This is a genomic window from Promicromonospora sp. NPDC052451 (genome assembly GCF_044547525.1).
Taxonomy (GTDB): Bacteria; Actinomycetota; Actinomycetes; order Actinomycetales; family Cellulomonadaceae; genus Promicromonospora.
The window spans coordinates 1-114,093 of record NZ_JBIUAP010000014.1 but is presented as its reverse complement, the minus strand read 5'-3'; the positions used below and the strand labels follow the sequence as shown (position 1 = coordinate 114,093).

Annotated in this window: 104 protein-coding genes and 1 riboswitch (1 of these 105 only partly in view); of the genes, 38 read left to right on the top strand and 66 right to left on the bottom strand. The window is 74.0% G+C overall.

Annotation, left to right across the window (positions count from 1 at the left end; all coding sequences use genetic code 11):
- Together ACIG47_RS21850 and ACIG47_RS21845 are read left to right on the top strand one after the other, a co-directional pair.
- Positions 1-347 carry the end of an Fpg/Nei family DNA glycosylase gene (locus ACIG47_RS21850; RefSeq protein WP_397433144.1) on the top strand. 565 nt of this gene lie to the left of the window's left edge, so 347 of the gene's 912 nt are visible here — the last part of the coding sequence; its start codon lies off the left edge, out of view; the stop codon is at positions 345-347.
- Complete coding sequence (locus ACIG47_RS21845; protein WP_397433143.1) at positions 344-895, top strand: putative glycolipid-binding domain-containing protein; 552 nt, start codon at positions 344-346, stop codon at positions 893-895. The genes ACIG47_RS21850 and ACIG47_RS21845 overlap by 4 nt, the downstream gene beginning before the upstream one ends.
- 4 nt (positions 896-899) lie before the next feature.
- On the opposite strand, the gene ACIG47_RS21840 is transcribed toward ACIG47_RS21845, so the two are convergent.
- The 3 genes from ACIG47_RS21840 to ACIG47_RS21830 form a co-directional block, all read right to left on the bottom strand.
- Entirely contained in the window at positions 900-1,847 is a 948-nt protein-coding gene (locus ACIG47_RS21840; RefSeq protein ID WP_397433142.1) for a GNAT family N-acetyltransferase, read from the bottom strand.
- Between the two features lie 36 nt (positions 1,848-1,883).
- Positions 1,884-3,026 (bottom strand): flavodoxin-dependent (E)-4-hydroxy-3-methylbut-2-enyl-diphosphate synthase, encoded by a 1,143-nt coding sequence (gene ispG / locus ACIG47_RS21835; RefSeq protein ID WP_397416307.1) that lies wholly within the window; start codon positions 3,024-3,026, stop codon positions 1,884-1,886.
- A 72-nt stretch (positions 3,027-3,098) separates the two neighbouring features.
- Complete coding sequence (locus tag ACIG47_RS21830; protein WP_397433141.1) at positions 3,099-4,421, bottom strand: M50 family metallopeptidase; 1,323 nt, start codon at positions 4,419-4,421, stop codon at positions 3,099-3,101.
- A 139-nt stretch (positions 4,422-4,560) separates the two neighbouring features.
- Between ACIG47_RS21830 and ACIG47_RS21825 the strand changes: the two genes are divergently transcribed.
- Together ACIG47_RS21825 and thiD are read left to right on the top strand one after the other, a co-directional pair.
- A complete protein-coding gene (locus tag ACIG47_RS21825; RefSeq protein WP_397433140.1) occupies positions 4,561-6,861 on the top strand; it encodes a hypothetical protein in 2,301 nt (766 codons plus the stop codon).
- Positions 6,862-6,886: 25 nt separating this feature from the next.
- A riboswitch (TPP riboswitch) is annotated at positions 6,887-6,984 on the top strand.
- Complete coding sequence (gene thiD, locus ACIG47_RS21820) at positions 6,974-7,909, top strand: bifunctional hydroxymethylpyrimidine kinase/phosphomethylpyrimidine kinase (protein WP_397433139.1); 936 nt, start codon at positions 6,974-6,976, stop codon at positions 7,907-7,909. Its footprint overlaps the riboswitch before it by 11 nt.
- Here thiD and dxr read toward each other — a convergent pair.
- Both dxr and ACIG47_RS21810 read right to left on the bottom strand, forming a co-directional pair.
- Entirely contained in the window at positions 7,896-9,065 is a 1,170-nt protein-coding gene (gene dxr, locus ACIG47_RS21815) for a 1-deoxy-D-xylulose-5-phosphate reductoisomerase (RefSeq protein ID WP_397433138.1), read from the bottom strand. The genes thiD and dxr overlap by 14 nt on opposite strands.
- A 32-nt stretch (positions 9,066-9,097) precedes the next feature.
- A complete protein-coding gene (locus tag ACIG47_RS21810) occupies positions 9,098-10,897 on the bottom strand; it encodes a RyR domain-containing protein (RefSeq protein ID WP_397433136.1) in 1,800 nt (599 codons plus the stop codon).
- Positions 10,898-11,031: 134 nt separating this feature from the next.
- On the opposite strand from ACIG47_RS21810, the gene ACIG47_RS21805 reads away from it, so the two are divergent.
- Positions 11,032-14,040: a hypothetical protein gene (locus tag ACIG47_RS21805; RefSeq protein WP_397433135.1), complete on the top strand. Its 3,009-nt coding sequence runs from the start codon at positions 11,032-11,034 to the stop codon at positions 14,038-14,040.
- Between the two features lie 67 nt (positions 14,041-14,107).
- Here the strand turns inward: ACIG47_RS21805 and ACIG47_RS21800 are convergent, their stop codons facing one another.
- Positions 14,108-14,770: a hypothetical protein gene (locus tag ACIG47_RS21800; protein WP_397433133.1), complete on the bottom strand. Its 663-nt coding sequence runs from the start codon at positions 14,768-14,770 to the stop codon at positions 14,108-14,110.
- Positions 14,771-14,898: 128 nt separating this feature from the next.
- Between ACIG47_RS21800 and ACIG47_RS21795 the strand changes: the two genes are divergently transcribed.
- From ACIG47_RS21795 to ACIG47_RS21785, 3 genes are all read left to right on the top strand, one after another.
- Entirely contained in the window at positions 14,899-17,064 is a 2,166-nt protein-coding gene (locus ACIG47_RS21795) for a DEAD/DEAH box helicase (RefSeq protein ID WP_397433132.1), read from the top strand.
- A 50-nt stretch (positions 17,065-17,114) separates the two neighbouring features.
- A complete protein-coding gene (locus ACIG47_RS21790; protein ID WP_397433131.1) occupies positions 17,115-18,398 on the top strand; it encodes a DUF418 domain-containing protein in 1,284 nt (427 codons plus the stop codon).
- 85 nt (positions 18,399-18,483) lie between these two features.
- Entirely contained in the window at positions 18,484-19,764 is a 1,281-nt protein-coding gene (locus ACIG47_RS21785; RefSeq protein WP_397433130.1) for a DUF418 domain-containing protein, read from the top strand.
- Positions 19,765-20,013: 249 nt separating this feature from the next.
- Here ACIG47_RS21785 and ACIG47_RS21780 read toward each other — a convergent pair whose 3' ends face one another.
- Entirely contained in the window at positions 20,014-20,286 is a 273-nt protein-coding gene (locus ACIG47_RS21780; RefSeq protein WP_397416061.1) for a hypothetical protein, read from the bottom strand.
- A 165-nt stretch (positions 20,287-20,451) separates the two neighbouring features.
- On the opposite strand from ACIG47_RS21780, the gene ACIG47_RS21775 reads away from it, so the two are divergent.
- Positions 20,452-21,870 (top strand): hypothetical protein, encoded by a 1,419-nt coding sequence (locus ACIG47_RS21775; protein ID WP_397433129.1) that lies wholly within the window; start codon positions 20,452-20,454, stop codon positions 21,868-21,870.
- Between the two features lie 52 nt (positions 21,871-21,922).
- Here ACIG47_RS21775 and ACIG47_RS21770 read toward each other — a convergent pair whose 3' ends face one another.
- Positions 21,923-23,305 carry an MFS transporter gene (locus ACIG47_RS21770; protein WP_397433128.1) on the bottom strand — a complete coding sequence of 461 codons (1,383 nt, stop codon included), beginning with the start codon at positions 23,303-23,305 and terminating at the stop codon, positions 21,923-21,925.
- A 70-nt stretch (positions 23,306-23,375) separates the two neighbouring features.
- Between ACIG47_RS21770 and ACIG47_RS21765 the strand changes: the two genes are divergently transcribed.
- Positions 23,376-23,771: a MerR family transcriptional regulator gene (locus ACIG47_RS21765; RefSeq protein WP_397416068.1), complete on the top strand. Its 396-nt coding sequence runs from the start codon at positions 23,376-23,378 to the stop codon at positions 23,769-23,771.
- A gap of 101 nt (positions 23,772-23,872) precedes the next feature.
- Here ACIG47_RS21765 and ACIG47_RS21760 read toward each other — a convergent pair whose 3' ends face one another.
- The 7 genes from ACIG47_RS21760 to rpsB all read right to left on the bottom strand — a co-directional run bounded on the left by ACIG47_RS21760 (position 23,873) and on the right by rpsB (position 29,944).
- Positions 23,873-24,415, bottom strand: a complete 543-nt coding sequence (locus ACIG47_RS21760) for a DivIVA domain-containing protein (protein WP_397416309.1) — start codon at positions 24,413-24,415, stop codon at positions 23,873-23,875.
- 5 nt (positions 24,416-24,420) lie between these two features.
- Complete coding sequence (gene rlmN / locus ACIG47_RS21755) at positions 24,421-25,515, bottom strand: 23S rRNA (adenine(2503)-C(2))-methyltransferase RlmN (RefSeq protein ID WP_397433186.1); 1,095 nt, start codon at positions 25,513-25,515, stop codon at positions 24,421-24,423.
- A gap of 65 nt (positions 25,516-25,580) precedes the next feature.
- Positions 25,581-26,423 carry a phosphatidate cytidylyltransferase gene (locus tag ACIG47_RS21750; RefSeq protein ID WP_397433127.1) on the bottom strand — a complete coding sequence of 281 codons (843 nt, stop codon included), beginning with the start codon at positions 26,421-26,423 and terminating at the stop codon, positions 25,581-25,583.
- Positions 26,424-26,473: 50 nt separating this feature from the next.
- Positions 26,474-27,031: a ribosome recycling factor gene (gene frr, locus ACIG47_RS21745; RefSeq protein ID WP_397416072.1), complete on the bottom strand. Its 558-nt coding sequence runs from the start codon at positions 27,029-27,031 to the stop codon at positions 26,474-26,476.
- A gap of 113 nt (positions 27,032-27,144) precedes the next feature.
- A complete protein-coding gene (gene pyrH, locus ACIG47_RS21740) occupies positions 27,145-27,900 on the bottom strand; it encodes a UMP kinase (RefSeq protein WP_397416074.1) in 756 nt (251 codons plus the stop codon).
- A 175-nt stretch (positions 27,901-28,075) separates the two neighbouring features.
- Positions 28,076-28,915, bottom strand: a complete 840-nt coding sequence (gene tsf, locus ACIG47_RS21735; RefSeq protein WP_397416076.1) for a translation elongation factor Ts — start codon at positions 28,913-28,915, stop codon at positions 28,076-28,078.
- A gap of 102 nt (positions 28,916-29,017) precedes the next feature.
- Positions 29,018-29,944 (bottom strand): 30S ribosomal protein S2, encoded by a 927-nt coding sequence (gene rpsB / locus ACIG47_RS21730; protein ID WP_397416078.1) that lies wholly within the window; start codon positions 29,942-29,944, stop codon positions 29,018-29,020.
- A gap of 477 nt (positions 29,945-30,421) precedes the next feature.
- On the opposite strand from rpsB, the gene ACIG47_RS21725 reads away from it, so the two are divergent.
- Complete coding sequence (locus tag ACIG47_RS21725) at positions 30,422-31,108, top strand: murein hydrolase activator EnvC family protein (protein WP_397433126.1); 687 nt, start codon at positions 30,422-30,424, stop codon at positions 31,106-31,108.
- Between the two features lie 180 nt (positions 31,109-31,288).
- On the opposite strand, the gene ACIG47_RS21720 is transcribed toward ACIG47_RS21725, so the two are convergent.
- The 31 genes from ACIG47_RS21720 to ACIG47_RS21570 all read right to left on the bottom strand — a co-directional run bounded on the left by ACIG47_RS21720 (position 31,289) and on the right by ACIG47_RS21570 (position 63,574).
- Entirely contained in the window at positions 31,289-32,197 is a 909-nt protein-coding gene (locus ACIG47_RS21720) for a tyrosine recombinase XerC (protein WP_397433185.1), read from the bottom strand.
- 224 nt (positions 32,198-32,421) lie between these two features.
- Positions 32,422-33,774 (bottom strand): DNA-processing protein DprA, encoded by a 1,353-nt coding sequence (dprA, locus tag ACIG47_RS21715; RefSeq protein WP_397433125.1) that lies wholly within the window; start codon positions 33,772-33,774, stop codon positions 32,422-32,424.
- Positions 33,767-35,314, bottom strand: a complete 1,548-nt coding sequence (locus tag ACIG47_RS21710; protein WP_397416085.1) for a YifB family Mg chelatase-like AAA ATPase — start codon at positions 35,312-35,314, stop codon at positions 33,767-33,769. The genes dprA and ACIG47_RS21710 overlap by 8 nt, the downstream gene beginning before the upstream one ends.
- Positions 35,314-35,781, bottom strand: a complete 468-nt coding sequence (locus ACIG47_RS21705; RefSeq protein WP_397433124.1) for a YraN family protein — start codon at positions 35,779-35,781, stop codon at positions 35,314-35,316. Before ACIG47_RS21705 ends, ACIG47_RS21710 begins: the two co-directional genes overlap by 1 nt.
- 154 nt (positions 35,782-35,935) lie before the next feature.
- Positions 35,936-36,235: a DUF2469 domain-containing protein gene (locus ACIG47_RS21700; protein ID WP_119137991.1), complete on the bottom strand. Its 300-nt coding sequence runs from the start codon at positions 36,233-36,235 to the stop codon at positions 35,936-35,938.
- 7 nt (positions 36,236-36,242) lie between these two features.
- Positions 36,243-36,932, bottom strand: coding sequence for a ribonuclease HII (locus ACIG47_RS21695; protein WP_397416089.1), 690 nt, complete (start codon positions 36,930-36,932; stop codon positions 36,243-36,245).
- A 3-nt stretch (positions 36,933-36,935) separates the two neighbouring features.
- Positions 36,936-37,700, bottom strand: coding sequence for a signal peptidase I (gene lepB, locus ACIG47_RS21690; protein WP_397416091.1), 765 nt, complete (start codon positions 37,698-37,700; stop codon positions 36,936-36,938).
- 205 nt (positions 37,701-37,905) lie between these two features.
- A complete protein-coding gene (gene rplS, locus ACIG47_RS21685; RefSeq protein WP_397416093.1) occupies positions 37,906-38,253 on the bottom strand; it encodes a 50S ribosomal protein L19 in 348 nt (115 codons plus the stop codon).
- Positions 38,254-38,477: 224 nt separating this feature from the next.
- Entirely contained in the window at positions 38,478-39,257 is a 780-nt protein-coding gene (gene trmD / locus ACIG47_RS21680; protein ID WP_397433123.1) for a tRNA (guanosine(37)-N1)-methyltransferase TrmD, read from the bottom strand.
- 1 nt (position 39,258) lies between these two features.
- Positions 39,259-39,825 carry a ribosome maturation factor RimM gene (rimM, locus tag ACIG47_RS21675; protein ID WP_397433122.1) on the bottom strand — a complete coding sequence of 189 codons (567 nt, stop codon included), beginning with the start codon at positions 39,823-39,825 and terminating at the stop codon, positions 39,259-39,261.
- A gap of 74 nt (positions 39,826-39,899) precedes the next feature.
- Positions 39,900-40,139 carry an RNA-binding protein gene (locus ACIG47_RS21670; protein WP_119138001.1) on the bottom strand — a complete coding sequence of 80 codons (240 nt, stop codon included), beginning with the start codon at positions 40,137-40,139 and terminating at the stop codon, positions 39,900-39,902.
- Positions 40,139-40,564 (bottom strand): 30S ribosomal protein S16, encoded by a 426-nt coding sequence (rpsP, locus tag ACIG47_RS21665; RefSeq protein WP_397416100.1) that lies wholly within the window; start codon positions 40,562-40,564, stop codon positions 40,139-40,141. The genes ACIG47_RS21670 and rpsP overlap by 1 nt, the downstream gene beginning before the upstream one ends.
- Positions 40,565-40,765: 201 nt before the next feature.
- Positions 40,766-41,887 carry an amidohydrolase family protein gene (locus tag ACIG47_RS21660; protein WP_397433121.1) on the bottom strand — a complete coding sequence of 374 codons (1,122 nt, stop codon included), beginning with the start codon at positions 41,885-41,887 and terminating at the stop codon, positions 40,766-40,768.
- A gap of 105 nt (positions 41,888-41,992) precedes the next feature.
- Positions 41,993-43,633 carry a signal recognition particle protein gene (gene ffh, locus ACIG47_RS21655; protein ID WP_397416104.1) on the bottom strand — a complete coding sequence of 547 codons (1,641 nt, stop codon included), beginning with the start codon at positions 43,631-43,633 and terminating at the stop codon, positions 41,993-41,995.
- A 74-nt stretch (positions 43,634-43,707) separates the two neighbouring features.
- Positions 43,708-45,231: an RNA-guided endonuclease InsQ/TnpB family protein gene (locus ACIG47_RS21650; protein WP_397433120.1), complete on the bottom strand. Its 1,524-nt coding sequence runs from the start codon at positions 45,229-45,231 to the stop codon at positions 43,708-43,710.
- A gap of 103 nt (positions 45,232-45,334) precedes the next feature.
- On the bottom strand, positions 45,335-47,140 hold the full coding sequence (locus tag ACIG47_RS21645) for an HD domain-containing protein (RefSeq protein ID WP_397433119.1): 1,806 nt from the start codon (positions 47,138-47,140) through the stop codon (positions 45,335-45,337).
- 20 nt (positions 47,141-47,160) lie between these two features.
- A complete protein-coding gene (locus ACIG47_RS21640; RefSeq protein WP_397416111.1) occupies positions 47,161-47,499 on the bottom strand; it encodes a P-II family nitrogen regulator in 339 nt (112 codons plus the stop codon).
- Between the two features lie 42 nt (positions 47,500-47,541).
- Positions 47,542-48,840, bottom strand: coding sequence for an ammonium transporter (locus ACIG47_RS21635; protein ID WP_397416113.1), 1,299 nt, complete (start codon positions 48,838-48,840; stop codon positions 47,542-47,544).
- A gap of 280 nt (positions 48,841-49,120) precedes the next feature.
- Complete coding sequence (ftsY, locus tag ACIG47_RS21630; RefSeq protein ID WP_397433118.1) at positions 49,121-50,314, bottom strand: signal recognition particle-docking protein FtsY; 1,194 nt, start codon at positions 50,312-50,314, stop codon at positions 49,121-49,123.
- Positions 50,315-50,637: 323 nt separating this feature from the next.
- Positions 50,638-51,168 carry a hypothetical protein gene (locus tag ACIG47_RS21625; RefSeq protein ID WP_397416119.1) on the bottom strand — a complete coding sequence of 177 codons (531 nt, stop codon included), beginning with the start codon at positions 51,166-51,168 and terminating at the stop codon, positions 50,638-50,640.
- A 141-nt stretch (positions 51,169-51,309) separates the two neighbouring features.
- A complete protein-coding gene (gene smc / locus ACIG47_RS21620; RefSeq protein ID WP_397433117.1) occupies positions 51,310-55,134 on the bottom strand; it encodes a chromosome segregation protein SMC in 3,825 nt (1,274 codons plus the stop codon).
- 164 nt (positions 55,135-55,298) lie between these two features.
- Positions 55,299-55,772 carry a nucleoside-diphosphate kinase gene (gene ndk / locus ACIG47_RS21615; RefSeq protein ID WP_397433116.1) on the bottom strand — a complete coding sequence of 158 codons (474 nt, stop codon included), beginning with the start codon at positions 55,770-55,772 and terminating at the stop codon, positions 55,299-55,301.
- Between the two features lie 68 nt (positions 55,773-55,840).
- Positions 55,841-56,281: a DUF4233 domain-containing protein gene (locus ACIG47_RS21610; protein WP_397433115.1), complete on the bottom strand. Its 441-nt coding sequence runs from the start codon at positions 56,279-56,281 to the stop codon at positions 55,841-55,843.
- Positions 56,278-57,963, bottom strand: coding sequence for an MDR family MFS transporter (locus ACIG47_RS21605; protein ID WP_397433114.1), 1,686 nt, complete (start codon positions 57,961-57,963; stop codon positions 56,278-56,280). The genes ACIG47_RS21610 and ACIG47_RS21605 overlap by 4 nt, the downstream gene beginning before the upstream one ends.
- Positions 57,964-58,017: 54 nt before the next feature.
- Entirely contained in the window at positions 58,018-58,710 is a 693-nt protein-coding gene (locus tag ACIG47_RS21600) for a TetR/AcrR family transcriptional regulator (protein ID WP_397433113.1), read from the bottom strand.
- Positions 58,711-58,768: 58 nt separating this feature from the next.
- Complete coding sequence (locus ACIG47_RS21595) at positions 58,769-59,494, bottom strand: HPr family phosphocarrier protein (protein WP_397433112.1); 726 nt, start codon at positions 59,492-59,494, stop codon at positions 58,769-58,771.
- A complete protein-coding gene (gene dhaL / locus ACIG47_RS21590; protein ID WP_397416139.1) occupies positions 59,491-60,180 on the bottom strand; it encodes a dihydroxyacetone kinase subunit DhaL in 690 nt (229 codons plus the stop codon). The genes ACIG47_RS21595 and dhaL overlap by 4 nt, the downstream gene beginning before the upstream one ends.
- 21 nt (positions 60,181-60,201) lie before the next feature.
- Positions 60,202-61,197 (bottom strand): dihydroxyacetone kinase subunit DhaK, encoded by a 996-nt coding sequence (gene dhaK / locus ACIG47_RS21585; protein WP_397433111.1) that lies wholly within the window; start codon positions 61,195-61,197, stop codon positions 60,202-60,204.
- Positions 61,198-61,434: 237 nt separating this feature from the next.
- Complete coding sequence (locus ACIG47_RS21580; protein WP_397433184.1) at positions 61,435-62,706, bottom strand: bifunctional folylpolyglutamate synthase/dihydrofolate synthase; 1,272 nt, start codon at positions 62,704-62,706, stop codon at positions 61,435-61,437.
- A 203-nt stretch (positions 62,707-62,909) separates the two neighbouring features.
- The gene (locus ACIG47_RS21575) at positions 62,910-63,338 is read right to left on the bottom strand and encodes a type II toxin-antitoxin system VapC family toxin (RefSeq protein WP_397433110.1); all 429 of its coding nucleotides are present in this window, start codon (positions 63,336-63,338) and stop codon (positions 62,910-62,912) included.
- Positions 63,338-63,574, bottom strand: coding sequence for a FitA-like ribbon-helix-helix domain-containing protein (locus tag ACIG47_RS21570; RefSeq protein ID WP_397433108.1), 237 nt, complete (start codon positions 63,572-63,574; stop codon positions 63,338-63,340). The genes ACIG47_RS21575 and ACIG47_RS21570 overlap by 1 nt, the downstream gene beginning before the upstream one ends.
- A 206-nt stretch (positions 63,575-63,780) precedes the next feature.
- Between ACIG47_RS21570 and ACIG47_RS21565 the strand changes: the two genes are divergently transcribed.
- On the top strand, positions 63,781-65,028 hold the full coding sequence (locus ACIG47_RS21565; RefSeq protein WP_397433107.1) for a hypothetical protein: 1,248 nt from the start codon (positions 63,781-63,783) through the stop codon (positions 65,026-65,028).
- 69 nt (positions 65,029-65,097) lie between these two features.
- On the opposite strand, the gene ileS is transcribed toward ACIG47_RS21565, so the two are convergent.
- Positions 65,098-68,385, bottom strand: a complete 3,288-nt coding sequence (gene ileS, locus ACIG47_RS21560; protein WP_397433106.1) for an isoleucine--tRNA ligase — start codon at positions 68,383-68,385, stop codon at positions 65,098-65,100.
- A 499-nt stretch (positions 68,386-68,884) separates the two neighbouring features.
- Here ileS and ACIG47_RS21555 point away from each other — a divergent pair, with 499 nt between their 5' ends.
- Positions 68,885-69,532, top strand: coding sequence for an FMN-dependent NADH-azoreductase (locus tag ACIG47_RS21555; protein WP_397433105.1), 648 nt, complete (start codon positions 68,885-68,887; stop codon positions 69,530-69,532).
- Between the two features lie 90 nt (positions 69,533-69,622).
- Positions 69,623-70,075 carry a MarR family winged helix-turn-helix transcriptional regulator gene (locus tag ACIG47_RS21550; RefSeq protein WP_397416163.1) on the top strand — a complete coding sequence of 151 codons (453 nt, stop codon included), beginning with the start codon at positions 69,623-69,625 and terminating at the stop codon, positions 70,073-70,075.
- Between the two features lie 19 nt (positions 70,076-70,094).
- Here ACIG47_RS21550 and ACIG47_RS21545 read toward each other — a convergent pair whose 3' ends face one another.
- The 3 genes from ACIG47_RS21545 to ACIG47_RS21535 all read right to left on the bottom strand — a co-directional run bounded on the left by ACIG47_RS21545 (position 70,095) and on the right by ACIG47_RS21535 (position 72,822).
- Positions 70,095-71,666, bottom strand: a complete 1,572-nt coding sequence (locus ACIG47_RS21545; RefSeq protein WP_397433103.1) for a molybdopterin-dependent oxidoreductase — start codon at positions 71,664-71,666, stop codon at positions 70,095-70,097.
- 76 nt (positions 71,667-71,742) lie between these two features.
- Positions 71,743-72,549 (bottom strand): SDR family oxidoreductase, encoded by an 807-nt coding sequence (locus ACIG47_RS21540; protein ID WP_397433101.1) that lies wholly within the window; start codon positions 72,547-72,549, stop codon positions 71,743-71,745.
- Positions 72,550-72,570: 21 nt separating this feature from the next.
- Positions 72,571-72,822, bottom strand: a complete 252-nt coding sequence (locus ACIG47_RS21535; protein ID WP_397433100.1) for a DUF6480 family protein — start codon at positions 72,820-72,822, stop codon at positions 72,571-72,573.
- Between the two features lie 393 nt (positions 72,823-73,215).
- On the opposite strand from ACIG47_RS21535, the gene ACIG47_RS21530 reads away from it, so the two are divergent.
- The 11 genes from ACIG47_RS21530 to ACIG47_RS21480 all read left to right on the top strand — a co-directional run bounded on the left by ACIG47_RS21530 (position 73,216) and on the right by ACIG47_RS21480 (position 82,171).
- On the top strand, positions 73,216-74,217 hold the full coding sequence (locus ACIG47_RS21530; RefSeq protein WP_397433182.1) for a putative F420-0 ABC transporter substrate-binding protein: 1,002 nt from the start codon (positions 73,216-73,218) through the stop codon (positions 74,215-74,217).
- 23 nt (positions 74,218-74,240) lie between these two features.
- Positions 74,241-75,260 carry a putative F420-0 ABC transporter permease subunit gene (locus ACIG47_RS21525; protein ID WP_397433099.1) on the top strand — a complete coding sequence of 340 codons (1,020 nt, stop codon included), beginning with the start codon at positions 74,241-74,243 and terminating at the stop codon, positions 75,258-75,260.
- Complete coding sequence (locus ACIG47_RS21520) at positions 75,257-76,144, top strand: ATP-binding cassette domain-containing protein (protein WP_397433097.1); 888 nt, start codon at positions 75,257-75,259, stop codon at positions 76,142-76,144. The genes ACIG47_RS21525 and ACIG47_RS21520 overlap by 4 nt, the downstream gene beginning before the upstream one ends.
- Positions 76,145-76,176: 32 nt before the next feature.
- Positions 76,177-76,572, top strand: a complete 396-nt coding sequence (locus ACIG47_RS21515) for a hypothetical protein (RefSeq protein WP_397416173.1) — start codon at positions 76,177-76,179, stop codon at positions 76,570-76,572.
- A gap of 57 nt (positions 76,573-76,629) precedes the next feature.
- Positions 76,630-77,112, top strand: coding sequence for a GNAT family N-acetyltransferase (locus ACIG47_RS21510; RefSeq protein WP_397433096.1), 483 nt, complete (start codon positions 76,630-76,632; stop codon positions 77,110-77,112).
- Between the two features lie 19 nt (positions 77,113-77,131).
- Entirely contained in the window at positions 77,132-77,620 is a 489-nt protein-coding gene (locus ACIG47_RS21505) for a GNAT family N-acetyltransferase (RefSeq protein ID WP_397416177.1), read from the top strand.
- A gap of 81 nt (positions 77,621-77,701) precedes the next feature.
- Positions 77,702-78,655: a GNAT family N-acetyltransferase gene (locus ACIG47_RS21500; protein WP_397433095.1), complete on the top strand. Its 954-nt coding sequence runs from the start codon at positions 77,702-77,704 to the stop codon at positions 78,653-78,655.
- The gene (locus tag ACIG47_RS21495; protein WP_397433093.1) at positions 78,655-79,176 is read left to right on the top strand and encodes an alpha/beta fold hydrolase; all 522 of its coding nucleotides are present in this window, start codon (positions 78,655-78,657) and stop codon (positions 79,174-79,176) included. Before ACIG47_RS21500 ends, ACIG47_RS21495 begins: the two co-directional genes overlap by 1 nt.
- 34 nt (positions 79,177-79,210) lie before the next feature.
- The gene (locus ACIG47_RS21490) at positions 79,211-79,804 is read left to right on the top strand and encodes an HhH-GPD-type base excision DNA repair protein (protein ID WP_397433092.1); all 594 of its coding nucleotides are present in this window, start codon (positions 79,211-79,213) and stop codon (positions 79,802-79,804) included.
- Between the two features lie 387 nt (positions 79,805-80,191).
- Complete coding sequence (locus tag ACIG47_RS21485; protein ID WP_397433090.1) at positions 80,192-80,860, top strand: TetR/AcrR family transcriptional regulator; 669 nt, start codon at positions 80,192-80,194, stop codon at positions 80,858-80,860.
- 24 nt (positions 80,861-80,884) lie between these two features.
- On the top strand, positions 80,885-82,171 hold the full coding sequence (locus tag ACIG47_RS21480; RefSeq protein WP_397433089.1) for a glycosyltransferase: 1,287 nt from the start codon (positions 80,885-80,887) through the stop codon (positions 82,169-82,171).
- Between the two features lie 75 nt (positions 82,172-82,246).
- Here ACIG47_RS21480 and ACIG47_RS21475 read toward each other — a convergent pair whose 3' ends face one another.
- Positions 82,247-82,750 carry a hypothetical protein gene (locus tag ACIG47_RS21475; protein ID WP_397433088.1) on the bottom strand — a complete coding sequence of 168 codons (504 nt, stop codon included), beginning with the start codon at positions 82,748-82,750 and terminating at the stop codon, positions 82,247-82,249.
- Between the two features lie 76 nt (positions 82,751-82,826).
- Here ACIG47_RS21475 and ACIG47_RS21470 point away from each other — a divergent pair, with 76 nt between their 5' ends.
- The gene (locus ACIG47_RS21470) at positions 82,827-83,453 is read left to right on the top strand and encodes an RNA polymerase sigma factor (protein WP_397433087.1); all 627 of its coding nucleotides are present in this window, start codon (positions 82,827-82,829) and stop codon (positions 83,451-83,453) included.
- 1 nt (position 83,454) lies between these two features.
- Complete coding sequence (locus ACIG47_RS21465) at positions 83,455-83,958, top strand: hypothetical protein (RefSeq protein ID WP_397433085.1); 504 nt, start codon at positions 83,455-83,457, stop codon at positions 83,956-83,958.
- Between the two features lie 28 nt (positions 83,959-83,986).
- Here ACIG47_RS21465 and ACIG47_RS21460 read toward each other — a convergent pair whose 3' ends face one another.
- From ACIG47_RS21460 to ACIG47_RS21450, 3 genes are read right to left on the bottom strand one after another with little or no spacing between them, the layout of a single operon-like run.
- Positions 83,987-84,838 carry a methyltransferase domain-containing protein gene (locus ACIG47_RS21460; protein ID WP_397433084.1) on the bottom strand — a complete coding sequence of 284 codons (852 nt, stop codon included), beginning with the start codon at positions 84,836-84,838 and terminating at the stop codon, positions 83,987-83,989.
- A 50-nt stretch (positions 84,839-84,888) separates the two neighbouring features.
- On the bottom strand, positions 84,889-85,941 hold the full coding sequence (locus tag ACIG47_RS21455; protein WP_397433082.1) for a diaminopropionate ammonia-lyase: 1,053 nt from the start codon (positions 85,939-85,941) through the stop codon (positions 84,889-84,891).
- A 41-nt stretch (positions 85,942-85,982) separates the two neighbouring features.
- On the bottom strand, positions 85,983-86,438 hold the full coding sequence (locus ACIG47_RS21450; RefSeq protein WP_397433081.1) for a DUF1772 domain-containing protein: 456 nt from the start codon (positions 86,436-86,438) through the stop codon (positions 85,983-85,985).
- A 215-nt stretch (positions 86,439-86,653) separates the two neighbouring features.
- Here ACIG47_RS21450 and ACIG47_RS21445 point away from each other — a divergent pair, with 215 nt between their 5' ends.
- The 3 genes from ACIG47_RS21445 (at position 86,654) to ACIG47_RS21435 (ending at position 89,109) form a co-directional block, all read left to right on the top strand.
- Complete coding sequence (locus tag ACIG47_RS21445) at positions 86,654-87,277, top strand: DUF4126 domain-containing protein (RefSeq protein WP_397416205.1); 624 nt, start codon at positions 86,654-86,656, stop codon at positions 87,275-87,277.
- On the top strand, positions 87,261-88,355 hold the full coding sequence (locus ACIG47_RS21440) for a winged helix DNA-binding domain-containing protein (RefSeq protein WP_397433079.1): 1,095 nt from the start codon (positions 87,261-87,263) through the stop codon (positions 88,353-88,355). The genes ACIG47_RS21445 and ACIG47_RS21440 overlap by 17 nt, the downstream gene beginning before the upstream one ends.
- Positions 88,356-88,422: 67 nt before the next feature.
- Positions 88,423-89,109, top strand: coding sequence for an SIMPL domain-containing protein (locus ACIG47_RS21435; protein WP_397416209.1), 687 nt, complete (start codon positions 88,423-88,425; stop codon positions 89,107-89,109).
- On the opposite strand, the gene ACIG47_RS21430 is transcribed toward ACIG47_RS21435, so the two are convergent.
- Positions 89,079-90,197 (bottom strand): P1 family peptidase, encoded by a 1,119-nt coding sequence (locus ACIG47_RS21430; RefSeq protein ID WP_397433078.1) that lies wholly within the window; start codon positions 90,195-90,197, stop codon positions 89,079-89,081. The genes ACIG47_RS21435 and ACIG47_RS21430 overlap by 31 nt on opposite strands.
- Positions 90,198-90,226: 29 nt before the next feature.
- A complete protein-coding gene (locus ACIG47_RS21425) occupies positions 90,227-90,349 on the bottom strand; it encodes a hypothetical protein (RefSeq protein WP_397433076.1) in 123 nt (40 codons plus the stop codon).
- Between ACIG47_RS21425 and ACIG47_RS21420 the strand changes: the two genes are divergently transcribed.
- A complete protein-coding gene (locus tag ACIG47_RS21420; protein ID WP_397433074.1) occupies positions 90,330-90,770 on the top strand; it encodes a TIGR03668 family PPOX class F420-dependent oxidoreductase in 441 nt (146 codons plus the stop codon). The two genes, ACIG47_RS21425 and ACIG47_RS21420, sit on opposite strands and share 20 nt — an antisense overlap.
- 41 nt (positions 90,771-90,811) lie before the next feature.
- Here ACIG47_RS21420 and ACIG47_RS21415 read toward each other — a convergent pair whose 3' ends face one another.
- On the bottom strand, positions 90,812-91,189 hold the full coding sequence (locus ACIG47_RS21415) for a VOC family protein (RefSeq protein WP_397433073.1): 378 nt from the start codon (positions 91,187-91,189) through the stop codon (positions 90,812-90,814).
- A 103-nt stretch (positions 91,190-91,292) separates the two neighbouring features.
- On the opposite strand from ACIG47_RS21415, the gene ACIG47_RS21410 reads away from it, so the two are divergent.
- Entirely contained in the window at positions 91,293-92,021 is a 729-nt protein-coding gene (locus tag ACIG47_RS21410) for a TetR/AcrR family transcriptional regulator (protein ID WP_397433072.1), read from the top strand.
- Positions 92,022-92,045: 24 nt separating this feature from the next.
- Here the strand turns inward: ACIG47_RS21410 and ACIG47_RS21405 are convergent, their stop codons facing one another.
- The 5 genes from ACIG47_RS21405 to ACIG47_RS21385 all read right to left on the bottom strand — a co-directional run bounded on the left by ACIG47_RS21405 (position 92,046) and on the right by ACIG47_RS21385 (position 95,617).
- The gene (locus ACIG47_RS21405) at positions 92,046-92,636 is read right to left on the bottom strand and encodes a 1-acyl-sn-glycerol-3-phosphate acyltransferase (RefSeq protein ID WP_397433071.1); all 591 of its coding nucleotides are present in this window, start codon (positions 92,634-92,636) and stop codon (positions 92,046-92,048) included.
- 82 nt (positions 92,637-92,718) lie between these two features.
- The gene (locus tag ACIG47_RS21400) at positions 92,719-94,002 is read right to left on the bottom strand and encodes an FAD-dependent monooxygenase (protein ID WP_397433070.1); all 1,284 of its coding nucleotides are present in this window, start codon (positions 94,000-94,002) and stop codon (positions 92,719-92,721) included.
- Between the two features lie 87 nt (positions 94,003-94,089).
- Complete coding sequence (locus tag ACIG47_RS21395; RefSeq protein WP_397433069.1) at positions 94,090-94,470, bottom strand: DUF1232 domain-containing protein; 381 nt, start codon at positions 94,468-94,470, stop codon at positions 94,090-94,092.
- A gap of 71 nt (positions 94,471-94,541) precedes the next feature.
- Positions 94,542-95,225 (bottom strand): YdcF family protein, encoded by a 684-nt coding sequence (locus ACIG47_RS21390; protein ID WP_397416226.1) that lies wholly within the window; start codon positions 95,223-95,225, stop codon positions 94,542-94,544.
- An 86-nt stretch (positions 95,226-95,311) separates the two neighbouring features.
- Positions 95,312-95,617: a helix-turn-helix domain-containing protein gene (locus tag ACIG47_RS21385; protein WP_397433068.1), complete on the bottom strand. Its 306-nt coding sequence runs from the start codon at positions 95,615-95,617 to the stop codon at positions 95,312-95,314.
- Between the two features lie 179 nt (positions 95,618-95,796).
- Here ACIG47_RS21385 and ACIG47_RS21380 point away from each other — a divergent pair, with 179 nt between their 5' ends.
- The 3 genes from ACIG47_RS21380 to ACIG47_RS21370 are packed head-to-tail and all read left to right on the top strand — an operon-like array spanning position 95,797 to position 102,076.
- Positions 95,797-97,314 (top strand): DUF3375 domain-containing protein, encoded by a 1,518-nt coding sequence (locus ACIG47_RS21380; protein ID WP_397433067.1) that lies wholly within the window; start codon positions 95,797-95,799, stop codon positions 97,312-97,314.
- Positions 97,311-98,012, top strand: coding sequence for a DUF4194 domain-containing protein (locus ACIG47_RS21375; RefSeq protein ID WP_397433066.1), 702 nt, complete (start codon positions 97,311-97,313; stop codon positions 98,010-98,012). Before ACIG47_RS21380 ends, ACIG47_RS21375 begins: the two co-directional genes overlap by 4 nt.
- On the top strand, positions 98,012-102,076 hold the full coding sequence (locus ACIG47_RS21370; RefSeq protein ID WP_397433065.1) for an ATP-binding protein: 4,065 nt from the start codon (positions 98,012-98,014) through the stop codon (positions 102,074-102,076). The genes ACIG47_RS21375 and ACIG47_RS21370 overlap by 1 nt, the downstream gene beginning before the upstream one ends.
- Before the next feature lie 132 nt (positions 102,077-102,208).
- Here the strand turns inward: ACIG47_RS21370 and cofE are convergent, their stop codons facing one another.
- Positions 102,209-103,009 carry a coenzyme F420-0:L-glutamate ligase gene (gene cofE, locus ACIG47_RS21365; protein WP_397433064.1) on the bottom strand — a complete coding sequence of 267 codons (801 nt, stop codon included), beginning with the start codon at positions 103,007-103,009 and terminating at the stop codon, positions 102,209-102,211.
- A gap of 152 nt (positions 103,010-103,161) precedes the next feature.
- Between cofE and ACIG47_RS21360 the strand changes: the two genes are divergently transcribed.
- Positions 103,162-104,637: a serine/threonine-protein kinase gene (locus ACIG47_RS21360; RefSeq protein ID WP_397433063.1), complete on the top strand. Its 1,476-nt coding sequence runs from the start codon at positions 103,162-103,164 to the stop codon at positions 104,635-104,637.
- 18 nt (positions 104,638-104,655) lie between these two features.
- Here ACIG47_RS21360 and ACIG47_RS21355 read toward each other — a convergent pair whose 3' ends face one another.
- From ACIG47_RS21355 to ACIG47_RS21345, 3 genes are all read right to left on the bottom strand, one after another.
- Complete coding sequence (locus ACIG47_RS21355; protein ID WP_397433062.1) at positions 104,656-105,648, bottom strand: TIGR03557 family F420-dependent LLM class oxidoreductase; 993 nt, start codon at positions 105,646-105,648, stop codon at positions 104,656-104,658.
- Between the two features lie 108 nt (positions 105,649-105,756).
- The gene (locus ACIG47_RS21350; RefSeq protein ID WP_397433060.1) at positions 105,757-106,632 is read right to left on the bottom strand and encodes a hypothetical protein; all 876 of its coding nucleotides are present in this window, start codon (positions 106,630-106,632) and stop codon (positions 105,757-105,759) included.
- Positions 106,633-106,642: 10 nt separating this feature from the next.
- Positions 106,643-107,365 (bottom strand): DUF6597 domain-containing transcriptional factor, encoded by a 723-nt coding sequence (locus ACIG47_RS21345; protein WP_397433059.1) that lies wholly within the window; start codon positions 107,363-107,365, stop codon positions 106,643-106,645.
- A 107-nt stretch (positions 107,366-107,472) separates the two neighbouring features.
- On the opposite strand from ACIG47_RS21345, the gene ACIG47_RS21340 reads away from it, so the two are divergent.
- The gene (locus ACIG47_RS21340; RefSeq protein ID WP_397433058.1) at positions 107,473-111,078 is read left to right on the top strand and encodes an ATP-binding cassette domain-containing protein; all 3,606 of its coding nucleotides are present in this window, start codon (positions 107,473-107,475) and stop codon (positions 111,076-111,078) included.
- 109 nt (positions 111,079-111,187) lie between these two features.
- Positions 111,188-113,953: a valine--tRNA ligase gene (gene valS, locus ACIG47_RS21335; RefSeq protein ID WP_397433056.1), complete on the top strand. Its 2,766-nt coding sequence runs from the start codon at positions 111,188-111,190 to the stop codon at positions 113,951-113,953.
- The last annotated feature ends 140 nt before the right edge of the window (positions 113,954-114,093 follow it).

The window sequence follows — 114,093 nt, the reverse complement described above, 5'->3', positions numbered from 1 at the left end:
CCTACAGCGACGAGATCCTGCTCGTGAGCCGGTTCAGCCCCTACAAGCTCACCGGGTCGTTCACCCCGGAGGAGACCGCCCGGCTGCACCAGGCCGTCGGCGACGTGCTCCGGGAGGCGATCGCGGCGGCGTCGGGCAAGCCGGCCAAGGAGCTCAAGGACGCGAAGCGGGCCGGGATGCGCGTGCACGGCCGTACCGGCCAGCCGTGCCCCGGGTGGAACGGTGTGCCGTGCGGCGACACGGTGCACGAGGTGTCGTTCGCGGACCGGTCGATGCAGTACTGCCCCACGTGCCAGACGGGCGGCAAGCCGCTGGCCGACCGGCGGATGTCGAAGCTGCTGCGGTGACCGTCGTCTACTGGCGCCGGACCGACGTCGTGGGGCTGGAGCGCCTGGAGCTCACCGCCGGCCCCGGCGGCGTGACCGCGTCAGGGTCCGTCATCTGCGTGGAGGACGGCGGGTTCCGGCTCGACCACCGCTGGTGGCTCGACCCCGGCTGGAGCGCGCGACGCGTCGAGACCGAGGTCTGGGCACGAGGGACCCGGGCCGCGCTCGTGCTGGAGCGGGCGGGGTCCGGCTGGCTGGTCGACGGCGAGCCCCGCCCCGACCTGGACGGTGCCGAGGAGCCCGACCTGTCGGTCACGCCCTTCTGCAACACACTGCCGGTCCGGCGGATGGGTGCCGCTCCGAGCCTGGTCCTGGACACCGCGTACATCGACGGGCCGGCGCTGACCGTCACCCGCTCCAGGCAGCGCTACGACGCCGCGGGGCCGGGCCGGGTGCGGTACGTGGACCTCGGCCTGTCCCGGGGGTTCGAGGCGGACCTGACGGTGGACGACGCCGGGCTGGTGGTGCGTTACGAGCACCTGTTCGAGCGGGTGGAGCCGCAGGCCTGACGGGTCAGAACAGGACCGTGGCGAACGTGCCCACCTGCTCGAAGCCCACGCGCCGGTAAGCCGCCACGGCCCGCTCGTTGTAGGCGTTCACGTACAGCGACACCACCGGGGCCACGGTGGCGCGGGTGGCCTCGACCACGGCGGCCATGCCCGACTCCGACCAGCCCCGGCCGCGGAACGCCGGCTCGACCCACACCCCCTGCACCTGCGCGACGCCGCCGGCCACCGCGCCGAGCTCGGCCTTGAAGGCGATGGCGGGGCGGCCGCCGACGTCGGGCACCATGCGGACGAACGAGCGGCCCTCCGTGATGAGCGACCGCACGCGCTCCGCGTAGGCGGAGCCGCCCGAGGCGACCGGCGAGTAGCCGACCTCCTCGGTGAACATACGGACGCAGGCCGGCAGCACGAGGCCCAGCTCCGTGGGCACCGACCGGCGGACGGTGGGCTCGGGCGGCAGCGCGGGCGCCGTGCCGATGGCCATGGACGGCTGGTCGGCCCGCACGTCACGCGCCGGCGGCCAGTGCGGCGACAGGTGCTCCCAGAGCGTGAGCGCGGCCCACTGCTCCCCCACGATCGACGAGGAGCGGCGCCCGTGCATGCGCGCGACGTCGGCGAACGCGGCCACCGCCTGGGCGCGCCGCTCTGGATCGGTGATCGGGACCACCGGCACCAGGTTGGCGCCGGCCCAGCAGACGGCCTCCAGCGGGCCGGCGTCGGGAAAGCCCCACGCCTGGCCCGCCGCCGCGCCGAACCCCGAGCGGAGCGCGATCTCCAGCCGGGCGGCGGCGAGCACCGACGCCACGGGGTCGACGGCGCAGACGGCGAGCGCCTGCGTCAGGTCCTCACGCGTCAGCGATCGCGCGGTGTCCCGCCGCTCGCGCCGGGCGAGGTCACCGGGGCGGGGCCCGTCCGGGCGCGCCCCGGCCGGAACCGGGGTGCGCCAGCGGGCCATGTCCTGCTCCGTTCGACTCAGGTTCCCGGGTGGCGATCAGCCCACCGAGACGACCGGCGAACCGGCCTGTGCCTCATTCTCCGGCGTCGGCATCTCATCCGCGATCCGCATCGCCTCTTCGATGAGCGTCTCGACGATCATCGCCTCGGGGACGGTCTTGATGACCTCGCCCTTGACGAAGATCTGCCCCTTGCCGTTGCCGGAGGCCACACCGAGGTCGGCCTCGCGGGCCTCGCCCGGGCCGTTGACGACGCAGCCCATGACGGCGACGCGCAGCGGGACGGTCATGCCCTCCAGGCCGGCGGTGACCTTCTCGGCCAGCGTGTAGACGTCCACCTGGGCCCGGCCGCAGGACGGGCAGGAGACGATCTCGAGCTTGCGCGGACGCAGGTTGAGCGCCTGCAGGATCTGGTTGCCGACCTTGACCTCCTCGACCGGCGGGGCCGAGAGGGAGACGCGGATCGTGTCGCCGATGCCCTTGCTGAGCAGGGCACCGAACGCGGTGGCCGACTTGATGGTGCCCTGGAACGCGGGGCCCGCCTCGGTGACGCCGAGGTGCAGGGGCCAGTCGCCGCGCTCGGAGAGCAGCTCGTAGGCGCGGACCATGACCACGGGGTCGTTGTGCTTGACCGAGATCTTGAAGTCGTGGAAGTCGTGCTCCTCGAAGAGGCTGGCCTCCCACACGGCCGACTCCACCAGGGCCTCGGGGGTGGGCTTGCCGTACTTCTCCAGGAGGCGCTTGTCGAGCGAGCCCGCGTTGACGCCGATGCGGAGCGACACGCCCGCGTCCTTGGCGGCCTGCGCGATCTGCTTGACCTGGTCGTCGAACTTGCGGATGTTGCCCGGGTTCACGCGGACGGCGGCGCAGCCGGCGTCGATCGCGGCGTACACGTACTTGGGCTGGAAGTGGATGTCCGCGATCACGGGGATCTGCGACTTCTTGGCGATGATCGGCAGCGCCTCCGCGTCGTCGGCGCTCGGGACGGCGACGCGGACGATGTCGCAGCCGGCCGTCGTGAGCTCCGCGATCTGCTGGAGGGTCGCGTTGATGTCGGTGGTGGGCGTGGTGGTCATGGACTGCACGCTGATGGGTGCGTCACCACCCACCTCGACCTTGCCCACCTTGATCTTGCGGGTCTTGCGGCGGGGGGCGAGGACCGGCGGGGGTGCTGCTGGCATGCCGAGGCTGATTGCGGTCACGGACTCAGTATCCACTCTTCGGAAGGGTCAAAACGCACATCGTGCTCGGCGTCACGTGATCCGCACCGGATCCACCAGGTCGGCCACGATGAGGATGCCGCCCACCCCGAGCAGCACGAGGAAGACCACGTAGGCCACGGGAGTCATGCGGGCGACGTCGGCCGGGCCGGGCAGGACGGCGGCGCCGCGCACCCGGGCGACCGTGCGCTTGCCGCCCTCGTAGAGGGCGTTGACCAGATGCCCGCCGTCCAGCGGCAGCAGCGGGATCATGTTGAAGACGAACAGCGCGATGTTCAGGCTGGCGAGCAGGCTCAGGTAGATCATCACGCGGTCGAGGATCGCCTCGTCCAGGGCCATGATCTGGCCGCTGATCCGCGCGACGCCGACGACCGACTGCACCGAGTCCTGCGAGCGTTCCTCGGCGCTGAATGCCTGCGTGGCAGCGTCGGCCACGCGGACGGGCAGCGTGGCGACCATGGTGGCCGTCTGCCAGGTCTGGTCCGCGACGGCCGGCAGCACGCTCGACACGGGCTGGGGCTCGCGCACCTGGAGCGGTGAGAAGCCCACGAAACCGCCGGGGCGGACGACGGGCTCCCCCGCAGCATCCAGGACGGGGGCGCCCTCCTCGTCCACGACGGGGCGGTCGGTACGGGCCGGGGTGACCTCCAGGGCGACGCGTTCGCCGTCGCGCAGCACCACGATCTCGGACTCGCGCCCGGCGGAGTCGTTGATGAGGCCGACGAGCTGCTGCCAGCCGTGCACCTCGGTGCCGCCGAACGAGACCACCTCGTCCCCGGGCTCCAGCCCCGCGGCCGCGGCGGGTGCGGCGGGCTGCCCCTCGCAGTCGTCGCCCGAGGCGGTGGAGGTGACGGAGGCCGGTACGCACTCCGAGAGCTGGGCGACCGTGGTGGAGACGGCGGGCAGTCCGTAACCGATGAGGATGACGGCCATCAGCACCGTCGCGATCACGAGGTTCATGAACGGCCCGCCGAACATCACCACGAGCTTCTTGGGCGTCGACAGGTTGTAGAAGGCGCGGTGCTCCTCACCGGGCCGCACCTCGGCCACCGATGCGTCCCGCGCGTCGGCCACCAGGTCGCTCCAGAAGCCCTTGCCGCGCCGCGCACCCTCCGGGGCCGGGGGCATCATGCCGACCAGCCGCACGAACCCGCCGAGCGGGATCGCCTTGATCCCGTACTCCGTCTCCCCCTTGGTCCGCGACCAGAGCGTGGGCCCGAAGCCCACGAAGTACTGGCTCACCCGGACGCCGAACTTCTTGGCCGGGACCATGTGCCCCAGCTCGTGCAGCCCCACCGAGACGACGACGCCGAGCAGGAGGACGAGCACACCAACGATGTGCGGAACGATGCTCACGGCACCGAGACTACGGCACCTGTCCGACAGCCCGGAAGGCAGCGCACGGCTCCCCTCGGCTCGACCACTCGACGTTCACGCCACTCCCGTTCCATGACAATTCCTTGAAACTTCGGTTACCGATCATTAACCTGGCGGCATGTCTGTTTCGTCCGTACCCGAGGTCGGGCACACCCACGGTCCCGCGGCGCTCGCCGACAGCCTCGCCGCGGTCTTCCAGACCGAGGCGTGGTCGGGTCCGGACGGCGACTCCCGGGTGGCCCGGCACCTGCGCGAGGCCGGGGTCGACGTCAGCGCGATCTGGGCGGCGTCCCGCTGGAACATGGGCGAGGACGGCGAGGCGCCCAACCGGCGCCACCCGCTGCCCGGCGACCCGCGCGGCCCGCAGACCGCCGCCGTCCTGCGGGCCGTCGCCGGCCTGCCGCGCGGTGCCGCGCTCCTCGGCCTCTACCTGTGGTCGCAGGCCAGCGACGCGCTGCAGTACACGTTCCGGCACGGCCGGATCATCGTGCCGCTGCGCGCGTTCGTCGAGACCTGGGAGACGTGCCGCGACGAGGCCCCCGACGCCGTGTGCCGGGCCGAGGGCGACGCCGTGGCCGTGCTGCTGCGCACGCTCATCACGCAGATGCACACGTCGGCCGCCCGCAGCGCGGGCAGCCTGCCCCGGCTCGCCGGGGCTGCCGCGCGGGCGGGTCAGAGGTGCGCGGACCTGCTGCGCGCCGCCCGGGCCATCCCCGACCCGGCGTCCCCGTTCCGCCGGGAGCTCGTACCGCAGGCCGTGACGCGGATCCGCTACTTCCGCGCGCTCGCCGAGGCGTCGGTGGCCGCGGACGAGGCGATGGCGGGCCGGCCCGACCGCCTCGGCCCCGCGCTCGACGGGCTGCGCGCCGCCGAGACCGACCGGCACCTCAACTACATCCTGGCCAGCGAGCTGCGCTCCTACCGGATGCACCTGACGGAGCTGCACCGCAACCTCGGCGCGCGGTGGCTCACGCTGGACCGGCTCAAGACCGTCTACATCTACCCGTTCGGGCTGCGGGACGTGAGCCCGGCCGCCGCCGTTGCGGCGATCCGCGGCATCGCCGACCGCGACGAACGCCCCTGGCTGCTGGGCGTCCGGACCGTCGCGACACGCGCCCGCCTCAAGATGGACGACGTCTGGGCGAGCGTCGACCGTGCCGCCCGCCCGTACGGCGGGGCCTCGCTGTCCATGCCCGACGTGCGGCTGGAGCAGCCCGACGGCACGCTCATCGCCGAGCTGACCTGCGACGTGCGGTTCACCGAGTTCGGCAACCACTACGTGCGGTTCCGGTACTCGGCGCACGACCAGTCGCCGCAGCAGGTGCGCGACGCCCGGTTCCGGCTGTCCAACCTGCACGCCGACATCCGGGTGCGGTGGATCGCGCCGGACGGCTCGCCGCTCGACGTCGACCACGGCGACGCCCTGCCGCCCGAGCGCCTGTTCGACCTCGCCGACCTGCTCCAGCGCGCCACGGCGGACCTGGTCCGCACGGGGACCGAGATCGCCCAGGGACGGGCGCACGTGGTCACCACCGTCTACGAGGCCAGCCGCGGCACCGGCCCCGCGGCACCCCGGGCGGTCCGCACGCCGGTCGCGATGGGTGACGAGCTGCTCGCCGCGTTCGGCTCGCAGGTGCTGCTCCAGCCGGTCTCGTACGGCACCGCGACGCTGTGCGACTGGACCCTGCGCCAGCGCAACCCGGTGCTCCTGGAAGGAGTGCGGCACCTGGGTGACGTCGTGGCGGTGACCACCAACTCCACGACGGTCGCGCTGGTCGGCGCGGCGCACTTCAAGATCTCCCAGTACGGCTCGCTGGCCGAGTTCGTCGCGAGCCTCAACGGGCTGTTCAGCGCCTGGAACGCCACGCTGGCCGACCACCTGCGGATCGTCGCGGCCATGCTCGCCGACCACGACGTGAACAACGGCGCCGACCTGGCCGAGCGCAAGGAACGGCTGACCCGCGAGCAGCTGCGCCTGCACGAGTTCGCCTCGGAGGTGCGCACCACGCTGACCACCATCACCTCACCCACGTTCCTGGCCTCCGCCCTGGAGTCCCGGATGCTCAACCAGCTCCTGCACGCCTCGCACTTCGAGCAGCAGGCCGCGGTGGTCACCGAACGGCTGCGCGAGCTGCTCCAGGAACCCATCGCCACGCGGCTCGCCGCCCTCGAGCGTCTGCACGGCGACCGCGAGCGCGCCGAGGAGGCGAGGCGGGAGCGCAGCAGGCGCCGGCTCATGGACGGCACCCTGTCGGCCATCACGGTGTTCGCCGGCGTCTACGCGCTGATCGGGACGGTCCAGGTGGCCCTGGACGCGGCGCTGATCGACGGCGTCCAGGCGGTCGCGGCCACGGCCCTGGTCACCGTGGGCGCGCTGGTGACGGGCCTGGCGGTCTTCAACTGGACGCGCGGTCACTGATCCTTCGATCCGGTCTAGGGTGGGCCCACATGGCGCGGGGCGCCGGGGCACAGCCCGGCTGAGACGTACCCGTGGAACCTGATCTAGGTAGTGCTAGCGAAGGGAACGCCTCATGGGCTCCGTCCTGCCCCCCGACCCCCTGCTCGACGCCGCCGCGCGCACCCGCCCGGCCGGCCACCCCGTGGTGGCGCTGACGATCGCCGGCTCCGACCCGTCGGGCGGTGCCGGGATCCAGGCCGACCTGAAGACGTTCGCCGCCCTGGGCGGCTACGGCTGCGCGGTGCTCACGGGCCTGACCGCGCAGTCCACGACGGGCGTGACCCGGGTGCTGCCCGTCCCGGCCGACATGGTCACCGCACAGCTCGCCACCCTGTTCGCCGACGTCGCCGTGGACGCGGTGAAGATCGGCATGACGACGGACGCCGAGGTCGCCCGCGCGATCGCCGCCGCCCTGCGCGACCTACGGGCCGGTGCGCGGCCGCCGTTCGTGGTGCTCGACCCGGTCATGGTCGCGACGTCGGGCGACCGGCTGCTGGCGCGCGAGGCCGAGACGGTGCTCCGCGAGGAGCTGCTGCCCCTGTCCGACCTCGTGACGCCGAACCTGCCCGAGGCGGCCGTGCTGCTCGGCACCGACCCCGCCCGGGACGCCGCCGAGGCCGCGGACCAGGCCCGCGCGCTGCTGGGCCTCGGCGCACGGTTCGCCCTGGTCAAGGGCGGGCACCTCACGTCCGCGGAGGCGGTGGACCATCTCGCGGGCCCGGGGCTCGGGGCGGGAGCCGGCGGCGTCGTGGCGCTCGCCGCGCCCCGGGTCGCGACGCGCAACACCCACGGCACGGGCTGCACGCTGAGCTCGGCGTGCGCCGTGCTGCGACCCGTGCACGACGGCTGGGAGCCCGCGGTGCGCGCGGCGAAGACCTACCTCACGGGGGCGCTGCGCGCGGCGGACGACCTCGTGGTGGGGGGCACCGGGACGGCGGCCGGGCCGTGGCGCGGCCACGGCCCCGTCCACCACGGCTTTGCCACCGTCTTGTCACCTACGCCGTCTTGAGGATCTCCGCGGCCCGCGCCCGGGCCCAGGCGTCGGCCTCCAGCACACCTTCGACCGACCCCGGATCGCCCGCGCCCGTCGCCGCGTGCGCCTCGACGACGGCGGCGACCGTGTCGACGATGTCGAGGAACCCGATGGTGCCGTCGTGGAAGGCGTCCACACAGACCTCGTTCGCCGCGTTGTAGACCGCGGGGAACGTCCCGCCGGCCTCACCGACCTGTCGTGCCAGGCGGACGGCGGGGAAGGCGTCGTCGTCCAGCGGCGCGAACTCCCAGGTGGCGGCCTGCGTCCAGTCGATCCCCACGTCGACGTCGGGCAGGCGGTCGGGCCAGGACAGGCCGAGGGCGATGGGCACGAGCATCCGCGGCGGGCCGGCCTGCGCGATGGTGGACCCGTCCACGAACTCGACCATGGAGTGGATCTCCTGCTGCGGGTGCACCACCACGTCGATCGCGCTGAACGGGAGGTCGAACAGCAGGTGCGCCTCGATGACCTCCAGGCCCTTGTTCACCAGGGTCGCGGAGTTGGTGGTGACCACGCGCCCCATCGCGAAGTTGGGGTGCCGCAGGGCCTGCGCGGGCGTGACCTCGCGCAGCTCGTCGCGGGTGCGTCCCCGGAAGGGCCCGCCGCTCGCGGTCACCACGAGCTTGCGCACCTCGGGCGCCGACCCCGAGCGCAGTGCCTGGGCGATGGCCGAGTGCTCCGAGTCCACGGGCACGATCTGGCCCTCGTACCGCACGGCCGCCGTGACCAGCGCGCCGCCCACCACCAGCGACTCCTTGTTCGCGAGCGCCAGCGTCGATCCGGCCTCCAGCGCGGCGAGCGTGGGCCGCAGTCCGACCGAGCCCGTGATGCCGTTGAGCACGACGTCGCTGCCGCGGCCGGCCAGCTCGGTGGCGGCGCCGGGCCCGGCGAGCACCTCGACGCCGTCGGCCCCCGCCTCGGCGAGCAGGGCGGTCAGCGCGGGGCGGGCGGCGTCGTCGGCCACGGCGACGGCGCGGACGCCGAGGGCGGCCGCCTGGCGCGCGAGGAGCGGCAGGTCCGTGCCGCCGGCGGACAGCGCGTCCACGCGGAACCGGTCGGGGTTGCGCCCGATGACGTCGACGGCCTGGGTGCCGATGGAGCCGGTGGAGCCGAGGAGGGTGACGCTTCGCATGGGGCCATCCTGTCAGGCCCGGCGGGCGGGTCTCAGCCCTCCCCGGGCTGCCCCGCCCGCCCGCGGCCGAACATGCGCCACCCGCGGACGACGCCGCGCGGGTCGGGGACGGGGGCGCCGTCGGCCTCCCAGCCGGCGTCGCCGTCGAGCGGCACCACGTGCAGCCCGAAGTCCGCGAGGATCACGGGGATGGCACGGATCGCCGCGCGGTCCTTCTCCCGGTCCGCCTCGGACAGCTCGTCCCAGGGGCGCAGGTCGGGGTGCAGGCGGCGGGCGTCGTCCCGCTGCGGCCCGTAGGTCCAGCCCGCGGCCACCTTCTCGGCCGTCCAGCGGTCGTGCTCGTCCACGGCCCGCGCGTCCACGACGGGTTCCGGGATGCGACCGTGCTCGGTGCCGCGGGCGGGCGCGACCGTGCAGCCCATCTGGCGCAGCCGGTCCGGGATGGCCCGCACCTGGGCGCGGTTGGCGGCGCGCAGGTCGTCGGACAGCTCGGCCCAGGAGACCATGGCCGGCGTGCTCTCCCAGGCCACGCCGGCCGCGCGCTGGTTGCGCAGGTAGGTCAGGTGCGCCGAGACGGCCATGAGGTCGTAGACGTCGTCGTGCACCAGCGCGCCGGGTGCCGTCGCGCGGCGCAGCAGCGTGCCCGGCTCGACCACGTCGAGCCGTCCCCCGAGGTCGTCGAGGATGGCGCCGTCGTGCGTGCCGAACAGGCCGCCCAGCCCGGCGAGGCGGTTGAGGCGCAGCACGACGGCGCCCTCGCTCGCCCGCCACAGGTCGCTGTCCCGCAGTGCCTCGCGCAGGGCGTCGCCGTCGTCGTCGTGGCAGACGTAGATCCGCGCCGGGACGCCGATCGCGCGGACATCGGCGAACGTCTCGACCGGGACCAGCCGGCAGGCCGCGCGGACGGCGGGCCAGCGGGCGTGCAGCGCGCGGGCGGCGTCGTGCGCGCCGGGCCCCACCAGGGTGACCGTGAGCGGTTCGCCGCCCGAGGCGATCTCGACGCTCCGCAGCCGCGCGAACGCGACCACGAGCGCACGGCCGAACGTGCCGTGCCCGACCACCGAGACGTGCGGCGCGTCCCCGCGCACCACGAGCCGGTCGCGGCGGGCCAGGGAGCGGGCGACCAGCTCGCCGAGCGTGAAGAAGTCGACGCCGGGCTGGGGGTGGCTCAGGTGCCGCGCCTGGAGAGCCAGGGCGAGCTCGGGGTCGCTGACGTGCGCGTTGAGCCGCAGGCCGGGCAGGTCGGGGTTCCGGTCCACGCGGTTGGCGACGGCCACGGTGAGCACGTTGACGCCGGGCTCGTCGTCCTCGGCCTCGCAGGCGTACAGGACCGCGGCGCCGGCCACCCCCGCGTCGCGCAGGGAGTCGGCGTCGCCCGTCGCGGTCCGCACCACCAGGGCGCCCCGTGCCGCGAGGGCCTCGGCGATGAGGTCGGCGGCGGGCGTGCGGCCCACCACGATCGCGTGCCCGCGCATCCGGCGCGTCCGCATCAGCGCGAACTGGTCGGCGAACAGCGAGCGCACGGCCTCGAACACGGCGTAGCCGGTGGCGACCGGGGCCAGGAAGCGGGCGGCCTGGAGCTGCCAGGGCAGGTCGCCGCCGTCGTTGGTGGCCTCGGCGCCGAGCACGAAGAGCTGGACGGAGTAGTAGACGACGTCCCAGCCCGTGGTGCCCCAGGCGAAGCCGGGGTCGGTCCGGTAGACCGCGAAGCCCCACAGCCCCAGGCCGAACGCGACGCCGAACAGCCCCGTGAAGCCCGCGCGCACCCAGGAGCGGCGCATCCGCAGCCGCCGGGTACCGCCGCTCGGACGGACGAGCTCAGGTGCCGCCATCTCCCGCCTCCCTCAGCCGACCGTGCATTTCACCACGAAAGTGGCTACGGTCACGACCTGCGGCGACACTACACACCGGGGAGGTCTTTCCACCGGTCCACGACCTTCGCCGTGGAAGGGCCGCGGGGTCGAGGATGTCCGAACGGCGAGCTCGCTCCCTGTTTCCCGCCCACCGGGCGCACGCGGCACCGCGCACCGACCGGTACGACGCCTTTCTCTCCTACAGCCGTGACTCCGACGGCGAGTTCGCGCCCGCGTTCCACGCACAGCTCCTCGACTTCGACCGCCGCGAGGGCGTGCCGGACCTGAACGTGTTCCTGGACCGGACCGGGCTGGCCAACAACCCGAGCCTCTGGGACTCCATCCAGCGCAAGCTGGAGCGCTCGGACTACCTCATCCTGTTCGCGTCCGAGGGCGCCGCGAGCTCGCACTACGTGGCCAAGGAGGTCGCCTGGTGGCTCGACCACCGCGAGCCCGAGACCCTGCTGGTGGCGCTGACCAGCGGCAAGATCGTCTGGGACCAGACCAGCGGCGAGATCGACACGATCAGCACCACCGCGCTGCCCGCACCGCTGGCGCACCGGATCGACCACGAGCCCAAGTGGACCGACCTGACGCGGCTGCGCCAGCGCCGGTTCTGGCGGCACCACCCGGACCGCGCCACGGCGCTGGCCGAGCTGGTGGCCCCGCTGCGCGGCCCCGACGTCAGCACCGAGGAGATCCTCAGCGCCCACATCGCCCGGCAGAGCTCCGTCGGGCTGCGCAACCGCCTGGTGAGCACTGCCCTCGGGGCCGCCCTGGTGCTGGCCGTCGGCGCGACCGGCGTGGCGGTCCGGGAGGCGACCCGGGCGAACGAGGCCGTCAACGCCAACGCGGCCCACCTGCTCGGGGCGACGTCGCACGTGGTGCACCAGGACGACCCGGCCACCGCACAGCTCCTGGCCGTCGAGGCGGTACGGCGCCTGCGCGACGGGCAGACCCGCACCGCGCTGTTCAACGCGGTCACGGCGAACGAGCCGGCCGACCCCTACCTGCTGCGCACCGTCGACGTACCCGAGGAGACCGAGCTGGCCGACGTCGCGCCGACGAGCACCGGCGTGGTCGGCCGCACCGGCACGGGCGACCTCGTGCGCTGGAACCCCGACGACGGCGCCCCCGAGGTGCTGCGCGGCGACCGCACCCCGTTCGGCACCGTCACCGGCCCCGGGCGCACGGGGCCCGCCGTGGCGGGCAGCGCGGACGGGACGGTGGTCGCGGCCGTCGACGACCTCGGCGTGACGGTGGGCCGGTTCGGCCCGCTGCCCGAGGGCAGCACCAGCCGCCAGACCCACCTCGACCTGCCCGGCGCGACGGCGGTCGCCGTGACCCCCGCCGGCGACACCCTGCTCATCGCGTGGCACGACGCCGCCACCGACCGGGACCGGATCGGCAGCATCAACCTCACCGGCCGGGACCTGGCGGTCCTGGAGTCGGACGACGGCTCGCTGCGCCCCCACGAGCAGCACCTCGCGTTCCGCAGCAAGGTCGGCACGAACCTGTCGGTCACGTCGCTGGCGGTCGGCTCCAGCCGCACCGTGGCCGTGGCGGACGCCGCCGCGGGCACGCTCGAGGTCCGCGGCCTCGACACCCTGGAACCGGCCGCGGACGCACCCGTCGACCTGCCCGCGGACGCCGTCCCCTCGCCCTCGCTGCGCGACTGGGCGGCGCTGACGCCCGACGGCTCCGGCGTCACCGTGCACCACTGGGCGGACGGCACGGTGCGGACGGCCGACTGCCCGGTCCCGCGCGCCTGGCGGCACCCGCAGATGGTCGCGATCGACGACGGCGCCACCCGCGCCCTGGTCGCCACCGACGACGGGCTCGTCGTCTGCGAGATCTCCGCCGGCACCGGCGTGCACCGCACCTGGCACCTGTCCGGCGTCCGGCGGACCGGGCCGCCCGTCCTCGTGGGGACCGACCGCGTGGCCGTGGCGACGGACGGACGGATCGCGCTGTGGACCACCGCCGGCACCGACGGGGACCTGCCGCTGCCGCCCGCGGCCGGAAAGGTCGCGACGTCGACGCCGGACCAGGCCGCCGACGGGCCCACGGCGGTGCTGGCGACCTACCGCGACCCGGAGACCCGGCAGGTGAGCACCGCCGCCGCCTGGTCCGACGGCACCGTCACCATCCACGGCCTCGGCACGGTGACCCTCCCCGCCGGCAGCCCCGACACCGGCAGCCCGCTGCTGCCGGTCTGGCTCGACGGCGACCGGCTCCTGCTGATCGCGCCCGACGGCACCGCCTACCGGACCCAGGGCGGGACCGTCGCCGGGTACGAGGCCGGGTTCCGCGACCTCGTCGCGCCGGGCCTCGACGGCGGCGACCCCGCCTGCGCGACCGTCGTCAGCGCCCAGCGCACGCGCGACGACGTGCTGCTGGTCGACGCCTGCTCCGGGCTGCACCTGCTCGACGCGGACCTGGAGGAACGAGCGGTGCACGTCCCGGGGCCGCTGGGCAGCACGCCGCGGCTGGAGACCGAGTGGGCACAGCCCGGCCGCGTCGCCGTCACCGACGACGGCCTGCGGGTCGCCGTCGCCCCCCGCGACTTCTCCCTGCGGGTCGCCGACCTGGAAGCGGTCGCCCGCGGCGAGCGCGACGTCTGGACGGTGCGCGGCAGCAGCGTGGCGCAGGTACGCCTGATCGGCAGGCGCGACGGCTCCGGCACGCTGCCGGACCAGCTCGTCACCCTGGGCCTGGACTCGGCGGTGCGGCTGCGCGGCGTCGACGACGGCTCCGACCCGCGGAGCCTGGACCTCGCCGGCACCTCCGGCGACGTCCTGGCGGTGCTGCCGGGACCGAACCTCGTGGCGCGGAACCAGGGCCCGGCGCTCGCGTTCTTCGACATCGAGACCGGGCAGAAGGTCGGGGAGCTCGCGACCCGGCTCTACTCCCCCGGCGGCGCCGTGGCGGCGAACGACGTGCACGCCGCCGACGGCCAGCTCCTGGTGGTCCAGGACCACGGGGTCACGACCGGCTGGACGTTCTCGGACGACCAGATGATGGCCCGCGCGTGCGCCATGGCGGGCCGTGAACCCACGGCGGCGGACATGCCGGACGGCGTGCCCCTGTCGAGCACCCCCACCTGCCCCGCAGCCCGCTGAGTGCTGGGTATTCGCCCTCCTGGCCCACTTGAAAGGGCGAATTCCCAGCACTCAGCGGTGGGGCGGGTCAGGACTCCAGGCGGGTGGCTTCCTTGTCCGTCTCGTCCGCCTCGTCGTCACGGCCCTCCTTGCGCAGGACGCCGGACAGCGAGCGCATCGAGGTCACCGCGTCGCTCTTGACGAGGTCCGACGTGGTGCCGCGCAGCTTGCCCCACAGGCTCATCGCCTCCTCGGCGACCTCCAGCACCTGCGACCTCTCCTTGCCGCCGAGCGTCGACGTCGTGAACGTCTCCAGCGCGTGCTCGAGCACCTCACGCTGCTTGTTCGGGTCGTCGTCGTCCAGGCTCTTGTAGAGCTGGACGGCCTCGCCCATCAGCTTGGTGGTCGGCTTGTCCTGGTCCTTCGCAGCGGCCTGGCTGCCGAACGACAGCAGCGCCACGGCCAGACGTGACACCGTGCTGCCGGTCTCGCCGGGCAGCTTCTCCGCGCCCGAGGCCACCAGCTGGTGCAGCCGGGCGGCGGTGCGCGTCTCGAGGTTGTCCTCACGCTCCGGGGCCTGGCCCTCCGCCGGGGCCGGGCTCGCGGCCGGCGTCGTGCCGGCCTCCTGCTCGGCGACCGGTGCCGCCGTCTCGACGGCCGGTGCCGGCTGCGGCGCCACCTCGGGCGTCGTCTCCCCTGCTGCGGTGACCTGCGCCGCCTGTGCCTCCTGAGGCAGTGCGTCCGTGCTCACTCGTTCCTCCTGTCCACGGTGCGACGAAACTACCAGAACGGGCGTTCAGTCCGGTATGCACCGCGCGGCGCCCGCAGACGGCGCGCGCGCACGCCCGCCACGGCGTCCACCCGGTACCGTCGGCGGCCATGGAGACCACCATCCGGACCTGGTCCCGCAGCGCGGCCCGCGACCTCCTCGGGCGCGCCCGCGCCCGGCACGCCCTGGGCTCGGACGCACTGACGGAACGCGCCGCGGCACCCGAACGGGTACGAGCCGCCTACCGCGCCGCCCGTGACGCCACGGTGCTCGCGGAGCTCGCCGAGGTACCCACCGACCGGATCCGTGAGGTCAGCACCGGGCGCCTGCGGGTCGGACCCGTGGAGGCCGCCGGGTTCCGCACCGTCGCCCAGGTGCTGGAGGCGACCGCGCCGGAGCTGGAGGCCGTGGCCGGCGTCGGCCCGCGCACCGCCCGGCTGCTCCAGGACGCCGCGCGGCAGATCTTCGACGCCGTCGACGCCGCGCTCACGTTCCGCATCGCCCACGCCCCCGCCGACCCGCTCGCCACCGGCCTGGTGCGCGCCCTGCACGCCCACGAGCAGGTCGCCCGGTTCTTCGACGCCTGGGGCGAACGGCTCGACGTCGACGTGCCCCGGCTGGCCGACCTCGAGCAGGCCGGAGCCGTGCGCGGCACCCTGGTCCGGCGTCTGTTCGCCGGCCGCGACCGCACCGCGACGGCCGACGCCGCCCTGACCGACCTGGACCGGACCGTCGAGGGCCTCGACCGCTCCGGTGTCACCGACGCCCTGCGCCGCCTGGACCAGGCGCTGACCGGGACGCCGGACGAGGAGGCGTGGCGCGACTACGAGCTCCGCGCCGCCGCCTACTACACGGCGCTCGGCGACCTGGTCGACCTCGGCGTCGACGTCGAGGCCGCGGAGGGCTACCTGCCCGAGGAGGTCGTCCACCAGGTCACGAACCAGGATCTGGACACGTCCCTGCTGACCGTCTCGCTGCGCGGGTACCAGGCGTTCGGCGCCCGCTACGCGCTGGTGCAGCGCCGCACGATCCTCGGCGACGAGATGGGGCTCGGCAAGACCGTCCAGGCCATCGCGACGATGGCGCACCTCGCCGCCCACCGCCGCCGGCACTTCCTCGTCGTCTGCCCCGCGAGCGTCGCGTCGAGCTGGGGCCGTGAGGTCGCGGCGCACTCCCGCCTGCCCGTGCGCGTGCTGCACGGCGAGGACCGGGACGACGGCATCCGCGCGTGGGTGGCCGACGGCGGCGTCGGCATCGTGACCTTTCCCCAGCTCGGGCACCTGCGCGCCGACGGGATGCCCCGGCCGGCGCTGCTCGTCGTGGACGAGGCGCACTACGTCAAGAACCCGCGGGCCCAGCGCTCGGAACGGGTCGCGGCCTGGTGCCGGACCGCCGAGCGGGTGCTGTTCATGACGGGCACGCCCATGGAGAACACGGTGGACGAGTTCCGCAGCCTCGTGCGATACCTCAAGCCCGAGGTCGCGGAGTCGATCGACCCGGCGGCCGGCCTGGCGGGCGCCGCGGCGTTCCGGCGGTCGGTCGCCACCGTGTACCTGCGGCGCAACCAGGAGGACGTGCTCACGGAGCTGCCCGAGCTGGTGCAGGTGGACGAGTGGGAACGGTTCGGCAGGCACGACGGCGCCGCCTACCGGCGGGCGGTCCTGAAGCGCTCGTTCGCGGACATGCGCCGGGCGGCGTTCGTCGAGGCCCCCGAGCCGACGGCGAAGCTGGTGCGCCTGCGCGAGATCGTCGCCGAGGCGATGGACAACAACCGCAAGGTCGTCGTCTTCTCGTTCTTCCGGGACGTCATCGAGCGGGTGCTGGCCGAGCTCGGCCCGCTCGCCGTCGGCCCCATCACGGGCTCCGTGCCCGCGCGGCGGCGGCAGGAGCTGGTGGACGAGTTCACGCGCTCGCCCGAGCCCAAGGTGCTGGTGAGCCAGATCGAGGCGGGCGGCGTGGGCCTCAACATCCAGGCCGCGTCCGTGGTGATCCTGTGCGAGCCCCAGGTCAAGCCGACCGTCGAGGCACAGGCGATCGCCCGGGCGCACCGGATGGGTCAGGTCCGCACGGTGCAGGTGCACCGGCTGCTGGTCGAGAAGAGCGTGGACGAACGGCTCCTGGAGATCCTGGGCACCAAGGCCGAGCTGTTCGCCGAGTACGCGGGGCGGTCGACGGTGGCGGTGGCCCCGGGCGCCACCGACGTCGCCGACACCGAGATCGCCCGGCGGATCGTCGAGCAGGAGCGGGCACGGCTGGGCGAGGAACCGGCGGCCTGACCGACCGCTCTTTCCTCGCGGACCGGCTCGCCACCTGCTGAGATAGGGGCATGCCGGCCACCACTTTCACCCGGGGTCCCGTCCGCGCCGCCGAGCGCTCGCCCGCACCCGACCTGGCGCGCGGCTTCATGCTGCTGCTCATCGCGATCGCCAACACGCCCTACTACCTGTGGGCCAGCGAGATGAGCGCCGGCGCGTCCCACCCCAGCGACGGCTCGGCGATCGACAAGGTGGCCGACTTCCTCATCATCGTGCTCGTGGACCTGCGGACCTACCCCATGTTCGCGTTCCTGTTCGGCTACGGCATGATGCAGCTCTACAACCGCCAGACGGCCTCCGGCACCTCGCCGGACACGGCGCGGCGGCTCCTGCAGAAGCGCAACTGGCTGCTGCTCGCGTTCGGGTTCGTGCACGCGGCCCTCCTGTGGATGGGCGACGTGCTCGGCGCCTACGGCCTGGCCGGGCTGCTCATGGTGTGGCTCTTCTTCCAGGTCAAGGACCGCACCCTGCTCGTGTGGACGTGGGTGCTCGGCGGGCTGCTGACGATCGGCACGGCGTTCGCGGTGGTCGGGGCCTGGTTCACGGCGCAGCTCCCCGCGGACGACCCGGTCGCGCGCGAGCTGGCGGCAGGTTTCGCGACCTCCACGGGCGAGTCGATGACCACCACGTCGTACCTCGCCTCCATCAGCGAACGCCTGGCGTTCTGGGTCCTCGGGACGGTGGGCCAGGGCGTGCTCATGCTCGTGGTCCCGATGATGCTGCTTCTCGCCTTCTGGGCCGGCCGCCGCCGCATCCTGGAGAACCCCGGTGACCACCTGCCGCTGCTGCGCCGCGTGGCCGTGGTGGGCCTCACCATCGGCTGGCTCGGGCCGCTGCCGTCTGCGCTCGACCACATCGGCGCCTTCGGCGTGCCGGACCACGCGGCCTGGGTGTTCCTCCCCGTCCAGGTGCTGACGGGCTTCTTCGGCGGGCTGGGCTACGTGGCGCTGTTCGGCCTGATCGGCCACCGCGTGGCGCAGCGGCGTACCGGCACGCCGTCCGGCAACCTGTTCCTCACCGACGGGCCGTTCGCGGGCGCCGTCCAGGCGGTCGGCAAGCGGTCGCTGACCTCCTACCTGCTTCAGTCGGTGCTGTGCGCCCCGGTGCTCGCCGCGTGGGGGCTCGGGCTGGGCCAGCACCTCGGCTCGGCGAGCATGCTGCTGTATGCCGTCCTCGTGTGGACCCTGACCGTGGCGTTCGCCGTCTGGCAGGAACGCACCGGCCGGCGCGGCCCGGCCGAGGTGGCGCTGCGCCGGCTGGTGTACGGCAGGCCCGGGCAGGCACCCGCGGCGTGACACGCACCCGGCTGGACGAGCCTGCCGCCTGAGATTTTCACCCTTTTTCGTCGCGACCCCCGCGCTGACCTGGTGTGATGTCCCCATGTCAACAACCGTCCTGATCAGGGGACCCGTCCAGGCCGCCGAACGATCGCCCGCGCCGGACCTGGCCCGCGGCTTCATGCTGCTGCTGATCGCGATCGCCAACACGACGTACTACCTGTGGGGCTCGGAGATGAATCCCGGGACGTCACACCCCCGGGACGGCTCGTCGGTCGACAAGGTGGCCGACTTCCTGACCATCACGCTCGTCGACATGCGGACCTACCCCATGTTCGCGTTCCTGTTCGGCTACGGCATGATGCAGCTGTATCACCGCCAGGTCGCCTCAGGGACCCCGGACGCCACCGCCCGCGGCCTCCTGCAGAAGCGCAACGGGCTGCTCCTCGCCTTCGGGTTCGTGCACGCCGCACTGCTCTGGATGGGTGACGTGCTGGGCGCCTACGGCCTCGCGGGCCTGCTGATGGTGGCGTTCTTCTTCCGGGTGAGAGACCGCACGCTGATCGTGTGGACGTGGGTGCTCGGCGCACCGGCGGCGCTGCTCGTGGTGCTCTCAGCCGTCGCCGCGGGGTTCATCGCACAGCTCCCGGCCGACGACCCCACGGCACGACAGATGGCGGCCGACTTCCTGCCCTCCGACAGCGAGTCGGTGTCCACCACGTCGTACCTCGCCTCGATCGGCTGGCGGCTGGCGTACTGGACCTTCGGCACGGTCGGGCAGGGCGTGCTCACGCTCGTGGTCCCGGTGATGCTGCTGCTCGCCTTCTGGGCCGGCCGCCGCCGCATCCTGGAGAACCCCGGCGAGCACCTGCCGCTGCTGCGCCGCGTGGCCGTCGTAGGCCTCACCATCGGCTGGCTCGGGCCGCTGCCCGCAGCCCTCGACCACATCGGTGCCATCGGCGTCCCGGACCACGCGGCCTGGGTCTTCATGCCCGTGCAGATCCTCACGGGCTTCTTCGGCGGGCTGGGCTACGTCGCACTGTTCGGCCTGATCGGCCACCGCGTGGCCCAGCGGCGAACCGCCACGCCGTCCGGCAACCTGTTCCTCACCGACGGGCCGTTCGCGGGCGCCGTCCAGGCGGTCGGCAAGAGATCACTGACCTCCTACCTGCTCCAGTCCGTGCTGTGCGCCCCGGTGCTCGCCGCGTGGGGGCTCGGGCTGGGCCAGCACCTCACGTCGTGGACCATGCTGGTCTACGCCGTGCTCGTGTGGGGGCTGACCGTGCTCTTCGCCGTCTGGCAGGAACGCACCGGCCGGCGCGGCCCGGCCGAGGTGGCCCTCCGCCGCCTGCTGTACGGCCGCCCGGGTGTCCCGACGACGTGAGGGCCGCGCCGACGTGAGGTGCACGGCGACGTGAGGGCCGCGACCACGTGAGGTGCGCTTCTACCCAGTCATTGCGCCCGGAAACCACGCCTGGCATGGGCGCAATGACTGGGTAGAAGCGCACTTCGGGGCGAGACGCCGACGGCGGAGCCGGGCCGGGCGGAGCCGGGCCGGACGGCGACGGGCCGGGGGGCGACGAGCCGGACGGCGTCAAGCCGGATCGGGCAGGGTGGAACCCCCCGGATCAGGTCAGACCGGGAACGAGTCGACCGGCTCGTCCTCGCCGTCGCCGTCCGTGTCCACCGAGATGGTGCGCGTGCCACCGGCGGTCTCCATGACGACGTCGGGGCGCCCGTCGCCGTCGGTGTCGTACAGCTCGACGTCGGGCACGCCGTCGCCGTCGTAGTCCTCGAACTGGGCGTCCACCACGCCATCGCCGTCGGTGTCGGCGACCTCGACGTCGGTCACGCCGTCCCCGTCGAGGTCGAACTTGCCGGGCTTGTCGGCCAGGAACTCGGACACGTGCTTCTCCTTGCGCTGTGCTTGCTCGTCGTGCCGTCCACGTGGTCGTGGCCGCTCCCCCGATCATGCACCACGCGCGGCCCGGGCCGGGCGACCGGCAGACGTATCGAGAATTTCACCCTCTTCCCCTCGCGGGTGAAATACCAGGACGCATAGATTCACCCCATGCTGATCCAGGTACGCAAGACCCGTCGCCGTGGCGCCCTCCTGGCCGCCACCACCTGCGCGCTCCTGGTGGCCTCGGGCAGCGCCGTCGCGGCCGTCACCCCGGGCACCGGTTCCGACCCGGCCGCGCAGGCCTGGTCCGTCGACCTCGCCACCCTCACCGCCGACGACACCGGGGTGCGCCACTCCGACGGTGCCCTCCGCCTCTCCTCCCCCGCGGACGACGGCGCCGCTGCCCCTGCCGAGGACGGCGCCGCCACGCCCGCCGCCGAGGCCCCCGCCCCGGTGCCGGACGCCGGCGCGCAAGCCACGACGCCGGACGCCGGCACACAGGCCACCGGGCCCACCGAGCCCACCGAGCCCGCCGCCGCACCGTCCGCCACGGCGGACCAGGAGCGCTCCGGACAGCTCGTCGCCCCGCCGGTGACCCTCGACGAGCCCGCCGGGAGCGTCACGGCCGAGGTCGACGCCACGACCCCGCACGGCACGTCGGTCCTGGTCGACGTGCGCGCCCGCCTCACCGAGCAGGGCCCCGACGCCTGGACCGAGTGGGTCCCGGCGGGCTCGACGCTGCCCGCGGCGTCCGGCACGGTGCAGGCACGGGTCACGCTCGTCGGCGCGCAGGCCGTGGGGCCGACGGTCCGCGAGGTGACGCTCACGCCCGCGGCGCCCCGGTCGCGGTCCCTCCAGGACGTCGAGGCGGAGTCCGCGACGACGTCCGCCGCCGACGTGTACCGCGTCTTCGCCACCCGCGAGGGCCTGGTGGGCGGGACCACGGCGAACGGGCACGTCATCACCCAGCGCGACCACTTCGTGGCACTGCCGTCGCGGCGCGGGCTGTCGGCGAACAGCTCGGGCAGCTACTCGGTGCGGGTGTGCGCGGCCAGCACCGGCCGGTGCGCGTACGCCCCCGTGTGGGACGTCGGCCCGTGGAACACCACCGACGACTACTGGAACCCGGCGAGCACCCGCCAGTCCTGGACGGATCTGCCGCAGGGCCGCCCTCAGTCGCAGGCAGCGTACGAGGACGGTTACAACGGCGGTCTCGACGGGTTCGGCCGCCGGGTCGCCAACCCGGCCGGCATCGACCTGGGCGACGGCACCTTCTGGGACGGCCTCGGCCTGACCGACAACGCGTGGACCACCGTGACCTATCTCTGGACGGGCAGCGGCCCGCGCGGGATCGTCCGCACCAGCGGCGGCCCCCTCACCGTCCGCTCCGGTCCCGGCACCGGGACCTCCGCGGTGGGGCTGGCGGGCAACCACGCGAACGTGGTGATCGAGTGCACTGCGACGGGCACCACCGTGACCGGCACCTACGGCACCACCAACGTGTGGAACCGCATCGGCCCGGGCAACTGGGTCTCGGACGCCTACGTCAACACCGGCTCGTCGGCCCCGGTCGCCCCGAGCTGCTGACGCGGGGAACGAGGTCGTACCCGCCGGGGTACGACCTCGTTCCGCCGGCGCCTCAGCGCGAGGCACGCCGGAGCAGGGCCGCGGGCGGGAGGGTGAGGGCGAGGGTCGCCACCGCGACCACCGCCGCGGCGAGCGGCGGGAGCGCCGCCACACCGCTCGCGGCGACGACGGCGGAGGCCAGCGCGGCGCCGACGGCGATCCCGCCGTTGAACAGCACCGGGATCAGTGCCCCGGCGAACGAGCGACGCTCCGGTCCGGCCAGCCGCAGGATCAGAGTCTGCGCGAACGGCGGCATCCCGCCCGACGCCACACCCCACGCCACGACCACCGCGACGCCGACCGCGGGGTGCACGTCCACGGCCCCCAGGCCCAGCAGGGTCAGTGCCGTGGCCCCCACGCTCACCACGAGGGCGGGCCCGCTGCGGTCGCCGAGCCGGCCTGCCAGGGCGACACCGACCGCCGACGCGATCCCGAAGACCAGCAGGAGGGTGCTCATCCCGCCCGGCAGCGCCTGGGCCGGCCCCTCCGTCAACCGGGTGACGTAGGTGTACGCGCCGTAGTGACCCACCAGCACCACCGCCACGAGCGCGGTCACCGCCAGCAGGGGCCCGGACCCGCTCCGCGTGCCGCCGACGGCGCGGCCGGCGGCGCCGATGTCCCCGACGCCGTCGTCCCCGGCGCCGCGGCCGGGCGTCGTCCCGTCGCTCGTGGTCCCGTGCCCCGCCGTCGCGGGGCCGCGTCCGGGCGTCCCTGCACCGTGCGCGGCAGGCTCCGCGGCCTGGTCGGGAGTCCCCGCGACCCGGTCGGGCGTCCCCGCGACCGCGAGCCGCACCGCCACCGCGGCCACCAGGCTCAGGACGGCCAGGGCCCAGAAGGCGGCACGCCACCCCGCGGCGTCGGCCACGAGCCGCGCCAGCGGCGTGCCCACCACCATGCCCAGGGTCGCTCCGCCGAGCACCACCGCGATCGCGCGCCCGAGCAGGCGGTCCGGGACCAGGTCGGCCACGTGGGCGTTGGTGGTCGCCCACAGCAGCCCGACGGCGGCCGCCCCCACGACCCGGGCGCCCACCGCGACCGGATAGGTCGGCGCGAGCGCCGTGAGCACGGACGACGCCGCGAGGACGGCCAGGCCCCCGGCGATCACGGTGCGCCGGTCCCACCCGCGCGTGAGCCGCACCAGCGGAAAGCTCAGCACCACGACGACGGCCGCCCACATCGAGACGAGCAGGCCGGTGCTCGACTCCGCGACGCCCAGTCCCGCGCTCATCTGCGCGAGCACTGCCGTGGGCAGCATCTCCGCGGTGACCATGAGGAGCGTCCCCGTGCCGAGCACGAGGAGCGAGGGCCAGGGCAGACCGGCGGCGGCCGGTGCGGGGTCCGCCGGAAGGGTGTCGATGCTGGTGGGGGTGGCTGCAGTATGGCCTGTCGTGTCCATGCCCGCCACGCTAGAGTTTGACACTGGTGTCAATGTCAACCCCGGTGTCGATCCAGTGCGGAGGCAGGCCATGAAGATCGGTGAGCTCGCTGCGCGGACGGGCGTCACGACCCGTCTCATCAGGTACTACGAGCAGCAGGACCTCCTGGCGGCCGACCGTGCGCCCAACGGTTACCGCACCTACACGGAGGCCCACGTGGAGCGGGTGTCACGGGTGGCCGGGCTCGTCCAGGCCGGCATCCCGACCCGGCTCGTCAAGGTGCTGCTCGACGCCGAGGCCGCCGCCGACCGCCAGGACCCGACCTGCCCGCGCGAGGTCGCCGAGCAGCTCGCGACGGAGCTGGTGGGGGTCGAGGCGCGCATCGACTGCCTGACCAGGAGCCGGGACGCGATCCGCGGATTCCTGACGGCCACCCGGCACGAGGTGCTGCTGCGCGAGGCGCAGGAGGCGGCGGTACCGGCCTGACCCACCGGTGCCGCAGCAGACCTGGGGCCAAGACCTGGGGCCGAGACAGAGAAGGGCCGGAGCGCTGATCAGCGCTCCGGCCCCTGTCTTCCCGGCGCGGCCTACTCGACGCCGAGCAGGACCTCCACCGCGCGGCTCAGGAACGCGTCCACCGAGGCCTCGTCGTAGGCGTCCGCACCCCGGGCGCGGCCGAACGTGGCCGACCGGATGTCACCGGCCGTCAGCGGCTCCTGACGGTCGAAGTAGCCGATGAGACGGTCGCACATGTCGTCGACGTCGTCCTTGTCGTACCCCTGCGAACCGCGGTCGGCGGGCGCGAACTTCTCGCCGTCGGGCCGGCCCAGCCGCCCGTAGAGCGAACGTGCCCGCTCCGCGAGGGCGTTCATCCACGCCTGCTGGCCGTGCGCCGCCGCGTACTCGGCACGCTGCCGGGCGATGAACGCCGCCTCGAGCCGGTCGAGCGCCGCGTCGACCTCGTGCGTGTTGTAGCCGCCCCGGGTCAGGTCGAACGTGGACGCCTGGATGTCCGCGCTCGTCAGCCTGTCCGCGGTGCGCCCCTCGTAGGCCTGCCGGGCGTGCTCGAAGAACTCGTCGACCTCGTCCTTGTCGTACCCCGTGCGCATCCGGGGAACGGTGTTGAACATCCCACTCACTCGTCGTCCTCCTCCGCCGCAAGCTGCCCGCAGGCGCCGTCGATATCGCTCCCGCGGGTATCACGGATCGTGGTCGGAATGCCGTGACCGCGCAATCGTGCCACAAACTCGTCCTCGACCTCACGGTCGCTCGCGGTCCAGATCGAGCCGGGCGTCGGGTTGAGCGGGATCGGGTTCACGTGCACCCAGCCGCGGCCGCGGGCGTTGAGCTTCTCGCCCAGCAGGTCGGCGCGCCAGCCGTGGTCGTTCATGTCCTTGATCAGCGCGTACTCGATCGAGACGCGGCGCCCGGTGACCTCGAAGTAGTTCCGCGCGGCGTCCAGGGCCTCGTCGACGCTCCAGCGCGTGTTGATGGGGACCAGCTCGGAGCGGAGGTCGTCGTCCGGCGCGTGCAGCGACAGGGCGAGCGTCACGGGGATGCCCTCCTTGGTCAGCTTCTGCATCGCCGGGACCAGGCCCACGGTCGAGACCGTGATGTTGCGGGCCGACATGCCGAAGCCCTCCGGCTGCGGCGCGACCAGCGCGCGCACCGTCTCGATCACGGCCTTGTAGTTCGCCAGGGGCTCGCCCATCCCCATGAACACCAGGTTGTTCAGACGGGTCGCGCCGCCGGGGATCTCGCCGTCGGCCAGGGTGCGGAAGGCCGCGCGGACCTGCTCCAGGATCTCTGCGGTGGACAGGTTGCGCGTGAGGCCGAGCTGCCCGGTGGCGCAGAACGGGCAGGCCATGCCGCAGCCGGCCTGGCTGGACACGCACAGCGTGGTGCGCTGCGGGTAGCGCATGAGCACCGACTCGACCTTGGCGTCGTCGAACAGGTGCCAGAGGGTCTTGACCGTGGTGCCGCCGTCGGCCTCGAGCGTGCGCGTGGGACGGATCAGGGGCGGGAACATCGTCGTCGCCAGGTCCTCCCGGGTCCGCGCCGGGAGGTCCGTCATCTTCGCCGCGTCGCTCGTGTAGTGCGTGAAGTAGTGCGTCATGAGCTGCTTGGCGCGGAATGCCGGCTCACCCGCCTCGACCACGGAGGCGACACGCTCCTCGGGCGTGAGGTCGGCGAAGTGCCGCGGCGGCTTGCCGCGACGGCGCGGGGCCATCTGCAGGGGGATCGCCGGGGTCTCGTCCGAGGGGCGGACGGTCGGCTGGGCAAGGGGAGTTTTCATCAGGCAACCACCGAGAGCACGAGGTAGACGAAGGGCGCTGTGATGACCAGCGAGTCGAGGCGGTCCAGCACGCCCCCGTGCCCCGGGAGCAATGAGCCCATGTCCTTCAATTCTAGGTCACGCTTGAGGAGCGACTCGGCGAGATCGCCCACCGTCGCTGTGATCGCGGTCATCACGCCGAGCGCGACGCCGAGCACCGGGCTCTGGCCCAGCCCGTACACCGCGCCGATCACCCCCACCGCCGTGGCCAGCACGATCGAGCCGGCCAGGCCCTCCCAGGACTTCTTGGGGCTGACGGTCGGGGCCAGCGGGTGCCGGCCGAGCAGGACGCCCGCGACGTACCCGCCGGTGTCGTTGGCGACCGCCAGGAGGATGAACAGCGCCACGCGGATCTCGCCGTCCGGCTGCGCGAGCATGAGCACCACGAAGCCCGCGAGGAACGGAAGGTAGGCCGCCGCGAAGATCGCCGCCGCCGAGTCGCGGACCGCGGCCAGTCCGGAGCCGTCCAGCGCACGCCACACCACCGTCGCCGCGACCGTCAGCACGAAGGCGACGAACAGCGCCTCCGCGCCGCCGCGGTAGGCGGACACGATCATGCCCGCGGCGCCCACGAACAGGGGCACCATGGGCAGCCGCAGCGCACGGCGCGCGAAGGCCTGCCGCAGCTCCCAGAGCCCCGCGCAGAGCAGGACGATCACGAGGAGGACGAACGGCTCGGGCCGCCAGTACAGCGACGCGCCGACGCCGCCGAGCAGGCCCACGCCGACGAGGATCGCGGCGGGCAGGTTACGGCCCGCCCGCGACTGCTTGGGGGCCGGTGCGGGCTCGGGATCTGAGGTCACGTGGGGGTGCGCGTCGTCTCGCTCGGTTCTCTCTCGGGGCGGTGCGGACATCAGACCTCGAGCAGCTCGCTCTCCTTGCTGGCGAGCAGCTGGTCGATCTGCTCGACGTGGCTCTTGGTGAGCTTGTCCAGCTCCTTCTCGGCGCGCGTGACCTCGTCCTCGCCGGCCTCGCCGTCCTTGACGATGCGGTCCAGCTCCTCCTTGGCCTTGCGGCGGATGTTGCGCACCGAGACGCGCGACTCCTCCGCCTTGGCCTTGGCGAGCTTGACGTAGTCGCGCCGCCGCTCCTCCGTGAGCGAGGGCAGCACGATGCGCACGACGTTGCCGTCGGTCGCCGGGTTGACGCCCAGGTCGGAGTCGCGCAGCGCCTTCTCGACGGCGGGCAGCGAACCCTTGTCGAACGGGGCGACCATCACCGTGCGGGCGTCCGGGATGTTGAACGACGCGAGCTGCTGCAGCGGCGTCGGGGCACCGTAGTAGTCGACGGTGATCTTGCTGAACATCCCAGCGTTGGCACGACCGGTGCGGATACCCGCGAAGTCCTCCTTGGCGACCTCGATCGCCTTCTCCATCTTTTCCTCGGCCTCGAGGAGGGTCTCGTCGATCACCACTGCTCCTTCATTCGTCTACGGGTGGTGCCTGGGCCACTCTACGGACACTTTGCCCGGCTACCGAAAGCTTCGCGCGTCCGGCCCGGCCGGGGCGCGCGGTGCCGCGCGGGTCAGCGCGCGGTGATCAGCGTGCCGATCGGCTCGCCGGCGAGCGCACGGGTGACGTTCCCCTCGCCCTCCATGCCGAAGACCCGCATCTGGACGTCGTTGTCGCGGCACATCGCCAGCGCCGTGTCGTCCATGACGCCGAGCCGGTTCACCAGGGCGTCCGTGTAGGTCAGGTGGTCGAGCTTCTTCGCGTCCGGGTTGCGGCGCGGGTCGGAGTCGTAGACGCCGTCGACCCCGTTCTTGCCCATGACCACCTGCTCGCAGCCCGTCTCCAGGGCGCGCTGCACCGCCACGGTGTCGGTCGAGAAGTACGGCATGCCGGCACCCGCACCGAAGATGACGACGCGGCCCTTCTCCAGGTGCCGGATCGCGCGCAGCGGGATGTACGGCTCGGCGACCTGGCCCATCGTGATGGCGGTCTGCACGCGCGTCTTGACGCCGGCCTGCTCCAGGAAGTCCTGCAGCGCGAGGCAGTTCATGACCGTGCCGAGCATGCCCATGTAGTCCGCGCGGGCGCGATCCATGCCGGCCACGCTCAGCTCGGCGCCACGGAAGAAGTTCCCGCCGCCGACGACGATCGCGACCTGCACGCCGTCGCGCACTGCCACGCCGATCTCCTTCGCGATGCGGCGGACGACGTCGGCGTCCAGCCCCACGCTGCCCCCGCCGAACGCCTCGCCCGACAGCTTCAGCAGCACACGCCGGGCAGGGTTGCCTGCCGCGTCCACCGCCACGCCCTGGGTCGCCTCGTCACTCACTGGTCCGTCACCCTTCGTTCGACACTGCCGGGACGCTGCCCCTCCCGGAATACTGCCCGACTGACGGGCAACCCACCTCTGCGCAGGGGCACAGGCGTCCGGGCCGGTCACGACCGGCCCGCGTACAGGTCGGCCCGGCCCGCGCCGAAGCGCGGACCGGGCCGACCGGGATGCGTCAGGAACCGACGCGGAAACGCACGAACGAGTTCAGCGAGCCGTTCACGGAGGCGACGTGCTTGCCCACCGTGACCTTGGGGTCCTTGGCCAGCGGCTGGTCCACGAGCACGACCTCCTTGAAGAAGCCGTTCAGGCGACCCTCGACGATCTTGGGCAGCGCCGCCTCCGGCTTGCCCTCGTTCTTCGAGGTCTCCAGAGCGATCTCGCGCTCCTTCTCGACGACGTCCGCCGGGACGTCCTCGCGCGTGAGGTACTTCGGGGCCATCGCCGCGATGTGCTGCGCGACGTCCTTGGCCACGGCCGCACCGGCCTCGTCGGTGACGACGAGCACGCCGATCGACGGCGGCAGGTCCTTGGCCGTGCGGTGCAGGTACGTCGTGACCTTCGGGCCCTCGACGCGCGCGACGCGGCGCAGGGCGAGCTTCTCGCCCAGCGTGGCGCCCTGCGCGGCGATGAACTCCGCGACGGTGCCCTCGGGGGCGGGCGCGGCGGCGGCCGCGACCTCGTCCGCGGCACCGGCGGCGGCAGCGGCCTCCAGGACGGCGTCGGCCAGCGCGATGAACTTCTCGTTCTTGACGACGAAGTCCGTCTCGGCGTTCAGCTCGATCATGGTGGCGACCTGGCCGGCGGCGGTGTCCTCGACCTTGACGGCCACGAGGCCCTCGGACGTGGCGTTGCCCTCACGCTTGGCGGCGCGCGCCAGGCCCTTGGTGCGGATGATCTCGATGGCCTTGTCGGCGTCGCCGTCGGCAGCGTCCAGGGCCTTCTTGACGTCGAGCATGCCGGCGCCGGTGCGCTCGCGCAGCGCCTTGATGTCAGCGGCGGTGTAGTTCGCCATTGTTCTGGTCCTCCGTGCAGTCGTGTTGTTCGTGGGAGGTCGTGCGACCTGAGGGCCGGTGCGTCGCCCGGGCCCCCGCGGGGGCCCGGGCGACGCGACAGGTCACTTCTCGGTCTCGGCCTCAGCCTCGGCCGGAGCAGCCTCGGCAGCCGGGGCGGCCTCGGTCGCCTCGGCGGCGGGGGCGGCCTCGGCCTCGGGGGCGGCGGCCTCGGCGGGCGCGGCCTCAGCCGGGGCGGCAGCCTCGGCCGGAGCCTCGGAGCCGGCCAGGAGCTCGCGCTCCCACTCGGCCAGCGGCTCGGCGGCGGCCTCGGCCTCGGCACCGGTCTTGGCACCGCCCGAGTGGCGCTGCATGAGGCCCTCGGCGGCGGCGTCCGCGATCACGCGGGTGAGCAGCGTGACGGAGCGGATCGCGTCGTCGTTGCCCGGGATCGCGTAGTCGACCATGTCGGGGTCGCAGTTGGTGTCGAGGATCGCCACGACGGGGATGCCCAGCTTGCGGGCCTCGTCCACCGCGAGGTGCTCCTTGTTGGTGTCGACGATCCACACGGCCGAGGGGACCTTGGCCATGTCACGGATGCCGCCCAGCGTGCGCGAGAGCTTGTCCTTCTCGCGACGCAGGACCAGGAGCTCCTTCTTCGTGAGGCCCGAGGCGGCCACGTCGTCGAAGTCGATCTCCTCGAGCTCCTTGAGGCGCTGGAGACGCTTGTGCACGGTGGTGAAGTTCGTGAGCATGCCGCCGAGCCAGCGGTGGTTCACGTAGGGCATCCCGACGCGGGCGGCCTGCTCGGCCACCGGCTCCTGGGCCTGCTTCTTGGTGCCGACGAACAGGATCGAGCCGCCGTGGGCGACCGTCTCCTTGACGAAGTCGTAGGCGCTGTCGATGAAGTGCAGCGACTGCTGCAGGTCGACGATGTAGATGCCGTTGCGCTCCGTGAAGATGAAGCGCTTCATCTTCGGGTTCCAACGGCGGGTCTGGTGTCCGAAGTGGACACCGCTCTCGAGGAGCTGGCGCATGGACACGACGGCCATGACACGTCCTTTCGGTGCGGCCGGGATCGCCCCGGTGATTCCGCACGCATTTCAGGCGGCGCGGGGCGATGCCCCAGGCCGCGGTCGGGTTGAATCGGCACCACTGCTGCTCCGGTGCCCCTGGCGTCACGACGTGCCCGACGCCGACCCTCTGGGCCGGACCGCTGCCGGACGCGACTCGATGTGACGCGCGGTGTCGACCGGGTGCCCCTCGCCCAGGTGGGCCGCCGGCCGAAGGCCGTGGGTCCACCGGACGGAAGTTCATGCCGGTCGCGGGAGGAAGTCTACCCGACCAGCCCTTGCGACGAGGACCCGGCGGACGGGTCGCGACTGTGACATCGCCCGCCGGCGCGCACAGGCACCGGTGGTGGCGCCGACGGGCACCGAGCGTGACCACAGGAGCGGTTCGAGCCGCACTGTGCACAGGCGCGGGGAGAGGGCTGCGCACGGTGGCCGACGGCGGGCGATGCTCACCGCATGACGACATTCTCCCCTGGCCCCGGTGCCCCGTCCCGTGCACCTCGTCCTGTCGGCTCGGCCGTGCTCGGCCGCGGCACGCCTGCCCGAGCCGAGAGGGCGATCGGAGTGCGGTCAGGCTTCGCCGCCCTCGCGCGGACCGTCCTGATCGCCGTCCTGCTCGTCGGGTCGACGGCGGGCGCGCCCGCCGCGGCGCTGCGCGCGGGGCCCGACATGACGGTGCGCTCGGTACCCGGCAGCTCTCCGACCGGGTACGTGGCACCCGTTTCCGGTGTCGATCCACCGTCCGGCGTGGAGCGGTCGTTCGACCCGCCCGAGCACGAGTGGGGTCCCGGCCACCGGGGCGTGGATCTCACGGCGGCGGTCAGCGCCGACGTGGTGTCCCCTGGCCCGGGCGTCGTCACGTTCGCGGGGCCGGTGGCGCGCCGCGGCGTCGTCGTGGTCACGCACCCCGACGGCCTGCGCAGCAGCCTGGAACCGGTCACGGCGTCGGTAGCGGTCGGGACCGCCGTGGCGGCGGGGACCGTCATCGGCACGGTGGAGGGCGACGGCGCGGGCGACAACGTGTCGGCGAACCACTGTGCGCCGCGGTCGTGCGTGCACTGGGGCGTCCGGCGCGGCGAGCGGTACATCGATCCGCTCACGCTCCTGGACCGTCCGCCCATCGTGCTCCTCCCGGACCGGTGACGGTGAGCAGTGGGGACCCGGCCATCTCCGTGTGGCCGGCCTTGAGCGGCCGGCTTCGTGCGGCCGGCTTCGTGCGGCCGGCTTCGTGCGGCCGGCTTCGTGCGGCCGGCTTCGTGCGGCCGGCTTCGTGCGGCCGGCTTCGTGCGGCCGGGGTGGACGTCGAGGTGATCGGCGACCCGGTCAGGCGCGTGGGAAGGCCTGGGCGTAGACGCTGCGCAGGCGCTCGGCGTCGACGTGGGTGTAGCGCTGGGTCGTCGCGAGGTTGGCGTGCCCCAGCACCTCCTGCACGGCGCGCAGGTCCGAGCCGCCCTGCAGCAGGTGCGTCGCCGCCGAGTGCCGCAGCGCGTGGGGTGCCACGTCGTCGACCCCGGCCTGGGCCGCGAGGCGGTGGATCGCCTCACGCACCTGCCGCTGCCCCCAGCGTCCGCCGCGCTCCCCCACGAGCAGCGCGTCGCCCGTCGTGGCGGTCACGAGCGCGGGTCGCCCGTCGGACAGCCAGGCCTCGACCGCGCGCGCCGCCGGGATGCCGAACGGCACCACGCGTTCCTTGCCGCCCTTGCCGAGCACCCGCACGAGGCGGTCCCGGGCATCGACGTGCCCGACGTCGACGGACACCAGCTCGCCCACCCGGATCCCCGCGCCGTACAGCAGCTCGGCGGCGACCCACGACCGCAGTGCAGCAGGACGTGTCGCCTCGTCGGCCTCGTCGGCGACCGCCCGGGCGCCGTCGAGCAGGCGGCCGGCGGCGTCCACGTCCAGCACGGTCGGCAGCGTGCGCGGGACCTTGGGACTGGCCAGGCGCGACGACGGGTCCACGGGCACGAGCCCGGCGCGGTGCGCCCAGCGCAGGAACGCACGTGCGGAGGCCCCCCGGCGCGCGAGCGTCGAGCGGGCGAGCCCACGGTCTGACTGGGAGGCCAGCCAGCCGCGCAGCAGGGTGAGATCGATCGCGTCGAGGCGCGTGGTGCCGTGGCGCATCGCGTAGCGCAGGAGGTCGGTCACGTCCGCCACGTAGGCGCGCCGCGTGTGGGCGGAGTGCCCGCGCTGCGCGTCGAGATAGCTGGCGAACCGGGACACGGCGTCGGACATCTGCTCGGGCAGCCGAGGCAAGCCGGACAGGTCGGTAAGGTCCACGTTTTCCAGTGTGCGCCTCGCCTGCCGCCGGGCGACGAAGGCGCGCCGTCCGTACGCGGTGCCCCGCACCGCCCCGCACCCGCCCGCATCCACCCGCACCCGCCAGCCCCGGGACGCCGGCCGGCCCCGGCCGATCTCACGCTCGGACACGAGCCACGGACGCCGTGCGACCTCCCTGGTCATCGCCGCAGCCAGCCACCGTCCTTCTGCTCGGCCAGTCCCATCAGCTCCAGCAGTCCCAGCGCACCCGTCGTCTCGCCCAGTGCCAGGCCCGCCGCGCGGGCCACCGATCGCTCGTGGGCCGGTCTACGCACGGGCAGCGCGTCGAGCACGGCCTTGCCGGCGGCGTCGAGGTCGTCCTCGGGGCGCGTCTCACCCCGGCGTGGCGGCGCGGTCTCCCCTGCGTCCCCGACCAGCTCGGCGGCCTCGGCGGCGTCCGTGACACACACCGCGGCGCCGCGGCGGAGCAGCTCGTGGCAGCCCGCCGACGCCATCGAGGTGACCGGCCCGGGGACCGCGCCGAGCGGCCGCAGCAGTCGCACGGCGTGGTTGGCGGTGGACAGCGCGCCGGAGCGCACGGACGCCTCGATCACCACCGTGCCGGACGTGAGCGCCGCGATCAGCCGGTTCCGCTTGAGGAAGCGCTGCTTGCCCGGCACCGAGCCCGGTGGCACCTCGCTCACCACGGCGCCACCCTGGTCGGCGGCCCGACGCAGCAGGTCGGTGCTGCTCGCCGGGTACAACCGGTCGACGCCGCCGGCCAGGAAGGCCACGGTCGGCGCACCGGAGACCAGCGCGCCCCGGTGGGCCTCCGCGTCGATGCCCGCGGCGCCCCCGGAGACCACGGTGAACCCGCGGTCGGCCAGGCCGCACGCGAGGGATCGTGTCACCCGGATGCCGTAGTCGGTGCATGCACGCGACCCGACGAGCGATACCGAACGCTCCGCGAGCCTGCCGAGATCCGGCTCCCCGCGCACCCAGAGCGACAACGGCGCGATGGCACGCAGGGCACCCAGCGACGCCGGCCAGCGCGGGTCCTCCGGGGTCAGGAAGGTGCCGCCGTACCGGTCGAGCACCGCGAGCTCACCGGCGGGGTCGAGCCGCTCGAGCCGAGGTGCCCAGCGCCGGACGGCCGCCACGACGAGCTCCACCGCCCGCGCCCCGGAGGCCGCCGGCCCCTCCGTCGCCGACCTCTCCGTGGCCGGTCCTTCCGCCGGCAGTCCTTCCGCCGCCGGTCCTTCCGCGGGTCCTTCCGCGACCGGTCCGAACAACCGCCCGGGTGCGTCCGCGGCCCCACCGAACAGCGCACGGCCACCCGCGATCCGGTGGAGCACAGCCTGCGCCTGCTCCGGCGCACCGGCCGCGTCCACCAGCCAGCGGAGCGCGTCCACCGGGCCGAGGCTGTCCGCCAGGGCGCCCGCCACGGGATCGCCCGGCTCGGCGAGGCGGCTCCATGCGGCCCGGGCCAGGACCGGGTCGTCGGCGTCGAACCGGAGGCCGGGTCCGGGCCGTCCGAAAAGCGCGTCAGGCATGGTCGCCTCCCGTACGCAGCAGCAGCGCGTTGCCGACGTCGGCCACGGTCGGCGCCGCACGGCCCGCGAGGTCCGCGACGGTCCAGGCGATCCGCAGCACCCGGTCCACCCCGCGCAGGCTCAACGTCCCGGCCGTCATCGCGCGGTCGATCGGGCCCAGCAGCCCCGGGCGCGGCCGGAGCAGCTCGCGCAGGAACCGCCCGGGCATCTCGACGTTGGTCGACCAGGGTGTCTGGGCCAGCCGGGCGCGCGCCGCCTCGCGGGCGCCGAGCACCCGGGCCGCCACCGCCGCCGTCGGCTCGGAGGAGCCCTCGAGCCGCTCGACCCGGTCCACGCGCCGCACCTCGACCTGGACGTCGACGCGGTCCAGGAGCGGGCCGGACAGACGCGCGAGGTACCGGCGGCGCACGGTCGGCGAGCAGCTGCAGTCCAGCCCCTTGCCGACCGCCATCCCGCACGGGCAGGGGTTGGCCGCCAGGACGAGCTGGAAGCGGGCCGGGTAGCGGGCCGCACCGCCCGACCGATGGATCACGAGCTCGCCCTGCTCCAGCGGCTGGCGGAGCGTCTCCAGCACGTCGGACCGGAACTCCGGGGCCTCGTCCATGAACAGGATGCCCCGGTGTGCCCGCGACACCGCACCGGGACGCGGCACGCCGGACCCGCCGCCCACCACGGCCGCCGGCGTCGCCGTGTGGTGCGGGTCCTCGAACGGGGGCCGGCGGATCAGCCCGCCGCCCGGATCGAACGTGCCCGCCACGGAGTGCACGGCCGTGACCTCGACCGCCTCCTGGTCCGTCAGGTCGGGCAGGATCCCCGGCAGGCGGGACGCCAGCATCGTCTTGCCCGCACCCGGCGGCCCGACCAGGAACAGGTGGTGCCCGCCGGCTGCGGCCACCTCCAGGGCGAACCGCGGCCGGTCCTGGCCGAGCACGTCGGCGAGGTCACCGGGCAGCCGGGCGGGCGGCGCGGAGCGTTCCGGCCGGACCGTGACCACCTCGCGCACCAGCTCGGGCGGGCCGCCGTGCAGCACCAGCACCTCGGCGAGGCTGGCGGCACCGACCACCCGCGCACCAGGCACCAGGCGCGCCTCGTCGAGGTCCCCCGCGGCCACGACCACGTCCGGGAAGCCGGCGTCGACCGCGGCCGCGACCGACGGCAGCACTCCCCGCACGGGCCGCAGCCGCCCGTCGAGCCCGAGCTCGCCCAGGTGCACCGTCCGGGCCAGGCTCTCCTGGCGCAGCCCCGGCGACGCCGGGCCGTCGGCGCCGGCCAGGACCGCCACGGCGATCGCCAGGTCGTAGGCGCTGCCGCGCTTGCGCAGCGACGCGGGCGACAGGTTCACCGTGATCTTCCTGACCGGCCACGGCACCCCGGAGGAGGTCACCGCCGCACGCACCCGGTCCCGCGACTCGCTCAGCGCGGTGTCCGGAAGCCCCACCAGGGTGAAACCCGGCACGGACGCCGCCAGGTGCGCCTGCACCTCCACGACGTGCCCCTGCATCCCGACGAGCGACACCGCCCGCGTGGTCGCCACCCCCATCAGGCCACCGCCTCGAGGTGCTCGACCACGGCCCGGCCACGCCGGGGCAGGGTCACGGCAACGACGTCGATCCGGATCGAGCCGAAGCTCGTCCGCGTGTCCGAGAGGACCGGCGCCGCGCCGGCAGGCGCCCCGCCGGGAGCCCCGACCGGCATCGGGACCGACGCTGCCTCCTCGGCGAACTGCGCCGCCACCGTCCGTTCCCGGAACGCGGTGAGCCACTGCCCGGTCAGCCGCTTGACCCGCGCCAGCTTGCGCGCCGTGACCGCCTCGGCCGGATGACCGTAGCCGAGACCGGTCCGTGTCTTGACCTCGACCACCACCAGCACGTCGCCGTCGACCGCGACGATGTCGAGCTCACCGTCCTTGCCGCGCCAGTTGGTGTCGAGCACCGCCCAGCCGCGCTCCTCCAGGTACCGCCGCGCCACCCGCTCGCCGTACCGGCCCACGCCGTCCTTCTTCGCCATCGCGTCCACCTCCGTGACCAGCCTTGGTCACGACAGGGGGCGACGGCGGCGCCGGCGGGCTCACATGTGCACAGACCGACGATCCACAGGCTCGGCGTAACGCTCGCAGCCCTGGAACGGCGCCAGGAGGGTCCCTACCGGCCCGGGACGAGTTTCAGAGGGCCAGCTCGGCCTTCGCCAGCTCCTCGACGTTCACGTCCTTGAACGTCACGACGCGCACCGACTTCACGAAGCGGGCGGAACGGTAGACGTCCCACACCCAGGCGTCCCCGAGCCGCAGCTCGAAGTACACCTCACCGGCCGCCGACCGCACCTGCAGGTCCACCTGGTTGGCCAGGTAGAAACGGCGTTCGGTCTCCACCACGTAGGAGAACAGGCCCACCACGTCGCGGTACTCGCGATAGAGCGCTAGCTCCATCTCCGTCTCGTAGTTCTCGAGGTCTTCGGCGCTCACGACGACATCATCCCACCGACGCCGCGGTTCCGGGCAGGTTCCAGGACCTGCGGTGCTGCGGTGTCGGGCCGTGCAGGCCGAGGGCGTCCATGTGTGCCTTGGCGCTGTAGCCCTTGTTCTGGTCCCACGCGTACTCGGGGTGCCGCTGGGCCAGCTCGACGAGGATCGCGTCGCGCTCGACCTTGGCCAGCACGCTGGCGGCGGCGACCGACGTGCACGTCATGTCGGCCTTGACCAGGGTGCGCACCGCTGGCTCGGGCACGTCGTCGTCCGGGATCTCCGACGCCGCGAACAGGTCGAGCGCCGGCCTGGACAGCCAGTCGTGCTTGCCGTCCAGCACCACCACGTCGACGTCTCCGCAGACCAGCCGCACCTGCGCGAGCGCTCGCCGGCCCGCGAGCCGGAGCGCCGCGATGATTCCGACCTCGTCGATCTCGGCCGGTCCTGCGTGTCCGACGCCCCAGGCCACCGCCCAGCGCCGCACGGCGGGAGCGATGGCCTCGCGCGCGGCGGGCGTCAGGAGCTTCGAGTCCGCCACGCCCTTCGGCCCGGTGCGGGTGGTGGCGTCCACCACCACGACGCCCACGCTGACCGGGCCCGCCAGGGCCCCGCGCCCCACCTCGTCCATGCCCGCCACGAGGCGGGCGCCCGAGGCGAGGAGCGCGCGCTCCTGCCGCAGGGTCGGCACCGTCACCACGGCCTACTCCCCCGCGGGTGGCTCGTCGGGAACGTTCGCGAAGACGTCGGACGGGGTGCTGTGCCAGTTCAGCCGGTCCAGCGGCCACACGGTGGCGAACGCCGTGCCCACGACGTTCTCGACGGGGACGAACCCGCCGCCCGGCTTGCCGCGGTTGTACCGCGAGTCCTGCGAGTTCTGCCGGTTGTCGCCCATGACCCACAGCATGCCGTCGGGCACCGTGACCTCGAACGAGTCCTGGCTCGGGATCGACCCCGGCTTGATGTACGTCTCGTCGATCGGCGTGCCGTTCACCGAGACGCGACCCTCGGCGTCGCAGCACTCCACCGTGTCGCCGGGCAGGCCGATCAGGCGCTTGATGAGGTGGTCACCGGTGTCCTGCGGCAGCAGGCCCACCGTGGTCAGGAACGACACCGCGGCGTCGCCGATCGGCCCGCGCTCCGGCGGCACGTACGGCGGGAGCCAGTCACCCGGGTCCACGAAGACGACGATGTCCCCGTGCTCCAGGTCGAACGGGCCGGGCGTCAGCCGCGACGCCATGACGCGGTCGCCCTGCGTCAGCGTGTCCTCCATGGAGGCGCTCGGGATGTAGAACGGCTGCACCAGGAAGGTCTTGATCAGCCACGACAGCACCAGCGCGCTGACCACGATGATGCCGATCTCCCGCAGCATCGCGAGAACGCCCGACTGCTGCTTCGGTGCACGACCGTGCGCGGCCCCGTCCCGACGATGCGCCCCGCTGTTGCCCCACGGATCTGCTGCGCTCAACGGCGTCCCATCGGTAGGGGTGGGCGGTGCCACCCGGTCGAAACTCGTCACGAGGGTAACTCTGTCACCTCTCGGTGCCCGCGGCGAAACGGCCTCGCGAGCCCACACCGACCCCGTCTGATATCACCACAGAACGGGGCAGGCGCGGCATCGGCCGCCACCCTCCGACGGAGGGTGACGGCCGACACGGGAACGCTCGGAAGCGTCAGACCTCGCGCTTCTCGCGGATCTTCGCCTTCTTGCCGCGCAGCTCGCGCAGGTAGTACAGCTTCGCGCGACGCACGTCACCACGGGTGACGACCTCGATCGACTCGATGGTCGGCGCGTGCAGCGGGAACTTGCGCTCCACGCCCACACCGAAGCTGACCTTGCGAACCGCGAACGTCTCGCCGATCCCACCGCCGTGGCGGGAGATGACGACGCCCTGGAACGCCTGGACGCGAGAGCGGTTGCCCTCGACGACCTTGACGTTGACCTTGACGGTGTCACCGGCGCGGAACGCCGGGATGTCGGACCGCAGCGAGGCGGCGTCGATCATGTCGAGCTTCTGCATCGTTCTCTCCGGGCCTGCCACAGGTCAGGCGCGAATATCGTGGGCCCTGCCGCGGCCGTGCGGCCGCCAGGGTCCCGGAAGGGTGAGGATGATGGTGCGGCTTGACCCGGTCAGGGACGGTTGCCCGCCCCGGTCGTCCCCTGTGGCAGAGACCTGACCGGCGACGCACCAACGGCTCATTCTGCCACACATGCGGGTGCGCACCGACACGTACGTGTGTGATGTCAGGCCCGCACCAGCGCGTTCCCGTCGGCCCCGGGCACCCACCCGAGCTCCGCGAGCAGCGCCAGGTCGTGCTTGTCCAGACCCGCCGGGTCCAGGGCCGCGATCATGTCCGGTCGGTGCGCGGCGGTCCGCTCCAGGGCCCGGTCCCGGCGCCAGCGCTCGATCCGTGCGTGGTGCCCCGACAGCAGCACCTCCGGGATCTCCAGGTCCGCCCACGCCGGCGGCTTCGTGTACACGGGGTACTCGAGCAGGCCCGCGGCGCCGTGCGACTCCTCGACCAGGGACTCCGGGTTGCCGACCATGCCGGGCACCAGCCGCGCGACGGCCTCGATCATCACGAGCGAGGCGACCTCGCCGCCGTTGAGCACGTAGTCGCCGATCGAGAGCTCCCGCACGGTGACCCCGGCCGCGCGGTAGTGCTCGGCGACGCGGGCGTCGATGCCCTCGTAGCGCCCGCACGCGAACACGAGCTGCTCGGCCGTCGCCAGCTCCTCGGCGTGCCGCTGGGTGAACACCTCGCCCGACGGCGTGGGGACGATGAGCTGGGCACCCGGCGTCAGTACGTCGTCCAGGGCGACGCCCCACACGTCGGGCCGCATGACCATGCCCGCTCCCCCGCCGAACGGTGTGTCGTCCACGGTGCGGTGCCGGTCGGTGGTCCAGTCCCGCAGGTCGTGCACCCGCAGGTCCAGCAGGCCGCGCTGCCGCGCCTTGCCGACCAGCGACAGGTCGAGGACAGACAGGTAGTCGGGGAAGATCGAGACGACGTCGACCCGCACGTCAGCCGTCCTCGCCGTCGACGTCGTCGGCCCGGTCCACGATCGCGGCGTCCGCGTCCCGCGCGAGCAGGCCGCCGGGCGGCGTGAGCACCACGCGACCGCCGGCGACGTCGACCACGGGCACGATCGCCATCACGAACGGCACCAGGGTGCGGGCCGTGCCGCCGTCGGGCAGCGTCTCCTCGACGAGCAGGGCCTCGTGGGCCGGCAGGTACTCCAGCGTGACGACGGTGCCCACCACGGTGCCGTCCTCCAGCTCGGCGCGCAGGCCCGCCAGCTCGTGCGGGTACCAGGCGTCCTCCTCGTCGGAGACGTTCGCCTCGACGACGAGCTCGACGCCCCGCAGCTCCTCGGCCGCGTTCCGGTCGGGCACCTCGGCGAACGTCACCAGCCACCGCCCCTGGTGCTGCCGGGCGTGCGTCACCGTGAGCGGTCCCGCGTCGGCGGGCACCGTCTCCAGCCGCTCGCCGACGGCGAGCCGGACCTCCGGCTCGTCCGTGCGCAGGTCCAGGGCCACCTCGCCCTTGAGCCCGTGCGCCTTGGTGACGCGGGCCACGGTGAGCTGCATGTCTCTCCTCGAAGATGAGCGAGGCCCGGTCCACGTCCGGACCGGGCCTCGTCGTCGTGCTGGGTACCGAGCGGTCAGCGCCGGTCGACGTCCACGACGTCGACCCGCACCGGGCCGTCGGTGGCGAGCGCACCGATCACGGTGCGCAGGGCGCGCGCCGTGCGACCACCCCGGCCGATGACACGGCCCAGGTCGTCGGGGTGCACACGGACCTCGAGCAGGTCACCACGGCGCAGCGTCTTCGCGGAGACGCGTACGTCGTCCGGGTTGTCCACGATGCCGCGCACCAGGTGCTCGAGGGCCTCCGAGAGCATCAGGCCTCGTCGCCCTCGGCCGGCTCGGCCGGAGCCTCGGCGGCGGCAGCGGCGGCCTTCTCGGCAGCCTTGGCCTTGGCCTTCTCGGCGTCGGCGTGCACGGCCTCGATCGCGGCGGCGGCGTCGGCCTTCTCGCCCTTGACCTTCAGGGTGCCCTCGGCACCCGGCAGGCCCTTGAACTTCTGCCAGTCACCGGTCACCTTGAGCAGAGCGGCGACCTGCTCGGTCGGCTGAGCGCCGACGCCGAGCCAGTACTGCGCGCGCTCCGACTTGATCTCGATGAGCGACGGCTCCTCGGTCGGGTGGTACTTGCCGATCTCCTCGATCACGCGACCGTCGCGCTTGGTGCGCGAGTCGGCGACGACGACACGGTAGTACGGGGCCCGGATCTTGCCGAGGCGCTTGAGACGAATCTTGACGGCCACGAAGTGGTCACTCCTGGTTCTGAATGGGATGGCCCGTGCACCGCGACGTGGGGTGACGCAGTGGGTAGGACCGGGACACGACCTGACCGGGTGAGAGGGGTCCGGGCACGCCGAGTACCTGCACATTGTGCCAGACCGCGGAGGGCCTCACCAACCAGGCGTGCCTCACACCGCGCGGTCGCGACACGCCCGCGCGACCCGTCAGCCTGCGGCCGGGTAGACGACGCCGCGCAGCACCACCGCCGTGGGGTGCCGCAGCACCTCGATGTCCTCGCGCGGGTCGGCCGGGTACACCACGAGGTCCGCGCTGGAGCCCTCCACCACCGCCCCGAACCCCAGGTACTCGCGGGCCCGCCACGAGGCCATCGCCACGACCTCGGCCGGCGGGATCCCCGCCGCCACCAGCTCCGCGCACTCGTCGGCGATCCGGCCGTGCGAGATCGTGCCGCCCGCGTCCGTGCCGACCAGGAGCCGTACCCCGGCGTCGTACAGGTTCCGCACGTGCTCGTACCGCCGGGCGTACATGGCGCGCATCCGCTCCGCGTACACGGGGTACTTGCCGTCCGCCTGCGCGGCGATGTTCTCGAACTGCCCGATCTGCAGCATCGTGGGCGTCACGGCGACACCGCGCTCGGCGGCAACGGCCATGTGCTCGGCCGTCATGCCCGTGCCGTGCTCGATGCAGTCGACGCCGGCCGCCAGCAGCCCGTCGATCGTCTCGGTGGCGAAGGCGTGCACGGTCACCCGCGCGGCCTCGGCGTGCGCCACCGCGACGGCCTCGGCCAGCAGCTCGTCCGACCAGAGCGGCCGCAGGTCGCCGTCGGCCCCCAGGGTGCGGTCGATCCAGTCGCCCACGAGCTTGACCCAGCCGTCGCCGCGGCGCGCCTGCGTGCGGACGGCGTCGGGGAGCAGGTCCGGGGACTCCAGCTCCAGCCCGTAGTTGCGCAGGTACCGCTTGGGGCGCGCGAGGTGCGTGCCCGCGCGGAGCAGGTGCGGCAGGTCGGGACGGTCGTGCACCCAGGCGGTGTCCAGCGGCGAGCCCGCGTCCCGGACCAGGAGCACGCCCGAGTCACGGTCCGCGACCGCCTGCTTCTCCGCCTCCTCGACCGGCACGGCGCCGTCGGCGGCCAGCCCGATGTGGCAGTGCACGTCCACCAGACCGGGCAGGGCCCAGCCCTCCAGCACCCGCATGTTGGTGCCCTGCGCCGACGGCCGCGTGAGGCTCACCCGGCCCGAGCGGACCCAGATCTCCTCGGCCTCGCGGTCGTCACCGAGCAGGATGTGCCCACGGATCGCCGCGGTCGGACCTTCCAGCGCAGACATGCGGCTCCTTCGCTCTCCCCGATTCACCCTGTGGACACGCCCCGCACCGCACCACCGTCGGCCCGCCCGCCGGAACCACCCGGCGGACGGCGCGCGCCGCCGACCTCACCGACCCAGGAACTTCTCCAGGCCCGGCGGCAGCTCGAGGTTGCTCAGGTCGGGCGTCTCGTCCTTCTTCGGGGCGACGCCGAAGGCCGAACCCGCCGGCGCGGACGAGACGGACGTGGCCGGCCCGCCGCCGAGCGCACGCTGCATCGCTTCCTTCTCCTGCTGGGCGCGCTTGGCCGGGTTCCCGGACTTGCCCTTCTTGGCCTTCTTGGGCGGCTGGGTCTTGCCACGCGACTTCTTGCCCATGCCCATGCCGGGGCCACCCGGCATGGCGGGCATCCCGCCCGGGCCCAGGCCGCCGCCCTTGGACATCTGGCGCATCATCTTCTGCGCGTTCTCGAACCGCTCCAGGAGCTGGTTGATGGCCGTCGTGGTGGTGCCGGAACCCTTGGCGATGCGCGCGCGGCGCGAACCGTTGATGATCTTCGGGTTGTCGCGCTCGGCGGGCGTCATCGAGTGGATGATCGCCTCGATGCGGCCCACCTCGCGCTCGTCGAACTGGTCGAGCTGGTCCCGCATCTGGGCCATGCCCGGCAGCATGCCGAGCATCTTCTTCATCGAGCCCATGTTCTTCAGCTGCTGCATCTGCACCAGGAAGTCCGCGAGCGTGAAGTCCTGGCCGCTGGCGAGCTTGCCGGCCATCTTCTCGGCCTGCTCGGCGTCGAACGCCTTCTCGGCCTGCTCGATCAGGGTGAGCACGTCACCCATGTCGAGGATGCGGCTCGCCATGCGGTCGGGGTGGAAGACCTCGAAGTCCGTCAGCTTCTCGCCGGTGGACGCGAACATGATGGGCCGGCCGGTCACCTTCGCGACCGACAGCGCGGCACCACCGCGCGCGTCGCCGTCCAGCTTGGACAGGACGACGCCGGTGAAGTCGACGCCGTCGGCGAACGCCTTGGCGGTGTTCACCGCGTCCTGACCGATCATCGCGTCGATGACGAACAGGACCTCGTCCGGGTTCACCGCGGCACGGATGTCCGCGGCCTGCTGCATGAGCACCTGGTCGATGCCGAGGCGGCCGGCGGTGTCCACGATCACGACGTCGTGCTGGCGCTCCTTGGCGAACGCGACACCGTCGCGGGCCACGCCGACCGGGTCGCCGATCAGGGGCGCGTCGGCGGCCGGGTCGTCGGCGTCCGAGGTGTTGCCGGGGTGCGGTGCGAAGACGGGCACGCCCGCCCGCTCGGCCACCACGGAGAGCTGGGTCACGGCGTTCGGGCGCTGGAGGTCGGCGGCGACCAGCAGCGGCGTGTGCCCCTGCCCCTTGAGCGCGTGCGCGAGCTTGCCGGCCAGGGTGGTCTTACCGGCACCCTGCAGACCCGCGAGCATGATCACGGTGGGCGGCGTCTTGGCGAGCGTCAGCGGCCGGGTGGCGCCGCCGAGGATGTCGACGAGCTCCTCGTTGACGATCTTGACGACCTGCTGCGCCGGGTTCAGCGCACCCGAGACCTCCGAGGAGAGCGCCCGCTCGCGCACCGCGGCGGTGAACTCCCGCACCACGGGCACCGCGACGTCCGCGTCCAGGAGGGCGCGGCGGATCTCCCGCACGGTCGCGTCGATGTCCGCCTCGGAGAGACGGCCGCGCGTGCGCAGGTTCTTGAACGTCGAGGTGAGCCGGTCGGACAGGGAGTTGAACACGGACACAGCCTAATCCAGCATGCACCACAATCGGATTCGTTTGTGAGGCACCGCCCTTCTCGGGCGTCCAGGTCTCAGGCCGCGGGTGCGGTCTGGCTGGTTCCTACGTCGTCCAGTCCCTTGCCGCCGCGGCCACGAGAGCCGGGCTGGGTAGGGGTGCGCTGTCGGTAGGCGTTGGTGACGGGGCCGGCTGCTTGACGGTCCCCGACCCGGGCAGCACCACGCCCCGCACCGTCGGTGACGGTTCGGGTGTGGTTCTCGGCCCAGGCGGCGAGATTCACTGCGGCATTCAGGTCCCGGTCCATGACCAGCCCGCACTGGCGGCACCCGAAGGTGCGGTCCTTGAGCGTGAGGCCCTTGTGGAGGGTGCCGCAGGCCGAGCACGTCTTGGACGACGGGAACCACCGGTCCACGACCAGGACCTGCCCACCACGCCAGGCCTGCTTGTAGGCGATCTGCCGGGCCAGCTCACCCCAGGCAGCGTCCGAGACGGCGCGGGAGAGCTTGCGGTTGCTCGTCATGCCGGTGATGTTCAGGTCTTCCAGGACCAGCAGGGCGTGGTTCTTGACCAGCTGGTTCGAGACCTGGTGCAGCGTGTGGTGGCGGCGGTCACGGATCCGGGCATGCTGCCGCCCCAGACGCACGGCAGCCTTCTGGCGGTTCTTCGATCCCTTCTTCTTGCGCGACACGGCCCGGGACAGGTGGTGCAGCCGCGGCAGACCGTGCCGTAGGGCACGCAGATTGGTGACCCGCAGGACCTCGACGCCATCAGCCGAGCCCGCGACAGCCAGGGCGTGCAGACCACGATCCACACCCACCCAGTCGTCGGCCCTCACCTGCGGGGACGACTCAGCAGACTGAGGCAGGTGCCGCACCGCGGGGTGCAGGTCAGCGGCCTCCACGGTGATCGATATCCACCATCGGCTCACCCCACGGGATACCGTCACATGCAGGACCCGCGCCCTGCCCCTGGAGATCATCCTGCGCAACCGCCGGGTGTCCTCCCGCACCCGCAGAACGCCGATCTTCGGCAATCTCACCGACCGGGCGTGACCTCCATCCCCGAAACGGATGCTGGCCCGACCCTTCCTGGTCTTGTTTCGAATCCGGAACGACCCACCGGTCAGGCTCTTCCTCCTGAACCGCGGGAACCCGACCTTCGGCCCCCTCCTGGCACCGGTCCGGGAGTCGTTCCACGCTTTCAGCCCGCGGCCGAGATCGACGGTGGCTTCCTCGAACACCTCGGACGACACCTGATCCCGCCACGCCAGGCCGGCCACCTCCACGCGCACAATCCCGCTCGGTTCAACGAGGAACCGGCGTCCAGCGGCCTCGGACCTTTTCCAGGCGTTGAACACGTTGATGAGGTCGAACCCCGTCCACGGCACCCGACCAACACGCGGGCCGTCGCCGTTCCCGGGGTCGCCGTCCGACCCCACCCCGGGTGTCTGCCCGCGCTGGGCAGCGGCGTAAGCATCCTTGTGCAAGCGCAGGGCCTGGTTGTACGCAAACCTCGCCGCTCCCACGTGCCGGGACAGCACACGTTCCTGCTCGACCGACAGATCGAGACAGAACCGGAACGACGTGTGTCTTGCCACGCACATGATCCTGTCACGAGCCCTCCCGACATCGCACACCCGTTCTATGCGTCAGGAAGAGCCCGGGTCAGCCGCCGGACCAATGCGATACCAAAGGTCTGACTCACCGGGTGAGCACGAGGCGCGCCCGCTCGGTCAGCCCGTCCACGAGCTGCGCTCGCCACTCCGTCCAGGTCTTCGGCCCCAGCGACGTGGTGTCCGCCTCGGTCAGGGCCCGCAGCACGTCGAGCAGGTCGCGGCGGTGGTCCACGGCGTCCAGCAGCCGCGTCACCGTCTCCGGGTCGTCGGGGTCGGCCCGCGTGGCCAGGTCGGCGAGCGTGAGGTGGTGCCGCACGAGCCGCGTGACGTCGTCGACCACCTCGGGCGCGAAGCCCGCCCGGGTCAGGATGGCCGGCACCCGCGCGGCACCCTCCACGGCGTGGTCGGCAGCGCCCCGCACCTTGCCGATGTCGTGCAGCAGCGCGGCGAGCAGCAGCAGGTCGCCCGACGTCGCACCACCGTGGGACCCCACCTCCGGCAACCGCCGCCGCAGCTTCGCCGCCACCGCCGCGGTCTCCACGAGGTGCCGGTCCACGGTGTGCCGGTGGATCGCCGCGCGCTGCGGCCGGTTGCGCACGTCCGCCCACTCCGGGAACCAGGAGGTGACCACGCCGGCGAGGTCGAGGGCCTCCCAGACGGGCACCTGCGCGGGCCCCGCACCCAGGAGTGCCAGCAGGCTCTCCCGTGCGGCGGGCGGCCACGGCTGCGGCAGGGGCGGGCACTGCTCCAGGCTGCGGATCGTCACCGGGGACAGCACGAGGCCCGTCCGGGCAGCCGTCGCGGCGGCCCGCAGGGGCAGCAGCGGGTCCGAGGCCGGGCGGGTGCCGACACCGAGCACCAGCTCGCCGTCGTGCTCCACCAGGCCGTCGCCCACCGAGCGCAGGCGCGGCGGCGTGCGCCGCCCGCGCACCATGAGCGGCTTGCCCACGCCTACCGGACGGGCCAGCGCCTGGCGTGCCCGCCGGATGGTCATGTCCAGCGCGTAGGAGATGACGCGCCCCGACTCGGCCAGGGCCGCCAGGAGCTCGTCGCCGTCGTCGTGACCGGTCCGCCCGGCGACCTCCTCGAGGTCCGCCAGCAGCAGGCGGCTGGTACGCCGCCGGGTGACCACCTGGAGCGTGTCGCGCACGTCGAGCAGCTGCGTGTACGCGGCGTCGACCGCGCCGTGCGGGCGGTCGGTGAGCCAGGTCGCGGCCAGCGCGGAGAGCAGCACGGCGTCCCGCATGCCGCCCCGGGCCTCCTTGAGGTCGGGCTCGATGAGGTAGGCGAGCTCCCCCGCACGCTGCGCGCGGTCGCGCGTCGACGAGATGAGCTCGGGCAGGCGCCGTCGCGCGGCGGCGCGCCAGTCGGTCAGCACCGCCGACGCCGCCCGGTGCACGACGACGGCGTCCCCCGCCACGGGCCGCACGCTCAGCCAGCCGATCACGGCGGGCAGGTCGCTCGCGGCCACCTGGCGGGACTGGCTCAGGGACCGCACGGCGTGGTCGATGTCCACGCCCGAGTCCCACAGCGGGTACCAGAGCCGTTCGGCGACCTGCTTCAGCTCGTCGGCGCCGTGGGTGCGGCCGTCGTGCACCAGCACGAGGTCGAGGTCGCTGAGAGGGCCGAGCTCCCCGCGCCCGAGGCTGCCGACGGCCGCCAAGGCGATGCCCGACGGGTCGACGCCGTCCGTCGCCTCCGCGAACAGTGCGCCGAGGCGTTCGGTCGCCCGCTGGCCGACGGCGGAGCGCCGAGCCAGGCCGGAGCGACCCGGACCGGTCAGGTCGGTGGCGATGGTGAGGAGCTCGTCACGGAGGCCCCGCACCCCTGCGGTGGGGTGCGGGGCCTCCGCCTGCTCCCGGGCGCCCTCGGACGCCGGGTCAGTGGTCATGCGACGTCGGACACTCCCCGTCAGAGGGCGGCGTCGCCGTGCTCGCCGGTGCGGACGCGAGCCACGTCCTCGACGGGCACGACCCACACCTTGCCGTCACCGATCTTGCCGGTCTGGGCCGCGCCGACCACCGCGTCCGTGACCGCCGCGACGTCCGCGTCGGTGACGAGGACCTCGATGCGGACCTTGGGCACCAGGTCCACGGTGTACTCGGCACCGCGGTACACCTCGGTGTGGCCCTTCTGCCGGCCGTAGCCGCTGGCCTCGCTCACGGTCATGCCGCGAACCCCGACACCTTCCAACGCCGTCTTCACGTCATCCAGCCGGTGCGGCTGGAGGACCGCCGTGACAAGCTTCATGCGCTGCCTCCTAAGCAGTCTGGTCGCTGCACCGTAGTACGGTCAGCGCACCTCGGTGATGGTGGAACCGGAGTTCTCGTACGCCGTCTCGCCGTGGACGGCGAGGTCGATACCGCTGACCTCGGCCTCCTCGGAGATCCGCCAGCCCATCGTCGCCTTGAGGGCGTAGGCGATGACCGCGGTGACCACGAAGCTGTAGACGACGGCGATCAGCGCGGCGACGATCTGCGTGATCAGCTGCGTGACGCCACCACCGTAGAAGAGGCCGTTGAGCGAGCCCTCGAAGTAGAACGAGTCGTAGCGGCCGTTGGTGGCGAAGAAGCCGATCAGGACCGTACCGACGAGGCCACCGACCAGGTGGACGCCCACGACGTCGAGCGAGTCGTCGTAGCCGAACTTGTACTTGAGGCCCACCGCGAGGGAGCACAGGACACCGGCGACCAGGCCGATGACGATGGCGCCCCAGCTGTCCACCGTGCCGGCGGCCGGGGTGATCGCGACCAGACCGGCGACGACACCGGACGCGGCACCGAGCGAGGTGGCCGCACCGTCGCGGAACTTCTCCGTGACCATCCAGCCGAGCATGGCGACACCGGTCGCCACGAGGGTGTTGACCCAGGCGCGGCCCGCGGTGCCGTCGGCGGCGAGCTCCGAGCCCGCGTTGAAGCCGAACCAGCCGAACCACAGGAGCGCGGCGCCGAGCATGACGAACGGCAGGTTGTGGGGGCGCATGGCCTCCGTGCCGAAGCCCTTGCGCTTGCCGAGGATGAGCGCCAGGGCGAGCGCGGCGGCACCGGCGTTGATGTGCACCACGGTGCCACCGGCGAAGTCGATGGGCAGCGAGAGCGCCGAGGCGAGCCAGCCGTCGGCGCCGAACATGCCGCCGCCCCAGACCCAGTGGGCCAGCGGCGTGTAGACGATCGTGACCCAGATCGCCGTGAAGACGACCCAGGTGCCGAACTTGGCGCGATCCGCGATGGCACCCGAGATGAGCGCCACGGTGATGATGGCGAAGGTCGCCTGGAAGCCCGCGAAGACGAGAGCCGGGATGCCCATGGCCGTCGTGGGGCTGGCGGCGTTGTCCACCGTCAGGCCGATCAGGCCGGCCGGGTTGCCGATGAAGCCGCCGAGGTCCGGGCCGAACGCGAGCCCGTAGCCGTAGACGACCCACACGAGTCCCGCGACGCCGATCGACGCGAAGCTCATCATCATCATGTTCAGAACGCTCTTGCCACGCACCATGCCGCCGTAGAAGAACGCCAGGCCCGGCGTCATCAGCAGCACGAGCGAGGAGGCGGTAATCAGCCAGGCAGTGTTGCCACTGTCCAGTTCGAATTCCATCGGTTGCCTCTCTCCCCGGACCGGTCCTTGGTGACTCGGCCCACCGCGGACTACCGTCCCGGGAAGGCGTTACACGCGGCCCGCATCGAGGTTACGGATGCGTGACGCAGGGCCGAGGCATGTAAACGTCTCATTTCGCGAGCGAAATGGGCGAAATTATTCAATCGACCGTGATGGGATCGTGATTCCTGCGCTATCCGCCGGAAACACACCGTTCTCGCATGGTGGACACAAGACAATCCGACGACAATTCGCGCTGCATTCAGTAGGCGGCCCGCATTCAGCCGAGAATGCCGTCCACGAACTCCTCGACGTCGAACGGCGCCAGGTCGTCCGGCCCCTCGCCCAGGCCGATCAGCTTGACCGGCACGCCGAGCTCCCGCTGCACCTGCACCACGATGCCGCCCTTGGCCGTGCCGTCCAGCTTGGTCAGCACGATGCCCGTCACGCCGGCGACCTCCGCGAAGACCCGGGCCTGCGACAGCCCGTTCTGACCGGTGGTCGCGTCGAGCACCAGCAGCACCTCGCTCGGCGGCACCACCTTGCTCGAGACGCGCACGATCTTGCCGAGCTCGTCCATGAGCCCCGCCTTGTTCTGCAGGCGCCCGGCGGTGTCCACGAGCACCACGTCGATCTTCTCGTCGCGCCCGCGCGCCACCGCCTCGAAGGCGACCGACGCCGGGTCGGCGCCCTCGCGGTCCGACCGCACGGTCGGCACGCCCACGCGGTTGCCCCACGTGGTGAGCTGGTCGGCGGCCGCCGCCCGGAACGTGTCGGCGGCACCGAGCACCACGCTGCGGCCGTCGGCCACCAGCACCCGGGCGAGCTTGCCCACCGTGGTGGTCTTGCCCGTGCCGTTGACGCCCACCACGAGGGTCACGGCGGGCAGGTGCGTGCCGTCGTCCGCCGTGGTCGGCTCGGTGCGCAGCGTCCGGTCCAGGCTCGGGTCGAGCAGCGTGACGAGCTCGGACCGCAGCAGCTCGCGCACGGCCCCGGGCTCGCGGACGCCGAGCACCCGCACCTTGGTGCGCAGCGCGTCCAGGAGCTCCGTGGTGGGACCAGCGCCGACGTCCGCGAGGAGCAGCTCCTCCTCGATCTCGTCCCAGTCGTCCTCGGTCAGCGCGTCCCGGGACAGGACCGACAGCAACCGGGCCCCGAGCGGCGACCCGGAGCGGGCGAGCCGGTCGCGCAGGCGCACGAGGCGGCCGGCGGTCGGGGCGGGCGTCTCCACCACCGGGGCCGCCGGCTCGGGCGCGACGTCGGGCTCCGGCCGGATGGCGGTGGCCGTGCCGCCCGCCGCAGGCTCCGCGGTGGCCTGGGCCGACGCCCCGGGCTCACGCTCCAGGGTGGTCGTGCCGCCGCCCCGCTCCTGGTCGTGCCGACGACGGCGCGCCACCAGCAGGCCGGCGACGCCACCGCCGCCCGCGAGGACGACGACGGCGGAGATGATCTCGATCCAGGGAAGCTCGTTCACGCCCCAGATTCTTTCATCCCGCGCGGGGCGGTGCGGAAGCACTCTCGCGGGCAGGTCGGCCCGCACCCGCACCCGCACCCACGGCCCGGCACCGCCGACTCGTTCGGTCCGTTGCCCGCCCGGTCCCCGCGAGCTCGGTCCCTTGCCCCGAGACCGGTCGATCGATGGACCGAAGTCAGGGCACCGGACCGAACATCGAGCCGGACGTCACGCTGTTGACCGAAGTCGCTGCACGCACCGGCCGCCGACCGGGCGCACGCCGTCGAACCCGCGGCTGTCACACCGCGGAACGGAACGATGTGGGGCGAGCGCCCCGCGGCCGGCTAGCTGGCGGCCTGGGCCGGGCCCTGGTCCGCCGGCGGCTCCTGCGGGATCTTCTGCACGCTGCGCACCGGGCGCACCGCACGGAGCTGGCCGGGCACGAGATTGGCCGGCTTGAGCGGCACCGTGCCCAGCGGCACGTGGAGCGTCTTCTGCGCCTGGTCCCGCGCGCGGTTCAGCACGTCGGTGAGCTCCTCCGCGTCGACGTACCCCGGCTTGGACTCGATGGTCGCGGCGAAGAACTCGGACATCCCCATGTCGACCGGGGACGTGTCGGGCTTGAGCACGGGCGGCTTGCCGACCCAGACGGACGGGGCACCCACCGCGTGCGTCGCCACGGCGGACGCGCCGTGCCGGCGACCGTCCCGGCGACGCGAGTGATCACCCCGCAGACGCGCGAGACCCGACCGGAACCACTGGAGGAACGAGAAGTCCTCGGCCTTGTTCGAGGGCGCGTCCATCTGGCTGGCGACGACGAACACGCCGACCGCCAGGACCAGGCACACCACGAGCAGAATGACCGACCACCACATAGCCCTATTGTGTCGTGTCTTGTCCGGTCGCGCCGTGCGGACCGCCGCGACACGCCGGACGACACGCACGAACGTGCCGGGAGAATTCGCTCACACCCGAACGTTCCTGGCCGGGGACGCGAGAAATTCACCCGCTCGGGCTCAGGCGGTCACCGTCTCCCGGTCGCCCATGCGCTGGCTGATGAGCGTCGTGACGCCGTCGCCCCGCATGGTCACGCCGTACAGGGCGTCCGCGACCTCCATGGTGCGTTTCTGGTGCGTGATCACGATGAGCTGGCTGTCCTTCTGCAGCTCCTTGAAGATCTCGATGAGACGCCCGAGGTTCACGTCGTCGAGCGCCGCCTCGACCTCGTCCATGATGTAGAACGGGCTGGGCCGGGCCTTGAAGATCGACACGAGGAACGCGACCGCCGCGAGCGAGCGCTCGCCGCCCGACAGCAGCGAGAGCCGCTTGACCTTCTTGCCGGCGGGCCGCGCCTCGACCTCGATGCCGGTGGTCAGCAGGCTCTCCGGCTCCGTGAGCGTGAGCCTGCCCTCGCCGCCCGGGAACAGCCGCGGGAAGATCTCCAGGAACTTGGCGGCCGTGTCCTGGAACGCCTCGGCGAACACCTGCTGCACGCGCTCGTCGATGTCGTCGACGATCTGGAGCAGGTCCTCCCGCGACTTCTTCAGGTCCGCGAGCTGGTCGGTGAGGAACTGGTGCCGCTCCTCCAGGGCCGCGAACTCCTCCAGCGCGAGCGGGTTCACGGCGCCGATCCGCGACAGCGCCTTCTCGGCCTTGGCCAGCCGCGCCTCCTGCTCCTCGCGGACGTACGGGACCATCCGGTCGGGCTTCGGCTCGGCCGGTGCGGCCTCCTCGGCCCCCGCCTCGCCGTCCGGCGCCGGCTCCTCGGCGGGTTCCGCCCCGGCCGCCGCGACGACCACCGCGGTCGCCGCCGGGTCGTCGGGCCGCAGGCCCGCCTCGTGCAGGGCACGCGTCCGCGCGATGAGCGCGTCCTCGCGCGCGGCGGCGCCGCGCGGCAGCGGCGGGTCACCCGCGTACCGGATGGGGTTGCCCTCCTCGTCCCGCTCGACGACGGCGCGTCGCTTGCGGCCCCGGACCGCGACGTCCCCCTCGTAGACGGGGACCATCTGGTGCGGGCCGAACTCCTCCACGAGCACGTCGGGGTCGGTGCCCAGCTCCTCGGTCGCGCGGGTCTGGAGCTGCTCCAGGCGCAGCATCTGCTGCGCGCGGGCCACCTCGTCGCGGTGCGCCACGTCGGTCAGCTCACGCAGCTCGGCGGTGAGCGACTCGACGCTCCCGCGCACGGCCAGGAGCTGCTCCGACCCGGCGGCACGGGCCTCCTCGGCGGCGGCCTTCTCGGCCGTCGCCCGGTCGAGCGACCGCGCGATGGCCTCCAGCGCCACGGCGACGCCCTGCTGAACCTCCAGCGCCCGCGCCGCGTCGCGCCGTCGGGCCTCCTCGCGCTCGGCGGCGCGGGCACGGGCCTCTCGTTCCTGCTCGGCCGCCGCGACCAGCGCCTGCGCGCGGCCGGACACCGCGCGGGCCCGCTCCTCCGCCGTGCGCAGGGCCAGCCGTGCCTCGGTCTCGCGCCCGCGCGCGGCGGTCGCGGCCTCGGCGGCGGCGTCCCGCTGGGCCTGCAGCTCGTCGACGGAGCCCTCGCCGTCGTCGGGCTCCTCCTCGGCGATCGTCATGCGCTCGACGAGCGCCTCCAGCTCGAGCTCGTCCTCCGCGCGGCGCGTCTGCGCCTGCTCCAGCGCGGCGCGATGCCGGTCGGCCTCGGCCCGGGCGGCCCGGGCGGCGGCGCCCAGGGACCCGAGCTGCTCGGCAGCAGCGGCACGCGCGGCGTCGGCCTCCCCGAGGCGGGCCAGCGTCTCGTCGTAGCGTTCCTGGGCCGCGGCGCGCTCGGAGCGGGCGCGCTCCAGGTGCGCCGAGCCGTCGGCCTCCCGGGCCGCCGCCTCGTCGCGCGCCGCCTTCGCCTCGTCGAGCGCCGACTGCAGGTGCAGCACGCTGGGCGCGGCCGCCGACCCGCCCCAGGCGCGCGTGGCACCCAGCAGGTCGCCGGCCCGGGTCACCGCGACCACGGGCTGGTCACGCACGAGCACACGGGCACGCGCCAGGTCGTCCACCACGACGACGTCGCGCAGGATCGTCCGCAGCGCGGCCGACGCCGGGCCCGCGACCTGCACCACGTCCGTGGCCCAGCGGGCGCCCGCGGGCAGCTCGACGTCGGGGCGGCCGGCCTCCGCGGCGGCGCCGCCCACGACCAGGCTGGCGCGGCCGGCGTCCTGGTCCCGGAGCAGCCGCAGCGCGTCCACGGCCTCGTCGACGCCCGCCACGGCCACGGCGTCCGCCACCGGGCCGAGCGCGGCGGCCACCGCGTCCTCGAAACCGGCCTCGATGCCCAGGAGCGCCGCGACCGAGCCGAGCACGCCTGCGTGGTCGGCGGCCAGCAGGGTGCCCGCGCCGTCCTTGCGGTCCAGGCTCAGCTCCAGTGCCTCGACCTTGGCGGCCGCCGCGCTGCGATCCCGCTCCGCCGTGGTGACCTGCTCCTGGAGGTGGCGCACCTCGGCCTTGGCGAGCTCCAGCACCTCGGACGCCGCCTCGTGCGCGACGTCGAGCCCCTCCACGCCGTCCTCGCCGCCCCCGCCGACCTCGGCCTCCAGGGCGCCGAGCTCGCGCGAGGTCTCCTCGACCCGCTGCTCGGCCTCCAGCAGCGCCTCCCGCAGGCGGTCCAGCTCCGACTGCGCGGCCTCGACGCGGCTGCGGCGCGCGGCGACCTGGCCGGCCAGGCGCGCCAGGCCCTCGCGCCGGTCCGCGGCGGCGCGCAGCAGCGCCGCGTGCGACCGCTCGGCGGCCTGCGCGGCCGCCTCGGCCTCCGCGCGGGCGTCGACGGCGGTCTCCACGACCTCGCGGGCCATCTCGACCTCGGTGACCAGCTCCTCCTCGCTGGCGCGGGCACGGGCCGCCTGGGCCTCGAGGTCGTCCGGGTCCTGGCCCTGGTGCGCGGGCTCGGCAGTGCCGAGCAGGCGGGCGCGCTCCCCGGCCAGGGACTGCAGGCTGCGCAGCCGCTCACGCGTCTGGGACAGCGCGAAGACCGTGTCCCCGGCCTGGCTGACCTGCTGCGACTCGGCCGACATCGCGGCCTCCAGCCGGGCCAGGGTGCCACGGGCCTCGGTGAGCGCGGCCTCCGTCTCGGCCTGCCGCTGCTTGAGCGACCGCTCGTCGGCGAGCTCCTGCTCGAGCTGGGCGGTGAGCTGGGCCAGGTCGTCGGCGAGCAGGCGGGCCTTGGCGTCGCGCAGGTCCCGCTGCACGGTCTGGGCCTTGCGCGCGGCCTCGGCCTGCCGGCCGAGCGGTCCGAGCTGCCGCCGCAGCTCGGCGGTCAGGTCGCCCAGGCGCGCGAGGTTGCCCTGCATCGCGTCGAGCTTGCGCAGCGCCTTCTCCTTGCGCTTGCGGTGCTTGAGGACCCCGGCGGCCTCCTCGATGAAGCCGCGCCGTTCCTCGGGGGTGGCACGCAGGACGGCGTCGAGCTGTCCCTGCCCCACCACGACGTGCATCTCGCGGCCGATGCCGGAGTCGCTCAGCAGCTCCTGGATGTCCAGGAGGCGGCAGCTGTTGCCGTTGATCGCGTACTCGGAACCGCCGCTGCGGAACAGCGTGCGCGAGATCGTCACCTCGGTGTAGTCGATCGGCAGCGCGCCGTCGGTGTTGTCGATCGTGAGGGAGACCTCGGCACGGCCCAGGGGCGCGCGGCCGGACGTGCCGGCGAAGATGACGTCGTCCATCTTGCCGCCGCGCAGCGACTTGGCGCCCTGCTCACCCATGACCCAGGCCAGGGCGTCGACCACGTTCGACTTGCCGGAGCCGTTGGGGCCCACCACGCAGGTGATGCCCGGCTCCAGCTCAAGGGTGGTCGCCGACGCGAAGGACTTGAATCCCCGGAGCGTGAGCGTCTTGAGGTGCACTGGGTGAGCCTAACTGTGGATACGGGTTGAACGTCGGACATCCGGCGGATGTACGCCGAAGCAGAGCGTCCGTCCGGGACGCGCGGACGACGCCGCGCACGTCCCGGACGGACGCTCTGCTCCTACGGTCCGACAGGTCAGCGGCCGCGCCGTCCTGCGGGATCTCAGCCCAGCTCGGGGAACCAGAGGGCGATCTCGCGGGCGGCGGACTCGGCCGAGTCCGAACCGTGCACCAGGTTCTGCTGCACCTTCGTGCCCCAGTCGCGGCCCAGGTCGCCGCGGATCGTGCCGGGGAGGGCGTCGGTCGGGTTGGTGGCACCGGCCAGGGAACGGAAGCCCGGGATCACGCCCTCGCCCTCGGCCACGACGGCCAGGACCGGGCCCGACATCATGAACTCGACCAGGGGGCCGAAGAACGGCTTGCCCTCGTGCTCGGCGTAGTGCGCGGCCAGCAGCTCGGCGGTGGCGTCCTTGAGCTGCACGGCGCGCAGCGTGTAGCCCTTGGCCTCGATGCGGCGCAGGATCTCCCCCGACAGGCCACGGCGCACGCCGTCCGGCTTGACGAGGACGAGGGTGCGCTCGGCCACGGGCTGCGTCGAGGCCTCCGTGGGCAGGGTCTTCTCTGCGACGTCGGTCATGACGCCCACCTTATCGGGCTGCAGAGGTGCGGACGCCCCCGTCACCAGGGTGACGGGGGCGTCCGGGGTCAGGAGGCGTTCGGCGCCGTCTCCGGGTGGGCGGCGTCGTACTCCGCCCGTTCGCGGTCCACACGCGCGCCCAGGCGCAGCGCGTAGACCCACAGCACCACGAAGATGCCGCCGACGAGGAACATCATCGGCACCAGCAGGCCCATGGCGAGCACGGGCACCTGGGCGACCGTCCCTGCCGCCCGGCCGGCCGGCGTGCCCTGGGCCCGGGACAGCACGAGCAGCACCAGGACCAGGACGCCGCCCAGCACCCAGATCACCGCGCTCGACTCGATGCGCAGGGGCCCGCGCCCGAAGTCCGAGTCGCGCAGGCCCCACACCGCGAGCGTCGCGAACAGCACGAGGAACACCTCGAGCAGCAGCGTGGTGGACGTGAACTGCACCAGTGCGGACTTCTTGGGCCTGATGCGGTCGCCGGGGGCGGGTCGGTCCTTGCTCACCGGTCCAGGATATCCGTCTCCTTGCGACCGGGGACCGGGTCCGTCCTGGGCTCGGCGGTGGGGACGGCGTCGGCGTCCGGCACACGGTCGGCCGCGGGCGTGCCCGCACCCTCCACGACCGCCTCGCCGCGGGCGACCATGCCGGCCTCGTTGGAGAGCTTGACCTCCTTGAGGAACAGCGCGAGCACCAGGCCCACGACGACCAGCGGCACCAGGTACCAGAACGCCGGGGCGAGCGAGTCGGCGAACGCGTCGACGACGCCGCTGCGCAGGGGCTCGGGGAGCTGCTCCACGAGTGCCGGCGTCAGGCCGGAGCCGCCGCCCGCCGGTGCGGCCCCCTCGGGCAGCCCCGCGAAGACCTCACCCAGGTTGTCCGTCAGGCGCGAGGTGAACACCGTGGTGAACGCCGCCGTACCGACGGCGGCACCGATCTCGCGGAAGAAGTTGTTCGACGACGTCGCCGTGCCCAGCTCGTGCGGGTCCACCGAGTTCTGCACCGCGAGCACGATGGTCTGCATGATCAGGCCCATGCCGGCGCCGAGCACGAAGATCATCGCGCCGAAGAGCCACAGCGACATGCCACCCTCGAGACGGGTCAGCCAGATCATGCCGAGGATCGTGACGGCGAGGCCGACCACGGGGTACATCTTGTAGCGGCCCGTCTTGGAGATCGCGAAGCCGGAGACGATCGAGGTCAGCATCACGCCGGCCATCATCGGGAGCATCAGCAGGCCGGACTCCGTGACGCCGGCGCCGGCGGACATCTGCAGGAACGTCGGCAGCATCGCCATGGCGGAGAACATGCCCATGCCGAGCACCAGGCCGATGAGCGTGGTGATGGTGAAGGTGCGGTTCTTGAACAGCCGCAGCGGGATGAGCGGCTCCGCCACCCGGTTCTCGATGAGGATGAACAGGCCGACCATAACGGCGGTGCCCAGCAGCACGCCCAGCAGCGTCGGGTCGGACCAGTCGTAGCCGTCGTGGCCGAGCGACTCCCAGCTCGTCAGCAGCACGATGCCGGTGGTGCCGAGCGCCATGGTGAGGATGCCGCCCCAGTCGGTGGGCCGGCCCGAGCGGTGCGAGGGCAGCTTGAGGGCGAAGTAGGCGATGAACCAGGCGGCGATGCCGATCGGCACGTTGATCCAGAAGGTCCAGCGCCAGCCGGGGCCGTCGGTGAGCCAGCCGCCGAGCAGCGGGCCGGCGACGGCGGAGATGCCGAACAGGGCGCCCATCGGGCCCATGTACTTGCCGCGGTCGGACGCCGGGATGATGTCGGCGATGATCGCCTGCGACAGGATCATCAGGCCACCGCCGCCCAGGCCCTGCACGGCGCGCCAGGCCACGAGGGCCTCGAAGGACTGCGCCATGCCGCCGCCGAGGGAGGCGACCACGAACAGGCCGACCGCCACGAGGAACGGCCAGCGCCGCCCGTAGAGGTCACCGAACTTCCCGTAGAGGGGCATGGCGATCGCGATCGCCAGGATGTAGGCGGTGATGACCCAGCCCTGGTGCTCCACGCCGTTCAGCTCGCCCACGATGGTGGGCATCGCGGTGCCGACGATGGTCTGGTCCAGGGAGGACAGGAACATGGAGGCCATCAGGGCCCCGAAGATCAGCCAGATCGTGCGCTGGTTGAGAACGACCAGCGGCTTGTCCGGCGCCGTGGCGACGGCGTGGCTCATGGGTGACGCCTTTCTGGGGATCAGGTCGTGCGAGGTGCGGGACGAGGAGGAGGTTCAGTCGAGGTCGCGTGCGACGACGTCGACGAGCTGCGCGACGGCGCCGGGCAGGTGGTCGGCCGGGCTGCCGGTGTAGCCGGCGTGCTCCCAGGCGACGAGCGAGGTGCGCAGGAGGAGCAGGACGAGCATCGTCAGCAGCTCGGTGTCGGTGCTGAACGGGGTGTGCGCCCGCCGGGCCTCGAAGAGCTCGACGAGCTGGTTCTTGTGCCGGTCCATCCAGACCACGTGGCGGCGCAGGAGACGCGGCTCGTGCTGCATCAGGTCCATGGCCCGCTTCACCCGGTCGTGGGCCTCGTCGGCCGTGGCGAGCAGGGCGGCGACCAGGGCCTCGAGGTCGGACAGCAGGTGGCCGGTGGGACCGCCCTCCACGAACGTCCGGACGACGGCCTCCGGCAGCCCGGCGTCCTCCGCGCCGATCACGGCGTCGTCCTTCGACTCGAAGTAGTTGAAGAAGGTGCGCGGCGAGACGCCTGCCTCCGCGCTGATCATCTCGACGGTGACGGCGTCGAAGCCGTGCTCCGCGACGAGCTGCTGCGCGGCGTCGATCAGGGCCAGGCGGCGCGCGCGCTTCTTGCGCTCACGCAGCCCCTGTTCGGCCGGCGACCCCTCGAGCGCCCCGGCGAGCTCGCGCAGGCCGGGGCCTGACGTGTCCGCGGGCGCGACGGACTCGCGCGAGGAGGTGGGAACCATGCCTCAATTCTTGCACCCCGCGCAAAAATTCATCAACTGCAAAAAGATGAGACGGGCGTCACACCTCGCCGAAGCCTCCGTCGATCATCTCGACCACCGTGGCCACCGCCTCGGCAGCGCGCTCCCCCGTGGCCTCCACCCGCAGCTCGCGCCCCTGCGTGGCGCCGAGCGCCATGAGCTGCAGCACGCTGGAGGCGTCCACGCCGTCGATGGTCACGGCCGCACCGAGCTCGGCCACCTTGCGCGACACGAGCGCCGCCGGCCGCGCGTGCAGGCCCAGCGGGTTGCGCACCGTCACGGTGCGCGACGTGGCGCTCTCCGCGTCCGGCGCACCGGCCGGCTGCGGCGCCTGCGCCGCCTCGATCGCCGCGAACATCGACGCCGACGCGGTGGCCGACTCCAGCACGGCGGCCCGGTCCGCACCGCCGTGCGCCGTCACCGCCGCCGCGACCGCGCCCTCCACGAACGGGGCCCGCGCCAGCACCACGTGCTCGGCCAGGGCGTCGTCCAGCTCCAGGGCCGCCTCGACCGTGAGCACCGACGACCCGAGGTCCCCGAGCACGACGACGCCGCCCCCGCCCGGCGCCGCGGCGTCGTCCAGGGCCGTCAGGATCTCCGCCAGCGCCTTCTGCACCGCGTCGAGCGAGGTGCCCAGGCCGCCGTCGGGGCCGCCGCCCACGCCGCGCACCAGCACGTCGGGCGCCATCTGCCCGGCGAGCTCCGCGGCGCCGCGGGCCAGGTCCGCGGAGTGGGAGACGAGCAGCAGGGCCACGCGCGCCGTCATGCGACGTCGTGGGGGTCGGCGGGCGCGGCATCCGGGGCGGACAGGGCCGCGGCCATCGCGGCACCCAGCACCAGCGCGGTGGACCGGGCACCGGGGTCCTCGTGCCCCGCGCTGCGCTCACCCAGGTAGGAGGCACGGCCCTTGGTCGCGATCATGGGGATGGTGCCGGTCGCCGCCGAGTCGGCGGCCTCCGCCGCCGCCCGCAGCACGTCCACCTCGGAACCGCCGCCGCCCGCCGCGGCCTCGGCCGCCTCGACGGCCGCGTGCCACGCGTCCACCATCGTCTTCTCCCCCACCGTCGCCTTGCCGCGCGAGGTCACGCCCTCCAGCGCGGCCTCCAGCACCGCGACGACCACGGGCGGGTCGATCCGCGGCCGGCCCGACACCTTCGCCGCGCGCAGGTACGCCGTCCCGTACAGCGGGCCCGACGCACCGCCCACGGTGGACATCAGCGTGGTCGCCACGAGCTTGAGCACGTCGCCGACCGTCCGCTCGTCACCGGCGCCCTGGTCGGCCGCGGCGTCGTCCAGACGCGCCACCACCGCCTGGAAGCCGCGGTGCATGTTCTCGCCGTGGTCGCCGTCGCCGATCTGCCGGTCGAGCTCGGTGAGCTCGTCCTTCGCGTCCGCCACGGCATCCGCCGTGCGGCGGACCCATCGCTCCGCCCAGTCCGCGTCCAACGCCATGTCCGCCAGCCCTTTCCTGTCTCACCACCGAAGTGCCGCAGTGTTCACCGGCGCGTCCCAGAGAGCCTCCAGCTCGTCGTCCAGCCGGAGCACCGTGACCGACGCCCCCTGCATCTCGAGCGACGTCACGTAGTTGCCCACGAGCGACCGGGCGACCGTCACGCCGCGCTCCTCGAGAAGGCGCCGCGCTCGACCATAGACCACGTACAGCTCCGAGAGCGGGGTGCCGCCCATACCGTTGACGAACAGCAACACTCGCTCGCCGCCCGTCAGGCCCAGGTCGTCGGCCACGGGCGTGAGGAGCATCTCGGTGACCTCGTCGGCGCTCGCCGCGGGCACCCGGTGCCGTCCCGGCTCGCCGTGGATGCCGATGCCCACCTCGATCTCGTCGTCCCCCAGGTCGAAGCTGGGCCGACCCACGTGCGGTACGACGGGCGCGGCCAGGGCCACGCCCATGGAGCGCACGTTCGCCACGACGCGCTCGGCGACGGCCTTCACGGTCGCCAGGTCGGCGCCCCGGTCGGCGGCCGCCCCCGCGATCTTCTCGACGGCGAGCGTGCCGGCCACACCGCGGCGGCCGGCGGTGTACAGGGAGTCCTCGACGGCGACGTCGTCGTTGACCAGCACCGAGGCCACCTCGACGTCCTCGGCCTCGGCGAGCTCCACGGCGGTCTCGAAGTTGAGCACGTCGCCCGTGTAGTTCTTGACGATCGTGAGCACCCCGGCGCCGCCGTCCGCGGCCTGGATCGCGGGCAGGATCTGGTCGGGCGTCGGCGAGGTGAACACGGCGCCCGGCACGGCGGCGTCGAGCATGCCGGCGCCCACGAACCCCGCGTGCAGGGGCTCGTGCCCCGAGCCCCCACCGCTGACCAGGCCCACCTTGCCGGTCACCGCGCCCCCGGCACGGCTGACGAACACGGGTGACGTGCTCACCTGGACCAGGTCGGCATGCGCGAGCGCGAAGCCGGCCAGGGAGTCGGCGACGGCGTCAGCAGGATCGTTCAGCAGCTTCTTCACGGCGACCTCCTCGTGGGCTGCGCGACCCGGCGACGGCGCCGGGCCGGCGGACGCGTCCCATGGTTCTCATGTAACACCACACCGGCCCGGGTCGTACAGGACACCGGGCGCCGGACGGACAGGTCACCCGGGTGACCTGTCCGTCCGGCAGGGCCGTGGCGGACGGCCCGGTCGGGCGCGGCGGACGGCGCGGTCAGGCGCGGCGGACGGCCCGGTCGACCGCGGCGGACGGCGCGGTCAGCCGCGGCCGACCAGGATCCGCGTGTCTGCCACGGTCACCACGGAGCCGGTGACGAGCACGCCGGAGCCCAGCCCGGTGCTGCTCGTGTTGTCCGCCTCGGCGAGGTCCGTCGCCACCTGCAGCGCCTCGTCCAGCCGCGCCGCCACGTGCACGCGCTCCTCGCCGAAGACCTCGCGCGCCACCTCGGCCAGGTCCTCCGGGTCGGCGGACCGTTCCGACGAGTTCCGCGTAACCACGATCTCCGCGACGGCCGGCTCCAGGACGGACAGGAGACCCTCGGCGTCCTTGTCCGCCATGACCGCGACGACGGCGACGACGCGCTCCAGGTTGAACGACTCCTCCAGCGCGTCCACCAGGGCCTCGGCGCCAGCGGGGTTGTGCGCGACGTCGACCAGCACCGTCGGGCTGGTCCGCACGAGCTCCAGGCGGCCGGGCACCTCGACGTCCGCGAAGCCCGCCTCGACGATCTCCGCCCCCAGGGCGCGCCCGCCGGTGATCAGGGCCTCGGTGGCCGCGAGCGCCAGGAGCGCGTTGTGTGCCTGGTGGGCGCCGTGCAGCGGCACGAAGATCTCCGTGTACACGCCGGCGGGCGTGCGCAGGTCGACGAGCTGCCCGCCGACGGCGATGCGCCGGTCCACGACCTCGAGGTCGATGCCCTCACGGACCAGGTGGGCGCCCACCTTCTCGGCGCGCTCGAGGATGGGGCCGAGCGCGGCGTCGGTCTGCTCGGCGATGACGGCGGTCGCGCCGTCCTTGATGATGCCGGCCTTCTCGGTGGCGATCTCCTCGACGGTGGAGCCGAGCCAGCGCTCGTGGTCCAGGGCGACGGGCGTGATGACGGCGACCTCGCCGTCCACCACGTTGGTGGAGTCCCACGTGCCGCCCATCCCGACCTCGACGACGGCGACGTCGACGGGCGCGTCCGCGAACGCGGCGAACGCCATGACGGTGAGCACCTCGAAGAAACTGAGACGGGGCCCGCCCTGCTCCTGCGACTCGCGGTCGACGACGCCGATGTAGGGCGCGACGTCCTCGAACACCTCGACGAACCGTTCCTGGCTGAGGGGCTCGCCGTCGACGGAGATGCGCTCGGTGACGCTGGTCAGGTGCGGAGAGGTGAACCGTCCGGTGCGCAGGCCGTGCTCCCGCACGAGGCGCTCGACCATCCGAGCCGTCGAGGACTTGCCGTTGGTGCCGGTGATGTGGACGGTGCGGTAGGCGCGGTGGGGGTCACCGAGGAGCTCGAGGACGCGCTGCACTCGGGCCATGGTGGGGTCGATGTCGTGCTCGGGCTGCCGGGACAGGATCTCCTTGTAGACCGTGTTCAGCGCCTCTTGGATGGCGGGGTCCGCGTTCTCGGCGCCGCGGCTGGTGCCGCGGCGGTTCTTCCGCGAGTTCTTCTGGGTGTCGTCCACTCTCAGAGGATAGGTTCCTCCAGGCTCGGGAGCGGCAGGCCGCCCAGGGTCCGACGTCAGCCCGTACGTCCCGGCTGTTGTTCCCACGGGCAGAGCACCCGCACACCGAGGGGGGTGAAGTGGCGGAGGTTGCGGGTGACCACGGTCATCCCGTGAGCCTCGGCGACCGCCGCGATCAGGGCGTCGTCGTACGGGGCGTGCTCGGGGACGGGGTAGCGAGCGAGGATCCGCGCCGCGGGCAGGTCGAACGGGAGGACGCGGTCTGCGAATCCGGGCAGGACGTGCTCCGCGAGCCACCGCCGCAGCACCGCGCCCTGGACGAGGTCGGCCTGCTCCTTGCGGACGACGCCGCGTTCGATCTCCGCGATGGTCAGCGCCGTGACGTACTGGTCGACGAGCGGCACGGCACGCGCCCAGTCGGCAACCGCGGGTTCACGGTCCGGGCGGCGCAGCGCTGAGACCACATTGGTGTCGAGGACGTACATCAGAGCTCGGCGCTGCGGGCCGTCAGCCCCAGGTGGCCGGGCTCGAAGTCGATGTCGTCGCTGTCGGGCATGGCCAGGTAGTCCACGATGCTCGCCGGTTCGCCCACGAGGGCTTCTTCCATGATGGCGCGGGCCTCCGCCTCCATCGACCGGTGATGCCGCGCCGCGCGTTCGCTCAGGACGGCCTTGGTGCCGACCGGGAGATTGCGGATGAGGATCTGTTCCACGAGTGCCACCTCCAGACGATATCAAGGTGATGATATCGCGCCAGTCAAGAGCGCCGCCCGGACTCCGGCACGTCCACCACAACGACATGTTGCGGCTTTTCACCCCGTGAAGAACGATGACACCCGCAACGCCGGGTCGGCGCTGCTCGAGTCGGTTCGGGGGGACGACGATGAGACGACACAGCTCTGTCCGGCGGACGATGATCGTCGGGGCCATGGCACTGGCAGCGGTCCTTGCCGCCCCGGCGGCGGCCATGACCGGCACACCGGTGCGCGGCGGCGTCGTCGGCCCGGTGGAGGCGGCCGGGACTGCCCGGACGCTCCCGGCGGACGACACCGCCGGCAACCACGCGCGGGCCACCGACGCCCGCGAGGCCGCCGTCGACCGCACCGCCGCCACCGCCACGGCGCTCGCCGGGGTGCCCGGCTACGCCGGGGTGGCCGTCGACTACGACGCCGCCACGGTGACCGTCTCGTGGAAGGGTCACGCCCCGGCCCAGGTCAGCAGACTGCTGCAGCAGGCCCCGGTGAACGTCGAGGTGCGGCGCACCGTGTTCAGCGAGGCCGAGCTGCGCGCCGCGAGCACGCGGCTGCTCGACGGTCAGCGCGCGGCGCACGGGCCGGACGCCGTGCTCGCCGTGCTCCCCGCCGCCGACTACGCGGGGCTGGTGGCCGAGGTCAGCCGGGACTCCGCCGTCGCGACCCGGCCCGACCTGACCGAGCACCTGGAGCGCGCGGCCGGCGTACCCGTGCGGGCCACCCTGGTCGACGGCGGCGTCCAGTCCACCGCCGGGAGCCGCCGTGACGACCAGGCTCCGTGGCACGCGGGCGGCGCGATCGCGACCGCGGACGGGACCGACTACTGCTCGACCGGCTTCTCCATCGTCACGCCCGAGGGGCACCGCCTGGTCACCGCGGCGCACTGCAACGAGCGGGTCGGCGACGTCGTGCGCGACGGCACGGGCCAGCGCCTCGGTACGGTCACCGACCGCGCGCTGCACCTCGACGCGCAGCTCATCGACCCGGTCGGCGGCCCCAAGACGGCCGCGGCCGTGTTCGGCGGCCCGTGGGACGCGGCTCCCGGGGACAAGAGCTACTCGTTCCCGGTGACGAAGGTGCAGCGGCCCGCCGTCGGGCAGAACATCTGCAGCTCGGGTGCGGTCACCGGGGAGCACTGCGCCACCATCCAGGCCACCGACATCGCCTGGACCTGCGGCGACGAGACGTGCCACGGGTTCCGCGCGAGCCGGGACGACGGCGGCGTCACGGTCGGCGGGGGCGACAGCGGCGGGCCCATGTACATCGTCATCGGCGGTGAGGCCTACGCCCGCGGGATGATCGACGGCGGCTCGAACCGCCGCAGCTGCGGCCGCACGTCCCTGCCGACGCAGTGCTTCTCGTACGTCTACGGCATCCCGATGGTCGACATCCTGGAGCACTGGGACGCTCGCATCGACACCTGATCCAGGGCGCGGACACGACGGGAGGGGCGAGGCCGGCGGCACCGGCCTCGCCCCTCCGTCCTCAGGCTCTCAGGCCTTGGCCACCGACACCGCGCGCTCGGCGCCGGCCGTGACCGTGAGCGCCGTCGCCAGCGTCTCCCGCGTCACCAGCTCGCGGTGCTGCTCCACGGCCGCCACCCACTCGGCCGGGACCGTCAGGTCCAGCGCGATCCGGTCGGCCACCTGCAGGCCGGCGGCCTTGCGGGCGTCCTGCACGTCGCGGACGACGTCGCGGGCGTACCCCTCGGCACGCAGCGCGTCGTCGAGCGCCAGGTCGAGCACCACGAAACCGCCGCCGGTGAGCACCGCGGCCGCGACGTCCGCCGAGTCCGCGTCACCGGCCACCACGGTGGTCAGCTCGTACTCGCTCTCGAGCAGCTCGACGTCGCCGTCCGCCGTCGTGACCACCACGGCACCCGAGGGAGCCACGGACCAGTCGCCCGCCTTCGCGCCCTTGATCACGGCCTGCACGCCGCGCCCGAGGCGCGGACCGGCGGCACGTGCGTTGACCGCGAGCCGTTCGGTGACGCCGAAGGATGCCGCCACCTCGGGCGAGAACTCCACCAGGCGCACCTCCTTGACGTTCAGCTCGGTCTCCAGCAGGCCGGTGAACGGCGCGACGCCGTCCGGGTCCGCGACCGCCACGACCAGCGAACGCAGCGGCTGCCGCACGCGCAGCTTGTTCGCCTTGCGCAGGGCCAGCGTCTGCGACACCACGGCCCGCGCGGACTCGACGGCGGCGACGAGCGCGTCGTCGGCCACGAGCACGGAGCCCTCGGCCGAGTCGAGCGACGGCCAGTCGGTCAGGTGCACCGAGCGGCCGCCCGTCAGGCCCCGCCAGACCTCCTCCGTGAGCAGCGGCGCGAGCGGCGCCATGACCCGGGTGAGCGTCTCCAGCGCGGTGTGCAGGGTGTCGAACGCGTCGGCGTCCTCGGCCCAGAAGCGGTCGCGCTGCGTGCGCACGTACCAGTTGGTCAGCGCGTCCAGGTACTGGCGCACCGAGTCGCAGGCACCGGCGATGTCGTAGACGTCGAGCTGCTCGGTCACGTCGGCCAGCAGGCCGCGCGTGCGGGCCAGCAGGTAGCGGTCCATGACGGGCAGCCCGGACACCCGCTCGGGCGTGAGCGGCTGCGCGGAGTAGCCCGCGCCGTCGTTCGCGGCGTTGGCGTACAGCGTGAAGAAGTAGTAGGTGCTCCACAGCGGCAGCAGCACCTGGCGGACGGCGTCACGGATGCCGTCCTCGGTGACGATGAGGTTGCCGCCGCGCAGGATCGGCGAGGCCATGAGGAACCAGCGCATCGCGTCGGACCCGTCACGGTCGAAGACCTCGTTGACGTCCGGGTAGTTCTTCAGCGACTTGCTCATCTTGCGGCCGTCGGAGCCCAGCACGATGCCGTGCGAGACCGCCGTCTTGAACGCGGGCCGGTCGAACAGCGCCGTGGACAGCACGTGCATCATGTAGAACCAGCCGCGCGTCTGCCCGATGTACTCCACGATGAAGTCGCCCGGGAAGTGGTGCTCGAACCAGTCGCTGTTCTCGAACGGGTAGTGCACCTGGCCGTAGGGCATCGAGCCGGAGTCAAACCAGACGTCCAGCACGTCCTCGACACGCCGCATCGTGGACTTCCCGGTCGGGTCGTCCGGGTTGGGCCGGGTCAGGTCGTCGACGAACGGCCGGTGCAGGTTCGGCTTGCCCTCGTGGTCGAGGGGCAGCCGCCCGAAGTCGCGCTCCAGCTCCGCGAACGAGCCGTACACGTCGACGCGCGGGTACTGCGGGTCGTCCGACTTCCAGACCGGCACGGGCGAGCCCCAGAACCGGTTGCGCGTGATGGACCAGTCGCGGGCGTTCTCCAGCCACTTGCCGAACTGGCCGTCCTTGATGTGCTCCGGCACCCAGGTGATCTCCTGGTTGAGCTCGCCCATGCGGTCCTTGAACTTCGTCACCTCGACGAACCACGAGGACACGCCCATGTAGATCAGCGGGTTGCGGCAGCGCCAGCAGTGCGGGTAGGAGTGCGCGTACTGCTCGCGGCGCAGCAGCACGGTGCCCGACGTCGTCCGCCCCGCCTCGCCGTCGGCCGGGCCGCGCGTGCGGGCCTTGAGGTGGTCCATGATCGGCGCGTTCGCGTCGAAGACCTGCAGGCCCACGTACTCCTCGACCGGGAAGGTGAAGCGGCCGTCGGCGCCCACCGGGATCACCGGGTCCACGCCCTCGCGGTCGGTGACCTGCTTGTCCTCCTCACCGAACGCGCCGGCGTTGTGCACCAGGCCGGTGCCGTCGGTCGTGGTGACGAAGTCGGCCTCGACCACGCGGTGCGCACCCGGGTGCCCCTCGAAGTAGTCGAACGGCGGCTCGTAGGCCGCGCCCAGCAGGTCGCTCCCCGTCAGGCGCCCGACGACGGTCGGCTCCTCGTTGCCCTCGTCCGTCAGCTCGCGGGCGTACGCCGCCACGCGCGCCTCGGCCAGCACGTAGCGCTGGGGAGTGCCCGTGAAGGACGACTCGACGATCACGTAGTCGACGTCGGGGCCCACCATGACCAGCAGGTTGGAGGGCAGGGTCCACGGCGTCGTCGTCCAGATGAGCAGGTGGTCGCCGGCGCGGAGCACGTCGGCACCGTCGGGCACCTCGGTGATCCGGAAGCCGACCGTCACCGCCGGGTCCTGACGCTGCTGGTAGACGTCGTCGTCCATGCGCAGCTCGTGGTTGCTCAGGGGTGTCTGGTCGTTCCAGCAGTAGGGCAGCACGCGGAAGCCCTCGTAGATCAGGCCCTTGTCGAACAGCGACTTGAAGGCCCAGACCACGCTCTCCATGAAGGTCGGGTCCAGCGTCTTGTAGTCGCCCTCGAAGTCCACCCAGCGGGCCTGGCGCGTCACGTAGGTGCGCCACTCGTCGGTGTACTTGAGCACGCTGGACCGGCACGCGGCGTTGAACTTGTCGATGCCCAGCTCGACGATCTCTTCCTTGGTCTTGATGCCGAGCTGGCTCATCGCCTCCAGCTCCGCCGGCAGGCCGTGGGTGTCCCAGCCGAAGCGGCGCTCGACGCGCTGGCCCTTCATGGTCCGGTAGCGCGGCACCACGTCCTTCGCGTACCCGGTCAGCAGGTGGCCGTAGTGCGGCAGGCCGTTGGCGAACGGCGGGCCGTCGTAGAAGACGAACTCGTTGCTGCCGTTCTCGCCGGCCGGACGGGCCTCGACGGACGCACGGAAGGTGTCGTCCTTCTCCCAGTAGGCGAGGACGTCGCGCTCGAGGTCGGGCAGGCTGGGGGACGCGGGGACGGCGCCCTCGGCGTCGCTGGGACGGTGCAGCGGATAGGCCATGGTTCTTCTGGCTCCTGGCGGGTTCAGCGGTTCGGCAGCAGGTGGACTTCGGTGATGCTCTGCTGCGAGGACGCCGCACCCGGGTGCGCCGCGGTACCACCCCGCTTGCCGCCCGCTTGCGCACGCGACCGCTCGTTGACGGCTGTGACGGGCCTACCCGTCCGGTTCTACTGGGGCGGCCCGCTGGGCACCTGTTCTTCCGGAGGCTCACCGGTGATGGCCGGGTCGATGCCTGTGGACCCATCGTAGCGGGACCGGGCAACCGGGGCGGGCCGCCGCACACCGCCGGCCGCCCGACGGCAGCTCCGACGACAGCTCCGACGACCATGCGGTTGCTGCCAGGACCGGCCCGTTCCTGGCAGCAACCGCATGGTCACATGCCCCTCGACGAGATGAGTGAGCCAGGTCACATACTGATCGGAAATAGTTGGTGCTGTGCAAATCATTGATGCTGGAGGCCGCATCGGCCGATCGACCGATCTCCAGGAGGACCTCCACCATGGCAACACTGCTGCACATCGACGCGAGCATCCAGGGTGACAGCTCCGTCAGCAGGCAGCTGAGCGCCCGTGCTGCCGACGCCTGGCGCGCTGCGCACCCGGACGGGACGGTCACGTACCGTGACCTCGCTGCCGACCCGGTACCCCACTTCGACGCGGCGGCCAACACCAGCCGCGGCGTGCCCCAGGACCAGCACACGCCGGACCAGGCCCGCTCCTGGTCCCGCATGGAGCAGCTCACGGGCGAGATCGCGGCTGCGGACACCGTGCTGCTCGGGCTGCCCATCTACAACTTCGGACCGCCGAGCACCGTCAAGGCGTGGCTGGACCACCTCGTCGCGCCGGGTCTGGGCTTCGACCCCCAGACTCGGGAGGGGCTGCTGGGCCGCTGCAACTTCGTCGTCGTGGTCTCGCGCGGCGGCGGGTACGCCGAGGGCACCCCGCGGCACGGCTGGGACCACGCCTCCGCCTGGCTGCCGCACGGCCTGTCGCTGGTGGGGATCGAGCCGCGGTTCATCACCGCGGAGCTCACGCTGGCGGCGTCGACCCCCGCGATGTCCGGCCTGGTGCCGCTCGCCGAGGAGAGCCGCCGGCAGGCCGAGGCCGAGATCGACAGCCTCTGGGCACCGGCCGCCACCACGGCCTGATCCGGCGACGCTCGCCGCATAATTGCGCACGTCACGCCCCCGCACCGCCGTAGAGTGGTGGTGCGGAGGCGTGACGACGAGGGAGATGCCGTGGACGAGCAGCAGGTCATGGAGCAGTCCCTGAACCGGTCCGGCGCGCTGATCGACTACCTGGCGCGGCACCTGCGCCGCCGGTCCGAGTCCGCGCTCACCCCGCTCGGTCTGCGCACCCGGCACCTCGTCGCTCTGACCGTGCTGCGGGAGCGGGGCGAGATCACCCAGCAGGACCTCGCGGCGGCCCTCGTGCTCGACAGCACCAACGTCGTGGGCCTGCTCAACGAGCTGGAGCGGCGCGGCCTGGCCGAGCGGCGCCGCTCGGCCCAGGACAGGCGCCGGCACGTCGTGTCCCTGACCGACGACGGCGTGGCGCTGCTCTGCCAGGCGGAGCTCGCGCTGTCGGTCGTGGAGGACGAGGTCTTCGCCGCCCTGGACCGTCCGCAGCGCGAACAGCTCCACGAGCTGCTCGTCGCCGCCACGTCGTCGGCGTCCGCCCCCTTCTGCTGAGGGCTGCCGGCGGGCGGCGTCAGCCCACCGAGACCTGCACCGTGTGCCAGCCCGTGGCGCCGTCGGGCGCGGGCGGGGCCTCGGCCTCGGTCTGGACCAGGCCGTCGGCGTCCGTGGCCCGGACCGTCAGCGTGTGGTCGCCCTCGGCGAGGTCGAGCGAGGCGTGCCACTGGCGCCAGGTGTCGGGCCCCACGGTCTCGGCGAGCTCGGCCGTGACCCACTCGCCGTCGTCGGCCCTGACCTCGACCGCGCCGATGCCGGTGTGCTGCGCCCATGCGACCCCGGCCACGGTGACGGCGCCCGGTGCCGCGGAACCCCGCGGCACGTCGATGCGGGACTGCACCTTGACCGGCCCCAGCGCGGACCAGCCGCGCGGCGTCCAGTAGCCCTGGTCGGCCTCGAAGGTGGTGACCTCCAGCGACGTCACCCACTTGGTGGCCGAGACGTAGCCGTACAGGCCCGGCACCACCAGCCGCGCCGGGAAGCCGTGCTCCACCGGCAGCGGCTCGCCGTTCATGCCGATCGCGAGGAGGCTGTCCCGGTCCGGGTCCAGCAGCACCTCGAGCGGGGTGCCGGCGGTGAACCCGTCGTCGCTCCGGGAGAGCACCATGTCGGCACCGGCGCGCGGCCTGGCCCGCTCCAGCAGGGCGCGGACCGGGTAGCCCAGCCACAGGGCGTTGCCGATCAGGTCGCCGCCCACGGTGTTGCTGACACAGGCGAGCGTCACGTGGTGCTCCTCCAGCGGCAGCGCGAGCAGCTCGTCCCACGTGATCGTGAACGGCTCCTCCACCATGCCGCGCACCTCCAGGGACCAGTCCGCCGGGTCGAGCTGCGGCACCCGCAGGGCCGTGTCGATCCGGTAGAAGTCCGGGTTCGGGGTGACGTAGGGGGTCAGGCCGTCGAGCTCCAGGTCGGCGCCCGCAGGGACCGGGGCGGCCGCCCGGCGCGCGGCCGGCAGCCGGATCTTGTCCCGCACCACGCTCACCGCGGCCGACCCCGCCGACAGCGCCCGCGAGCCCGCCAGCGCCAGCACCGCGACGCCCGCGGCGATCCCGGTGGCGGCGAGGAAACCGCGCCGGTCCACCACGCCGGCCCCCGGGGACCGCAGGTCCGGCTCCGGCCGCAGGCGTGCCACGGCCGCGCGCAGCGCGAGCACGGCGCCGCCGATCCCGATCAGGCTGGGCAGCGCCCACAGCGGCGTCGCCTCCGGGCGCAGCACCGCGACGATCGCGCCGATGACGCCCACGCCGCCGATGAGCTGGGACCCCAGGGGCGGACGGCGCAGCTCGGCCCAGCCCGCGAGCGCCGCGCCGGCGGCGAGCACCACTCCCATCGTGCCGAGCAGCACCGCCTTGTCGGCGGTGCCGAACCACTGCACCGCGAGGTCCTTGAGCCAGCCGGGCACGGCATCGACCACGGCGGCGCCACCCGCGAACAGGGTGCTGGAGCCGGGCGCGACGAGCGCGGCCACGAGCTCCGCGACGGCCAGCCCCGCGCCCCCGGCGACGACGCCGGCGAGGGCCGCCCACCACCCGTCGTGCGGCGAACGGTCGGTCCGCGAGGTCGCCGGGGTGTCGGTTGCCTGGGTCATGTGCCCAGCCTGGCACGCCGATCCACGCTTGCGCGGGGACGAGGGCGGACCGTCACGACTCCGTAAGGCCCGCCCGTCAGGCGCCCGTGCCGCGGACGATCTTCGAGTTGTGGGCCTGGGCCCGGGGGCGGATCGTCACGAGGTCGATGTTGACGTGGTCGGGGCGGGACAGGGTCCAGGCGATGGTGTCGGCGACGTCGTCGGCGACCAGGGGCGTGTAGCCCTCGTAGACGGCGGCGGCCTTCTCTGCGTCCCCGCCGAAGCGCACCAGCGAGAACTCCTCCGTGGCGACGGCGCCCGGCGCGATCTCGATGACGCGCAGGGGTTCGCCCGCGGTCTCCCAGCGCAGCGTCTGGGACAGCATGTGCTCGGCGTGCTTGGCGCCGGTGTAGCCGGCGCCGCCCTCGTAGGCGCCCTGGGCGGCGGTGGAGGTCACGTTCACGACGTCGGCCACGCCCTTGGCCGCGCCCGCGGCCCGCAGCAGGGGCAGCACGGCCTGGGTGACACGGAGCGTGCCGAGCACGTTGATCTCGTACATGCGGCGCCAGCCGTCGATGTCGGCGTCCTCGACGCGGTCCAGGCCGAAGGCCCCGCCGGCGTTGTTGACCACGGCGTCGAGGCCGCCGGTGGCGCCGAGGTGGCCGGCGAGCGCGGCCACGGCGTCGCCGTCGGTCAGGTCGACGGCGTAGACCTCGCAGCCCGTCTCCGCGGCGAGCGCCTCCAGCCGGTCCGCGCGGCGGGCGGCGGCCACGACAGTCCAGCCGTCGGCGCGCAGGCGGCGCACGGTCGCGGCGCCGATGCCCGACGACGCCCCGGTCACCAGGGCGCGGCGGGTCGGGGTGGTCTCGGGGGTGGCGGTCTCGGGGGCGGTGCTGTCGCTCATGGCCGCACTGTAGCCGCCGGCTCAGCGGAGCAGCCCGGCGGCGTAGCCCGCGAAGAGGGCGACGACCAGCCCCGCCACGACCAGGATGGCGACGATCCAGGCGCGGGGCACCCAGGCAGGCGGGCCGTGCTCCTCGTGGCCCTGCGGTGCGCTCACCTGGTCGGACTCGGGCGGGGTCTCGCCGGGCTGCAGGTTGCCGCTGGTGGGCATGGTGCGGCCGTCCGGCTCCGGGTCGGGGTTGTGCGCGGGCTGGTTCTCCGGCTCGTTCGTCATGGGGACCTCCGTGCCGTCGGGGTTCGAGCCCACCGTAGGCACGGGCGTGGTCCGGTCGCTCGCGGACGGCGCCGCGGCCGGGCGGACGGCGACGCCGCCCCCGCGGGGCCGGCACCCGACGCCCGACGCCCGACGCTCACAGCGAAAACCGCACCGGCCGTATCCCTCCCCCGGTGTATCGTGGCGGCGGGTCGCGGGCCCTCTTCTGGCCCGCCGACGCGGCTCTCGCTGTGAGCCGCTTCCCACCCCGGACGCGAGATGGCGCGTCGCTGCTCGCCCACGGTCCTGCGGTCGTGGGCCGTTCGCCGACCCCTGGAGCCATCCGTGCACCCCCACCGTGTCCGACCTGACCGTCCGTCCCTGCCCAGCGGCGCGGACGGTACCCGCCGCGCCCTGTCCGCCGTCCGCTCGCGCCGGCGGTACGCCCTGCCCGCCGTGACCGCCGCCGCGGCTCTCGCCCTGGCCGCCTGCTCGGCCACGGCCGCCGACGAGCCCGACGCCGCGGCGTCAGCGTCGGGCGCCTTTCCCGTGACCCTCGACAACTGCGGGTTCGAGACCACCGTCGAGGCGCCACCGGAGCGCGTGGTGACGATCAAGTCGTCGACGACGGAGATGCTGCTGGCCCTGGGGCTGGGCGACCGGATCGTCGGGTCGGCGTTCCTCGACGGGCCCGTGCCGGACTCCCTGGAGACGGTGCCCGCCGTCGAGGAGCCGTTCGCGGACGAGGCGCCGGGTTCCGAGGCGACGCTGGCCCTGGAGCCGGACCTGGTCTACGCGGGCTGGGAGTCCAACCTCTCGGCCGAGACGGCGGGCGACCGCACGACGCTCGCGGGTCTCGGCGTCGCCACGTACGTCTCCCCCGCCGCCTGCAAGGCGGAGGGCTACATGCCGGACCCGCTGACGTTCGACACGGTCTTCGACGAGATCGCGGAGGTGGGCACCCTGTTCGACGCCGAGGAGGCCGCCGCGGCCCTGGTCGAGGAGCAGCGCGCGGCGCTGGACGCGATCGAGCCGGACGACCGGGGGCTGACGGCCCTGTGGTGGTCCTCGGGTGACGACACCCCGTACGTGGGGGCGGGCATCGGCGCCCCGCAGATGATCATGGAGGCCGCGGGGCTCACGAACGTCGCGGCCGACGTCCACGACACCTGGACCTCCCTGGGCTGGGAGAGCATCGTGGAGGCGGACCCCGACGTCGTCGTGCTGGTGGACGCCGCCTGGAACCCCGCGGACGCGAAGATCGAGGCCCTGGAGTCGAACCCGGCCACGCGGGAGATGACGGCGGTCAAGGAGGAGCGGTACGTGGTGGTGCCGTTCCCGGCGACCGAGGCGGGCGTGCGCAACGTCGACGCCGTGGCCTCGGTGGTGGACCAGCTGGCGGACCTCGACCGGTGAGCGCACGCGGTACTGCGGGCAGGGTGGGCCCGGGCAGAGCCGGGCTCGCCCTGCCCGGCGCGGCCGTGGTGCTCGTGCTGAGCGTGGGCGTGGCGGTCACGATCGGTCCCGCGGACCTGGCGCTGTCCGAGGTGTGGCGGTCGGTGGCCGGCCACCTCGGGCTGGGCGGACCGCTCGGCCTGGAGCCGCTCACCGCGCTGCGCGACGGCATGGTGTGGCAGCTGCGCATGCCGCGGATCCTCACGGCGGTGGCCGTGGGCGCGGGCCTCGCGCTGTGCGGCGCCGTGATGCAGTCGCTCACCCGCAACCCGCTCGCCGACCCGTACCTGCTGGGCCTGTCGTCGGGCGCGTCGCTCGGCGCCGTGCTGGTGCTGCTCGTGGGCGTGCCGCTCCTGCTGCCGGTGGCGGCGTTCGCCGGCGCGGTCGGCGCTCTGGCCCTCGCACTGACGCTGGCCGGTGCGCTCGGGACGATCACGCCCACCCGCACGGTGCTCGCGGGGCTCGCGATCAGCCAGCTCTGCGCGGCGGCGGTCTCGTTCGTGATCTTCTGGTCGGCCACGGGCGACGCCTTCCGGGAGGTGCTGTCGTGGCTGATGGGCTCCGTCGCGTCGGCGACGTGGACGTCGGTGGCCGTCGCGGGCGGCGCCGTGCTCCTGGTCGGCGTGCCGCTCGCGCTGAGCGGCTCGGTGCTCGACGCGTTCACGTTCGGGGACACGGCCGCGGCTGCCCTGGGGGTGTCCGTGCAGCGGACGCGCTGGGTGCTGCTGGTCGGCGTCGCCCTGCTGACGGGCGCGCTCGTGTCGCAGAGCGGGTCCATCGGGTTCGTCGGGCTGATCCTGCCGCACGCGGTGCGGCTGCTGACCGGCGCGCGGCACCGCCTGCTGCTGCCCCTGTCGGCTCTGGCCGGGGCCTCGTTCCTGGTCTGGGCGGACACGCTGGCCCGCACCGTGTTCGAGCCCCGGGAGCTGCCGGTCGGCATCGTCACCGCGGCGATCGGTGCCCCCGTCTTCGCGTTCCTGCTCTGGAAGGGAGCCCGGCGATGAGCGCGGGACCCTCGGTGGACCCCCGGCCGGCGACGCAGGAGGCGACCGGCGCGGGCCTCGCGGCCGCCGCCGTCACCTGGCAGATCGACGGCCGGCTGATCCTGGACGACGTGGGCGTCCTGGCCCCGCCCGGCGCCGTCACGGGGCTGCTGGGCCCCAACGGGTCCGGCAAGTCGACGCTGCTGCGGGTCCTGGCCGGGGTGCAGCAGGCGGGACGGAGCGGGGCGCCGTCGGGCGGGGCGCCGTCGGACGCTGTGCCCGCGACGTTCGGCGGCACGGACCTGGCCGCGCTCTCCCGGCGCGAGCGCGCCCGCGTGCTCGCCCTCGTGGAACAGGACGCCACCACCGACCTGCCCCTGTCGGTGCTGGACGCCGTGCTGCTGGGCCGCATCCCGCACCGCGCCCTGCTCGCCGGCGACTCCGACGCCGACCGCGCCGCCGCACGTGCCGCCCTGGCCACGGCCGGGGCCGAGGGCCTGGCCGGCCGGGAGATCGCCACGCTGTCGGGCGGCGAGCGCCAGCGCGTGCACATGGCCCGGGCGCTGGCCCAGCAGCCGCGGCTGCTGCTGCTCGACGAACCGACCAACCACCTGGACATCGCCGCACAGCTCGACGCCATGCGGGTGCTGCGCGACCTCGCGGCGGACGGCGTGACCGTCGTGACCGCCCTGCACGACCTCAACCTCGCGGCGGCGACCTGCGACCACGTGGTGCTGCTGGCCCGCGGCCGGGTCGTGGCGGCGGGGCCGGTGGGCGAGGTGCTGGTGCCGGCGGTGCTGGAACCGGTCTACGGGGTGCGGGTCGACGTGCTGACCCATCCGCGGACGGGCCGTCCCGTGCTGTCCTTCGAGCGACGGCCGGGGACCGGGTCCGGCTCAGGCTGACGGATCGCCGCTCCTGAACCATGATGGGGGCCATGGCCGCACCCGAGATCGTCGTCCAGGCAGGCAAGGTCCTCAACCCGTGGATGCTCCGCATCGCCGGTCACGTCCCGCCGTGGGTCGTGCTGCACCACGTGGGGCGCAGGTCCGGCACGGAGTACGCCACCCCGCTGGTCGCGTTCGCGGCCCAGCCGCAGGAGCAGGTCGTGGCCGTGCTGCCGCTCCCGTGGGGTCCGGGCACCGACTGGGCCCGCAACACGATGAGCTCCGGCACGGTGCGGCTGACGCGCGGCGGCGACGAGTTCGAGGTGCGCGACGTGCGCCTGGTGCCCGCCGCGGAGGCGGTCGGCTGGCTCGCCCCCGTGCCGGCGCGTGCCCTGTCGACGGTCGGCGTCAAGGAGTGCCTGGTCGGCACGCTGCACCGCGCCTGACACCTGCCCGGGGCCGACTGTCCCGCGGCCCCCTGGCGCGGGAGTATGTTGCGCGTCGTGAACTTGCGTACAGCCACGCTGTCCGACGCCGCCGCGGTCGCCCAGGTGCACCACACCACCTGGGTCACGACCTACGGGTCCATCTTGCCGCCCGAGTTCTGGGTCACCGCCACCCTGGAGCGCCGCGTGGCGACGTGGGAACGGTGGCTGGGCAACGGTGCGGCCCCGGTGATCGCGGAGGTCGCCGGCGAGGTGGTCGGCATCGCGATGGCCGGCGAGTCCGTGGAGCAGGACGACGTGCTGCCCGTGCGCGACCAGCAGCTCTACCTCCTGTACGTCCTGGCGGCGCACCACGGGACCGGCGTGGGGCAGGCGCTGCTGGACGCCGTCGTGCCGCCCGGGACCGCCGCCCAGCTCTGGGTCGCCGAGGACAACCCGCGCGCCCGGCGCTTCTACGAGCGCAACGGCTTCGCCATGGAGGGCGCGCGCGTGCTCGACACGAACGCCGCCGACCTGGCGGAGGTCCGGATGGTCAGGTAGTCGGGTTACCGTTCCACCCATGTCAGATTTCCACGTCCGCGCCTCGACCCCGGACGACGCCGTCGGCATCGCCGCGGTGCACTGGACCACGCGGCGGGCGGTCTTCGGCGACCTGCTGCCGCCCGCGCACTGGGAGACCGAGACGCTCGGCACCCGCACCGAGGGCTGGATGCGCATCCTCGCCGCCGGCAACAAGGCACTGGTCGCCGAGGTGGGCGACAAGATCGTCGGCTTCGCGATGAAGAACCCGTCCGGCCCCCACCTGGGCCACCCGCCCGTCCGGGCGGTCGAGCTCCACGAGCTGTACGTCGACCCGAGCTACCACGGCACCAACGTGGGCCACGCCCTGCTGGAGAACGCCCTCCCGCCCGGCACCGCGGCCCAGATCTGGACGTTCGCGTCCAACCCCCGCGCCCGCAAGTTCTTCCAGCGCGCGGGCTTCCTGCCCGACGGCGTCACGGCGACCGACCCGGACACGGACGTGCTGGAGGTACGGCTGATCCGCTGACGCCGGAGCGCGGCGGCCGTGCGGGGCGGCGGTTGCACAACGGGCTCGATCCGGCGCGGGCGGCGTGTCAGGATCTGGCGCATGAGCAGCGAGGTGAGCAGCGGGTACCACGTCGAGCTGCACGACGACCCGGCGACGGTGCTGGCCGTCGCCGGCGATCTGCTGGCCGCCGACCCGGTGGTGTGGAGCGTCGTCGCCTCGGTGACGCACCACGCCGCGCGGACGCTCCCGGCCGGCGGTCGGCCCACCTCTCCGATGTGGTGGGCGGTCGTCCGGGACGCGCGCTCCGGCGTCGTCGGCGTGGCGATGCGGACCATGCCGCACGCGCCGCACACGGTCTGGGTGCCCGCCCTGCCGGACGACGCGGCGCGGCTGCTGGCCCGCACTGCCCTGGACCACACCGCCCGGGCCGGCGAACCGGCGCTGACCTCGGCGAACGGCGCCCGGTCCGCCGTCCGCGCGTACACGGACGAGGTGCTGCGGGCCACGGGCGGCACCGTGCACGAGGGCCGTCCGGACCGCCTCTGGGAGGCCCGGGCGGTCACGCGCCCCGAGCCCGCGCCGCCGGGCCGCGCACGCCGGGCCACGCTCGCCGACCTCGCCCTGGTCGAGGAGTGGTTCGCCGTCTTCCACGCCGACGCGGACGCCCAGGCCGGACGCGCCCCCGAGGCCGAACCGCTGCGGATCGGCGGCGCCCGCGGCCGGATCCTGGACGGCGACATCTGGCTGTGGGACGTCGGCGGCGAGAGCGTGCAGCTCACGGCCGCGCGGCCGCCGTCGTTCGGCGTGGTGCGGATCGGGCCGGTCTACACGCCCGCGGCGCACCGCGGGCGCGGGTACGCCCGGGCGCTCGTCGCCGACGTCGCCCAGCGGGTGCTCGACGCCGGCGACCGGGTCTGCCTCTACACCGACCGGGACAACCCCGTGTCGAACCGGACGTACGCCGCGATCGGCTTCGAGCCGGTGCTCGACCAGGTCAACCTGGCGATCGACCCCGCACCGGCCGCCGTGCCGGGACGAGCGAAGGAGAGCTGATGGGACGCAGGGCGATCATCTTCCACGGGACGAACGCCGACCCGGCGTGGATCTGGTACCCGTGGCTCGCGGACCGGCTGCGGGCACGCGGGTACGACGTCGAGACGCCGCACCACCCCGGCACCAACGTCGAGCCGATCGCCACGTTCCTGCCCACGGTGCTGGACGCGCACACGTTCGACGAGGACACGGTGCTCGTGGGACACTCGGGCGGGGCGGCGCTGCTGCTCGCGCTCCTGGAGCACCTGGACGTCACCGTGGCGCAGGCGGTGCTGGTGGGCGGCTACTCGACCAACCCGAACCCCGGGCCCGAGCCGGTTCTCCAGGAGTCCTACGACTGGGACGCCATCCGGGCACACGCCCGCGACCTCGTCTTCCTCAACTCGGTGACCGACGAGTTCGGCTGCGACGCCGAGCAGGGCCGCGCCATGTTCGACCGCCTGGGCGGCACGCTCGTGGTGCGCGACGACGGGCACTTCACGACGGACACGCTGGAGATCGCGGACCGGCTGATCCCCTGAGTGCGGGGCCGGGCCGGTGGGTCACAATGGGCTCATGGCTACCGAGCTCTGGATCACCGGCGACCCCGACACGGACCGGCTGCTGAGCGACGATCCCTTCGCGCTGCTCGTGGGCATGCTGTTGGACCAACAGTTCCCGATGGAACATGCCTTCGCCGGCCCCGGCAAGATCCGCGACCGCATGGGCTCCTTCGACGTGCGCGCCATCGCGGAGGCGGACCCCGACGAGTTCGTGGCGCTGGCGACGACGCCCCCGGCCATCCACCGCTACGGCCGGTCCATGGCGGGCCGCGTCCTGGAGCTCGCGCACACCGTGGTGGACGAGTACGACGGCGACGCCTCCCGGATCTGGACCGACCCCGGCGCCGACGGCGACGCTCCCACCGGCCGCGAGGTGCTCCGACGGCTCAACGCGCTGCCCGGGTACGGGGAGCGCAAGGCCAAGATCTTCCTGGCGCTGCTCGGCAAGCAGCGCGGCGTGCGGCCGGAGGGCTGGCGGGAGGCGGCGGGCGAGTTCGGCGAGGAGGGCTCGCGCCGCTCGATCGCGGACGTGACCAGCACCGAGACGCTGCAGGAGGTCCGGGCGTTCAAGAAGGCGCAGAAGGCGGCGGCCAAGGCCACGGGCTGACGCGGGTGCTCTGATCCGCTGACGGCTCCCCACGTGTCAGGGGCCGGGGACCAACCGGTGTTCCGGTGACCACGCCGTCGATGAACTCCCGGACCACGAAGGGGCTGGCCAACGCGGCCGCGGTGGCTCCCAGCAGGACCACGCCGAGAGCGGCCAGGCGCCTGCCCTCCCGCCGGAAGTACGGCCAGAGGAACAGCCAGTCGCCGCGTGCGGCACGTCGTCGTGCCATGCTCCCCCGTCCCCGGCCCGGTCCCTCAGAGTGATCGATCACTGTCGCGCTCGGTAGGTTACGAGCCCGCCGACGTCGGCACAACCCCGTCCTTGACATGCGCCTTCGCGCGGCGCAACACTGTGACAGATATCGTCACAGTGTCACAAGGGGGAATCGTGGTCGACGGCGAACAGCGCCGGGACGCCCTGCTCGACGCCGCCACCGGCGTGCTGCTGAGCCGCGGCTACGACAAGCTGACCATGGTGGACGTCGCCGAGGCGGCGGGCCTGAGCCGCACGATCGTCTACCGGCACTTCGCCTCGAAGCGCGAGCTGGTCGACGCCGTCGCCGCCCGCGCCCTCGGCGGCTACGCCGTCCGCTGGCGCACCGCCCTGTCCGAGGAGCCCCGGCCGGGCACGCCGGGCAGCATCTACCGCGCCGGCTTCCGGGTGGTGGCGGCCGACCCGCTGCTCACGGCGATCGCCACCCGCGACCCGCAGGTGTTCGGGCGCTACCTGCGCGACCCGGAGGCGACCATGCCCGGCCCTGCCGGACCGGAGTTCCTCGGCCTGTTCCTGCGCCGCCAGCAGGAGGCGGGCGTCGTCCGGCCGGGCGTCGACATCGCGTCGGTGGCCGCCGTCCTGGAGGCCCTCACGGCCGCGATCATGCGCGCCGTCCAGGAGCACCAGGGCCGCCCCGGCAGCCCCTCGCCCGACGCCCTGATCGACACCGTCACCGAGATGATCGACCGGATGCTGACGCCACCGGACGTGGACACCGAGGCGGCCCTGGCGCTGCTCGACGGTGTCCTCGATGCGGGCGCCGGGACACCGGCCCAGGCCTGACCCGCGCACGTCGGAAGGATTCCCATGCAGATCACCCTCCTCACGGCCGGCTCGCGCGGCGACGTCGAGCCGCTGTTCAGCCTGGCCCTGGCGCTCCGCGACCAGGGCCACGACCCGACGGTGGTCGGTTCACCGGACTTCGCCGGCCTGGCCGCGTCGTACGGCGTGGACTTCGACGCGTTCGGCCCGACCCTGCCCCGGTATGCCGACAACCCGGAGCTCGTGGAGCTGGTCGAATCGGGCAACATGCTGCGGTTCATGGCCTACGGAGCCAGGAACCGCAAGCAGATGCTGCCGCAGGTCATCAGCGACATCTGGCGCGTCACGAAGAACAGCGAGGCGATGCTCTACAAGGGCCCCACCGCGCTCTACGGCTACAGCGTGGCCGAGAAGCTCGGCATCCCGTGCGCCGACCTGCAGTTCTTTCCCGTCACGCCCACCCGCGAGTTCCCGCCGTTCCTCCTCGGCGACGGGCGCCGGCACGGCGCCCTGCGCGACCGGGCCGCCTGGTGGGCCGCGGACCAGATGACCTGGCGCGCGATGCAGCAGCCGGGGGTGAACCGCCAGCGCCGGGAGGTCCTCGGGCTGCCGCCGCTGCGGACGAACGCGCGCCTGCTCCAGGACCGGCAGGGCATGCCGCTGTACTACGCGTACAGCCCGCTGGTGCTGCCCCGTCCCGCCGACTGGCACCCCCGCATCCAGGTCACGGGCTACCTGCCGACCAGCAGGCCCGCCGGGTGGGAGCCGCCCGCCGAGCTGGCGCGGTTCCTCGACGCGGGCGAGCCACCCGTCTCGTTCGGCCTGGGCAGCGTGCCGACGGCGCACCCCGGGCGGCTCGTCGACGCGTTCCTGGAAGCCCTGGACCGCACCGGGCGCCGCGGCATCCTGATCAGCGGCTGGGCCGACCTCGGCCGCGACCGCGAGCTCCCGGAGCACGTGCTGCGCATCGACTCCGCGCCGTACGACTGGCTGTTCCCCCGCCTCGCCGCGGCCGTGCACCACGGAGGCGCCGGGACGACGGCGGCCGGGCTGCGCGCCGGCATCCCGTCGATCGTCACGCCGGTGGCCGTGGACCAGTTCAGCTGGGGCCGCCGGGTGGCCGAGCTCGGCGTCGGTCCCGACCCGGTCCCGGTGAAGCAGCTCGACGCCGACCGCCTCACCGCGGCGATCACCCGGGCGACCACCGACGAGGCGATGCGCGAGCGCGCCGCCGACCTGGGCGAACGCCTGCGGCAGGAGGACGGCGCCGGGCGGACGGCCGAGCTGTTCACGCAGTACCTGCGCACGACGGGGGCACGGGCGGCGCACTGAGCTCGCCACCCGGCCCGTCCGACGGCGGCCGCCGCCCCGCGCCGGACGAGCCGGCACCGGGCGGCGACCCGTGGCTCAGCCGGTGACGACGAGGCCCTCGGCCGGCTGACCGGGGACCGTCGGGACGGGCCTCGGCTCGCCCTGGTCCGAGGGAGCAGTCCGGGGAGCGGCCGGCGCGGGCGACGGCTCGCCCCGTCCGGAGGTCGCGGGCTCCCCGGGCACCGTGGGCACGGGCGACGGCTCGGCCGGGTCGGCCGGTGCGGCCTCACCCGGAGCCGCCTCGTCCGGCGCGACCGGGACCGGCGACGCCTCGGACGCGGCGTCGGCCCCGGTGTCGCGGGGCCCGGCCTCGGCGGGCGCGGGAGCCTTCGGGTGCTGCGCCGCCTCGGCGGGGACGGTCGGCGCGGGCGCCGTGTCCTCGGCCGCGGCGGCCTGCGTGCAGGCCGTGGCCAGCAGCGCCACGGCGAGCGCGCCGCCCGCGGCGGCGACCCCGCGGGCCACCGGACCCCGCAGGGCACGCCGACGCCGGGACGCGCTGGTGGTGGACGGGACAGGAGTGTTGGATGCGTTGAGAGTCACGTGGTGGTCAGTGTGCGCCGGAACGCTCCCCATGACGGCCCGGCCGTGTGACGTGGTCCACACCGGGCCGGCTGTCATGGACGAGACGCTGCCGGACACCGACCCCTGTGCAGACCCGCGCCCACCGACCCGACGCCGCCCGACGCCGCCCCACCTGGAGACCACGCTGACCACCGACACCGAGCCGCGCGAACCCGCCCCGGCCCCGCTCACCCCGGAGCAGACCGAGTCGCTCTTCGCCGAGCACGCGCACGCCGTGCACCGGTACGCCCGGACGCGGCTCGGGGCCGCCGAGGCGGAGGACGTCGTGGCCGAGGTGTTCGCCATCGCCTGGCGCAAGGGGGCGGTCCCCGACGAGCCGCGCGCCTGGTTGCTCGCGGTGGCCCGGCGGGTGCTGGCCAACCAGGTGCGGGCCGAACGGCGGCGGACCGCGCTCGCCGAACGGGCCGGGCGGCACCCTGCGGCCCCCGGCGGGGACGACGCGCGGCTGGTCGACGAGCTCGACGTCCTGCACCGGGCCCTGGACCTCCTGCGGCCCGCGGACCGCGAGGTGGTCGAGCTGCTGGCGGCCGCGGAGCTGAGCACCGCCGAGATCGCACGCGTGCTGGGCTGCTCCACGCCGTCCGCCGCCACCCGCGTGTACCGGGCCCGACGCCGCCTGCGTGCCGCCTACCGCACCGTGACCGAAGGGCAGGAGAACTGAGATGGGACGAAGGGACGATGCCCTGACCCGCGCCCGGCGGGCCCTGAGCGAGGTCGACGGCGAGCTGGACCTGGCCCGTACGCGGGCCGACGCGCTCGCGCGGGCACGGTCCGGCCCCGGCGTGCTCCCCGACGACGGCGGAGCGCCCGTGACGGAGGTCGAGATCCTCCGGCACGGTCAGCGCCCCACGCTCCCGCGCGTGCGCACGCGGGTCTGGGCCCTGGCCGCCGCGCTGGCACTGCTCGGCGGCGCCGCGACCGGCGTCGTCGCGTCGTGGCCGGAGCCGGAGCCGGAGCGGGCCGTACCCGGCGGGACGGTCTCGCCTGCGCCCGCGCCCGACCTGCCCGGGACTCCCGGGACGGGATCGACGTCCGGGCCGGGCGAATGCCTGCCGTCGGGGCTGGCCGTGCCCACCCCGGCGGGCTCCACGCGGCCCACCGACCAGCCCCGGCCGTCGGAGAGCTGCCCCACCGACCCCGCCCCGCTCCCGTCGCCGGCCGGCTGACGGCGCCCGGCGGCTGACGGCGCCCGGCTCAGCGCCGCCGGTAGGCGGTCGCCAGCACCGAGACGGTGACCCGCCCGGGCAGGTCGTCGTCGGACAGCTCGGCCGCCGTCACGTGACGTGCGCTGGGTGTCATGAGCACCAGGTCGAGCGCCTCCTGGCGAGTCAGCGGGGTCACGTACTCGACCTCGTGCGTGCGCACCGCCTCGAACCACGGGTCGAGCGCGTCGTGCAGGCGCCGCTCCTTGTCGGGGTCGACGGCCACCATCCGCGCGACCTGGCGGCGCAGCTCGGCCAGGTGCCCGCCGAACGGCCGTACCACCACGAGCACGCCACCCGGGCGCAGCACCCGGTGGAACTCGGCCGGGTTGCGCGGGGCGAACACGTCCAGCACCACGTCGACCTGCTCCGTCGCGACCGGGAACGGCCGGAACACGTCCCAGGTCGCCGCGGCGGCCCGGGCGTGGGCCTTCGCCGCCACGCGCAGCGCGTGCGCGGACGTGTCCAGCCCGAGGCCGACGGAGCCCGGGAGGGCGTCCAGCACACCGGCGAGGTAGTAGCCGGTGCCGCACCCGACGTCGAGCACGGTCGCGGGCCGGTCGACCGGGCCGGCCCCGCCGGCCAGGCCGGCCACGGCGTCGCGCACCGGCGCGTACCGGCCCGCAGCCAGGAAGTCGCGCCGCGCCCGCGCCATGGGGCCGTCGTCCCCGCTGGTCGCCCGTGCGCCGGTCAGCAGGCCGGCGTACCCGTGCCGGGCCACGTCGAAGCTGTGCCGCCGCGGGCAGCGCAGCGCGCCGTCACCGGGCGACAGGCCGGCACCGCAGGCGGGGCAGCGCAGCACCGGCAGGATCAGGTCGAGGGCGGGCGGCAGGGGGACGGGCACTGTGGGGGCTCCTGGCAGGCGACGGGCGACGGCGGGACGGACGGGACGAGTCAGACGCGGTCCTCGGGCACCGGGTTGGCCGCCCGCCCCTCGGTCGACAGGAGCAGCACGACGGCGTCGGACCGCAGGCCGATGGCCCGGCGCCACCCGGCCTGGCCCAGCACGAGGCGCGCGGCGGCGAGGCTCGCCGCGCCGCACGGCCCGGAGTCGACGCCGAGCCGCGCGAGGTCGTCCACGGCGCCGGCCGCCTGGTCGTCCGAGACGGTGACGGCGCCGTCCAGGCCGTCGCGCAGCACCGGCCACGCGAGCGCCGAGACGGTGCCGCACGCCAGGCCGGTCATGATCGTCTCGCCGGCAGGCACCGTCACCGGCTCGCCGGCGCGCAGCGACGCCACCAGCGGGGCCGCACGGTCGGGTTCGACGGCCAGCAGCGTGCCCCCGGTGCCCGCGGCGCGGTAGTGGCCCACCACCGCCTGGGCGAGCGATCCGACGCCGACCGGCACCACCACCAGGTCGGGCGCCCCGAGGCCGAGCGCGGCGAGCTGGTCGTCGGCCTCGTGGCAGAGGGTCGCGTAGCCGTCGACGATCCAGCGCGGGATCTCCGTGTATCCGGCCCAGGCGGTGTCCTGCACCAGCACGGCCGCCGGGTCGGCGTCCGCGTCGGCGGCGGCTCGGGCCACGGCGGCGTCGTAGTCGCCGTCGACCACCACGGTTCGGGCGCCCTCGCCGGCGATCGCCGTGCGGGCCTCCTGCGTGACCCCCGGCGGGTGGTAGACGGTGGCGGCGGCGCCCACGAGGGACGCGACGTGCGCGACGGCGCGGCCGTGGTTGCCGTCCGTGGCGGCGTACAGCCGCACGTCCCGGCCGCGGACGGCGGCGCGCACCGCGTCCAGCGTGAGCGCCGCCGCGCCGAACCGCCGGGCCAGGGCGCGCACCGTCGCGTACGACGCACCGAGCACCTTGAACGACGGCAGCCCGAACCGCCCGGCCTCCTCCTTGACGAGCACCCGCCCGACGCCCAGCTCGGTGGCGAGCCGGGGCAGGTCGCGCAGCGGCGTCGGCGCGTATCCGGGCAGGGTGCGGTGGAAGTCGATGGCGGGCACGTGCTCGATTGTCCCCGACCGGCGCGACCCCGGCCGACCGGTCAGACCAGGGCGACCGCCGCGAGCGCCGTCGCCGCCACCCCGCAGGCCGTGCGCACGTGGTTCCAGCGCGTCCACGGCCGCCACGTGGCACGCCAGCCGGCGGCCTTGTCGGGGGCCGCGAGGAGGCGGTTGTTGAGGGGCACGTTCCCGGCCATGGTCACGCCGAAGGTGCCGACGAGGTAGACGGCGGCCGCCGCGAGGACCCATCCGCCGCCGTCGTGCCCGTCGACCAGGCCCCAGATGCCGGTGACGCCGGGGACCAGCAGGGCGCCGAAGAAGACGCTCATGAACGCGGGCAGCACCGCGGTCTCGTTGATGCCGTTCATCGCGGCGCCCGCGGCGTCGTCGGAGGCCCGCGCGAGGCCGCTCATGACGAACGACGAGAACCCGAAGAACACGCCCGCGGACAGCCCCAGCAGTACCACCGAGGCCACGGCGAAGATCGTCCAGAGCATCGAAGCCTCCCGGTCGGCGCACCAGTGCGGTGAACGGCAGCAACTCTCGCAGAACGGGCCTGGATGGTCCAACCTGGGTGCCGGTCGTGAGACGGCGTCCATGTCGGGCCGTCCGGGGCGAGCCGGGCACGGTGCGCGACGGTCCGGTAACAGATCGGGCACACCGGACACTTTCACCACACGGAGTGTCAGTGTGCCGTGGAACACTTCGGGTCATGCTCGAACTTGCCACCGGAACCGGGCTCGCGCTGTCGGCGGGCCTCAACGCATGGATCCCGCTCATCTTCCTCGGCGTGCTCTCGCGCTTCACGGACCTCGTGGAGCTGCCCGGCACGTGGGCGTGGCTGGAGAACGGCTGGGTGCTGGCGATCCTGTCGGTGCTCCTGGTGCTCGAGTTCGCCGCGGACAAGATCCCCGTGCTGGACTCGGTGAACGACGTGGTCCAGACCGTCGTGCGCCCCACCGCGGGCGGCATCGCCTTCGGGGCGGGCTCCATGTCGGAGACCGCGACGGTCACCGACCCGAGCGCCTTCGTGCAGTCCGGGCAGTGGATCCCGATCGTCGCGGGCATCGTCCTGGCCCTGGGCACGCACGCCGCCAAGGCGGGCGGGCGCGTGGTGGCGAACACAGTCTCGGGCGGCACGGCGGCGCCCGTGGTCAGCGCCGCGGAGGACGTCACCAGCGTCGGCCTCGGCTTCCTGTCCGTGCTCGCCCCGCTCGCGATCGTCCCCGTGATGATCCTGTTCGTGATCGGTGCGATCCTGCTGATCAGAAGTCTGATCAAGCATCGCCGCGCCCGCGCGGCGGGACACGGCGGCGAGGATGCCTACTACGTCTGAGGTCCGCGCCCTCCAGCGCGCCCGGCTCACCGCGGTGGGCCTCGGCGCGCTGCGGGAGGGCGACGGCGCCGACCTGCCCGCGGTCGTCCGCGGGCTCGGCGCCGTGCAGGCGCAGGAGCCGCACTCCTCCGCCTGGGGCCTCGCGCAGCGGCTGACCGCCCCGGTCACGCTCGCCGGGGTGCAGGCCGCCCTGGCCGAGGGGACGGTGCTGCGCACGCACGTGCTGCGACCCACCTGGCACTACGTCACGCCCGAGGACCTGGCCCCGCTCATGACGGCGACGGCGCCCCGGGTGCGCCGGGCGATGCTCTCGGCGGAGCGGCCCCGGGGCTTCGACCACGCACTGCTCCCCCGCCGGCACGGCGTGATCGCCGACGCGCTGGCGGGCGGGCCGCTCACCCGCAAGGAGATCGGCGCCGTGCTGGCCGAGGCGGAGGGCGAGCCCCTGGACGCGTGGCACCTGGGCCAGGTCATGATGCACGCGGAGCTCGACCTCCTCGTCGCGAGCGGTCCGATGCGGGGCAAGCAGCCCACCTACCGGCTGCTGCCCGAGCAGAAGACCTGGGACGAGGAGGCTGCCCGCGTGCACCTGGCCCGCGCGTACGTGCGGGGGCACGGCCCGTGCCGCGCCGAGGACGTGGCCTGGTGGGGCACCCTGACCAAGGGCGCGGCGCGCGCCGCGGTGGCGGACGCCGGGCTCACCCGGCACGAGGTCGCCGGCCTGACGCTCTGGGCCGACGGCGACCTGCCCGACCCCGCGCCGCCGGGCACCGTCCGGCTGCTGTCGGTGTACGACGAGCTCTTCTGCCACGACTTCAAGGGCTGGCCCGCACTGACCCGCCTCGCGATGCCGAGCCGGTGGCTCTACACGGGCCTGGTGGTGGTGGACGGGATGATCGCGGGCGGCTGGGCCCGGGTGCTCAAGACCCGCAGCGTGGAGATCACGGTCGAGCTGACGGACGAGCCGACCGCGGCGGTGTGGGCGTCCCTGGAGGCGGAGGCCGCACGCTACGGCGCGTTCTGCGAGCTGGAACCCGTGCTGCGCCGCGGTGCGGTGGGCAAGGGCACGATCGGCTGACCGCTACCCGGCCGTCCCCGGGCGTGCCGGGTGGCGCGGGGCCGGGCGCAGTCGGCAGACTCCCCACATGACTCGCATCGCCGTCGAAGGCCAGGCCACGCGCACGCACGCCGCCGAACGTGGCACCGTCCACCTGCACGTCGCGTTCTCCGGGACCCTCCGCAACGACGTGGTCGAGCAGGTGGCCCGCACCCACACCGTGCTCGTGGACCAGGCCAAGGCGCACGTCGCCGACGGCGTCGCGGAGCGGTGGGACTCGGAGTCGGTGCACTCCTACGTCTACGACGACCGGGTGCGCAGCTCGCAGTCGGGCGGCAAGCAGCGGGTCCGCCGGTTCCGCGCGTCGGCCCGCCTGTCCGTCACGTTCCGCGACTTCGAGATCCTGTCCACCTGGCTCGCTGACATCATGGACGTCGACGGCGTCGAGATCGACCGGCTCAGCTGGACGCTGACCGACGAGACGCGCAAGGCCCTGCTCGCCGAGGCCCGCATCGAGGCGGCCGAGGAGACGGCGCTGCGCGCGCAGGCGTACGCGGACGCGCTGGGCCTCGGCCCCGTCGCACCCGTCGCGATCTACGAGGCGGGCCTGCGCGGCGGCGGTGACGGCGGCGGCCACGTGCCCATGTACGCCATGCGGGCGGGCGCCATGGCCGAGCCCGGGGGCGGCGCGCACGTCGAGCTCCAGCCGCAGGACATCGACGTGGCGGTCACGCTGTCCGCGGACTACGAGGCAGGCCCCGCCGCCCAGGGCTGACCCGCCCGGCCGGCGGCGAGCACGCCCGCGTCGCGCAGCCGGCGCAGCACCAGCTCGTGGGGCACCGCGGTCGCCGTACCCCGGTGCCCCACGGTCGTGGTGGCCGTGAGCACCGAGTTCAGCAGCGCCTCCTCCACGGCGTCCATCGTGGCGGCGAACAGCGGGTCCAGGTCGCCGTCGGCCACCTCGGCCGCACGCGGCACCCCCTCGGCCGACGCCGCGCCCGGGGTGCTGAACGCGAGCGCGTAGTCGCCGCTGCCGCCGGTGAAGTCGGAACCCACCCGCCCCATGGCGAAGACGGCCCGGCGCGCGACGCGCCCGAGCTGCCGGGCGTCGAGGGGCGCGTCGGTCGCGACGACGATCATGCAGGAGTTGCCCTCCGGCTCCGGCCCTCCGGTGCCCGGCCGGTCCGTCCCGGCCGGCACAGCGCCGTCGTCGGCCGGGATCGGCACGCCGCGCACGGTGAGCGTCCCCGAGAAGTTGGACTGGACCAGCGCACCCACCGTCCAGTCGCCCACCAGGCGCGACGACGTGCCGATGCCGCCCTTGAACCCGAGCGCCATGGTGCCGGTCCCGGCACCGACGCATCCCTCGGCCACCGCGCCCGGGGTCGCGCCGTCGAGCGCGGCGAGCACGTGCGCCTCCGTGACGGGACGCGCGCGGATGTCACTGAGCCGCCCGTCGTTGGTCTCGCCCACCACGGGGTTGAGCGTACGGGTGGTCTCGTGACCGGGGCTCGCGAGCACGTAGGTGACCAGGGCGTCCGCGGCCCGGAACGCGCTGAGGGTCGCGGTGAGCAGGATCGGCGTCTCGAGGGCGCCGAGCTCCGCGACCTGCGTGGCCCCGATCAGCTTGCCGAACCCGTTCCCGACGAACAGCCCGCACGGCAGGCTGCAGCGGTCGGGGCCAAGGGCGTCGGGGACGATCGCGGTCACGCCGGTGTGCAGCCGCGGCGGGTCCACGATGGTGGTGTGCCCCACCCGCACCCCGGGCACGTCGGTCAGGGCGTTGTGCACCCCGGTGGGCAGGGCGCCCACGACGATCCCGAGGTCGCGGGTGCGTCGGGCGGTGAGCTCGTCGTCGGTCATGACACCAGGATCGCCGACGACGACGCCGGTCAGCTCACCGTGAGCTGCTCGTCCCCGAAGTCCGCGACCAGGTGCAGCATGCCGCCGAGTGCCGTGACGTACCGCCGCAGCCCCCGGCGCAGAATGGACCACGTGCGCCTCGACGTCGACACCTGCCGCGCCCGGTTCGGGGCGGCCCGGCACGCCTACCTCGCCACGGCCGGCGACGACGGCGTGCCGCACCTCGTGCCGGTGACGTTCGCGCTGATCAGCGAGCCGGGCGCTGACGGGCCGCGCGACGCCGTGGTCATCGCCGTCGACCACAAGCCGAAGACGACGCGGGACCTGCGGCGCCTGCGCAACGTCGCGGAGAACCCGCACGCCGGCCTCCTCGCCGACCGGTACGACGACGACTGGGCGCAGCTGTGGTGGGTGCGGGCGGACGGCCTCGCCGCCGTCGTGCACGACGGCGAGGCGCGCGCGGCGGCGCTGGACGCGCTCGCCGCGCGGTACCCGCAGTACCGCGAGCACCGGCCGGACGGCCCGGTGCTCCGGGTCCGGGTGACCCGGTGGTCCGGCTGGGCCCACGGCTGATCCGCCCGGCGAGGGGGCCTCGACGGGCGGAGCCGGTCAGGTCAGACCCACTGGACGAGCTGCCAGACGATCCCGTTCGGGTCCGCGAACTGGCAGTAGCGCTCGCCCCACGGCTCGGTCTCCGGTGGCGTGACGACCTCGGCCCCCGCCGCGGAGATGCGCGCGAACTCCGCGTCCAGGTCGTCCACGACGAACGCGATCAGCAGGCCCTGACCCGCCGGGCCGGCGATGCGCTCGGGCTTGAAGGTGCCGAGCCCGACCCGCAGGAACACGATGTTGACGCCGGCGGTCGGGTGGGTGAGCGAGACGAAGCCGTCGTCGGACATGGCCTCGGTGAACCCGAGGTGCCGCCGGGCGAACTCGGCGGAGGCCGCGACGTCGGGCACGTTGAGGGACAGGGCGGTGGCGGTGATGTTCACGCGGGCTCCTTGCAGGTCAGGGCATCGATCAGAACCTTGTACGGCGTACAACGTAAGATGGTTGCAGAATGTTCCCGGCCCGTCACCCGATTTCTGGAGACCCATGCCCCGCGAGCTGATCGACCTGCTCTGGCGCGACCACCCGGCCGCGCCGCAGGGCGGCGCACGCGGCCCGCGGTCCCGCGTCACCACGAGCGCGGTGGTCGACGCCGCCTGCGCCCTGGCCGACGCCGAGGGCCTCGCCGCCGTCTCGGTACGCCGCCTGGGCGAGGCGCTGGGCATCTCGACGATGTCGGTCTACACGCACGTCAACGGCCGCGACGACCTGCTGGTGCTGATGGCCGACACCACCTACGCGCGCATGGCGCGGCCCGACCACGGCGCCGCCGGCTGGCGGGACCGGGTGCGCCGGGTGGCCGGGGCGAACCTCGCCCTGCTGCTGGAGCACCCGTGGCTCCTGGAGATCGACGACGAGCGCACGGCGTTCGGCCCGGGCACCATCGCCAGGTACGACCACGAGCTGCACGCGCTGGACCCGCTCGGCCTGGACGACGTGGCCCGCGACGCGGCGCTCACCTTCGTGCTCGACTTCGTGCGCGGCGCCGCGCGGGCCAGGCGCCGGGCGCCGCAAGCCGACGAGATGCCGCAGGCGTGGGCCCGGTGGGCGGGCCGGCTCGCGGAGTACCTCGGGGACGCGCACCCGCTCGCGCAGCGGGTGGGCAGCGCCGCGGGCGAGGCGATGAACGCGCCGTCCAGCCCCGCCCACGCGTGGGAGTTCGGCCTGGCCCGCGTGCTCGACGCCCTGGGCGCCCTGGAGGAGCCGGACGCCTGAGCATCCACCCCGCCGCAGAGCACGTCAGGGCTGGTGGGGGTCCTCGTTACGCAGGCGCGGCTCCGTGCGGTTCTTCGGCTTCACGCCTGACTTGTCGGCGTAGAAGGCGCGGATCGCGTCCATGTCGGAACGGACGTCGCCCGTGAGCTCGATGCTCGGCCCGAGGCCCGCGACCTTGGCGACGCCGTCGACGTAACCGAGGGTCACGGGAAGGCCCGCCTTGAGCGCGATCCGGTAGAAGCCCGACTTCCAGTACCCGGACCCGGCGCCGCGCGTGCCCTCCGGCGTCACGACGAGATGGAACTCCTCGCCGCGCGCCACGGCGTCGAGGATCTCGTCCACGATGCTCGCCGGGTCCTTCCGGTCGACCGGGATGCCGCCGAGCGAGCGCATGACGGCGCCCATCGGCCCCTTGAACCAGGAGTCCTTGATGAGGAACCGGATCCTGAGGTCCATGTCGAACGCGATGGCCAGCATGAGGAAGAAGTCGGTGTTCGACGTGTGCGGGGCGCCGATGAAGACCGTGGGCCGGGTCGGGGCCGGTTCGGAGCGCATCCGGTAGCCGGTGACGGCCCAGATCAGTCGCGCGACGGCCCGGCGGATGGTGCGTGACATCGTCGTCCTCGAGTCGGGGGTGGATCGGTGGAGACCTGCGGAAAACAGGCAGAATCTCAATTCTGACAGACCCTGCGAGAGGTCAACGACCCGCCCGCGCCACCCGTTCCCGGCCCCGCAGCAGGGGCCGCAGGCTGCTCCCGGCCAGGCGCAGCAGCCCGCGCGAGCCGGCCGACTGCTCGTCGAACAGCATGAGCGCCACGTGCGCCATCGCCTCGTCCGACGCCGCCACCGCACGGGTCGCGATGCCCGCCCAGAGCCGGGAGCTCATGAGCCGCTGCGCCAGGTAGCACTCCCGGTAGTGCCGGGCGAACCGGCGCTGGTGCGCCCGCTCGAAGCCGGCCAGCGCAGCCGGCAGCCGCTCCCCGCGCCAGTCCTGGCCCGCGCGGTCGAGCGCCCCGAGGTGCTCCGCGAGCTGCACACCCGCCGCCATGCCGTAGAAGATGCCCTCGCCGCTCAGCGGGTTGATGGTCGCGGCGGCGTCACCGAGCAGCACCGCGGCGCGCCCCGGCGCCGTCATCGGGGTGCGGGCCGCGGCGTGCGGCAGCTGGTGCGTCGCGATCCGCTCCAGCCCGGACACCTCGAACCCGCGCCGGCGCAGGTCCTCGACGTACAGGTCGAACAGGTCGCGCAGGGTGCGGCCGTGCCGCTCGGTCTGCCGCCGCAGGTGCTCCACCGGGAGGCCGACGCCGATGTTGGCACCGTCGCCGGGCAGCGGGAAGACCCAGCCGTAGACCGGCAGGAGGGACTCGAGGAAGTCGAACCGCAGCGTGTCGCTCACCGGCTTCTCCGGGTGCGTCACCGTGCCGTAGGCGCGCATCGCGACGTGCGTGTGCCGCATCGGGGGACGCTCGACGCCGAGGGTCCGCCGCACCGCGGAGTAGGCGCCGTCCGCCCCGATCACCAGGTCGAACGTCGTGTCGCCGTCGGGCAGCGGGACCTGCTCCGCACCCGTCACCGGCGTCATGCCAGGGAACGCGACACCCTCGCGGACCTCCGCGCCCGCGTCGCGGGCCGCCCCCAGCAGCAGGTCGTCCAGCACCAGCCGCGGCGTGACGTACCCGGCCAGGTCGTGACCGTCCATGAACGGGCCGCGCGCGAACGCCTCCACACCGCCCGGACCGCTGATGGCCACGGACATCGGCATGTGGAAGCGGTCCAGCAGGCCCGACAGGCCCAGCCCGTCGAGCACGCGCCGCGCACCCGGGCCGAGGCCGTCGCCGCAGGTCTTGTCGCGCGGGAACGTCGCCTTGTCGATCACCGTGACGTGCGCGCCGGGCAGCTCGCGCCGCAGGGCCACCGCGGTCGCGGCCCCGGTGGGACCACCGCCCACGACCAGGATCCGGGGTGCGTTGTCGCCGACCACGCCGTCGACCCTAGTCCCGCGCCCGCCGCCGGGCCAGGGCGGGCACGGTGCCGGCCGGCCGGGCGACCGGCAGCTCGGCGGGCCGGCTCAGCGCCGTGACCTGCGGTCGGTGACGTCCTCGGCCGTCCCCGGGATCGTCTTTCCCGACGGCGCGGGGCCCGGGCGCCGGGCGTCCGACGACGTGCTGCCCGGCGCCGCGCCGTCCGCCGGGGCGTTGCCGCCCTGGGGGGCCGTGCCGGTCGCGCCCGGGTCCGTGCGGTGCCTGCGGAAGCGCTGCACCGCCTTGAAGAGCGTGACCCCGGCGATGACGATCGCGATCGCGTCGTCACCCAGGCCGAGCGGCCCCAGCACACCCTCCGACAGCAGGTCGATCGGGCTCGCCACGTACCCCGCGCCCGCGATGAACGTGAGGATCTCCTGCCAGGTGAACTTCCTGGGATCCTTGCCCCGCTTGTTTTCCTCGCCCATGCCCCGGAACGTAACGGAGAACGGGGCGACTCGCCAGGGATGTACGAATCATCCGGTTCGTGACGTCCGACTCAGACGTCGATCGGGCGCCTGTCCTCCACGAGACGCGACGTGTACCCCGCGCCCACCAGCCGGTCGAACGACCCCAGCACCTCGTCCGGCACGTCCTCCTCGTGCGCGATGAAGCCGAGCTCGGCGTAGAGGGTGAGCCGCTGCGTCTCGCCGACGAGCATGTCGACCACGCGGTCGGCGTCACCGATGGTCTCGACGTACGCGTCGAGCCCGAGGGGCCGCGAGACGCACAGCACGTCGACCTCCGGCCAGACCACCCGGCACGTCGCGAACGCACGCCGCTGCTGGTACGGGTGGGAGACGAGGAGCACGGAGGACGGCTCGATGTCGTGCTCCGCGAGCACCTTGCGGCTGTACTCCAGGTTCTCGCTGGTGTTCGTGGCCGCCGGCTCCACGAGCACCGCGCCGGCGGGCACGCCACGGGCCACCGCGTGGTCGCGGTAGCCGAAGGCCTCCCCCTCCGGGAAGGCGTCGACCGTGGTGGGCGCGTTCGCCCCGGTGAAGACGATCTGCTGGAACAGACCCTCGAGGTAGAGGTCGGCGGTGTAGTCGGCGACCCCCAGGTCGTGACCGCCCAGGCCGATGCAGACGTCGACGGCGCGCGGCTCGTGCCGCAGGTCGTGGAACGCCCACAGCGTCTCTACGTCCTCCCGCACCGCGGCGGGGATCATGACGTTCGGCATATGACGACCATATTGCTCGGTGGAACGACGGGCACGACGAGACCTCCCCTACGGAGACAAGGTAGCGGACCTGGACGAAACCGCCCCTACCGGCCGGATTCGTCCGCAGCCGCCTCCTCGTCCTTCCCGGCAGCGACCACGTGGTCCTCGAGCTTGCCCGTGAAGAGGTCGTAGTACTGCACGTGCAGGTGGTACCCGGCGCCGAGGGCGATGCGGCGGATCATCCCCAGCGTGGGCTCGACCTGCCCGGACTCGATACGGCTGATCGTGGACGTGGGGACGCCCGCCAGCACCGCCAGGGAACTCATGCTGAGCTTTCGCTCGGCACGGATCCTGACAACGATCTGGGCTGCGGTCGTGAGCAAGGCGCCCTCCCGTCGACGCTCGGACATCAAGAACGTGCCATGACGCACGACAGGGCTCGCCGGAAAGTGAAGATCTGTTTTCCGGCAAGCCCTGTGCGTCCGACTCTATACGTCTATTCCCGTCGCGGCTCATCGACAGCGGCCCGAGTCGCATGTTTCGTGCGGGGGTGCCGTACCGACACGTTCGCCTACTACTCTCAGCGCCCATGGGTACTGCGAGCTCACCGGGCGACGACCCCGCGCCCCGGCAGGCCGCCGCGCACGGGACGGGGCGCCGCGGTCAGGCGGCACGCGCCGTCCGCGCCCTCCTCCAGGAGCACCCCGCGTGGGTGCTCCTGCGGTCCAGGAACGCCGCGGCAGCCGTCGTCCTGCTGGACCGCAACCTCGGCGCCACCCGCCGCCGGCTGCCCGTGGAGCAGCTCGCCGACCGTGTCGACGACGACCTGCCCGAGCTCCGGCGTGCCGGGTTCGAGCTGCCCTACTCCGGCTGGTTCTACGTGTCCGAGTGGATCGACGAGGGTGTGCTGGTACGCCGCCGCGGCCCGCAGGGCCCGGGCGACGCCGGCACCGAGACCATCGAGCTGTCCGACGGCGCCCTGCTCGCCATCCGCTTCGTCTCCCGGCTGAGCAGGCCCCATCCCGCCGTCACCCCCTCCCGGCTCGGCGCGGTGCTGGGCGGCCTGCACGCCCTGGCCGACGAGGCCGACCCCGACCCCGAGGCACGCCTCGCCTCCCTGCTGGAGCAGCGCGCCGAGCTCGACGCACGGATCGAGCGCGCCCGCCGCGGCGACTCGGTGCCCCTGCCGCCGGCCGACGCCGCCGAGCGCGCCCGTGAGCTGCTCGCGCTCGCCGGTGACATCCCCGCCGACCTGGCCCGGGTCCGCACCGAGCTGGAACGCACCGACCGCGAGCTGCGCCGCCGGCTGCTGGAGTCCGACGGCTCGCGGGACGCGTTCCTGGACGACATCTACCGCGGCGTCGACCACCTCGCCGAGTCCGAGGCGGGCCGCGGCCTGGTCGCCTTCCGCGACCTGCTGCGCCAGGCCGAGCACACGGCGCAGGACGACGTCGGGCGCGTGCTCGACACGGTCCACCTGGCACCCGCCGAGGCGTCGGCCCTGCGCCGGCTGCTGCCCACGCTCCAGGACGCCGCCGACGAGCTCACCGACACCATGGCGAACCTGCGCCGCGCGCTCCAGCGGATGGTGCGCTCCGGCGAGCTCCCGGCGGAACGCGCGCTGCGGCGCCTGCTCGGCGAGGCGCAGGACGCCGCCCTCGCCGCCGCGGCCGACGTCGCACCCGGCACCGAGATGCGCCTCACGCTGCCGCTGGGCAGCGTCGCGCCGCGGTCCGTGGGCGGGCTCGCCCCGCACAACCCCGGGGTCGAGGACGCCGAGGCACCACAGGCCGCGCCCGCGCCACCACCCCGTGCCGTCTCGCTCTCCGCGCTGCGCGCCATGGCCCGCGACTCCGAGATCGACGTCGACGAGCTGCGCGGGCACGTGAACGACGTGATCGACCGGGCGGAGCGCGCCACCGTCGCCTCGGTGCTGGCCGCGCACCCGGCCACCCAGGGCGCGGCGAGCGTGGTCGGGCTGCTCACGCTCGCCGAGGAGCACGGCACGACCACGGGCGGCACCGAGGACGTGAGCTGGCGGTCCGCGCGCGGCGTCACCCGCCGGACCGTCCTTCCCCAGCACCAGTTCGAGGAGCGTGTCCCGTGACAGAACCCGACCTGCCCGGACCCGCCCGGGCCGACCTCCGCGCGGCACGCCCGGGCCGGCCGGCCGGCACGACGTCGTCCGCGCCGCCGGCCGGTCGCACCGGCCGGGAGCCCGACGACCCGGGGACGGCGGGCCGCCTGTGGCCCGACGACCACGGCACCCTGCCCGCTCCTGCCCGCCGCGCGCTGGCGCGGCTCGTGCGCGGTCCCTACCTCGCGGCCGAGAACGACCCCGACACGTGGCGCGCGCTGCTGACCAACGAGGACGTGGTCCGCGAGCGCCTCGCCGACCAGTACCTCGACCTGGTGGTGGACGCCGACGCGCAGGTCGCGTTCGTGCGCGACGTGCCGGCGCCGGACGCCCCGCGCGTGGTGCGCGAGGTGGCCCTCACGTTCCTGGACACGGCGCTCCTGCTGCACCTGCGCGGTCTGCTGCTGGACTCGCCGGACGGCCGGGTGGCGATCAGCCGGGACGAGGCCGCCGACCACCTGGGCGCGTACCGGCGGCGTGGGGGTGCCTCCCCGATGGACTTCTCCCGGCAGCTTGACGCGACGTGGGCGCGGCTGGTCGAGTCGGGCATGCTGGAGCCGCTCGGCGGCGACCGCGCGGCCGTCTCGCCGGTGCTGCGGACCGTGTTCGGCGCGGACCAGGTGGCGGCCCTGAGCACCGAGTACGCCCGACTGGCGAAGGAGAGCTGATGACGTCGCCGCATCCCGGACAGTGGCGCCTGGCGCGCATCGAGCTGGTGAACTGGGGCACGTTCTCCGGGCACCACGTGGTGCCGGTGCCGCGCGAGGGCTTTCTCCTGACGGGCCACTCGGGCTCGGGCAAGTCGTCGGTGGTCGACGCCGTGGCCGCCGTCCTGACGCCGCCGGAGCACCTGCGGTTCAACGCCGCCGCGGCGGGCACCGGCGCCACGGAGCGCGAAGCGGGCGACCGCGACGTCGTCTCGTACGTACGTGGCGCGTGGCGGCACCGGACGGACGAGAGCACCGGCGAGGTGGTACCCGACCACCTGCGCCCGGGGGCCACGTGGTCGGGTGTGCTGCTGCGCTACTCCTCGGGGACGGACGCGCCCGGCTCCGTGGTGACGCTGGTGCGCCTGTTCCACCTGACGCGCGGCTCGTCGACGCCGTCCACGCTGCACGTGGTCGTGCCGGGCGAGGCCGGCCTGCTGGACTTCGAGCGGTACGTCCGCTCCGGCCCCGACGTCGCCGGGGTGACCGCGGCATGGCCGGGGGCGACGGTGAGCGAACGGCACGGACCGTTCGCAGCGGCGTTCACGCAGGCGCTGGGCATCGGCTCCGAACAGGCGCTGGTGCTGCTGCACCGGACGCAGTCGGCGAAGAACCTGGGCAGCCTGGACGACCTGTTCCGGGGGCACATGCTGGACGAGCCCGGCACGTTCGGCCTGGCGGCCGAGGCCGTGGAGCAGTTCGCGGACGTGGCGCGCGCGTACGCCGACATCGAGACGTCGCGCCGCCAGATCGAGCACCTGAGCCGCCTGGCGGCCCTGACCAAGGCGTACGACGAGGGGTCGGCGGCCGGGGTGCGCGCCGCGACGCTGCGCGGGTCGCTGGAGACGTTCAAGGACGCCTGGAAGCTGGACCTGGCCCACGGCGCGCTGGCCGAGGCGAAGGCGGCCGAGGAGCGCGCGCAGCACCACCGCAAGGCCGCGGACACCGAGGTCGAGGTGGCCGCCAACACGCACCAGCAGGCGGTGAACGTGCTGGGCGCCCGCGGCGGGCAGGCGCTGGCCACGCAGGCCGACCGGCTGCAGCGGGCGGGCGAGATCGCGGCGCTGGTCCGCACGCGACGCGGAGAGCTGGCCACGGACCTGGAGTCCGTCGGCATGACCATGCCCGAGACGTTCGCCGAGTTCGCGGCGCTCAAGGAGAAGGCCCGGTGGGAGCTGGGCGGCACGCGCCCGCCGGCCACGGGGACGGTGCCGACGCTGACGGGCGCGGTGCCCGCCGTCACGACGGGCGCGACCCCTGCGGTGGCCACGGGGGCCACGCCCACGGTCGGTACCGGCGCCACCCCGGCGGTGACGGGAGCCGTCGCCACCGTGAGCCGGCAGCGGGCGCCCGAGGCGCTCGACGCGGGCATCCGGGAGGCGCTGGCCGCACGCTCCGCCGTCGGGCTGCGGCACGAGGCCGTGGCGCAGCGGATCCAGGCGGTGCGGCAGACCCAGACGAACGTGCCGGCGGAGCTGGCCGCCGCGCGGCGGGCCGTGGCCGATCAGGCGGGCCTCGACGTCTCCGCGCTGCCGTTCGCGGCCGAGCTGCTGCGCGTGCGGGAGGAGGACGAGCAGTGGCGCCCCGTGATCGAGGCCGTGCTTCGGCCGTTGGCCACGCTCGTCCTGGTGGCCCCGGCCCACCGGGCCGCCGTGGCCGGCGCCGTCGCGGCGGGACCCGGCCTGCGCTACCGCGTGGTCGGTGTGCGCAACGACGCACCCCGGTCCGCCGACGACGCCTCGCTGGTGCACAAGGTCGAGGTGGCCGACGGCCCGATGGCGGGCTGGCTGCACCGGCGCCTGTCCGAGCAGTACGACTACCTGTGCGTCGACGACCCCTCGGGGCTCGACCTGCACGAGCGTGCCGTGACCCGGGACGGCCTGGTCAAGCACGGACCCGAGGAGATCGAGCAGCCGGAGCTGCCCGGGGTGGAGGACTGGGCGCTCGGCTGGGACGCCGACGACCGGCTCGACCAGCTCCTGGAGCTCGCCCGCGAGACCCAGGCGCGCCTCGCGCAGGCCGACGCCGCGGTGGCCGACGCCGTCGCCGAGCAGCGGGAGGCCGTGCGACGTCAGCTCACGCTGCGGCACGTGGCCCGGCGCGAGTGGCGCGAGGTGGACATCGAGACCGCCGAGGCCGACCTGACCGACGCGCAGGCGTCGTTCGACCGGCTGCTCGACGGCACGATGGACCTGCTCCAGGCCTCGCAGGACGTCGCGGCGGCGGAGACCCGGCTGGACCAGGCACGGGCGGCCGCCGCCGAGGCCGCCGACGCCCTCGCCGAGGCCCGCGCCCACCGCCGGTCCCTGGAGCGCGTGGTGGCGGAGCTCGGGGACGCCCCGACCACCGCGATCCCGCTCGCGCACCGTGAGGAGCTCGAGAAGCGCTACGCGGCCGTGCGCCAGACGGTGACGCACGAGGTGATCGACGACGTCTCCCTGTCGGTGTCCCGCACGCTGGACGCGGAGCGGGAGGCCGGGCTGCGCTCGTCGGCCGCGGCCGAGCGGGAGATCGTCGGGCTGCTGTCGGAGTTCCGCCGCCGCTGGCCCGCCATCACCCGCGACCTCACCGCGCAGGTGGGTGACCGTTCGCGGTACCTCGAGGTGCTCGAACGCATCCGCACCTCCCGGCTGCCCGAGCAGGAGGCGCGGTTCGCCGACCTGCTCACCGACCAGGCCCGCCGCGCGCTGCGCAAGCTCGCGGCGGAGATCCGGCAGGCGCCCGCCACCATCCGCGAGCGGATCGTCGGCGTCAACGCCTCGCTGCGCCGCTCCCCGTTCGACACGGACCGGTACCTGGAGATCCGGGTCAAGGAGCGCCGGCCCGCGGCCGTCGAGGAGTTCCTGGCCACTCTCGACACGCTCACCGCGGAGGCCGAGCCCGAGTACGAGGTGCTGGAGCGCCTGGTCCGGCGGCTCGGGTCGAGCGACCCCGCCGACCGCGCCTGGCGCGCGCTGTGCCTCGACACCCGCCGGCACGTGCACTTCACGGGTGTCGAGGTCACGGCCGGCGGCATCGCCCTGGCCGTGCACGACTCGTCCGCCGGCCTGTCGGGCGGGCAACGCCAGAAGCTCGTGGTGTTCTGCCTGGCCGCGGCGCTGCGCTACCAGCTCGCCGGGGCATCCGACTCGGCCGCGCCCGCCTACGGCTCGATCCTGCTGGACGAGGCGTTCGACAAGGCCGACACGGCGTTCACCCGCACCGCCATGGACACGTTCGCGGCGTTCGGGTTCCACATGATCCTGGCCACGCCGCTCAAGCTGCTCCAGACCCTGGAGGACCACGTGGGCGGCATCGGCCTGGCCACGTGCCGCGAGATGCGCGAGTCGCGCGTGGACGTGGTGCTGCTGGAGACGCCGCTGCCGGACGTCGAGCCGGTCCCCTCGGCGACCCGGGGCGGGTCGGGCGGAGGGGCTGGTGTCGCGGGCGGTGGTGTGCCCGGCGGTGGCGCCCCGACAGCCGGCGTCGCGGGGGCCGGGACCGGTTCGGGGTCCGGCGTCGGGCCGGAGGCTTCGGGAGCGGGCTCCGTGCCCGCATCCGCGGAGGCCGCAGCGGCCACCCCGGCGCGCGGGCTCCCGGCCGTCCCGCCCCCGCCTCCCCCACCCCCACCGGCGCCCGGGCCTGACGGCACGTCCGTGCCACGGCCGGAACCGCTGTCCGTACCGGCACCACGACGGGCTCCGGCCAACCCGGGGTCGTCAGCGGCCGCACCCGGTGCGGCACCGGCGCACGGGCCGGCCACCCCGGTCTCGGCCCCCGGACCGGTTGGCCCGACGTCGGTCTCCGCGCCGTCGGCTCTGTCAGCCGGGCCCACGCCAGCCGGGCCCGCGCCGGCCACCCCCGGGTCGGCCACCCCCGCGCCGGCTGACCCGGCGTCGGCGTCCGTCACCGACGCGAACCCCGCGCCGGTGACGGAGACCGGGGCCGGCGGTGAGCCGGAACCCGACTGGTCCGTCACGGTCACGCCGTCGGACCCGGACGGCCCGCCCGCACCCCGCATGATGTCGCGCCGCCCGACCCTCTGACGCAAGGCCGGGTCAACGCACCAGCCGTCCGGCTCGCCCCATCGGCGAGCCGGGTCGGACGGCTGGCCGGACCGGGCAGCTCGCACGCCGCCGGACGCGCCAGACCACCCGGACCGCAAGACCGCCGGGACGTCAGCCGCCGGCCCGGTCGTCGGTCCGGGCGGCCCGCCCGTCCGCCACCCCGCGGGCGTAGGCCTCCGCCGACCCCTCGCGGAACAGGTCGTCGGCGCTGCCGCGCACCAGCACGCGCGCGCCGGGGCCGTCGTCGTCGGTCACGTGGTGCGCCATGCCGCGCACGACGGCGATCGCGCGCCCGCTCGCCTTGCCGCGGACCAGCTCCGACGCGGCGGCGATCTCGTCGACGACGGCGGTGACGGTCACGTTCAGCGGGCGACCGTGGCTGTCGGTGCTGCCGCGCAGGTCGTCGGTGGGCGCGATCCCCGCGCAGCCGATGGCGATGTCCACTAGCGCGTCGCGCCAGGGGCGTCCGGCCGTGTCGGTGACGACCACGCCGAGGCGCCGCAGGCCGAGCCGCTGGACGAGGGCCGCCCGGATGGTCCGGGCCGAGGCGTCCGGGTCCACGGGGAGCAGCAGCACCGTGCCCTCCGGGGTGTTGCTCGCGTCCACCCCTGCCGCGGCCATCACGAGGCCGAGCTTGTTCTCCACGATCCGCAGCGGGGCCTGCCCGGGCCGTTCGCGCCGGGCCACCACCCGCACGGTCTCGGCGGTGATGGCCGCCTCCCGGTCGTCGGCGGCGACCACCCGGCCTTCCGCCTTGGACACGATCTTGGAGGTCACGACGACGACGTCGCCGTCGCGCGGCCGGTCCTGGTCGTCGAGGCCGGCGAGGAGGCCGGCGACGAGTGCGCCGAGGTCGTCGCCGGGCCGGATCTCGGGCAGGCCGTCGGGGGCCCAGACACTGAGTCGTTCCACGGGACCATCCTCACACCAGCGACGGCGGGGACCGGTGCGATATCGTTCCCGGGCAAAAGCCGAATATGTCCGGTTCGCGGGATCTCTCGCGTCGACCGTGACCGACAGGGGGAACGTTCGTGGTGCAGGATCCGCCCCGGCGGACCTCGTCGATGCCCGAGCCCGCGGCGCTCCGGTCCGGCGAGCCACGCACGATCGGCCCGTTCCGTGTCCGGGCCCGCCTGGGCAGCGGTGGTATGGGCGACGTCTACCTCGGCACCGGCCGGCGCGGCCGGCAGGTCGCCATCAAGCTGATCCGGGGCGCCGCCCTGCACGACGACGAGTTCCGCGCCCGCTTCCGGCGCGAGGTGCGCGCTGTCGGCACGGTCCGCAGCCGGCACATCGCCAACCTGGTGGACGCCGACCCCAACGCCGAGCTGCCGTGGCTCGCCACCGAGTACGTCCCCGGGCCGACGCTCTCCCAGTCGCTCGCCGCGGACGGTCCCCTCGCCGAGGCCGCGGTCCTGGAGCTGGTCCGCGGCGTGGCCGAGGCGCTGCTGGCGATCCACCGCGCGAACCTGGTGCACCGTGACGTCAAGCCGGGCAACGTGATCCTCGGCCCCGACGGGCCGCGGCTGATCGACCTGGGCGTGGTCGCCACGACCGACGCGACGCGGGTGACGATGACCGGGCAACCCGTCGGCACCCCCATGTACATGGCCCCCGAGCAGGCGGCGGGCGATCGCGCGACGTCGGCCGCCGACGTCTGGGCGCTGGGCGCGCTGGCGTACTACGCGGCGACGGGCCACCACCTCTACGAGGGTGACCACCCCGCCGTGGTCCTGTACCGCGTGTCGGCGCAGGACCCGTCGTACGACGACGCGCCCGGGTACCTCCGCCCGTTCCTCGACGCGTGCCTGGTCCGCGAGCCGGAGCGCCGGACGTCGCTGGACGCGATCCTGCGCTCGCTCGGGGTGCCCGACCAGTCGGCCCTGGCCACCCTGCCCGTGCTGGGACCCGGCCTCCTGCCGTCCACGCGGCGGGACGGCCCGCGGTGCCGTCCCCGGTGGTCGCGCGTCGCACTGACCGCCGGGGCCGTGACGGCGGTGCTCCTGGGCGGGACCGTCGCCGGCGTCTGGTACTCGCTGGCCGACGACGTGCACGACGGCCCGGGCACGACCGTGACCGACGACGCCGCGCCACCCCCGCAGAGCACGTCGCCCCTGCCGTCGCAGCAGCCCGTGCCGGGCGGCGAGAGCGTGGCGATCGCCGACGGGAGCCTGGACCACCCGTGGCCGCAGGGTCACACCCTGCGGCTCGGCGACGGCTCGTGCTGGGTCGCGGGCGTGGCCGGGGTGCGGGTCCGGCAGGTCACGCTCTCGGTCGCGTGCGACCGGACCGGCTCGGACAGGTGGGGCCATCCTGCGCCGCACGAGTGGTTGCGCGTCGGCGCGGTCGGGCTGGACGGGACCGTCGCGGAGGCCGTCGCCGGGAACGCGACGGCCCAGGACACGTTCTGGACGCGCGGTCCGCTGGCGGACCGGTCAGCCGTCGCGGTCACCGTCACGCTGCCCGACGTCGGGCCGCTCGCCGCCGTCGAGCTGCGGCACAAGGACGGCTACGGCGGGTACTGGTCCGCCACGGTGTGACCGTGCGGCGAGGCCAGCTCACCGCACCAGCTTGGGCAGCACCTCGCGGCCGAACGTCTCGATCCACTCGCGCTGGTTGCGCCCGACGTTGTGCAGGTAGATGCGGTCGAAGCCCAGGTCCACGTAGCGCTGGAGCGAGGCCCGGTGCTCGTCCGGGTCGGCCGACACCAGCACCCGCCCCTCGAAGTCCTCAGGGCGCACCATGCGGGCGAGCTGAGCGAAGTCGTGCGGCGACCGGATGTCGGACCGCGGGAACCGCATGCCGCCCACCGGCCACTCCGTCAGCGCGTTGGCGACGGCCTCCTCGTGCGTGGGTGCCCAGGACAGGTGGAGCTGGAGCGCCTTGGGCATCCGCGCCGGGTCACGGCCCGCCTCGCGGGCGCCGTCGGCGAACCGGCTGAGCAGGGTGGACATCCGTTCCGGCGGCGCGGCCTGCGTGATCAGCCCGTCCGCCGTCCGCCCGGCGCGACGGGCCGTGACCGGGCCCGCCGTGGCGACGAGGATCTCGGGGGCGGCGTCCGGCATGGTCCACAGGCGCGTCGACTCCAGCTTGAAGTAGGTGCCCGCGTGCTTCACGTCCCGCCCGGCCAGCGAGCCGGTGAACAGCTTCCGGATGATCTCGACGGCCTCGAACATGCGGTTGATGCGTTCCGCTGCCTCGGGCCAGTAACCGCCCACGACGTGCTCGTTGAGGGCCTCCCCCGAGCCCACGCCGAGCCAGTGCCGGCCCGGGTTCATCGCCGCCAGGGTCGCCGACGCCTGGGCCACCACGGCGGGGTGCCAGCGGAACGTCGGCGCCGTCACGGGCCCGAGGTCGCCCGTCGTGTGCTCGGCCGCCGCGGCCAGCACGTTCCACACGAAGCCCGCCTGACCCTGCTGCGGGGTCCAGGGCTGGAAGTGGTCGGCGGCCATGACGCCGGAGAAGCCGTGCGCCTCCGCGAACGCCGCCAGCTCGACCGCCTCGCGCGGCGCGAACTGCTCCAGCATCGCGGCATACCCGATGTTCACCACACGCCCAGCCTATGCGGCACCCCGGGCGCCCCGGCCTCGGGCTGCGCACCGGACACCGCCGTGTCGGGCGCCCAGGTCACGCCCGTGACCCGGGCGTCCGGCACGGGGTCACAGCCGGCCGTGCAGCCGGAGCGTCTGCAGGGCACCGAGCGTGACGATGCCGCGCCACTCCACGGACTGCCCCGGTGACCAGTGCAGGAAGTCGAAGTCCCAGCCGCCGTCGGCGAGCTGTTCCCTCTCGATCCGCTCCAGCTCCCCGGCGATCTGCTCCTCGGTGAACAGGGCACGGCTGGGTGTGCCGGGGCGGGGCGAGATGATCAGCGGCGTGAGCTGCTCGTCGTCCTGCCCGCCCTCCACGGGGATCGTCCCGTCCTCGCGCAGGGCCGGGCGCAGCCGCTCGACGGCGGCCGCGGCCCGGTCCGGCTCGGGCACGGCGTCCAGGAAGTCGACGGCGAACTTGACCGTGTAGCCGCCCACCGGTGCGTCGCCGTCGAGCTGCCCCCAGCACCACGCCGTGGCCGCGTCGAGCCACTCGTGCTCCACCCCCAGCTCCCAGAGGTGCGCGGCGACGGCGAACGTCAGCATGCCGCCGTCGTTCGGTCGCATCCACGGCGCCGCGGGATAGGCGGCGGCGGTCGGCAGCACGTGCGGCACGCGGCCGTCCGCGAGCGCGACGCCGGCCAGCCAGTCCGCGGTCTCGGTGGCCAGGCGTGCCACCTCGGGGTCAGCGGCGACGCCGAGCTCGGCCAGCACCGCCAGCGCGGACATCGCGCCGGAGACCTGGCTGTCGGGCCCCCGCAGATCGGGTTCGAGGGCGTGGCCCCAGCCGCCGTCGTCGTTCCGGTAGGGGCGTAGGGCGTCCAGGACAGGGGTGGCAGGCGCGCCGTCGAACAGCGTGGCGAGACGGTGCCGCTCCAGGAGCCGGGCGTCCGCATAGACGAACCGCCGGGCCGCGTCGATGTCGATCGTCGTCGGTGTGCTCATGGTGCCGACGCTAGGCGGCGGTCAGCACGGCGTCTTCCAGGAATCGGACCGCCGTGAAGCCTGTCAGGCGACGCACCTCGTCGCTCATGTGCGCCTGACTGGCGTATCCGGCCGCGAGCGCCCGCTCCGCCAGGGGCGCCGGCCCGCCGCCGATCAGCCGGCGCAGGCGGGCCACCCGCCCGAGCGTCTTGGGTCCGTACCCGACGGCGTCCACGGTGCGGCGGTGCAGGTGCCGCTCGCTGACCCCGAGGTCGGCGGCGACGCCGGAGATGCGCGCGCCGGGCAGCCCGAGCCGGCGTGCGGCGGCCGCGACCAGGCCGTCCCGTTCCGCCCTGCGCCGCAGCACCGCGCGTGCGAGCAGGTCGAGCCGGCCGGCGGGGTCCGCCGCGTCGAGCGCCTCGGCGAGTGCCGCACCGGCGCCGGGCCAGACCTGGGCGAGCGGGACGCGCTGGTCACGCACCTCCGACGCCGGGATGCCGAGGACGGCGCCTGCCGCTCCGGGCCGGAGCCGGATGCCACTGGTGCGCGACGCCGCCCGGTCGGCGGCCGCGGCGACGACGACGGGACCGGTGTCGGCGCCGACGACCACCAGCTCGCCGTCGAGCCGGACCAGGTCCACGCAGCCGTCCGGGATGACGCGCTGCTCGTGGCCCGGCGGCACGTCGTGCTCCCAGAGGCAGGCCACGACCGGCAGGAGGCCAGCCGGCGGCGCGAGCTCACGGTATGCGGTCATGGCAACCACGCTACGCGGGACCACCGACACCCCGGGTGGTGCCCGGCGGCGAGGTACGGATCCTGCGGGCCGGGGTGAATGTCAGTGGCGGGTGGCAAGGTCGTGCCATGCCCCGCCTCCCGGCTCGTCCGAGCCGCCGAACCCGCCTGCCTCGCGACCGGCGCCACGCACCGTGGCGCCGGCGTGCGCTGCGGGTCGCCGCCGTCGCGGTCCCGGCCGCGCTGCTGGCGGCCGGGGCCTCGGCGTACGCGGCGGTGGTCACGGGGCGCATGGCGGCGGACCCGGCGCGGGACACCCTGATCGTCCTCGCGGTGGTCAGCGCGGCCGTCGTCGTGCTGGACGCGGTGACGTGGCTGGTGGTGCAGCGGGCCGCGGCCCGCGCCGAGGCCACGCTGCGCACCGACCTCGCCGCGGCTGCCCTGGGACAGCCCCTGCCCGCGCTGGAGGAGCAGGCGGTGGGCGAGCTCCTGGACCGGGTCAACGGCGATCCCGAGCGGCTGACCCGGGCGATCAGCGGGATCGGCATCACGCTCGGCCAGGCAGGCATCAGCCTCGTGGTCGGCTGGGTCACCGCGGGCCTCGTCTGGTGGCCGGCGTGGATCGCGTTCCCTCTAATCGCGGCGCTGGTGCTGCTGCTCGCCCGGCGTTCGGCACGGCCTCTGCGAGAGCTGAGCCGCCGCAGCTCGGAGGCCGGCTCCGACCACATGGCGCAGTTCGAGGAGGCGGTGGCCGCGCGGGACGACCTGCGCACGGCCCACGGCCAGCGGTACGTGCTGCGCCGGTACGCCGAGCTGGCCGCCCGCCAGATCAGGTTGCGGGAGGAGTGGTCGGTCACGTTCTCCCGGGTGCGGCTGCGCACGGAGCTGCCGCTCGACGCCCTGGTGGGAGCGGTGCTCGTGGGCGGGGTGTGGGCGGTCTCCGGGGGTGCGCTCGACATCGCCCGCCTGGTCACGCTGTGGCTGCTGGTCACGGGGTTCGTGGGCCGGGTGGACGTCCTGGGCCGGCTCCTGCCGCGCGTCGAGGAGGCGATCGGCACCTTCCAGCGGGTCCGCGACCTCCTGGCCGCACCGCAGGAGCCGTCGGGTGGTGCGGGGTTCCCCGTCCGGGAGGGCGGGGTCGACGTGGAGCTGCGCGACCTGACCTTCGCGTACGGCGAGGGCTTCACGCTCGGTCCGTTGAACCTGACCGTCCCGGCAGGTACCACCTGCGCCCTGGTCGGCCGCACGGGGTCGGGCAAGACCACGCTGACCAAGACGCTGAGCCGCGCTGTCGAGCCGCCCGCCGGGACAGTGCTGCTGCACGGTCAGGACGTCACGGGCCTCGACCTGGGCGAGCTGCGTACCCGTGTGGGGGTCGTCGGGCAGCGCACCGAGATACTGGCCGCGACGCTCTCCGACAACATCACGCTCTGGGGCCCCGTCCCGCCGGAACGGGTCGAGCGGGCGATGCAGGCGCTCGGGCTGGCCGCATGGGTGGCGTCGCTCCCCGACGGCCTGGACACCCGCCTGGGGCCTGACGGCGTCACCCTGTCCGCCGGCGAGGAACAGCTCGTCGCCTTCGCCCGGCTCCTGGTGCGCGACGTCGAGGTGGTCGTGCTCGACGAGGCCACCGCACGCATGGACCCGGCGACGGCGGAACGGGTCACCCTGGCGTCACGGGCGCTCCTGTCCGGGCGCACGGCGATCGTCGTGGCGCACCGGCTGACCACCGCACGGCACGCCGACGCCGTGGCGGTGCTCGACGCCGGCCGGCTCGTGGAGCACGGACCCTGGGACACGCTGGCGGCCTCCGGCGGCGCCTTCGCACGGTTGCTGACGGCGGCGGGGACCGGCGGGGGCGGAGCAGCAGACGACACGGCGACGGACGACACAACGGCGAACACGGCGGCGAGGGGCACGGGTCCGGCACCCGCCGTGCCCCTGCGCTCGGTCCAGGACATGCCGCCGGAGGGGCCGGCGCCAGCGGCCGCCGACCGTGCACCGACCCGCACGCCCCGGGAGCGGTCGGACCTCCCCCGCCGTCCGCTGGGCCGCGCCGTGTGGAGCACGTTGCGCGCGCGGCCGTCCGGCCTGCTGCTCCCTGCCGTGGTGTGGGAGCTGACGGACTACCTCACCTCGACCGGCCTGGTCGTCGGGTGGCTGTGGGCGGCCCTCGTGGTCGACCTCGAGCAGGGCTCCGCGCCCTGGCTGCTGGCGTGCGCCGTCCTCGCGGCGGTCCTGGCCAACACGCTGCTGCCCTGGACCGTCCGGCTGACGAGCGCCCGGTGGTGGGCCGACTCACGGCTGAGGCTGCGGCTGTCCCTCTTGCGGGGGCAGACGGCCCAGCGGCGCACCGTCCGCGACGCTCCCGGCGAGATCGCCGCGCGCGCCCAGGAGGAGTACCGCCTGACGGGCCACACCCAGGCCTGGCGGGAGCTGCTCACGGCGCCGTTCACGCTGGCCCTGCTCGTCGTGCTCAGCGACAGCCTGCTGGCCGGGGCGATCGGGCTGGCCATGGCGGCCGTGATGTTCGCCGCCCAGGTCCTGGGCAGCCGCTACGTCGCGGCCGCGGCCCGGCAGGCGGGCGACGCTGCCGCCGAGCTCGGCCGGCTGCTGGGATCGGCCCTGGACGCCGTGCGCACCGTCAAGCTCACGGCGGCCACGGACGGCGTACTCGGTCAGGTGGCCCGCGTGGACGGCCGGCGCGTGGAGTCGTCGCTGCGCGAGGAACGGACCGGATTCCTCGTCGGGCTGGCCCCGTCCGTGCTGAGCCGGGCCGCCACCGTCCTGGCGTGGACGCTGCACCTGGGCGGTACGTGGTCCCTGGCCACGACGCTCCTGGTCAGCACGTCGATCGGAACGTTCAGCTGGATCGGGTACGGGCTGGGTCAGCTCGTCACGAGCGGTGCGGCCGCACGCCGCTGGGTGGACGTCACGGCCCGGTACGCCGGCACGGCACGCCTCGCGGACGTACCCGGCGACGTCGACCTGTTCACCGGCACCGTCGTGCCGGGCGGCACGCACCCCGCCCCCGTGCCCGACTGCGCCGCTCCCCTGCACGAGCTGCGCCTCCACGACGTGAGCGCCGTCCACGACGACGGCACGGTGGGCGTGCGCGGCGTGGACCTGACCGTGCGCCGCGGCGAGCTGGTGCTGGTGGTCGGGCACGTCGGCTCGGGCAAGTCGTCGCTGCTGGGGGCGCTGTCCGGTCTGGTCGACGTCGACGGCCGGGTGACCTGGAACGGCGCCCTCGTGGACGACCCGGAGACGTTCCTGCGCCCGCCCCGGGTGGCGCACGTCGCGCAGGTGCCGCACGTCGTCTCCGGCACGCTGGCGGACAACGTGCGGCTCGACCACGACCGGCCCGTCGACGGCCCGCTCCGGTCGGCGGGACTCGGCCGGGACGTCGCCGAGGCGGGCGGCACCGGGACCGTCGTGGGGCACCGCGGCCTGCGGCTCTCGGGCGGTCAGGTGCAGCGCCTCGGGCTCGCGCGGGCGCTGGCCACCGGCTCCGACCTGCTGCTCGTGGACGACGTCTCCTCGGCCCTCGACGCCGTCACGGAGGCCGAGGTGTGGTCCGGCCTGCGCCGGGCCGGCGCCACGGTGCTGGGCACGACGTCACGCACGGCGACCCTCGCCGCGGCCGACCGGGTCGTGGTGGTCGACGGCGGCCGGATGGTCGCTGTCGGGCCATGGGCCGACCTGTCTCCGCGGTGGTCGCACCTGGCCGGCTGAGCGAGCGCCCGAGCCCGGTCGAGAAGGTCTGCGCGGGCCCCCGTCCGCCCCCGCCTGACCTGTGGACGACGTGCCGCTCGGCTTGCTCGGATCTGGGACACTGGTGCGCATGAGCATTCCCGCCTCCTCCGGGCCGACGGACCCGGCTGCGACCACACCCGCACCCGACACGACACCGACCCACGCCGCCGCCGCGGTACCGGGCACCGACGTCGTACGCGCGGTGGTCAAGGCGGTACCGGACAAGGTCAGCACGGACGGCCTGGAGACGAAGTTCGACGAGCGGTGGAGCGCCGAGCGCACCTTCGCGTTCGACCGCACCAGGACCCGGGACGAGATCTACTCGATCGACACCCCGCCGCCCACGGCGTCCGGCTCCCTGCACGTGGGACACGTGTTCAGCTACACGCACACCGACATCGTGGCGCGCTACAAGCGCATGCGCGGGCTCGAGGTCTTCTACCCCATGGGCTGGGACGACAACGGCCTGCCGACCGAGCGCCGCGTGCAGAACTACTACGGCGTGCGCGTGGACCTGTCGCTGCCGTACGACCCGGACTTCACGCCGCCGTTCGAGGGCACGGACAAGAACGTCAAGGCCGCGGACCAGGTGCCGGTGAGCCGGCGCAACTTCGTCGAGCTGTGCGAGCGTCTGACGGCCGAGGACGAGAAGCAGTTCGAGGAGCTGTGGCGGCGCCTCGGCATCTCGGTGGACTGGGCCCAGACGTACCAGACCATCGGTGACTCCTCCCGTGCCACCGCGCAGCGGGCGTTCGTGCGCAACCTCCAGCGTGGCGAGGCCTACCAGGCCGAGGCCCCCGGCCTGTGGGACGTCACGTTCCAGACCGCGGTGGCGCAGGCCGAGCTGGAGGCACGCGACTACCCGGGCCACTTCCACCGGGTCGCGTTCCACAAGCCCGACGGCGAGCCCGTCTACATCGAGACCACGCGGCCGGAGCTCATTCCCGCGGCCGTCGCCCTCATCGCCCACCCGGACGACGAGCGCTACCAGCACCTGTTCGGCATCACGGTGACCTCGCCGCTGTTCGGCGTCGAGATCCCGGTGCTCGCGCACCACCTGGCGGAGCCCGACAAGGGCGCCGGCATCGCGATGTGCTGCACCTTCGGTGACCTGACCGACGTCCAGTGGTGGCGCGAGCTGCAGCTCCCGACGCGGTCGATCATCAACCGCGACGGCCGCATCACGCGCGAGGTGCCGGAGTGGCTCGCGGAGGGTCCCGGCGTCGAGCTGTTCGAGGCCGAGGTGGCCGGCAAGACCACGTTCAGCGCCCGCAAGGCGATCGTCGAGGCCCTTGCCGCCTCGGGCGACATGCCGACCGAGCCGGTCGCCACGCAGCGCAAGGCGAACTTCTTCGAGAAGGGCGACAAGCCCCTCGAGATCGTGACCTCGCGCCAGTGGTACATCCGCAACGGCGGCCGCGACGAGGCGCTCCGCGAGGAGCTGCTGGGCCGCGGCAAGGAGCTCGACTTCCACCCCGACTTCATGCGGGTGCGGTACGAGAACTGGGTCAACGGCCTCAACGGCGACTGGCTGGTCAGCCGCCAGCGGTTCTTCGGCGTCGCGATCCCGCTGTGGTACCCGGTCACCGCGAACGGTGAGGTCGACTACGACCACCCGATCGTGCCCGCCGAGGAGACCCTCCCGGTCGACCCGACGTCGCAGGCGCCCGCCGGGTACACCGAGGAGCAGCGCGGCCAGGCCGGGGGCTTCGTCGGCGACGCCGACGTCATGGACACCTGGGCCACGTCCTCCCTGACGCCGCAGATCGTGTCGGGCTGGGAGCGTGACAACGACCTCTTCGAGCGCGTCTACCCGATGGACCTGCGCCCGCAGGGGCAGGACATCATCCGCACCTGGCTGTTCTCCACCGTGGTGCGCTCGCACCTGGAGAACAAGGTGCTGCCCTGGAAGAACGCGACCATCAGCGGCTGGATCCTCGACCCGGACCGCAAGAAGATGTCGAAGTCCAAGGGCAACGTGGTCACGCCCATGGACCTGCTCGTGGAGCACGGCTCCGACGCGGTGCGCTACTGGGCGGCCTCGGCACGCCTGGGCACCGACGCGGCGTTCGAGGTCGGTCAGATGAAGATCGGTCGCCGCCTGGCGATCAAGGTCCTCAACGCCTCGAAGTTCGCGCTGTCGTTCGGCGGCGGCGCGGGCAGCGAGATCGCGCTCGACCCGGCGGCGGTCACGGTCTCCCTGGACCGCTCGATGCTCGCGGGTCTGGCCGGCGTGGTCGAGCAGGCCACGGCCGCGCTCGAGACCTACGACCACACCCGGGCGCTGGAGCTCACGGAGACGTTCTTCTGGACGTTCTGCGACGACTACCTCGAGCTCGTCAAGGACCGCGCGTACGGCGCGGGCGCGGACGCAGCGGAGGTCTCCGCCGAGACGACGTCGGCCCGCACGGCGCTGGCGATCGCGCTCGACACCATGCTGCGTCTGCTGGCGCCGTACCTCCCGTTCGCCACGGAGGAGGTCTGGTCCTGGTGGCGCGAGGGTTCGGTGCACCGCGCCCCGTGGCCCGTGGCCGAGCCGCTGCGTGCGGCGGGCGGCGACGCCGACCCGGCCGACCTCGCCGCGGCCGGGCACGCCCTCGCGGCGCTGCGCAAGGTGAAGTCCGAGGCCAAGGCATCCATGCGCACGCCGATCGTGGCCGCGTCGCTGGCCGTGCCGGCCGCGTCGCTGGCCGCCGTCGAGACGGCGGTCGAGGACGTCAAGGCTGCGGGACGCGTCACCGGCCCGCTCGAGCTGGTGACCGCGACGGAGGGCCAGGGCGACCCGGCCGTCCAGGGTGGCATGGTCGTGACCTCCAGCGAGCTGGGCGAGGCGCCGCCCCGCAACAAGGGCTGATCCCCACGCGGCACCAGACGGTGCCGAAGGAGAACGGTGGGGGGGGGGGGGGGGGGGGGGGGGGGGGGGGGGGGGGGGGGGGGGCGGGGCGGGGGGGGGGGGGGGGGGGGGGGGGGGGGGGGGGGGGGGGGGGGGGGGGG

Bases quoted from the DNA above. Each gene is read 5' to 3' on its own strand.
- ACIG47_RS21520 (WP_397433097.1), top strand. From the start codon at position 75,257: ATGAGCGCGGGACCCTCGGTGGACCCCCGGCCGGCGACGCAGGAGGCG.
- ACIG47_RS21725 (WP_397433126.1), top strand. From the start codon at position 30,422: ATGACGACATTCTCCCCTGGCCCCGGTGCCCCGTCCCGTGCACCTCGT.
- ileS (WP_397433106.1), bottom strand. From the start codon at position 68,385: ATGGCCTATCCGCTGCACCGTCCCAGCGACGCCGAGGGCGCCGTCCCC.
- ACIG47_RS21710 (WP_397416085.1), bottom strand. From the start codon at position 35,314: ATGGGGGTGGCGACCACGCGGGCGGTGTCGCTCGTCGGGATGCAGGGG.
- ACIG47_RS21765 (WP_397416068.1), top strand. From the start codon at position 23,376: ATGAAGATCGGTGAGCTCGCTGCGCGGACGGGCGTCACGACCCGTCTC.
- ndk (WP_397433116.1), bottom strand. From the start codon at position 55,772: ATGACCGACGTCGCAGAGAAGACCCTGCCCACGGAGGCCTCGACGCAG.
- ACIG47_RS21825 (WP_397433140.1), top strand. From the start codon at position 4,561: ATGTCTGTTTCGTCCGTACCCGAGGTCGGGCACACCCACGGTCCCGCG.
- ACIG47_RS21430 (WP_397433078.1), bottom strand. From the start codon at position 90,197: ATGACCGACGACGAGCTCACCGCCCGACGCACCCGCGACCTCGGGATC.
- ACIG47_RS21440 (WP_397433079.1), top strand. From the start codon at position 87,261: ATGCCTACTACGTCTGAGGTCCGCGCCCTCCAGCGCGCCCGGCTCACC.
- ACIG47_RS21470 (WP_397433087.1), top strand. From the start codon at position 82,827: ATGGACGAGACGCTGCCGGACACCGACCCCTGTGCAGACCCGCGCCCA.
- ACIG47_RS21540 (WP_397433101.1), bottom strand. From the start codon at position 72,549: ATGAGCGACAGCACCGCCCCCGAGACCGCCACCCCCGAGACCACCCCG.
- ACIG47_RS21465 (WP_397433085.1), top strand. From the start codon at position 83,455: ATGGGACGAAGGGACGATGCCCTGACCCGCGCCCGGCGGGCCCTGAGC.
- thiD (WP_397433139.1), top strand. From the start codon at position 6,974: ATGGGCTCCGTCCTGCCCCCCGACCCCCTGCTCGACGCCGCCGCGCGC.
- ACIG47_RS21450 (WP_397433081.1), bottom strand. From the start codon at position 86,438: ATGCTCTGGACGATCTTCGCCGTGGCCTCGGTGGTACTGCTGGGGCTG.
- ACIG47_RS21370 (WP_397433065.1), top strand. From the start codon at position 98,012: ATGACGTCGCCGCATCCCGGACAGTGGCGCCTGGCGCGCATCGAGCTG.
- ACIG47_RS21385 (WP_397433068.1), bottom strand. From the start codon at position 95,617: ATGTCCGAGCGTCGACGGGAGGGCGCCTTGCTCACGACCGCAGCCCAG.
- ACIG47_RS21625 (WP_397416119.1), bottom strand. From the start codon at position 51,168: ATGTGGTGGTCGGTCATTCTGCTCGTGGTGTGCCTGGTCCTGGCGGTC.
- rpsB (WP_397416078.1), bottom strand. From the start codon at position 29,944: ATGGCCGTCGTGTCCATGCGCCAGCTCCTCGAGAGCGGTGTCCACTTC.
- ACIG47_RS21500 (WP_397433095.1), top strand. From the start codon at position 77,702: ATGAGCAGCGAGGTGAGCAGCGGGTACCACGTCGAGCTGCACGACGAC.
- ACIG47_RS21495 (WP_397433093.1), top strand. From the start codon at position 78,655: ATGGGACGCAGGGCGATCATCTTCCACGGGACGAACGCCGACCCGGCG.
- ACIG47_RS21405 (WP_397433071.1), bottom strand. From the start codon at position 92,636: ATGTCACGCACCATCCGCCGGGCCGTCGCGCGACTGATCTGGGCCGTC.
- ACIG47_RS21535 (WP_397433100.1), bottom strand. From the start codon at position 72,822: ATGACGAACGAGCCGGAGAACCAGCCCGCGCACAACCCCGACCCGGAG.
- ACIG47_RS21635 (WP_397416113.1), bottom strand. From the start codon at position 48,840: ATGGAATTCGAACTGGACAGTGGCAACACTGCCTGGCTGATTACCGCC.
- ACIG47_RS21410 (WP_397433072.1), top strand. From the start codon at position 91,293: ATGCCCCGCGAGCTGATCGACCTGCTCTGGCGCGACCACCCGGCCGCG.
- ACIG47_RS21515 (WP_397416173.1), top strand. From the start codon at position 76,177: ATGGCCGCACCCGAGATCGTCGTCCAGGCAGGCAAGGTCCTCAACCCG.
- ACIG47_RS21340 (WP_397433058.1), top strand. From the start codon at position 107,473: ATGCCCCGCCTCCCGGCTCGTCCGAGCCGCCGAACCCGCCTGCCTCGC.
- ACIG47_RS21840 (WP_397433142.1), bottom strand. From the start codon at position 1,847: ATGGCCCGCTGGCGCACCCCGGTTCCGGCCGGGGCGCGCCCGGACGGG.
- ACIG47_RS21580 (WP_397433184.1), bottom strand. From the start codon at position 62,706: ATGGCCCGAGTGCAGCGCGTCCTCGAGCTCCTCGGTGACCCCCACCGC.
- ACIG47_RS21545 (WP_397433103.1), bottom strand. From the start codon at position 71,666: ATGACCCAGGCAACCGACACCCCGGCGACCTCGCGGACCGACCGTTCG.
- ACIG47_RS21350 (WP_397433060.1), bottom strand. From the start codon at position 106,632: ATGAGCACACCGACGACGATCGACATCGACGCGGCCCGGCGGTTCGTC.
- ACIG47_RS21645 (WP_397433119.1), bottom strand. From the start codon at position 47,140: ATGACCACTGACCCGGCGTCCGAGGGCGCCCGGGAGCAGGCGGAGGCC.
- dxr (WP_397433138.1), bottom strand. From the start codon at position 9,065: ATGCGAAGCGTCACCCTCCTCGGCTCCACCGGCTCCATCGGCACCCAG.
- ACIG47_RS21790 (WP_397433131.1), top strand. From the start codon at position 17,115: ATGCCGGCCACCACTTTCACCCGGGGTCCCGTCCGCGCCGCCGAGCGC.
- ACIG47_RS21390 (WP_397416226.1), bottom strand. From the start codon at position 95,225: ATGCCGAACGTCATGATCCCCGCCGCGGTGCGGGAGGACGTAGAGACG.
- ACIG47_RS21760 (WP_397416309.1), bottom strand. From the start codon at position 24,415: ATGTTCAACACCGTTCCCCGGATGCGCACGGGGTACGACAAGGACGAG.
- ACIG47_RS21775 (WP_397433129.1), top strand. From the start codon at position 20,452: ATGCTGATCCAGGTACGCAAGACCCGTCGCCGTGGCGCCCTCCTGGCC.
- ACIG47_RS21670 (WP_119138001.1), bottom strand. From the start codon at position 40,139: ATGCTCTCGGAGGCCCTCGAGCACCTGGTGCGCGGCATCGTGGACAAC.
- ACIG47_RS21810 (WP_397433136.1), bottom strand. From the start codon at position 10,897: ATGGCGGCACCTGAGCTCGTCCGTCCGAGCGGCGGTACCCGGCGGCTG.
- ACIG47_RS21640 (WP_397416111.1), bottom strand. From the start codon at position 47,499: ATGAAGCTTGTCACGGCGGTCCTCCAGCCGCACCGGCTGGATGACGTG.
- ACIG47_RS21435 (WP_397416209.1), top strand. From the start codon at position 88,423: ATGACTCGCATCGCCGTCGAAGGCCAGGCCACGCGCACGCACGCCGCC.
- valS (WP_397433056.1), top strand. From the start codon at position 111,188: ATGAGCATTCCCGCCTCCTCCGGGCCGACGGACCCGGCTGCGACCACA.
- ispG (WP_397416307.1), bottom strand. From the start codon at position 3,026: ATGCCAGCAGCACCCCCGCCGGTCCTCGCCCCCCGCCGCAAGACCCGC.
- ACIG47_RS21575 (WP_397433110.1), bottom strand. From the start codon at position 63,338: ATGTACGTCCTCGACACCAATGTGGTCTCAGCGCTGCGCCGCCCGGAC.
- ACIG47_RS21555 (WP_397433105.1), top strand. From the start codon at position 68,885: ATGGCAACACTGCTGCACATCGACGCGAGCATCCAGGGTGACAGCTCC.
- ACIG47_RS21505 (WP_397416177.1), top strand. From the start codon at position 77,132: ATGTCAGATTTCCACGTCCGCGCCTCGACCCCGGACGACGCCGTCGGC.
- ACIG47_RS21770 (WP_397433128.1), bottom strand. From the start codon at position 23,305: ATGGACACGACAGGCCATACTGCAGCCACCCCCACCAGCATCGACACC.
- ACIG47_RS21480 (WP_397433089.1), top strand. From the start codon at position 80,885: ATGCAGATCACCCTCCTCACGGCCGGCTCGCGCGGCGACGTCGAGCCG.
- ACIG47_RS21600 (WP_397433113.1), bottom strand. From the start codon at position 58,710: ATGGTTCCCACCTCCTCGCGCGAGTCCGTCGCGCCCGCGGACACGTCA.
- ACIG47_RS21490 (WP_397433092.1), top strand. From the start codon at position 79,211: ATGGCTACCGAGCTCTGGATCACCGGCGACCCCGACACGGACCGGCTG.
- ACIG47_RS21395 (WP_397433069.1), bottom strand. From the start codon at position 94,470: ATGGGCGAGGAAAACAAGCGGGGCAAGGATCCCAGGAAGTTCACCTGG.
- tsf (WP_397416076.1), bottom strand. From the start codon at position 28,915: ATGGCGAACTACACCGCCGCTGACATCAAGGCGCTGCGCGAGCGCACC.
- ACIG47_RS21565 (WP_397433107.1), top strand. From the start codon at position 63,781: ATGGCACTGGCAGCGGTCCTTGCCGCCCCGGCGGCGGCCATGACCGGC.
- dprA (WP_397433125.1), bottom strand. From the start codon at position 33,774: ATGCCTGACGCGCTTTTCGGACGGCCCGGACCCGGCCTCCGGTTCGAC.
- ACIG47_RS21805 (WP_397433135.1), top strand. From the start codon at position 11,032: ATGTCCGAACGGCGAGCTCGCTCCCTGTTTCCCGCCCACCGGGCGCAC.
- rplS (WP_397416093.1), bottom strand. From the start codon at position 38,253: ATGCAGAAGCTCGACATGATCGACGCCGCCTCGCTGCGGTCCGACATC.
- dhaL (WP_397416139.1), bottom strand. From the start codon at position 60,180: ATGGCGTTGGACGCGGACTGGGCGGAGCGATGGGTCCGCCGCACGGCG.
- ACIG47_RS21360 (WP_397433063.1), top strand. From the start codon at position 103,162: ATGCCCGAGCCCGCGGCGCTCCGGTCCGGCGAGCCACGCACGATCGGC.
- ACIG47_RS21660 (WP_397433121.1), bottom strand. From the start codon at position 41,887: ATGTCTGCGCTGGAAGGTCCGACCGCGGCGATCCGTGGGCACATCCTG.
- ACIG47_RS21380 (WP_397433067.1), top strand. From the start codon at position 95,797: ATGGGTACTGCGAGCTCACCGGGCGACGACCCCGCGCCCCGGCAGGCC.
- rimM (WP_397433122.1), bottom strand. From the start codon at position 39,825: ATGCAGCTCACCGTGGCCCGCGTCACCAAGGCGCACGGGCTCAAGGGC.
- ACIG47_RS21345 (WP_397433059.1), bottom strand. From the start codon at position 107,365: ATGACCGCATACCGTGAGCTCGCGCCGCCGGCTGGCCTCCTGCCGGTC.
- ACIG47_RS21795 (WP_397433132.1), top strand. From the start codon at position 14,899: ATGGAGACCACCATCCGGACCTGGTCCCGCAGCGCGGCCCGCGACCTC.
- rlmN (WP_397433186.1), bottom strand. From the start codon at position 25,515: ATGGCCCCGCGCCGTCGCGGCAAGCCGCCGCGGCACTTCGCCGACCTC.
- ACIG47_RS21605 (WP_397433114.1), bottom strand. From the start codon at position 57,963: ATGAGCCACGCCGTCGCCACGGCGCCGGACAAGCCGCTGGTCGTTCTC.
- ACIG47_RS21445 (WP_397416205.1), top strand. From the start codon at position 86,654: ATGCTCGAACTTGCCACCGGAACCGGGCTCGCGCTGTCGGCGGGCCTC.
- ACIG47_RS21595 (WP_397433112.1), bottom strand. From the start codon at position 59,494: ATGACGGCGCGCGTGGCCCTGCTGCTCGTCTCCCACTCCGCGGACCTG.
- ACIG47_RS21785 (WP_397433130.1), top strand. From the start codon at position 18,484: ATGTCAACAACCGTCCTGATCAGGGGACCCGTCCAGGCCGCCGAACGA.
- ACIG47_RS21705 (WP_397433124.1), bottom strand. From the start codon at position 35,781: ATGGCGAAGAAGGACGGCGTGGGCCGGTACGGCGAGCGGGTGGCGCGG.
- ACIG47_RS21720 (WP_397433185.1), bottom strand. From the start codon at position 32,197: ATGTCCGACGCCGTGTCCCGGTTCGCCAGCTATCTCGACGCGCAGCGC.